Annotated in this window: 109 protein-coding genes, 5 tRNA genes, 1 pseudogene and 1 riboswitch (1 of these 116 only partly in view); of the genes and pseudogenes, 80 read left to right on the top strand and 35 right to left on the bottom strand. The window is 71.3% G+C overall.

Annotation, left to right across the window (positions count from 1 at the left end):
• The 5 genes from ACFWZH_RS22275 to ACFWZH_RS22255 form a co-directional block, all read right to left on the bottom strand.
• Positions 1–741 carry the 5' end (the start) of a nitrate- and nitrite sensing domain-containing protein gene (locus ACFWZH_RS22275; protein ID WP_384433779.1) on the bottom strand. Its footprint begins 2,361 nt before the window's first position, so the window shows 741 of its 3,102 coding nt (coding positions 1–741); the start codon lies at positions 739–741; its stop codon lies off the left edge, out of view.
• 397 nt (positions 742–1,138) lie between these two features.
• The gene (locus ACFWZH_RS22270) at positions 1,139–1,732 is read right to left on the bottom strand and encodes an ATP/GTP-binding protein (RefSeq protein ID WP_384433776.1); all 594 of its coding nucleotides are present in this window, start codon (positions 1,730–1,732) and stop codon (positions 1,139–1,141) included.
• On the bottom strand, positions 1,713–2,123 hold the full coding sequence (locus ACFWZH_RS22265) for a DUF742 domain-containing protein (protein ID WP_030087818.1): 411 nt from the start codon (positions 2,121–2,123) through the stop codon (positions 1,713–1,715). Before ACFWZH_RS22265 ends, ACFWZH_RS22270 begins: the two co-directional genes overlap by 20 nt.
• A gap of 103 nt (positions 2,124–2,226) precedes the next feature.
• Positions 2,227–2,640, bottom strand: a complete 414-nt coding sequence (locus tag ACFWZH_RS22260) for a roadblock/LC7 domain-containing protein (protein ID WP_018087200.1) — start codon at positions 2,638–2,640, stop codon at positions 2,227–2,229.
• Between the two features lie 9 nt (positions 2,641–2,649).
• Positions 2,650–6,282 carry a nitrate- and nitrite sensing domain-containing protein gene (locus ACFWZH_RS22255; RefSeq protein ID WP_384433772.1) on the bottom strand — a complete coding sequence of 1,211 codons (3,633 nt, stop codon included), beginning with the start codon at positions 6,280–6,282 and terminating at the stop codon, positions 2,650–2,652.
• Between the two features lie 593 nt (positions 6,283–6,875).
• Between ACFWZH_RS22255 and ACFWZH_RS22250 the strand changes: the two genes are divergently transcribed.
• From ACFWZH_RS22250 to ACFWZH_RS22210, 9 genes are all read left to right on the top strand, one after another.
• The gene (locus ACFWZH_RS22250) at positions 6,876–7,064 is read left to right on the top strand and encodes a hypothetical protein (RefSeq protein ID WP_384433769.1); all 189 of its coding nucleotides are present in this window, start codon (positions 6,876–6,878) and stop codon (positions 7,062–7,064) included.
• 82 nt (positions 7,065–7,146) lie between these two features.
• On the top strand, positions 7,147–7,920 hold the full coding sequence (locus tag ACFWZH_RS22245) for a fumarylacetoacetate hydrolase family protein (RefSeq protein WP_384433766.1): 774 nt from the start codon (positions 7,147–7,149) through the stop codon (positions 7,918–7,920).
• On the top strand, positions 7,913–9,394 hold the full coding sequence (gene gltX, locus ACFWZH_RS22240) for a glutamate--tRNA ligase (RefSeq protein ID WP_384433763.1): 1,482 nt from the start codon (positions 7,913–7,915) through the stop codon (positions 9,392–9,394). The genes ACFWZH_RS22245 and gltX overlap by 8 nt, the downstream gene beginning before the upstream one ends.
• A gap of 84 nt (positions 9,395–9,478) precedes the next feature.
• A complete protein-coding gene (locus ACFWZH_RS22235; RefSeq protein WP_384433760.1) occupies positions 9,479–10,204 on the top strand; it encodes an HAD family hydrolase in 726 nt (241 codons plus the stop codon).
• Positions 10,205–10,292: 88 nt separating this feature from the next.
• Positions 10,293–10,364, top strand: a tRNA-Gln gene (locus ACFWZH_RS22230).
• Positions 10,365–10,385: 21 nt separating this feature from the next.
• Positions 10,386–10,458, top strand: a tRNA-Glu gene (locus tag ACFWZH_RS22225).
• Between the two features lie 62 nt (positions 10,459–10,520).
• Positions 10,521–10,593 (top strand) — tRNA-Glu (locus ACFWZH_RS22220).
• 16 nt (positions 10,594–10,609) lie between these two features.
• A tRNA-Gln gene (locus tag ACFWZH_RS22215) sits at positions 10,610–10,681 on the top strand.
• A 40-nt stretch (positions 10,682–10,721) separates the two neighbouring features.
• Positions 10,722–10,794 (top strand) — tRNA-Glu (locus ACFWZH_RS22210).
• A 44-nt stretch (positions 10,795–10,838) separates the two neighbouring features.
• Here the strand turns inward: ACFWZH_RS22210 and ACFWZH_RS22205 are convergent.
• Positions 10,839–11,486: a MerR family transcriptional regulator gene (locus tag ACFWZH_RS22205; protein WP_384433757.1), complete on the bottom strand. Its 648-nt coding sequence runs from the start codon at positions 11,484–11,486 to the stop codon at positions 10,839–10,841.
• A 90-nt stretch (positions 11,487–11,576) separates the two neighbouring features.
• Here ACFWZH_RS22205 and ACFWZH_RS22200 point away from each other — a divergent pair, with 90 nt between their 5' ends.
• Complete coding sequence (locus ACFWZH_RS22200; protein ID WP_384433754.1) at positions 11,577–12,056, top strand: DUF4188 domain-containing protein; 480 nt, start codon at positions 11,577–11,579, stop codon at positions 12,054–12,056.
• A gap of 122 nt (positions 12,057–12,178) precedes the next feature.
• On the opposite strand, the gene ndgR is transcribed toward ACFWZH_RS22200, so the two are convergent.
• On the bottom strand, positions 12,179–12,895 hold the full coding sequence (gene ndgR / locus ACFWZH_RS22195; protein WP_006602884.1) for an IclR family transcriptional regulator NdgR: 717 nt from the start codon (positions 12,893–12,895) through the stop codon (positions 12,179–12,181).
• 175 nt (positions 12,896–13,070) lie between these two features.
• Here ndgR and leuC point away from each other — a divergent pair, with 175 nt between their 5' ends.
• The 5 genes from leuC to ACFWZH_RS22170 all read left to right on the top strand — a co-directional run bounded on the left by leuC (position 13,071) and on the right by ACFWZH_RS22170 (position 16,563).
• Positions 13,071–14,501 carry a 3-isopropylmalate dehydratase large subunit gene (gene leuC, locus ACFWZH_RS22190; RefSeq protein WP_384433750.1) on the top strand — a complete coding sequence of 477 codons (1,431 nt, stop codon included), beginning with the start codon at positions 13,071–13,073 and terminating at the stop codon, positions 14,499–14,501.
• Between the two features lie 3 nt (positions 14,502–14,504).
• Positions 14,505–15,098, top strand: coding sequence for a 3-isopropylmalate dehydratase small subunit (gene leuD, locus ACFWZH_RS22185; protein WP_384433747.1), 594 nt, complete (start codon positions 14,505–14,507; stop codon positions 15,096–15,098).
• A gap of 136 nt (positions 15,099–15,234) precedes the next feature.
• Positions 15,235–15,480 (top strand): hypothetical protein, encoded by a 246-nt coding sequence (locus ACFWZH_RS22180; RefSeq protein WP_384433744.1) that lies wholly within the window; start codon positions 15,235–15,237, stop codon positions 15,478–15,480.
• Between the two features lie 125 nt (positions 15,481–15,605).
• A complete protein-coding gene (locus ACFWZH_RS22175; protein ID WP_384433741.1) occupies positions 15,606–16,271 on the top strand; it encodes an HU family DNA-binding protein in 666 nt (221 codons plus the stop codon).
• 88 nt (positions 16,272–16,359) lie between these two features.
• Positions 16,360–16,563, top strand: a complete 204-nt coding sequence (locus tag ACFWZH_RS22170; RefSeq protein WP_384433738.1) for a hypothetical protein — start codon at positions 16,360–16,362, stop codon at positions 16,561–16,563.
• On the opposite strand, the gene cofC is transcribed toward ACFWZH_RS22170, so the two are convergent.
• On the bottom strand, positions 16,544–17,194 hold the full coding sequence (gene cofC, locus ACFWZH_RS22165; RefSeq protein WP_384433735.1) for a 2-phospho-L-lactate guanylyltransferase: 651 nt from the start codon (positions 17,192–17,194) through the stop codon (positions 16,544–16,546). The two genes, ACFWZH_RS22170 and cofC, sit on opposite strands and share 20 nt — an antisense overlap.
• 161 nt (positions 17,195–17,355) lie before the next feature.
• Here cofC and ACFWZH_RS22160 point away from each other — a divergent pair, with 161 nt between their 5' ends.
• The 3 genes from ACFWZH_RS22160 (at position 17,356) to ACFWZH_RS22150 (ending at position 20,464) form a co-directional block, all read left to right on the top strand.
• Positions 17,356–18,219 carry a lysophospholipid acyltransferase family protein gene (locus ACFWZH_RS22160; protein WP_384433732.1) on the top strand — a complete coding sequence of 288 codons (864 nt, stop codon included), beginning with the start codon at positions 17,356–17,358 and terminating at the stop codon, positions 18,217–18,219.
• The gene (locus tag ACFWZH_RS22155; protein ID WP_384433729.1) at positions 18,216–19,217 is read left to right on the top strand and encodes an NAD(P)H-dependent glycerol-3-phosphate dehydrogenase; all 1,002 of its coding nucleotides are present in this window, start codon (positions 18,216–18,218) and stop codon (positions 19,215–19,217) included. The genes ACFWZH_RS22160 and ACFWZH_RS22155 overlap by 4 nt, the downstream gene beginning before the upstream one ends.
• 92 nt (positions 19,218–19,309) lie before the next feature.
• Entirely contained in the window at positions 19,310–20,464 is a 1,155-nt protein-coding gene (locus ACFWZH_RS22150; protein ID WP_384433726.1) for a D-alanine--D-alanine ligase family protein, read from the top strand.
• Here ACFWZH_RS22150 and ACFWZH_RS22145 read toward each other — a convergent pair.
• Both ACFWZH_RS22145 and ACFWZH_RS22140 read right to left on the bottom strand, forming a co-directional pair.
• Positions 20,461–20,952, bottom strand: a complete 492-nt coding sequence (locus ACFWZH_RS22145) for a DUF3515 domain-containing protein (RefSeq protein ID WP_384433723.1) — start codon at positions 20,950–20,952, stop codon at positions 20,461–20,463. The two genes, ACFWZH_RS22150 and ACFWZH_RS22145, sit on opposite strands and share 4 nt — an antisense overlap.
• Positions 20,953–20,961: 9 nt before the next feature.
• A complete protein-coding gene (locus ACFWZH_RS22140; protein WP_384433720.1) occupies positions 20,962–21,195 on the bottom strand; it encodes an Lrp/AsnC ligand binding domain-containing protein in 234 nt (77 codons plus the stop codon).
• A gap of 158 nt (positions 21,196–21,353) precedes the next feature.
• On the opposite strand from ACFWZH_RS22140, the gene ACFWZH_RS22135 reads away from it, so the two are divergent.
• Together ACFWZH_RS22135 and thiD are read left to right on the top strand one after the other, a co-directional pair.
• Positions 21,354–22,316, top strand: a complete 963-nt coding sequence (locus ACFWZH_RS22135; RefSeq protein WP_384433717.1) for a thiamine-phosphate kinase — start codon at positions 21,354–21,356, stop codon at positions 22,314–22,316.
• Positions 22,317–22,385: 69 nt separating this feature from the next.
• Positions 22,386–23,216, top strand: coding sequence for a bifunctional hydroxymethylpyrimidine kinase/phosphomethylpyrimidine kinase (thiD, locus tag ACFWZH_RS22130; protein ID WP_384433714.1), 831 nt, complete (start codon positions 22,386–22,388; stop codon positions 23,214–23,216).
• Positions 23,217–23,372: 156 nt separating this feature from the next.
• Here thiD and rpmB read toward each other — a convergent pair whose 3' ends face one another.
• Positions 23,373–23,558: a 50S ribosomal protein L28 gene (gene rpmB / locus ACFWZH_RS22125; protein WP_006602870.1), complete on the bottom strand. Its 186-nt coding sequence runs from the start codon at positions 23,556–23,558 to the stop codon at positions 23,373–23,375.
• A gap of 215 nt (positions 23,559–23,773) precedes the next feature.
• Between rpmB and ACFWZH_RS22120 the strand changes: the two genes are divergently transcribed.
• The 10 genes from ACFWZH_RS22120 to ACFWZH_RS22075 all read left to right on the top strand — a co-directional run bounded on the left by ACFWZH_RS22120 (position 23,774) and on the right by ACFWZH_RS22075 (position 34,232).
• The gene (locus ACFWZH_RS22120; RefSeq protein ID WP_384433710.1) at positions 23,774–25,450 is read left to right on the top strand and encodes a DAK2 domain-containing protein; all 1,677 of its coding nucleotides are present in this window, start codon (positions 23,774–23,776) and stop codon (positions 25,448–25,450) included.
• 57 nt (positions 25,451–25,507) lie between these two features.
• Entirely contained in the window at positions 25,508–28,477 is a 2,970-nt protein-coding gene (locus ACFWZH_RS22115; protein ID WP_384433707.1) for a helicase-related protein, read from the top strand.
• A gap of 222 nt (positions 28,478–28,699) precedes the next feature.
• Complete coding sequence (rsmD, locus tag ACFWZH_RS22110) at positions 28,700–29,299, top strand: 16S rRNA (guanine(966)-N(2))-methyltransferase RsmD (protein WP_384433704.1); 600 nt, start codon at positions 28,700–28,702, stop codon at positions 29,297–29,299.
• A 26-nt stretch (positions 29,300–29,325) separates the two neighbouring features.
• A complete protein-coding gene (gene coaD / locus ACFWZH_RS22105) occupies positions 29,326–29,808 on the top strand; it encodes a pantetheine-phosphate adenylyltransferase (protein WP_384433845.1) in 483 nt (160 codons plus the stop codon).
• 126 nt (positions 29,809–29,934) lie between these two features.
• Positions 29,935–31,053: an ATP synthase F0 subunit B gene (locus ACFWZH_RS22100; protein WP_384433701.1), complete on the top strand. Its 1,119-nt coding sequence runs from the start codon at positions 29,935–29,937 to the stop codon at positions 31,051–31,053.
• Between the two features lie 195 nt (positions 31,054–31,248).
• On the top strand, positions 31,249–31,848 hold the full coding sequence (locus ACFWZH_RS22095; RefSeq protein WP_384433698.1) for a YceD family protein: 600 nt from the start codon (positions 31,249–31,251) through the stop codon (positions 31,846–31,848).
• Between the two features lie 2 nt (positions 31,849–31,850).
• Positions 31,851–32,024, top strand: coding sequence for a 50S ribosomal protein L32 (rpmF, locus tag ACFWZH_RS22090; protein WP_006139588.1), 174 nt, complete (start codon positions 31,851–31,853; stop codon positions 32,022–32,024).
• Positions 32,025–32,043: 19 nt separating this feature from the next.
• Positions 32,044–32,928 carry a ribonuclease III gene (rnc, locus tag ACFWZH_RS22085; protein ID WP_384433695.1) on the top strand — a complete coding sequence of 295 codons (885 nt, stop codon included), beginning with the start codon at positions 32,044–32,046 and terminating at the stop codon, positions 32,926–32,928.
• Positions 32,929–33,005: 77 nt separating this feature from the next.
• Positions 33,006–33,935 carry a bifunctional DNA-formamidopyrimidine glycosylase/DNA-(apurinic or apyrimidinic site) lyase gene (gene mutM / locus ACFWZH_RS22080; protein ID WP_384433693.1) on the top strand — a complete coding sequence of 310 codons (930 nt, stop codon included), beginning with the start codon at positions 33,006–33,008 and terminating at the stop codon, positions 33,933–33,935.
• 72 nt (positions 33,936–34,007) lie between these two features.
• The gene (locus tag ACFWZH_RS22075; protein WP_384433690.1) at positions 34,008–34,232 is read left to right on the top strand and encodes a hypothetical protein; all 225 of its coding nucleotides are present in this window, start codon (positions 34,008–34,010) and stop codon (positions 34,230–34,232) included.
• A 139-nt stretch (positions 34,233–34,371) separates the two neighbouring features.
• Here ACFWZH_RS22075 and ACFWZH_RS22070 read toward each other — a convergent pair whose 3' ends face one another.
• Positions 34,372–35,307 (bottom strand): CAP domain-containing protein, encoded by a 936-nt coding sequence (locus tag ACFWZH_RS22070; protein ID WP_384433687.1) that lies wholly within the window; start codon positions 35,305–35,307, stop codon positions 34,372–34,374.
• Positions 35,308–35,487: 180 nt separating this feature from the next.
• Between ACFWZH_RS22070 and ACFWZH_RS22065 the strand changes: the two genes are divergently transcribed.
• The 4 genes from ACFWZH_RS22065 (at position 35,488) to ACFWZH_RS22050 (ending at position 42,087) form a co-directional block, all read left to right on the top strand.
• Positions 35,488–35,769 carry an acylphosphatase gene (locus ACFWZH_RS22065; protein ID WP_384433684.1) on the top strand — a complete coding sequence of 94 codons (282 nt, stop codon included), beginning with the start codon at positions 35,488–35,490 and terminating at the stop codon, positions 35,767–35,769.
• A gap of 382 nt (positions 35,770–36,151) precedes the next feature.
• Entirely contained in the window at positions 36,152–36,355 is a 204-nt protein-coding gene (locus ACFWZH_RS22060) for a hypothetical protein (protein WP_006602857.1), read from the top strand.
• Positions 36,356–36,656: 301 nt separating this feature from the next.
• Positions 36,657–40,400, top strand: a complete 3,744-nt coding sequence (locus ACFWZH_RS22055) for a chromosome segregation SMC family protein (protein WP_384433680.1) — start codon at positions 36,657–36,659, stop codon at positions 40,398–40,400.
• A 268-nt stretch (positions 40,401–40,668) separates the two neighbouring features.
• Positions 40,669–42,087 (top strand): sugar porter family MFS transporter, encoded by a 1,419-nt coding sequence (locus ACFWZH_RS22050; protein ID WP_384433678.1) that lies wholly within the window; start codon positions 40,669–40,671, stop codon positions 42,085–42,087.
• Positions 42,088–42,107: 20 nt separating this feature from the next.
• Here ACFWZH_RS22050 and ACFWZH_RS22045 read toward each other — a convergent pair whose 3' ends face one another.
• A complete protein-coding gene (locus ACFWZH_RS22045; RefSeq protein ID WP_384433675.1) occupies positions 42,108–43,208 on the bottom strand; it encodes a GlxA family transcriptional regulator in 1,101 nt (366 codons plus the stop codon).
• 71 nt (positions 43,209–43,279) lie between these two features.
• Here ACFWZH_RS22045 and ACFWZH_RS22040 point away from each other — a divergent pair, with 71 nt between their 5' ends.
• Positions 43,280–43,642 carry a cupin domain-containing protein gene (locus tag ACFWZH_RS22040; protein ID WP_384433672.1) on the top strand — a complete coding sequence of 121 codons (363 nt, stop codon included), beginning with the start codon at positions 43,280–43,282 and terminating at the stop codon, positions 43,640–43,642.
• Between the two features lie 17 nt (positions 43,643–43,659).
• Here the strand turns inward: ACFWZH_RS22040 and ACFWZH_RS22035 are convergent, their stop codons facing one another.
• From ACFWZH_RS22035 to ACFWZH_RS22025, 3 genes are all read right to left on the bottom strand, one after another.
• A complete protein-coding gene (locus tag ACFWZH_RS22035; RefSeq protein ID WP_384433669.1) occupies positions 43,660–44,652 on the bottom strand; it encodes an LLM class flavin-dependent oxidoreductase in 993 nt (330 codons plus the stop codon).
• A 117-nt stretch (positions 44,653–44,769) separates the two neighbouring features.
• On the bottom strand, positions 44,770–46,257 hold the full coding sequence (locus ACFWZH_RS22030; RefSeq protein WP_384433666.1) for a purine-cytosine permease family protein: 1,488 nt from the start codon (positions 46,255–46,257) through the stop codon (positions 44,770–44,772).
• 235 nt (positions 46,258–46,492) lie between these two features.
• On the bottom strand, positions 46,493–47,725 hold the full coding sequence (locus ACFWZH_RS22025; RefSeq protein ID WP_384433663.1) for an NAD(P)/FAD-dependent oxidoreductase: 1,233 nt from the start codon (positions 47,723–47,725) through the stop codon (positions 46,493–46,495).
• A 143-nt stretch (positions 47,726–47,868) separates the two neighbouring features.
• Between ACFWZH_RS22025 and ftsY the strand changes: the two genes are divergently transcribed.
• Entirely contained in the window at positions 47,869–49,104 is a 1,236-nt protein-coding gene (ftsY, locus tag ACFWZH_RS22020; protein WP_384433660.1) for a signal recognition particle-docking protein FtsY, read from the top strand.
• Positions 49,105–49,191: 87 nt separating this feature from the next.
• Positions 49,192–49,518 (top strand): annotated as a pseudogene (locus tag ACFWZH_RS22015) (alpha/beta fold hydrolase); the annotation flags it as partial.
• Positions 49,519–49,521: 3 nt separating this feature from the next.
• On the opposite strand, the gene ACFWZH_RS22010 reads toward ACFWZH_RS22015, so the two are convergent.
• Positions 49,522–49,671 carry a hypothetical protein gene (locus tag ACFWZH_RS22010; RefSeq protein ID WP_384433658.1) on the bottom strand — a complete coding sequence of 50 codons (150 nt, stop codon included), beginning with the start codon at positions 49,669–49,671 and terminating at the stop codon, positions 49,522–49,524.
• 58 nt (positions 49,672–49,729) lie between these two features.
• Here ACFWZH_RS22010 and ACFWZH_RS22005 point away from each other — a divergent pair, with 58 nt between their 5' ends.
• Positions 49,730–50,101, top strand: coding sequence for an alpha/beta fold hydrolase (locus tag ACFWZH_RS22005; protein WP_384433655.1), 372 nt, complete (start codon positions 49,730–49,732; stop codon positions 50,099–50,101).
• 62 nt (positions 50,102–50,163) lie between these two features.
• Here the strand turns inward: ACFWZH_RS22005 and ACFWZH_RS22000 are convergent, their stop codons facing one another.
• Complete coding sequence (locus tag ACFWZH_RS22000; RefSeq protein WP_384433652.1) at positions 50,164–50,832, bottom strand: bifunctional DNA primase/polymerase; 669 nt, start codon at positions 50,830–50,832, stop codon at positions 50,164–50,166.
• 595 nt (positions 50,833–51,427) lie between these two features.
• Between ACFWZH_RS22000 and ACFWZH_RS21995 the strand changes: the two genes are divergently transcribed.
• The 5 genes from ACFWZH_RS21995 (at position 51,428) to ffh (ending at position 59,411) form a co-directional block, all read left to right on the top strand.
• Positions 51,428–52,831 (top strand): hypothetical protein, encoded by a 1,404-nt coding sequence (locus ACFWZH_RS21995; RefSeq protein ID WP_384433842.1) that lies wholly within the window; start codon positions 51,428–51,430, stop codon positions 52,829–52,831.
• A gap of 398 nt (positions 52,832–53,229) precedes the next feature.
• Entirely contained in the window at positions 53,230–54,570 is a 1,341-nt protein-coding gene (locus tag ACFWZH_RS21990) for an ammonium transporter (RefSeq protein WP_384433649.1), read from the top strand.
• Entirely contained in the window at positions 54,567–54,905 is a 339-nt protein-coding gene (locus ACFWZH_RS21985; protein ID WP_384433646.1) for a P-II family nitrogen regulator, read from the top strand. Before ACFWZH_RS21990 ends, ACFWZH_RS21985 begins: the two co-directional genes overlap by 4 nt.
• A 310-nt stretch (positions 54,906–55,215) precedes the next feature.
• Positions 55,216–57,708: a [protein-PII] uridylyltransferase gene (locus ACFWZH_RS21980; RefSeq protein ID WP_384433643.1), complete on the top strand. Its 2,493-nt coding sequence runs from the start codon at positions 55,216–55,218 to the stop codon at positions 57,706–57,708.
• Between the two features lie 152 nt (positions 57,709–57,860).
• Positions 57,861–59,411 carry a signal recognition particle protein gene (gene ffh, locus ACFWZH_RS21975; protein ID WP_384433640.1) on the top strand — a complete coding sequence of 517 codons (1,551 nt, stop codon included), beginning with the start codon at positions 57,861–57,863 and terminating at the stop codon, positions 59,409–59,411.
• Between the two features lie 77 nt (positions 59,412–59,488).
• On the opposite strand, the gene ACFWZH_RS21970 is transcribed toward ffh, so the two are convergent.
• A complete protein-coding gene (locus ACFWZH_RS21970; RefSeq protein ID WP_384433637.1) occupies positions 59,489–60,343 on the bottom strand; it encodes a methyltransferase domain-containing protein in 855 nt (284 codons plus the stop codon).
• Between the two features lie 544 nt (positions 60,344–60,887).
• On the opposite strand from ACFWZH_RS21970, the gene ACFWZH_RS21965 reads away from it, so the two are divergent.
• The 17 genes from ACFWZH_RS21965 (at position 60,888) to ACFWZH_RS21885 (ending at position 74,666) form a co-directional block, all read left to right on the top strand.
• Positions 60,888–61,478 carry a hypothetical protein gene (locus ACFWZH_RS21965; RefSeq protein ID WP_384433634.1) on the top strand — a complete coding sequence of 197 codons (591 nt, stop codon included), beginning with the start codon at positions 60,888–60,890 and terminating at the stop codon, positions 61,476–61,478.
• Between the two features lie 155 nt (positions 61,479–61,633).
• Positions 61,634–62,074, top strand: a complete 441-nt coding sequence (gene rpsP, locus ACFWZH_RS21960) for a 30S ribosomal protein S16 (protein ID WP_384433631.1) — start codon at positions 61,634–61,636, stop codon at positions 62,072–62,074.
• Positions 62,075–62,076: 2 nt separating this feature from the next.
• Positions 62,077–62,316, top strand: a complete 240-nt coding sequence (locus tag ACFWZH_RS21955; RefSeq protein WP_003980229.1) for an RNA-binding protein — start codon at positions 62,077–62,079, stop codon at positions 62,314–62,316.
• A gap of 100 nt (positions 62,317–62,416) precedes the next feature.
• The gene (gene rimM / locus ACFWZH_RS21950; protein ID WP_384433627.1) at positions 62,417–62,962 is read left to right on the top strand and encodes a ribosome maturation factor RimM; all 546 of its coding nucleotides are present in this window, start codon (positions 62,417–62,419) and stop codon (positions 62,960–62,962) included.
• Complete coding sequence (trmD, locus tag ACFWZH_RS21945; protein ID WP_384433625.1) at positions 62,962–63,771, top strand: tRNA (guanosine(37)-N1)-methyltransferase TrmD; 810 nt, start codon at positions 62,962–62,964, stop codon at positions 63,769–63,771. Before rimM ends, trmD begins: the two co-directional genes overlap by 1 nt.
• 133 nt (positions 63,772–63,904) lie before the next feature.
• Entirely contained in the window at positions 63,905–64,252 is a 348-nt protein-coding gene (rplS, locus tag ACFWZH_RS21940) for a 50S ribosomal protein L19 (protein WP_384433622.1), read from the top strand.
• A gap of 95 nt (positions 64,253–64,347) precedes the next feature.
• Positions 64,348–65,112, top strand: coding sequence for a signal peptidase I (lepB, locus tag ACFWZH_RS21935; protein ID WP_384433619.1), 765 nt, complete (start codon positions 64,348–64,350; stop codon positions 65,110–65,112).
• Entirely contained in the window at positions 65,105–66,250 is a 1,146-nt protein-coding gene (gene lepB / locus ACFWZH_RS21930) for a signal peptidase I (RefSeq protein ID WP_384433617.1), read from the top strand. Before lepB (ACFWZH_RS21935) ends, lepB (ACFWZH_RS21930) begins: the two co-directional genes overlap by 8 nt.
• A complete protein-coding gene (gene lepB / locus ACFWZH_RS21925) occupies positions 66,183–67,172 on the top strand; it encodes a signal peptidase I (RefSeq protein WP_384433614.1) in 990 nt (329 codons plus the stop codon). Before lepB (ACFWZH_RS21930) ends, lepB (ACFWZH_RS21925) begins: the two co-directional genes overlap by 68 nt.
• 51 nt (positions 67,173–67,223) lie before the next feature.
• Positions 67,224–67,952, top strand: a complete 729-nt coding sequence (gene lepB / locus ACFWZH_RS21920) for a signal peptidase I (RefSeq protein ID WP_384433610.1) — start codon at positions 67,224–67,226, stop codon at positions 67,950–67,952.
• Positions 67,945–68,496, top strand: coding sequence for an NUDIX hydrolase (locus tag ACFWZH_RS21915; RefSeq protein ID WP_384433607.1), 552 nt, complete (start codon positions 67,945–67,947; stop codon positions 68,494–68,496). The genes lepB (ACFWZH_RS21920) and ACFWZH_RS21915 overlap by 8 nt, the downstream gene beginning before the upstream one ends.
• A gap of 38 nt (positions 68,497–68,534) precedes the next feature.
• The gene (locus ACFWZH_RS21910; RefSeq protein WP_003980220.1) at positions 68,535–68,843 is read left to right on the top strand and encodes a DUF2469 domain-containing protein; all 309 of its coding nucleotides are present in this window, start codon (positions 68,535–68,537) and stop codon (positions 68,841–68,843) included.
• Between the two features lie 520 nt (positions 68,844–69,363).
• Entirely contained in the window at positions 69,364–69,747 is a 384-nt protein-coding gene (locus tag ACFWZH_RS21905; protein WP_384433603.1) for a YraN family protein, read from the top strand.
• A complete protein-coding gene (locus ACFWZH_RS21900; RefSeq protein ID WP_384433600.1) occupies positions 69,748–71,436 on the top strand; it encodes a YifB family Mg chelatase-like AAA ATPase in 1,689 nt (562 codons plus the stop codon).
• Between the two features lie 3 nt (positions 71,437–71,439).
• Complete coding sequence (gene dprA / locus ACFWZH_RS21895; protein ID WP_384433597.1) at positions 71,440–72,774, top strand: DNA-processing protein DprA; 1,335 nt, start codon at positions 71,440–71,442, stop codon at positions 72,772–72,774.
• 362 nt (positions 72,775–73,136) lie between these two features.
• A complete protein-coding gene (gene whiG, locus ACFWZH_RS21890) occupies positions 73,137–73,973 on the top strand; it encodes an RNA polymerase sigma factor WhiG (RefSeq protein ID WP_384433594.1) in 837 nt (278 codons plus the stop codon).
• 150 nt (positions 73,974–74,123) lie between these two features.
• On the top strand, positions 74,124–74,666 hold the full coding sequence (locus ACFWZH_RS21885; protein ID WP_384433840.1) for a TetR/AcrR family transcriptional regulator: 543 nt from the start codon (positions 74,124–74,126) through the stop codon (positions 74,664–74,666).
• A gap of 724 nt (positions 74,667–75,390) precedes the next feature.
• On the opposite strand, the gene ACFWZH_RS21880 is transcribed toward ACFWZH_RS21885, so the two are convergent.
• On the bottom strand, positions 75,391–76,395 hold the full coding sequence (locus ACFWZH_RS21880) for a murein hydrolase activator EnvC family protein (RefSeq protein WP_384433591.1): 1,005 nt from the start codon (positions 76,393–76,395) through the stop codon (positions 75,391–75,393).
• An 887-nt stretch (positions 76,396–77,282) separates the two neighbouring features.
• On the opposite strand from ACFWZH_RS21880, the gene rpsB reads away from it, so the two are divergent.
• The 5 genes from rpsB (at position 77,283) to ACFWZH_RS21855 (ending at position 81,947) form a co-directional block, all read left to right on the top strand.
• The gene (gene rpsB, locus ACFWZH_RS21875) at positions 77,283–78,164 is read left to right on the top strand and encodes a 30S ribosomal protein S2 (RefSeq protein ID WP_384433588.1); all 882 of its coding nucleotides are present in this window, start codon (positions 77,283–77,285) and stop codon (positions 78,162–78,164) included.
• Positions 78,165–78,268: 104 nt separating this feature from the next.
• The gene (gene tsf, locus ACFWZH_RS21870; protein WP_384433585.1) at positions 78,269–79,105 is read left to right on the top strand and encodes a translation elongation factor Ts; all 837 of its coding nucleotides are present in this window, start codon (positions 78,269–78,271) and stop codon (positions 79,103–79,105) included.
• Between the two features lie 162 nt (positions 79,106–79,267).
• Entirely contained in the window at positions 79,268–80,038 is a 771-nt protein-coding gene (gene pyrH / locus ACFWZH_RS21865; RefSeq protein WP_384433583.1) for a UMP kinase, read from the top strand.
• A gap of 176 nt (positions 80,039–80,214) precedes the next feature.
• Positions 80,215–80,772 carry a ribosome recycling factor gene (gene frr, locus ACFWZH_RS21860; protein ID WP_384433580.1) on the top strand — a complete coding sequence of 186 codons (558 nt, stop codon included), beginning with the start codon at positions 80,215–80,217 and terminating at the stop codon, positions 80,770–80,772.
• Positions 80,772–81,947, top strand: a complete 1,176-nt coding sequence (locus ACFWZH_RS21855) for a phosphatidate cytidylyltransferase (protein ID WP_384433577.1) — start codon at positions 80,772–80,774, stop codon at positions 81,945–81,947. Before frr ends, ACFWZH_RS21855 begins: the two co-directional genes overlap by 1 nt.
• Before the next feature lie 242 nt (positions 81,948–82,189).
• On the opposite strand, the gene ACFWZH_RS21850 is transcribed toward ACFWZH_RS21855, so the two are convergent.
• Together ACFWZH_RS21850 and ACFWZH_RS21845 are read right to left on the bottom strand one after the other, a co-directional pair.
• Positions 82,190–82,513: a hypothetical protein gene (locus ACFWZH_RS21850; protein ID WP_384433574.1), complete on the bottom strand. Its 324-nt coding sequence runs from the start codon at positions 82,511–82,513 to the stop codon at positions 82,190–82,192.
• A complete protein-coding gene (locus ACFWZH_RS21845; RefSeq protein ID WP_384433571.1) occupies positions 82,510–82,737 on the bottom strand; it encodes a hypothetical protein in 228 nt (75 codons plus the stop codon). Before ACFWZH_RS21845 ends, ACFWZH_RS21850 begins: the two co-directional genes overlap by 4 nt.
• Positions 82,738–82,806: 69 nt before the next feature.
• Between ACFWZH_RS21845 and ACFWZH_RS21840 the strand changes: the two genes are divergently transcribed.
• Together ACFWZH_RS21840 and ACFWZH_RS21835 are read left to right on the top strand one after the other, a co-directional pair.
• Positions 82,807–83,430: a TetR/AcrR family transcriptional regulator gene (locus ACFWZH_RS21840; protein ID WP_384433568.1), complete on the top strand. Its 624-nt coding sequence runs from the start codon at positions 82,807–82,809 to the stop codon at positions 83,428–83,430.
• 299 nt (positions 83,431–83,729) lie between these two features.
• Positions 83,730–83,909 (top strand): hypothetical protein, encoded by a 180-nt coding sequence (locus ACFWZH_RS21835; protein WP_384433565.1) that lies wholly within the window; start codon positions 83,730–83,732, stop codon positions 83,907–83,909.
• Positions 83,910–84,057: 148 nt separating this feature from the next.
• Here the strand turns inward: ACFWZH_RS21835 and ACFWZH_RS21830 are convergent, their stop codons facing one another.
• A complete protein-coding gene (locus tag ACFWZH_RS21830) occupies positions 84,058–84,474 on the bottom strand; it encodes a hypothetical protein (protein WP_384433562.1) in 417 nt (138 codons plus the stop codon).
• Between the two features lie 253 nt (positions 84,475–84,727).
• Between ACFWZH_RS21830 and rlmN the strand changes: the two genes are divergently transcribed.
• The 4 genes from rlmN to ACFWZH_RS21810 all read left to right on the top strand — a co-directional run bounded on the left by rlmN (position 84,728) and on the right by ACFWZH_RS21810 (position 89,970).
• Complete coding sequence (gene rlmN / locus ACFWZH_RS21825; RefSeq protein ID WP_384433559.1) at positions 84,728–85,834, top strand: 23S rRNA (adenine(2503)-C(2))-methyltransferase RlmN; 1,107 nt, start codon at positions 84,728–84,730, stop codon at positions 85,832–85,834.
• A gap of 33 nt (positions 85,835–85,867) precedes the next feature.
• Positions 85,868–85,988, top strand: a riboswitch (TPP riboswitch).
• Between the two features lie 104 nt (positions 85,989–86,092).
• Positions 86,093–87,196, top strand: coding sequence for a thiamine ABC transporter substrate binding subunit (locus ACFWZH_RS21820; protein WP_384433555.1), 1,104 nt, complete (start codon positions 86,093–86,095; stop codon positions 87,194–87,196).
• A gap of 38 nt (positions 87,197–87,234) precedes the next feature.
• A complete protein-coding gene (locus ACFWZH_RS21815) occupies positions 87,235–88,899 on the top strand; it encodes an ABC transporter permease (protein WP_384433552.1) in 1,665 nt (554 codons plus the stop codon).
• Positions 88,900–89,970 (top strand): ABC transporter ATP-binding protein, encoded by a 1,071-nt coding sequence (locus ACFWZH_RS21810; protein WP_384433549.1) that lies wholly within the window; start codon positions 88,900–88,902, stop codon positions 89,968–89,970.
• A 7-nt stretch (positions 89,971–89,977) separates the two neighbouring features.
• On the opposite strand, the gene ACFWZH_RS21805 is transcribed toward ACFWZH_RS21810, so the two are convergent.
• The 3 genes from ACFWZH_RS21805 to ACFWZH_RS21795 form a co-directional block, all read right to left on the bottom strand.
• Positions 89,978–90,991 carry a hypothetical protein gene (locus ACFWZH_RS21805; protein WP_384433546.1) on the bottom strand — a complete coding sequence of 338 codons (1,014 nt, stop codon included), beginning with the start codon at positions 90,989–90,991 and terminating at the stop codon, positions 89,978–89,980.
• A 166-nt stretch (positions 90,992–91,157) separates the two neighbouring features.
• Positions 91,158–92,312 (bottom strand): LOG family protein, encoded by a 1,155-nt coding sequence (locus ACFWZH_RS21800; protein WP_384433543.1) that lies wholly within the window; start codon positions 92,310–92,312, stop codon positions 91,158–91,160.
• Position 92,313: 1 nt separating this feature from the next.
• A complete protein-coding gene (locus ACFWZH_RS21795; protein WP_384433837.1) occupies positions 92,314–92,721 on the bottom strand; it encodes a MarR family winged helix-turn-helix transcriptional regulator in 408 nt (135 codons plus the stop codon).
• 109 nt (positions 92,722–92,830) lie between these two features.
• Here ACFWZH_RS21795 and ACFWZH_RS21790 point away from each other — a divergent pair, with 109 nt between their 5' ends.
• Positions 92,831–93,316 (top strand): RidA family protein, encoded by a 486-nt coding sequence (locus tag ACFWZH_RS21790; RefSeq protein ID WP_384433541.1) that lies wholly within the window; start codon positions 92,831–92,833, stop codon positions 93,314–93,316.
• Positions 93,317–93,377: 61 nt separating this feature from the next.
• Here the strand turns inward: ACFWZH_RS21790 and ACFWZH_RS21785 are convergent, their stop codons facing one another.
• The 5 genes from ACFWZH_RS21785 to ACFWZH_RS21765 all read right to left on the bottom strand — a co-directional run bounded on the left by ACFWZH_RS21785 (position 93,378) and on the right by ACFWZH_RS21765 (position 98,262).
• Positions 93,378–94,199 carry an SDR family NAD(P)-dependent oxidoreductase gene (locus tag ACFWZH_RS21785; RefSeq protein ID WP_384433538.1) on the bottom strand — a complete coding sequence of 274 codons (822 nt, stop codon included), beginning with the start codon at positions 94,197–94,199 and terminating at the stop codon, positions 93,378–93,380.
• 115 nt (positions 94,200–94,314) lie between these two features.
• Complete coding sequence (locus ACFWZH_RS21780; RefSeq protein WP_384433535.1) at positions 94,315–95,487, bottom strand: hypothetical protein; 1,173 nt, start codon at positions 95,485–95,487, stop codon at positions 94,315–94,317.
• On the bottom strand, positions 95,469–96,209 hold the full coding sequence (locus tag ACFWZH_RS21775; protein WP_384433532.1) for an ABC transporter ATP-binding protein: 741 nt from the start codon (positions 96,207–96,209) through the stop codon (positions 95,469–95,471). The genes ACFWZH_RS21780 and ACFWZH_RS21775 overlap by 19 nt, the downstream gene beginning before the upstream one ends.
• 215 nt (positions 96,210–96,424) lie before the next feature.
• Positions 96,425–97,786, bottom strand: coding sequence for an aspartate aminotransferase family protein (locus tag ACFWZH_RS21770; RefSeq protein WP_384433529.1), 1,362 nt, complete (start codon positions 97,784–97,786; stop codon positions 96,425–96,427).
• Positions 97,787–97,788: 2 nt separating this feature from the next.
• Positions 97,789–98,262 (bottom strand): Lrp/AsnC family transcriptional regulator, encoded by a 474-nt coding sequence (locus tag ACFWZH_RS21765; protein WP_018087114.1) that lies wholly within the window; start codon positions 98,260–98,262, stop codon positions 97,789–97,791.
• Between the two features lie 178 nt (positions 98,263–98,440).
• On the opposite strand from ACFWZH_RS21765, the gene ACFWZH_RS21760 reads away from it, so the two are divergent.
• Together ACFWZH_RS21760 and ACFWZH_RS21755 are read left to right on the top strand one after the other, a co-directional pair.
• Entirely contained in the window at positions 98,441–99,895 is a 1,455-nt protein-coding gene (locus ACFWZH_RS21760) for a gamma-aminobutyraldehyde dehydrogenase (RefSeq protein WP_384433526.1), read from the top strand.
• 179 nt (positions 99,896–100,074) lie between these two features.
• Positions 100,075–101,256, top strand: a complete 1,182-nt coding sequence (locus ACFWZH_RS21755; RefSeq protein ID WP_384433523.1) for a PotD/PotF family extracellular solute-binding protein — start codon at positions 100,075–100,077, stop codon at positions 101,254–101,256.
• A gap of 354 nt (positions 101,257–101,610) precedes the next feature.
• Here ACFWZH_RS21755 and ACFWZH_RS21750 read toward each other — a convergent pair whose 3' ends face one another.
• On the bottom strand, positions 101,611–102,630 hold the full coding sequence (locus ACFWZH_RS21750) for an adenosine deaminase (protein ID WP_384433520.1): 1,020 nt from the start codon (positions 102,628–102,630) through the stop codon (positions 101,611–101,613).
• A 162-nt stretch (positions 102,631–102,792) separates the two neighbouring features.
• On the bottom strand, positions 102,793–103,440 hold the full coding sequence (locus ACFWZH_RS21745) for an NADAR family protein (protein ID WP_384433517.1): 648 nt from the start codon (positions 103,438–103,440) through the stop codon (positions 102,793–102,795).
• A 201-nt stretch (positions 103,441–103,641) separates the two neighbouring features.
• On the opposite strand from ACFWZH_RS21745, the gene ACFWZH_RS21740 reads away from it, so the two are divergent.
• The 6 genes from ACFWZH_RS21740 (at position 103,642) to ACFWZH_RS21715 (ending at position 111,025) form a co-directional block, all read left to right on the top strand.
• Complete coding sequence (locus ACFWZH_RS21740; protein ID WP_384433515.1) at positions 103,642–105,171, top strand: gamma-aminobutyraldehyde dehydrogenase; 1,530 nt, start codon at positions 103,642–103,644, stop codon at positions 105,169–105,171.
• Between the two features lie 128 nt (positions 105,172–105,299).
• Positions 105,300–106,547 carry a spermidine/putrescine ABC transporter substrate-binding protein gene (locus ACFWZH_RS21735; protein ID WP_384433512.1) on the top strand — a complete coding sequence of 416 codons (1,248 nt, stop codon included), beginning with the start codon at positions 105,300–105,302 and terminating at the stop codon, positions 106,545–106,547.
• A gap of 80 nt (positions 106,548–106,627) precedes the next feature.
• Positions 106,628–107,791, top strand: coding sequence for an ABC transporter ATP-binding protein (locus ACFWZH_RS21730; RefSeq protein ID WP_384433509.1), 1,164 nt, complete (start codon positions 106,628–106,630; stop codon positions 107,789–107,791).
• Positions 107,788–108,726 carry an ABC transporter permease gene (locus ACFWZH_RS21725; protein WP_384433506.1) on the top strand — a complete coding sequence of 313 codons (939 nt, stop codon included), beginning with the start codon at positions 107,788–107,790 and terminating at the stop codon, positions 108,724–108,726. The genes ACFWZH_RS21730 and ACFWZH_RS21725 overlap by 4 nt, the downstream gene beginning before the upstream one ends.
• Positions 108,726–109,589, top strand: a complete 864-nt coding sequence (locus ACFWZH_RS21720) for an ABC transporter permease (protein ID WP_384433503.1) — start codon at positions 108,726–108,728, stop codon at positions 109,587–109,589. Before ACFWZH_RS21725 ends, ACFWZH_RS21720 begins: the two co-directional genes overlap by 1 nt.
• 20 nt (positions 109,590–109,609) lie before the next feature.
• The gene (locus ACFWZH_RS21715; RefSeq protein WP_384433834.1) at positions 109,610–111,025 is read left to right on the top strand and encodes an NAD(P)/FAD-dependent oxidoreductase; all 1,416 of its coding nucleotides are present in this window, start codon (positions 109,610–109,612) and stop codon (positions 111,023–111,025) included.
• A gap of 66 nt (positions 111,026–111,091) precedes the next feature.
• Here the strand turns inward: ACFWZH_RS21715 and ACFWZH_RS21710 are convergent, their stop codons facing one another.
• Positions 111,092–111,718: a phosphatase PAP2 family protein gene (locus tag ACFWZH_RS21710; RefSeq protein WP_384433500.1), complete on the bottom strand. Its 627-nt coding sequence runs from the start codon at positions 111,716–111,718 to the stop codon at positions 111,092–111,094.
• A gap of 329 nt (positions 111,719–112,047) precedes the next feature.
• A partial coding sequence (locus ACFWZH_RS21705) for a hypothetical protein (protein WP_384433497.1) occupies positions 112,048–112,241 on the bottom strand: 194 nt, incomplete at its 5' end.

Raw genomic sequence — 112,241 nt, 5'->3', positions numbered from 1 at the left:
GCCGCCCTGCGGGGACGCCGGGTCGACCAGGAGGTGGGTGCCGATGGACCGCTGCAGCGACACGGCGGCCTTGGCCAGCGCGACGGCGTAGACGGTACGGCCGTAGGAGGTGATGTTGCCGGTGCCCAGGCCGAGTTCGTTGGCGAACTCCATCAGCGGGTGCTGGACCTCGACATAGCCCTCTTCGGTCTGCACGCCGCGCAGCTTGGAGGTGAAGGCGGCCGCGCGCAGCTGCTGGAGCTTGGGCTCGGCCTTCTCGAACGAGGCGAGCCGGCGGTTGAGGCCCGGCTTGTCCGGCATGGCCTTGGCGGCCTGGTGGAACGCGTCGGCGGCGGCGTCGGTGGCGTCCCGCGCCTGCTGCACGACCGGGTCGTCCTTCTTGCCCTGGAGCAGCGGCGCCGCGGTGCGGTCCCGCTCGTCGATCAGGGCGTTGCTGTAGGAAAGCGCGGCGCGAACGAGCTTCGCGGTGTTCTCCGCGTCCTGCGCGTCCCGCCAGGTGGTGAGCGAGCTGTCCACCCGCAGGCCACCCAGGACCAGGGCGACCAGCACCGGGATCAGCAGAATGGCGTTCAGGCGGGTCGCCACGCGCCAGTTGCGCGGGGAGTACTTACCGCCGCTCACCGGAGGCTTGGCGACCGTGTTCTCGGACGCGTCGGCAGCCGGTACGCCACCTCTGGGTGGCGGGGTGAAGTTGCCCCGCCGCGGCTCCTGCGGCTCGGGGCTCGACTTGCTTCGCCTCACTCGACCAACAACCTCTCGGCGCCGGCACTACCTGCTGTGCCGTTTCTTCTGGGCGTTCCTACTCCGGAGTTCAGCGAATTTCAGCACGTCAGGGCGGTGCGTTCCAAACACTGGACAAAGCCGGAGGAGGGCCGGAAGCGCCTGAGATAAAAGGGGCGTTAAGGGCGAGCCGCGCCAAAATGCAGGCGCTCTGTGCGCGCAGCGAAGCCAGGCATGCGCATGGGGTGTCGAAACGCCGACGATTCACTGTCGAAACGTTATGAAGCAAATTTGTCGGCGTGTCGAAGGACACAGATCCATTCGCGCACGCCGGGAACCGGCCCGGCGCACCGCACCGGACCGACGGAAGCCGACTTCCGCACGGCCCGCGCCGGACGGCGCGGGCCCTGGGGCGGCCCTACTGCAGGCGGGCCATCAGCGCGTGCTCGACCAGCGTGATGAGCGCGCTCTTGGCCTCGCTACGGTGCCGGGCGTCGGTGGTGATGATGGGAGTTCCGGGACCGATCTGCAGCGCCTCACGGACCTCGTCGGGCGTGTAGGGCTGGTGCCCCTCGAAGCCGTTGAGGGCGATGACGAACGGCAGGCCGCTGTTCTCGAAGTAGTCGACCGCCGGGAAGCAGTCCGCGAGCCGGCGGGTGTCGACGAGGACCACCGCGCCGATGGCGCCGCGCACCAGGTCGTCCCACATGAACCAGAAGCGGTCCTGACCGGGCGTACCGAAGAGGTACAGGATCAGGTCCTGGTCCAGCGTGATCCGGCCGAAGTCCATCGCCACGGTCGTCGTGGTCTTGTCCTGGACGTGGCTGAGATCGTCGATCCCCGCCGAAGCGGACGTCATCACCGCTTCGGTACGCAGCGGATTGATCTCCGAGACCGCGCCGACGAACGTGGTCTTGCCCACGCCGAAGCCGCCCGCCACCACGATCTTCGCGGAGGTGGTGGCGCGCGCCGTGCCCCCGGAGAAGCCGCTGTCAGAGCTTGCGAAGTCCACTGAGCACCCTCTCCAGCAAGGTCACGTCCGGCGTGCCGCCGGCCTCACCGCTGCCGCCGGGCTGGTGGATCGCCACCATCCCGGCCTCCGCCAGGTCCGCGACCAGAATCCGCGCCACACCCAGCGGGATGTGCAGCAGCGCCGAGACCTCGGCGACCGACTTCACCTCGCGGCACAGGTGGCAGATGCGCTGGTGCTCGGGCAGCAGCCCGGGCAGCTGGGAGGGGTCGGCGGTCGTGCTGACCAGCGCCTCTATGGCGAGCTGGTAGCGCGGCCGGGTTCGGCCCCCGGTCATGGCGTACGGGCGCACCAGCGGCTGATCACCTTCGCTCCCGTACGGCGCCTGGCTGTAGGCGCCGTACGGGCCGGAAGTGGCAGGTGGCGGGGTCATGGGTCCTCCGGACGGGACAGGGTGTCTGTCGTCGGGTTGGGCCGGTGGGGGGTGGCGGCACGAATGGATGGTGGGGTGCTGGGCGTGGGGCGCTGCGGGCGCCTCAGTGCAGCAGGCTGCCTTGCAGTTCGGCGCGCAGGTCCGGCGTCAGCACCGTTCCCGCTCGGTCGACCAGCAGGGCCATTTCGTAGCCGACCAGACCGATGTCGCACTCGGGGTGCGCGAGCACGGCCAGCGACGATCCGTCCGAGACGGACATGATGAAGAGGAACCCCCGCTCCATCTCCACCACGGTCTGGTTCACCGTGCCGCCCTCGAAGATGCGGGAGGCGCCGGAGGTCAGCGAGGTCAGCCCGGAGGCCACCGCCGCGAGTTGATCGGCACGGTCGCGCGGGAAGCCCTCGGACATCGCGAGGAGCAGCCCGTCCGCGGAGACCACCACCGTGTGCGACACCCCGGGGGTGTTGTCCACGAAGTTGGTGATCAACCAGTTCAGATTCTGCGCCGCCTGGCTCATCGGACTCAACTAACGCTCCTGCTGGTGAGTGGGATCGACGGTGCCGTGGGTGCCGGTGGTCGACGTCCCGGCCTGCCGGCCCTGCTGGATACCCCGACGCAGATTGGTCAGCCGGCCGCGCACATCGCTGGGCGCGCGCGAGACCTGAGGACCGCTCTGGTGGGACTGCTGCTGCTGCGCGGTGCCCGCGACGAGGTTCGCACGCGGGACCCGCCGGGGCAGCCCGGAGGTGGTGACACCGCCCGAGGCGGGCTGGCGGATCTGCTCCGCCTGCCGCCAGGTCTCGTCGTTCGGCGAGGAGCGCCACTGCGCGGCGGGGTCGGCCGGCGCTTCCTCGCGCCCGGCGTCGACCGGTGCCTCACGTCGGGCACCGGCGTCCTGCGCGGACCCGCGGCGCGGCAGCGGCGCCGCGTCGGCGGTGTCGGCGCCCTGCTGCGGCACACCCGCGGCGGCGGCCGCCGGGTGGCTGAACCAGTTGGACTCGATCGTGTCGAAGATCGGCGTACGGCCGTCCCCGGGACCGGCGTCCGCGCCGCCGAGCACATCGCCGTCCAGCGCACCGCGGTCCTGCGGCTGCCGGGGCTGCTGCGGCTGCGGGAACTGGCCGGTGTTCTGCCGCTCCTCGGCGTACGGGGCGGGCTCGGCGTCCGGCCGCTGGAACTGGCGGGCGTCGAGCTGTCCGGTCTCGTACGGGTCGGGCTCGGCGGGCTGCGGGAACTCACCGGTCGCGTACTGGCCGGTGTCGCTGTCCGGGCGCGCGTACTGGCCGGTGTCGCCGTCCGGACGCGCGAACTGGCCGGTCGTACCGGAACCGTTCGCCGCCGGGCCACGGCCGGCCGGGCGACCGCCCTGCGGGGCGTCCGTGGCGGGCGGCGGGCCGGAGAAGTCGGGCCGGGCGAACGCGGCGGTGTCGCCGGGGCCGCCGCTCGGCGCGGGCCGCTCGAAGCTGCCGGTGCTCTCCGGCTCCTCGTGGCCGCGCGGCTGGTCCTGCGTCTGGCGGGGCGCCAGCGGCCAGTCGTCGGAGCCGCCGCGCTCACGGCGCGCACCCCAGCTCGTACCGCCCGGCTGCTGACCGCCGCGGCCGTCCTGGCCGCCCTGACCGCCGGCCGGCGAGGCGCCCGGCAGCTCGGCCGCGGCGCTGCGCGGCGGCAGCTGCGGACGCTCCTCGCGGCGCGGCGCGCCGGTCGGCGGCGCCACGGTGGACGCCGGGCCGCCGTCGGCACCACGGGTGGGCAGCGGGCGTGCGCCACCGGGGCGGGCGCCGGTCGGCGCGGAGGCGTTCGGGCCGCCCGCGCCGGGAGCACCACTACGGCCGCCGGGCGCCGGCGAACCGAACGCACCGGGTGCGCCGCCGGGACCCCCGCGAGCGGGCAGCGCGGGGCGCTGGCCGGCCGCCGGACCCGCCCCGACCTGACCGCGCGGCTGGAGCCCCGCGAGCCGGCTGGAGGGCGCGCCGCCGGCGTCGGAACCGCTCTTGGCGTTGCTGGGCGCAGGCTTCTTGCCGCCCTGGGCGACATCGACCGGCAGCATGACCAGGGCGGTGGTGCCGCCGGAGTCGGAGGGCCGCAGCTGGATGCGGATGCCGTGCCGCAGGGACAGGCGGCCGACCACGAACAGACCCATCCGTCGGGACACCGAGACGTCCACGGTCGGCGGGCTGGCCAGCCGCTCGTTGATCGCCGACAGGTCCTCGGGGGACAGGCCGATGCCGGTGTCGTGGATCTCGACCAGCACCCGGCCGTCGGGCAGCGCGTGACCGGTGACCTTGACCTTGGTCTGCGGGGAGGAGAACGAGGTGGCGTTCTCCAGCAGCTCGGCGAGCAGGTGCACGAGGTCGTTGACGACCCGGCCGGCGACCTCGGTCTGCGGAACGGCGTTGAGCTCGATCCGCTCGTACTGCTCCACCTCGGAGGCCGCGGCGCGCAGCACGTCGACCAGCGGAACCGGCCGCGTCCACCGGCGCCCCGGCTCCTCACCCGCGAGGACCAGGAGGTTCTCGCCGTTACGGCGCATACGCGTGGCGAGGTGGTCGAGCTTGAAGAGCGAGGACAGCTGGTCGGGGTCGGCCTCGCGCGACTCCAGCTCGGAGATCAGCGAGAGCTGGCGCTGGATCAGACCCTGGCTGCGGCGCGAGAGGTTGGTGAACATCGCGTTGACGTTGCCTCGCAGCAGCGCCTGCTCGGAGGCGAGGCGGACCGCCTCGCGGTGCACGTCGTCGAAGGCCGCGGCCACCCGGCCGATCTCGTCCCGGCTGTGCACACCGACCGACTCGACGGAGGTGTCCACGTCCTGCGGGTCGGACTCCGACAGCTGCTTGACCAGCTCGGGCAGCCGGTCCTGGGCGACCTTCTGCGCGGTGTCCTGGAGCCGGCGCAGCGAGCGGACCATGGACCGCGCCACGACGAACGCGCCGACCAGCGAGACGCCGAGGACGAGCAGGATCACCGCACCGTTGATGATCGCGTCCTGCGTGGCCTCGTTGCGCAGCTCGCGGGACTTCTGCTCCATCTCGGACAGCAGCGTGGTCTCGATCCGCGACATCTCGTCGATCTTGACGGTGTCGGAGTCGTACCAGTCGAGGTAGCGGTAGTCCTGGCTGCGGATGCCGGAGCCGCTGGCGAAGGCGCGGTGCGCGAAGGCGACCGCGGCCTTGATCTCGTCGTTGTTGCCGTCGAGACCGCGGGTGAGCGCGTTGGCCTTGCCCGCGCCGGCGACGCTGTCGTAGATCGGCTGGAAGCGGTCGCCGAAGGACCTCTCACTGTCCTCGGCGTTGCGGCCGGCAAGCCGGTCGTTGGAGGACAGCTCGGGGCCGCCGGGGTGCGCGAGGCCGGCGCTGATCAGGGCGCGCTGCATCGACGCGTACTCCTTGGCCGACGAGAACGCCGCCAGAGCACGCGTGGAGCCGATCATCTCCGGGTTGCTGGTCGCCTGCGCCATGTCCTGGGAGAGCGACAGCAGCGAGGTGATCAGCTGGTTGTAGCTGGTGACGGTCCGCGCCGCGTTGCCCTCGTCCTGGTAGGCGTTGGCGCGGATCTCGTTGAGGGTGTTGAGCTGGCGGGTGATCTCCAGGACGGTCGCACGGACACCGGCCATCGTGGCGTCCTGGCCCCGGATGTCGTCGGTGGCCTGGTTGAACGACAGCTTGGCGCGGTCGGTCGCCTCGCGGGGCGCGACGACGTTGGCGTCGTCCTTGACGTTGCCGCTGCCGGCCAGGGGACCGGCCGACTTGTCCCGCTCCACCTGCAGCGCGTCGGCGAGCTCGGTCGCCTGCCGGGTCATCTCGGTGAGCAGCTGCATCTTGTCCAGCTGGTCGATGTTCTCCAGCTGGGTGCCGATACGCATGCCGCCCAGCGTGGTCGCGGCGACGACGGGAAGCGCGAGCAGGGAGACCAGGCGGGTACTGATGCGCCAGTTGCGCAGCGCTATTCGCGAGCCGGGGCCGCTGGGGCCGCCCTTCGAGCCGGTGGGCTTGCCGCTGTCCGCGGCGTCGCCGCCCGGCGCCTGGCTGCCTCCGTCGACGGGCAGTGTGCCCCCGACGGAACCGTTGCTCTGGGCGCGCTGGGGCGAGGAGCCGCGGTCGGTCCCGCCGCGGAGCTCCGGGTCCGCCGCAGCGCTGCCATCCCTCTTGAAACGTCCCTGCACTAGCGTCGCAACCTCTGGACCAGGCGTCCCACCTCGGCGGGACGGTGTCGAGTCGTAATAGGGGACCGCTTAAGTCCCCCAAGGCGGTCGTGAGTGACCGGCGGGCTGCCCCCTCTGGCCGAGAGAGCGGCACCACCGCGCGGCGCCACTTTGCGCCCTGCGCGCCGGCTGAAACGTGCGGCGGTCCGTGGAATTCCAGCACAGTGCAGGATCTCCAACAAGAGCGGAGGCGCTCGCTGTGACATGGGTGACGCAATGTACGGACCACGTCACGACTTGTAGAGGTTTCGGTGGTAGATAACGGACTTTTGTCCGCGAGTCGATCGCCCTCACCTGCTGTCCCAGGTGCGGTGATCGGGAGCGGAACGTGCGGTTCAATCCGCCATTGTCCGATTCGCCCAAGGATGTTGATCAAGTGGAATGCGGCATTTGTCACACAGTTCGTGAGCAAACTCACAGGAAGATCGTCGAGTTCTCCATCACTTCGCAGGGAATAGCGCGCATAGCCTGACGCTTTACACGGTTGCCGGAAACGACAAGACGGCTTTCCGCAACCCCTTTCCGACCCTTTGACAATCGCGAGGCGTGCAGCAGTGAAGACGACGATGATGTTCCGCAACATAGCCAATCCGCGGCGCACCACCCTGGCCCACCTCACGGACGCCGACGAGCTCGGCGCCGCCCCCGAGGTCCCCGAGCACACCGTCGAGCTGCCCCAGCAGACCGCCAACCCCCGCCGCACGGTCCTGATGGTCGCGCCCGAGCAGGGCGTCCCGGCGTAATCGCGCAGCGGACGGGCCGCGGCCCCGCGATAGCCTGGAGTGTCAACTCCGGCCAGTGATCAATGAGGGGCAGCGGCAACCCGTGCGCATCGCCAGATTCTCCATCGACGGCAACGTCGGCTTCGGCGTCGTCGAGGGCGACGAACTCGACGTCATCAAGGGGCACCCCTTCGCGGAATTCGAGCGCTCGGGGCAGAAGGTCCCCCTAGAGAAGGTCCGGCTGCTGCCGCCCGTCCTGCCCAACAAGGTCGTGGCCATCGGCCGCAACTACGCCGAACACGCCGCCGAGCTGGGCAACGACGTCCCGGACGTGCCGGTCACCTTCTTCAAGCCGTCCACCTCGGTGATCGGCCCCGGCGACCCCATCGCCTACCCCTCCTTCTCCGAGGAGGTGCACCACGAAGCGGAGCTCGCCGTCGTCATCGGCCGGATGTGCCGCGAGGTGCCCCGCGAGCGCGCCAAGGACGTGATCCTCGGCTACACCTGCGCCAACGACGTCACCGCGCGCGACGTCCAGCGGCGCGAGAAGCAGTGGGCCCGGGCCAAGGGCTTCGACAGCTCCTGCCCGCTCGGCCCCTGGGTCGAGACCGGGCTCACCCCCGAGGACGTCGCCGCGGGCCTCGCGGTCCAGTGCACGGTCAACGGCGAACAGCGCCAGCTCGGCCGCACCAGCGACATGGTCCGCCCGATCGAGGACCTCATCGTCCACATCACCGAGGCGATGACCCTGCTTCCCGGCGACGTCATCCTCACGGGCACCCCGGCCGGGGTCGGCCCCCTCAACGTCGGCGACGAGGTCGCCGTCACCATCGAAGGCATCGGCACTCTCACCAACAAGGTGATCAAGCGTGGCTAACGCGACCCCCGTCCGCGTCCGTTTCAGTCCCTCCCCGACCGGAAACCCCCATGTCGGCCTGATCCGTACGGCCCTGTTCAACTGGGCCTACGCACGGCACAACAAGGGCACCCTGGTCTTCCGCATCGAGGACACCGACGCGTCCCGCGACTCCGAGGAGTCCTATAACCAGCTGCTGGACTCCTTCCACTGGCTCGGCTTCGACTGGGACGAGGGCCCCGAGGTCGGCGGCCCGCACGCGCCGTACCGCCAGTCCCAGCGGATGGACATCTACCGGGACATCGCCGACCGGCTCCTGGCCGCCGGCCACGCCTACCACTGCTACTGCACCACCGAGGAGCTCGACGAGCGCCGCGACGCCGCCCGCAAGGCCGGCCGGCCCTCCGGCTACGACGGCACGTGCCGCGAGGTGAGCGCCGAGCAGAAGGCCGCGTACGACGCCGAGGGCCGCACCTCGATCATCCGCTTCCGGATGCCCGACGAGCCGATCACCTTCACCGACCTGGTGCGCGGCGAGCTGACCTTCACCCCGGAGAACGTTCCGGACTACGGCATCGTGCGCGCCAACGGCGCCCCGCTGTACACCCTGGTCAACCCCCTCGACGACGCCCTGATGGGGATCACCCACGTCCTGCGCGGCGAGGACCTGCTCTCCTCCACCCCCCGCCAGATCGCCCTCTACCGGGCCCTGATCGAACTGGGCGTGGCGAAGGAGATCCCGGCCTTCGGCCACCTGCCCTACGTCATGGGCGAGGGCAACAAGAAGCTCTCCAAGCGCGACCCGCAGGCCTCCCTCAACCTCTACCGCGACCGCGGCTTCCTCCCCGAGGGCCTGCTGAACTACCTTGCGCTGCTCGGCTGGTCCTTCTCCGCCGACCAGGACATCTTCTCGGTGTCGGAGCTGATCGAGAAGTTCGACATCGCGGACGTCAACGCCAACCCGGCCCGCTTCGACCTGAAGAAGGCCGAGGCGATCAACGCCGACCACATCCGGCAGCTGGACGTCAAGGACTTCGTCAAGGCCTGTGAGCCCTGGCTGAAGGCCCCGTTCGCCAACTGGGCCCCGGAGGACTTCGACGAGGCCGCCTGGCAGTCCATCGCCCCGCACGCCCAGACCCGCCTGACGGTGCTCTCCGACATCACCGCCAACGTCGACTTCCTCTTCCGCAAGGAGCCGGTCGAGGACGAGGCGTCCTGGACGAAGGCGATGAAGGGCGACCCGGTCGCCCTGCTGACCACCGCCCGCGCCAAGCTCGACGCCGCCGACTGGAGCGCCGGCCCCGAGCCCCTCAAGGAGGCCGTACTCGCCGCCGGCGAGGAGCACGGACTCAAGCTCGGCAAGGCGCAGGCCCCCGTCCGGGTGGCCGTCACCGGCCGCACGGTCGGCCTGCCCCTCTTCGAGTCCCTTGAGGTCCTCGGCAAGGAGCGCACCCTCCAGCGCATCGACGCGGCCCTGGCCAAGCTGGCCGGCTGACCTCACAGGCACCCCTCGGGCCCGGACGCCGCACGGCGTTTCCGGGCCCGAGGCGTACCCGGACCGCTCCGCTAGATTGCCGGTATGCCCCTTCGCGCCGTCCTGTGGGACATCGACGACACGCTCTTCGACTACACCGGGTCGGACCGCGCCGGTGCGCTGCGCCACCTCCGGGCGGAGGGGCTGCTGGCCGCGTACGGCGGCGAGGAGGCGGCGCTGGCGCGCTGGCGCGCCGCCATGGAGACCGAGTTCGCCCGCTTCCTCGCGGGTGAGGTGGGGTTCCTCGACCATCGCAGGGGGCGCGCCCGGACTTTTTTGGGCACCGAGCTGACCGACGACGAGGCGGACGCCTGGTTCGCCCGGTACGTCGCGCACTACGAAGCGTCCTGGGTGCTCTTCCCGGACTCCGCGCCCGCCCTGGAGGCGCTGGCGCCGCTGGTCCGCCAGGCGGTGCTGTCCAATTCCTCCTCCGCCAACCAGGAGCGCAAGCTGGCCGCCCTGGGGATCCGCGCCCGCTTCGAGGCCGTGCTGTGCGCCGACGAGCTGGGGCACGCCAAGCCCGCCCCCGAGGCCTTCACGGGCGCCTGCGAGGCGCTCGGCCTGGCACCCGAGGAGGTCGTCTACGTCGGCGACCGGCTCGACATCGACGCGCTCGGCGCTCGGGACGCCGGGCTGACCGCCGTATGGCTGGACCGTACGGACAGCGGCGAGGAGCTGCCACCCGGCATCCGGCGCATCGCGAGCCTGGCGGAGCTCCCCGAGCTGTTGCGCGGAGTTATCGGTTTTGGAGCCCCGTCCACGATCAGGTAATGTTCTTCCTGCGCCGCCCGAGAGGGCCGAAAGGTCCGGCCGGGAGGCGCAGATCAAATCAGACCCCCCGAGGGGGGTTGCGCTTTGATGGCCTATGGTGTAATTGGCAGCACGACTGATTCTGGTTCAGTTAGTCTAGGTTCGAGTCCTGGTAGGCCAGCTCGCAGAGCTCATCTGCAAAGCCCCCGTTGTGTAGCGGCCTAGCACGCTGCCCTCTCAAGGCAGTAGCGCCGGTTCGAATCCGGTCGGGGGTACAGATCCTTCCCAGGGAGACAGTCCGGGTCGCACCCACTGTCACTCATGCAGGATCGCTAGGGCCCCCGTTGTGTAGCGGCCTAGCACGCCGCCCTCTCAAGGCGGTAGCGCCGGTTCGAATCCGGTCGGGGGTACTGGTCTAAACCACCATGGGCTATGGTGTAATTGGCAGCACGAGTGATTCTGGTTCATTTAGTCTAGGTTCGAGTCCTGGTAGCCCAGCGCAGCGTGTCCTCGGACAGGCTCAACTGCAAGAAAACTTGCCCCCGTTGTGTAGCGGCCTAGCACGCCGCCCTCTCAAGGCGGTAGCGCCGGTTCGAATCCGGTCGGGGGTACAGAAGAGGAAGGCCCTCCGCGTCATGCGGGGGGCCTTTCCGCGTCAAGGGCCGTCGCCGAAGCGCTTGTTGGACTCCTCGGCCTCCGCCAGCCGGCGCAGGCTGAGCAGCACCGGCTCGTAGAGCACGGTCAGGGCCACCGCCGCCTCCACCCGCTCCGTCGGGGTCCCGTACTCCTCGACCAGGTCCAGGTCGCTCACCGCGAGCCCGGCCGCCGAGTGGGCGTAGGGCAGCAGATCCGAGACGTCGCACGGGTAGCCGAGGCGGTGCAGCGCGGCGATGGCGGCGACCAGTGTCCGGAAGGCCCCGGCGCGGCCGGCGATCGCCAGCCCGAAGCGCCAGCCGACGCGTTCGAGCAGTTCGGTGGCGGTGCGCCGGGCGAGGTCCGTCGCGGGATCGCGCTCGTCGGGCTCCGGGCCGTGCGGAAGCGCCTCGACGGCCGTTCCCAGGCGGGAGAGCTGGTCGCGGGAGTCGTCCTCGACGGCGGCCACCACCTCGCGGGCGGTGCTGACCGGCACCCGGCCGATCTGGATCAGGGCCCGGACGAGCCGCAGCCGCCGCAGATGCTCCTCGTCGTACTCGGACTGGGTGGCGGTGATCCGGCGGCCCGGAGGCAGCAGCTCCTCGCGCAGGTAGTACTTGATCGTGGCGGTGGACACCCCGCTGCGCTCGCTGAGCTCTGCCAGTCGCATGACCCTTGCGCCCTTCATTAGAGAGTGGCACTATCCAAGCATGGATAGCGACGCTATCCAACGTCGAGCGGCGTGACGAAGGGGGTTGTCATGGGTGGTAAGCCGGTGCAGGGGCGGATGACGGCGGACGGCACCGACGAGGTGGTGGTCTTCCTCATCGGGATGCGGATCAACAACTGGCGGGCGGTGCGCAGTTGGCTGCCGGTGTTCCGGGCGATGCCGCGCATGATCAAGGAGCTGGCGAAGGATCCGGCGCGGGGGCTGCTCGGCTTCCGCGTCCTGCCGGGGCTGCGGAACTTCTCGGTCCTGCAGTACTGGGAGTCGAAGGAGAAGCTGCTGGCGTACGCGAGCGACCAGGGCGGCGAGCACCGGCCGGCCTGGGCCGCCTTCAACCGACGGGCGCGGGCCGGTCGGGGCGAGGTCGGCATCTGGCACGAGACCTACGTCGTGCCGGCGGGCTCCTACGAGACCATCTACGCCCATATGCCGCCGCACGGGCTGGGGCGGGCCCGCGGTGTGGTGCCGGTGGGCCGCCGCGGGGAGCGGGCGGCGGAGCGGCTGGGGGCCTGAGGCGCGGCGGTAGAGCCCGAAAGGGGCGGCCCGTACGGATCATCCGTACGGGCCGCCCCTTTCGGCGTCGTGACCGCAACCGACAGCGGCCCCTGCCCCGGTGCATGCCGACGCGGGGCGCCTCAGCCGCTGCGCCGCAGGCCCTCGGAGAGGCGGGCCGCCGCGTCGATGACCGCCTGGGCGTGCATCCGGCCCGGGTGGCGGGTCAGCCGCTCGATCGGTCCGGAGACCGAGACGGCGGCTACCACGCGGTTGGAGGGGCCGCGCACGGGCGCGGAGACGGAGGCCACGCCCGGCTCGCGCTCACCGATCGACTGGGCCCAGCCGCGGCGCCGTACGCCGGACAGGGCGGTGGCCGTGAAGCGCGCGCCCTGCAGGCCGCGGTGCAGCCGCTCCGGCTCCTCCCAGGCCATCAGGATCTGGGCGGCCGAGCCCGCCTTCATGGGGAGCGTGGAGCCGACCGGGACGGTGTCCCGAAGTCCGGACAGCCGTTCCGCCGCCGCCACGCAGATGCGCATGTCGCCCTGCCGCCGATAGAGCTGGGCGCTTTCGCCCGTCACATCGCGCAGGTGGGTGAGTACCGGTCCGGCCGTGGCCAGCAGCCGGTCCTCGCCGGCCGCCGCGGCCAGCTCGGAGAGCCGCGGGCCCAGGATGAACCGGCCCTGCATGTCCCTCGCCACCATCCGGTGGTGTTCCAGAGCCACGGCCAGCCTGTGGGCCGTGGGTCGTGCAAGCCCTGTCGCCGCGACCAGCCCGGCGAGGGTGGCCGGACCGGACTCCAGGGCGCTCAAAACCAGAGCTGCCTTGTCGAGAACGCCGACGCCGCTAGAGTTGTCCATGCAACGATACTCACGTCTCACAGTGTGAAACGCAAGTTCAATTTTCCAGGGAAGTCGTCAGTCTGTAGGTGTGGCCCTCGACCAGGGCCCGGCGTAAGGCCCGGCAGGGGGACTTCTGCGGGCACCCGCGCATGGACGAGCAAGGCCGGCACAGCGGCCGGCCGGAGGGAAAGCGATGGGACGGACACTCGCGGAGAAGGTCTGGGACGACCATGTCGTCCGGCGCGCGGAAGGCGAGCCCGACCTCCTCTTCATTGATCTGCACCTGCTGCACGAGGTCACCAGCCCGCAGGCGTTCGACGGCCTCCGCAAGGCCGGCCGCCAGGTGCGCCGGACGGACCTGACCATCGCCACCGAGGATCACAACACCCCGACCCTCGACATCGACAAGCCGATCGCCGACCCGGTCTCGCGCACGCAGCTGGAGACGCTGCGCAAGAACTGCGCGGAGTTCGGCGTCCGGCTGCACCCGCTGGGCGATGTCGAGCAGGGCGTCGTCCACGTCGTGGGACCGCAGTTGGGCCTGACCCAGCCCGGCACCACGGTGGTCTGCGGTGACAGCCACACCTCCACCCACGGAGCCTTCGGCGCCCTGGCGTTCGGCATCGGCACCAGCCAGGTCGAGCACGTCCTGGCCACCCAGACCCTGCCGCTGGCCCCCTTCAAGACCATGGCGATCACCGTCGACGGCGAGCTGCCCGAGGGCGTCACCGCCAAGGACCTGATCCTGGCGATCATCGCCAAGATCGGCACCGGCGGCGGCCAGGGCTACGTCCTGGAATACCGCGGCTCGGCCATCGAGAAGCTGTCGATGGAAGCCCGGATGACCATCTGCAACATGTCGATCGAGGCGGGCGCGCGGGCCGGCATGATCGCCCCCGACCGGACCACCTTCGATTACCTGCAGGGCCGCGACCACGCCCCCCGGGGCGAGGACTGGGACGCCGCGGTCGCGTACTGGAAGACGCTGCGCACCGACGACGACGCGGTCTTCGACGCCGAGGTGCACATCGACGCCGCTTCGCTGTCGCCGTTCGTCACCTGGGGCACCAACCCCGGCCAGGGCGCGCCGCTTTCGGCGAGCGTCCCCGACCCGGCTTCGTACGAGGACGCCTCGGAGCGACTGGCCGCCGAAAAGGCCCTGGAGTACATGGGGTTGACGGCGGGTCAGCCGCTGCGCGAGATCACCGTGGACACCGTCTTCGTAGGTTCGTGCACCAACGGCCGCATCGAGGACCTGCGCTCCGCGGCCGCGATCCTGGAAGGCCGCAAGGTCGCCGACGGCGTACGGATGCTGATCGTTCCCGGCTCGGTCCGGGTCTCCCTGGAGGCCGTCGCCGAGGGCCTGGACAAGGTGTTCACCGCGGCGGGCGCCGAATGGCGGCACGCGGGCTGCTCGATGTGCCTGGGCATGAACCCCGACCAGCTGGCGCCCGGTGAGCGCTCCGCGTCCACCTCCAACCGCAACTTCGAGGGCCGTCAGGGCAAGGGCGGCCGCACCCACCTGGTCTCTCCGCAGGTCGCCGCCGCGACGGCGGTTCTCGGCCATCTGGCCTCACCGGCCGACCTGTCCGACGTCGCCGTCGCCACGCCCGCGGGAGTCTGAACCATGGAAGCTTTCACCACGCACACCGGTCGGGCCGTCCCGCTGCGCCGCAGCAACGTCGACACCGACCAGATCATCCCGGCCCACTGGCTGAAGAAGGTCACCCGCGACGGCTTCGAGGACGGGCTGTTCGAGGCCTGGCGCAAGGACCCGGAGTTCGTCCTCAACCAGGAGGCGTACAAGGGCGCCACGGTGCTGGTCGCCGGCCCCGACTTCGGCACCGGCTCCTCGCGCGAGCACGCCGTCTGGGCGCTGCAGAACTACGGTTTCAAGGCCGTCATCTCCTCGCGTTTCGCGGATATCTTCCGCGGCAACTCCCTCAAGAACGGCCTGCTGACGGTGGTCCTGCCGCAGGAGACCGTGGACCGGCTGCAGCAGCTGGTGGAGGCCGACCCGACCGCCGAGGTGACCGTCGACCTGGTCGACCGGCAGGTCCGCGCGCAGGGCGTCACCGCCGACTTCGAGCTGGACGAGAACGCGCGTTGGCGTCTGCTGGAGGGGCTGGACGACATCAGCCTCACCCTTCGGGAGGAGCCGTCCATCGTGGCGTACGAGGCGAACCGGCCGTCGTTCAAGCCGCGTACGATGGAGGTCTGACCTCGGGTTTTATGGCTCAAAGCCATATTGCGTACGATGCGCCCCCTGTGCAGTTGGCAGGGGGCGCATCTGCTTGTCCAGGCCGGCGTTGAGGCCCCGTGAAGCGACAACTCGCCGCAGATGGCACAATTAGCGCATGGAACGCGACGACCAACTCAAGCTCTACGGTCTCGTCGCCGACCGTCTCAAGGACGCACACGCAAGAGTGCGGACACTGCAAGTCCCGGAGGGCGTACGGATGGCGCTGAACCGGAAGCTGCTCGTCATCACGGCCGCGGCTAAACACGATCTTGCGGACGCGGCAAGGCGTCTGGAGTGGTTCATGGAAGACCTCGACGAAGGTCGTTATCCCGAAGATGTGCACGCCGACGGAAGTCCGTGAAGGTCGAGTTCGTTGCGGCACAAGGGTGATTAGCCCGTTTCGTGTTTGATTTGCGGTATATATCTGCCTAACGTGCGAAAAAGCTTGGAAACTTTCGTTCCAGCAATGTCTCCGAAGGGGAAGACGTGAACAAGGCGCAGCTCGTAGAAGCCATTGCCGACAAGCTCGGCGGCCGCCAGAACGCCGCGGACGCGGTCGACGCGGTACTGGACGCAATCGTCCGCGCAGTTGTCACCGGCGACCGTGTTTCGGTCACCGGATTCGGCTCGTTCGAGAAGGTCGACCGTCCGGCCCGTTACGCCCGTAACCCGCAGACGGGTGAGCGCGTGCGGGTCAAGAAGACCTCGGTGCCGCGTTTCCGCGCCGGTCAGGGCTTCAAGGACCTGGTGAGCGGCTCGAAGAAGCTCCCCAAGGGTGGCGAGGTCGCCGTCAAGAAGGCCCCCAAGGGCAGCCTGACCGGCGGCGCGGCCATCAAGAAGGCCGCCGCGAAGAAGGCCACCGCCAAGAAGGCCGCCGCGAAGAAGGCCACCACCGCCAAGAAGGCGGCGGCGAAGAAGACCACTACGGCGAAGAAGGTCACCGCCAAGAAGACCACGGCGAAGAAGGCCACCACCGCCAAGAAGGCGACCACCGCCAAGAAGGCCACCACCGCCAAGAAGGCCACCACGGCCAAGAAGGCGACGGCGAAGAAGACCGCCCCCGCCAAGAAGGCGACGGCGAAGAAGGCCCCCGCCAAGAAGGCCACCGCCCGCAAGACCACCGCGAAGAAGGCCACCGCCCGCAAGCGGTGATCAGCAGCGGCGACGCCATGCGTCGGGCCGGTCTCCCTCCGGGGAGCCCGGCCCGCGGTGCGTTCGGGCGCCGTCTAGGCTCTGTGTCATGCAGGCCACCGCGTACACGTACGACTCCGACACCCGCTCCGGCAGCGTGCTGCTCGACGACGGGACCCCGCTGCCCTTCGACGCGGCGGCCTTCGACGCCGGCGGTCTGCTGCTGCTGCGGCCCGGTCAGCGGGTCCGCATCGAGGTCACCGGGGAGGGCGACGCCCGGCGCATCGACCTGATCACGCTCCAGACGCTCTGACCGGCGGCGACAGACGCGGCGCCTGGCGGGCCGTGTGCGGGCCCACGCCCAGTGCCAGCGCGGCCAGCAGATCCTCGCCGGTGTCCACGTCCCGGCGTACCGACACCACGTCCGGCGTGGTGATCTCCCGTGCTCCGGATGCCAGGTGACGGGCCCGCGAGGCACCGCCGAATGCCGGTGCCAATTCCACTCCGGAAGTCGCGGTCAGAAGTGTTGTCCCGATATCCGCCGCATCCGCGAGAAATGCACGAGGAAATAGCGAAGCGGAATGGAGCACCAGTTCCAGTTCGGTCGGGCGCAGTGCCGGAAGGTCGGCGTTCAACGCGGCGACCGGCGCGGCCGGGCGGTGGGCCCGCACCGCGTTCGCCCCATGGGCCAGTGCCGCGTTGAGCCCCCGCGCCGGTGTGTCGGGCACGATCCGCGCGCCCAGGGCCGCCAGACGCTCCCCGGCGAGCGGATCATCCGTGACAACCACCACATCCCGCACGTCTTCGCAGGCCAGCGCCGCTGTCACGGTGTCCAGGGCGAAGGCGAGGGCCAAGCGGGGCCGAAACTCCTCGCCGGCCGCCCCCGAGAGCCTGCTCTTGGCCCGCACCAGCGGCTTCAGCGGCACGACCAGGCTCCAGCCCACATCCGCTCCGTCTCTTCGCATCGGCGCCATTCTCACCCGCCGCCGCCGCTCCCCGGGAGCGCCGGGGTTACGGTGTTCTCGACATAGCGGGTACCTGGGGCGACACTTGTGCGGCTGCCGGCCCGCAGTAGCATCACAGGTCCCACAAGGAGGGTGTCCCAGTGTCCCGCCGCAGAATCGGCTTCTGGTACCGCTTGGCCGCGGTCATCTGCAAACCGCCGCTCTTGGTTCTGTTCAAGCGGGACTGGCGGGGAATGGAACACATTCCAGCCGACGGCGGTTTTATCACCGCGGTCAACCACAACTCGTATCTCGACCCGCTCTCGTATGCGCACTATCAGTACAACACCGGGCGGGTCCCCCGATTCCTCGCCAAGGCCGGACTCTTCAAGAGCGGCTTTGTCGGTCTGATGATGCGCGGCACCGGGCAGATCCCCGTCTACCGGGAAACCACCGACGCCGCCACCGCGTTCCGCGCCGCCGTCACCGCCATCCACAAGGGCGAATGCGTCGCCTTCTACCCCGAGGGCACCCTCACCCGCGACCCGGAGCTGTGGCCCATGCAGGGCAAGACCGGTGCGGCGCGGGTGGCCCTGCTGACGAAGGCGCCGGTCATCCCCGTCGCGCAGTGGGGTGCCAACGACGCGATGCCGCCGTACGCCAAGGAGAACAAGCTCCAGCTGCTCCCGCGCAAGACCCTGCGGGTCAAGGCGGGACCGCCGGTCGACCTGAGCGCGTACTACGACCAGGAACCGACCGCCGAGGTGCTGCGCGCCGTCACCGACCGCATCATGGCCGCGATCACCGAGCAGCTCGCCGAGCTCCGCGGCGAGCAGGCGCCGACCGAACCGTACGACTGGCGCAAGGCGATCGCCCAGGAGCGCCGCGCCGCCCGGGAGGCCGCCAAGGCCGCCCGGACCGCGGTCGCGGACCGGGCCGTCGAGCCGGCCGCCGCCACCGAGGGCGCCGCCGCCCCGCAGCAGGTCCGAAGCACCCAGCAGGCACAGGAGGATGAAGGCAAGTGACGCGCTGCGCCGTCTACGGCACGGGGTCCTGGGGCACCGCATTCGCGATGGTGCTGGCCGACGCGGGATGCGAGGTGACCCTGTGGGGGCGCCGCGCCGGCCTCGTCGACGCCATCAACAACGGCCGCACCAACCCCGACTACCTGCCGGGGGTCGAGCTCCCCGCGTCCGTACGGGCCACCACCGACCCCGCACAGGCGGCACGGGACGCGGAGTTCACCGTCCTGGCCGTCCCCTCCCAGACGCTGCGCGGCAACCTCGCCGAATGGGCGCCCCTGCTGCCCTCCGACACGATCCTGGTCTCCCTGATGAAGGGCGTCGAACTGGGTACGGCCAAGCGCATGAGCGAGGTCATCGAGGAGGTCGCCAAGGCCCCCGCCGAGCGCGTCGCCGTGCTGACCGGCCCCAACCTCGCCAAGGAGGTCGCGGCCCGGCAGCCCGCCGCCGCGGTCATCGCCTGCACCGACGAGTCGGTCGCCCGCCGGCTGCAGGGCGCCTGCCACACCTCGTACTTCCGCCCGTACACCAACACCGACGTGGTGGGCTGCGAGCTGGGCGGTGCGGTCAAGAACGTCATCGCGCTCGCGGTCGGCATCGCCACCGGCATGGGCCTGGGCGACAACGCCAAGGCGTCCCTGATCACCCGGGGACTGGCCGAGACCACCCGGCTCGGCCTGGCCATGGGCGCCGACGCGCACACCTTCGCGGGCCTGGCCGGCATGGGCGACCTCGTCGCCACCTGCTCCTCGCCGCTGTCGCGCAACAACACCTTCGGCACCAACCTCGGCCGCGGGATGACGCTTCAGGAGACCATCGCGGTCACCAAGCAGACCGCCGAGGGCGTCAAGTCCTGCGAGTCCGTACTGGATCTGGCCCGTCGGCACGGCGTCGACATGCCGCTCACCGAGACGGTCGTGGACATCGTCCACGAGGGCAAGCCGCCGATGGTGGCTCTCAAGGAGCTGATGTCGCGCACCGCGAAGTCCGAGCGGCACTAGGGCCGGGGCGGGGGCCGTTGCCGGCCCGCGGCGGCACTACCCGGCGCCGCAACACTGACGCACGCTCTACCAGCAGGTACCCTCAACGCGATATGAGCAGCCAGACCTCCTCCCACAAGCCCCGCGTCGCCGTCGTGTTCGGCGGCCGCAGCTCCGAGCACGCCATCTCCGTACTCACCGCCGGAGCCGTGCTGCGCGCCATCGACCGCGAGAAGTACGACGTGCTGCCCATCGGCATCACCACCGACGGCCGCTGGGCTCTGACCGCCGACGACCCCGACCGGATGGCCATCGCCGACCGGCAGCTGCCCAGCGTGGCCGCGCTCGCCGAGTCCGCCGACGGCTCCGTCGTGCTCCCCGTCGACCCCACCAGCCGCGAGGTCGTCTACAGCGAACCGGGCTCGGTGCCCAAGGCGCTCGGCGAGGTCGACGTGGTCTTCCCCGTCCTGCACGGCCCCTACGGCGAGGACGGCACCCTGCAGGGCCTGCTGGAGCTCTCCGGCGTGCCCTACGTCGGCTCGGGTGTGCTCGCCTCCGCCGTCGGCCAGGACAAGGACTACATGAAGCGGGTGTTCACCTCCTTCGGGCTGCCGGTCGGCCCGTACGAGGTCATCCGCCCGCGGGAGTGGGACAAGGCCGCTCCGAATGGAGAAAAGGGCGCCGCCGCCCGTAAGAAGATCGTGGACTTCGCCGCGGAACACGGCTGGCCGCTCTTCGTGAAGCCCGCCCGCGCCGGCTCGTCCATGGGCATCAGCAAGGTCGACGACCTCGCCGGCCTGGACGAGGCCATCGAGGAGGCCCGCCGGCACGACCCCAAGATCCTCGTGGAGTCGCTGCTGCGCGGCCGCGAGATCGAGTGCGGGGTGCTGGAGTTCGAGGACGGCCCGCGGGCCAGTGTCCCGGCCGAGATCCCGCCGGTGACCGCGCACGACTTCTACGACTTCGAGGCCAAGTACATCGACTCGGCCACCGGGATCGTGCCCGCGCCGCTGACCGCCGAGCAGACCGCGAAGGTCCAGGAGCTGGCCGTCGCGGCCTTCGAGGCGGCCTCCTGCGAGGGCCTGGTGCGGGCGGACTTCTTCCTGCAGGAGGACGGCGAGTTCGTGATCAACGAGATCAACACGCTGCCCGGGTTCACGCCCATCTCCATGTACCCGCGGATGTGGCAGGAGAGCGGTGTGAGCTACCCGGAGCTGATCGACCGGCTCCTGCAGGCCGCGCTCCAGCGCTCGACGGGGCTGCGCTAGACGCCCTTCGGCACGGTCCTGCGCACGGCGCCCGCGAGGTCGGTGAGCACATCGACCTCGGGGGCGTACTTCCCGGGAACGGTCACCTCGACATAGGCCTTGCGCAGCACGGTCGTGAAGCGGTACCCGTCCTCCTGCTTCTCGAAGAGCCATTCGACGCCGTCGACTTCCGCCGCGTCGGCCTTGGGGTTGTAATGTTCACTCCCGTACGTCAGGACGTCGGGCTTCGGCACCCCGCAGCGCAGTTTCACGGCAGGATCGCCCCATATGGCAGTGAAGTCGGAAACGGGCTCCGCGGCACGTCGCGCGAGCCCTTCCACGGTCTGCGGCAGTTCCCGGTGGAGCGCCCGGCAGTGCCGTGCCGCCTCACCGGGGGGTGAGGGGGCGGCCACGTCCTCGGAAGACGAACAGCTCACCGCGCCGACCAGCACGGTGAGCAACGGCAGGGCCAGGTACCGGCGACGTGCACAGATCACCCGGCCGAGCATACGGGGGAGCTACAGATGAACGACCGGACAGGTAAGGGTGCGGGTGATGCCCTCCACCTGCTGGACCTTGGCGACCACCATCCGTCCCAGTTCGTCGACGGTGTCGGCCTGGGCGCGCACGATGACGTCATAGGGACCGGTCACGTCCTCGGCCTGCAGTACACCGGAGATCTTCGAGATCACCTCCGCTACCGCCGAGGCCTTGCCGACCTCGGTCTGGATCAGGATGTAGGCCTGTACCACGGAACCTCCAGGGCGGCTTCGAGGATCATGTGGGAAGAAGGGACGCCACGGTACCGCGTCACCGCGCGGAGCGGGGAGACCCGCGCGGTGAACAGGGGAAGTGGGGCGCAGCCGTCAGCCACGTACGGACCGTCCGTACACATGGGAAGGGCAACAGCATGAAGGGCACCGTGGGGGAGCTGGGGGAGTTCGGGCTGATCAGGGAGCTCACCTCCCGGCTCACCTCCACTCCGGCGGTACGGATCGGGCCGGGCGACGACGCCGCGGTGGTCACCGCGCCGGACCGCAGGGTGGTCGCCAGCACCGACATCCTGCTGGAGGGCCGGCACTTTAGGCGCGACTGGTCCACCGCCTACGACGTCGGCCGCAAGGCCGCGGCGCAGAACCTCGCCGACATCGCGGCGATGGGCGCGGTGCCCACCGCGATCCTGCTCGGCCTGGTCGTCCCCGCCGAGCTCCCCGCGACCTGGCCGACCGAGCTGATGGACGGCCTGCGGGACGAGTGCCAGGTGGCCGGTGCCGCGGTCGTCGGCGGCGACGTCGTGCGCGGCGACACCATCACCGTCGCCATCACCGCGCTCGGCGACCTGCGCAACCAGGAGCCGGTCACCCGGGCCGGCGCCCAGCCCGGCGACGTCGTCGCGGTGACCGGCTGGCTGGGCTGGTCCGCCGCCGGGCACGCCGTCCTGACCCGCGGCTTCCGCTCACCGCGGGCCTTCGTGGAGGCGCACCGCCGCCCCGAGCCCCCGTACCACGCGGGCCCGGCGGCCGCCGGACTCGGCGCCACCGCCATGACCGACGTCAGCGACGGACTCGTCGCCGACCTGGGGCACATCGCCGAGGCCAGCAAGGTCCGGATCGATCTGCGGTCCGCCGCGATCGACATCCCCTCGCAGATGTCCGACATCGGCACGGCGGTCGGCGTGGACCCGATGCAGTGGGTCCTCAACGGCGGTGAGGACCACGCCATCGTGGCCACCTTCCCGCCCGACGTGAAGCTGCCCGCCCGGTGGAAGGTCATCGGCGAGGTGCTCAACCCGTCCGCGCTGCCGCAGGTGACGGTGGACGGCGCCCCCTGGACGAAGGCCGGCTGGGACCACTTCGGGGACAACGACGAGTAGGGGGCGGCGCGTAGCGGCGTCTTCTGGGGGTGGAGGTCGGGTGACGGGAGGGCGAGTAGATTCGGCGGCATGCGCATACCTCCACGCGTCCTGACCGTCGCCGGGTCCGACTCCGGCGGCGGCGCGGGCATCCAGGCCGACCTGAAGACGATGCTGGCGCTCGGCACCCACGGCATGAGCGTGCTGACCGCCGTCACCGCCCAGAACTCCCTGGGCGTCCAGGGCGCGTGGGAGCTGCCCGCCGAGGCCGTCCGGGCCCAGTTCCGCAGCGTCGTCGACGACATCGGCGTCCAGGCGGTCAAGACCGGGATGCTCTCCTCCGCGCAGCTCGTCGAAACCGTCGCGGAGCTGCTCGCCGAACTCACGGTCCCGGTCGTCGTCGACCCCGTCGGGGTGTCCAAGCACGGCGATGCGCTGCTGGCCGCCTCCGCACTGGACGCGGTGCGCGGCAAGCTGCTGCCGACGGCCACCGTCGCCACGCCCAACCTCGACGAGGTCGCCCAGCTCACCGGCGTACGCGTCCAGGAGGAGGCCGACATGCGGCGGGCGGCCGCCGCCGTCCTGGAGTTCGGTCCGCGCTGGGCGCTCATCAAGGGCGGCCATCTGCCGGCCGCGGAGGGCGGCGGGCCCGGCGGCGCCGGGGGCACCGCCGTCGATCTGCTCACCGACGGCACCGAGGAGCACTGGCTGCGCGCCCCCCGCCACGACAACCGGCACACCCACGGCACCGGCTGCACCCTCGCCAGCGCGCTCGCCGCACGGCTGGCCAAGGGGGACACCGTCCCGCAGGCCGCCGCGGCCGCCAAGGAGTACGTCACCGGCGCCGTTGCGGCCGGCTTCCGGCTGGGCGCGGGCATCGGCCCCGTGGACCACGGCTGGCGCCTGCGCGACGGGCGCTGAGCGCGACCCGGCGGCACTCCGGCCGGGCAGCGGCGCCCGCGGGGCGCGCGTCCTGTGCCGTTGCCGTGCCCGGCCCCGGGAACGGCAGAAGCCGGTCCACCACGGAGGTGGACCGGCTTCCCAAGCAACCGGTCGGGCTGCGCTACGGCTAAGGCGTCAGCGCGAGACCTTGCCGGCCTTGATGCACGAGGTGCAGGCGTTCAGCTTCTTCGGCGTGCGCCCGATCACTGCACGCACCGTCTGGATGTTGGGGTTCCAACGACGGTTGGTGCGGCGATGCGAGTGCGAGACACTCTTGCCGAAGCCCGGCCCCTTGCCGCAGACGTCGCAGTTGGCAGCCACGGGTCACTCCAAAGACTTCAGATGCACTTACGGTGAAATCCCGACGAGCCGAGTGCATTGCCCGGCCGGCGTCGTCAGGAGAGGAAATGGCCCGATTCGCATCGGGCAACCGGAGCAGCATACAACGACCGCTCCCGTAGAACGAAACTACCACGCACCCCAGGGCCCCCGCCCCGGCCTCCCCGGCCGGCCGCGGCTACTGTGCGGTGCATCCCGTGACCCAGGAGGACGACGTGCCGTACCCGCTCGACGCCGCCGCGGTCCGCTCCTGGTGCGGGCTGGCCCTGGAGGCGCTCGGCCGGGAACGCGAGCGGATCGACGCGATCAACGTCTACCCGGTGGCCGACGGCGACACCGGCACCAACCTTTACCTGACGCTCGAATCGGCCGCCCGCGCGGTCGAGGCGGCCTTCGACGGGCACGCCTCGGCCGGTACCGCGCCCGGCCTGGCCGACGCCATCGGCGCCATGGCCCACGGCGCCCTCATAGGGGCGCGCGGGAACTCCGGCACGATCGTGGCGCAGCTGCTGCGCGGGATGACCGAGGTGCTGGCGGCCGCGGACGACGGCACCGACGGCGGAGCGGACGCGCTGCGCAGGTCGCTGCGCCGGGCCGCCGCGGCGACCTACGAGGCCGTCGCGCACCCCGTGGAAGGCACCGTCCTGACCGTCGCGACCGCGGCCGCCGACGCCGCGGAGCGGACCGCCGGCGGGACCGGCGGCGCGGCCGAGGTCGCCCACGCCGCCCACGAGGGCGCCCGCAGCGCCCTGCGGGCGACCCCCGGGCAGCTCGCGGTCCTGGGCCGGGCCGGCGTCGTGGACGCCGGTGGCTGCGGACTCGTCGCCCTGCTGGGCGCGCTCGCCGACGCGCTCGGCGGGAAGGTCTCGGCGACCCCGGTCGCGGTACGGGCCGACGCCCCGCTGCCCGAGGCGGCCGGCTGCGAGGCCGCCGCCCGGACGGCCGCGGAGGGCTGCGGGGACCCGGACGGCCCGGCCTTCGAGGTGATCTACCTGCTGGAGGCCGACGACGCGGCCGTCGCCCGGCTGCGCACCCGCCTCGACGGCCTCGGCGACTCCCTGGTGGTGGTCGGCGGGGACGGCCTGTGGAACGTCCATGTCCACGTCGACGACGCGGGCGCGGCCGTGGAGGCCGGCATCGACGCGGGCCGGCCGTACCGGATCCGCATCACCCACTTCGGCGGCGCCGGCCGCGCCAAGGAGCCGGCGATGGCGGCCCGGGCCGTGGTGTCGGTGGTGCCGGGCGACGGACTGGCCGGACTGTGCGCGCAGGCCGGCGCCACACCGGTCTCCGTACGTCCCGGGGAGCCGCCCGCCAGCGGTGAACTGGTGCAGGCGATCCGGCAGGCGCACGCCCGCGAGGTGATGCTGCTGCCCAACGACCCCGAACTGCGGCACACCGCGGCGGCCGCCGCCGAACAGGCCCGCACCGAGGGCGTACGGGTCGCGCTGATCCCCACCCGCGCCGCCGTCCAGGGCCTCGCGGCGCTGGCCGTGCACGAGCCGGGCCGCAGCTTCGACGAGGACGTGGTCGCGATGACCTCGGCCGCGGGCGCCACCCGCTACGCCGAGCTGGCCCTCGCCGAGCGGCAGTCGTGGACGATGGCCGGGGTCTGCCAGGCCGGGGACGTCCTGGGCCTGATCGACGGCGATGTCGCGGTGATCGGCTCCGACCTCACCCGCACCGCGACGACCGTCCTGGACCGGATGCTGTCGGCCGGCGGGGAACTGGTGACCCTGGTTCTGGGCGCCGACGCACCCGACTCCCTCGCCGAGCGGCTGGAGCGGCATGTGCGCGAGCGGCATCTGGCCGTGGACACGGTCGTCTACGAGGGCGGCCAGCACGCCGCGCCGCTGCTCATCGGCGTGGAGTGAGCGCCCCGTGCCGGTGGGTGAGCCGCGATTGTCAGAGGCGTGGTGTGCAATAGACGCGTGGCTGCGCTCGACGAACCCCTGAAGAAGATCCTCGGCGGCACCACCGCGAAGGTGCTGGCCGAGCAGCTCGACCTGCATACGGTCGGCGACCTGTTGCACCACTACCCGCGCCGCTACGCCGAGCGCGGTGAGCTGACCCGCCTCGCGGACCTCCCGCTGGACGAACACGTCACGGTCGTCGCGCAGGTCGCGGATTCCCGGGTGCTGAAATTCAACGCCGGCCGGGGGCAGCGCCTCGAAGTGACGCTCACGGACGGCAGCGGCCGGCTCCAGCTGGTCTTCTTCGGAAAGGGCATCCACAAGCCGCACAAGGAGCTGCTGCCGGGGCGGCGCGCGATGTTCGCCGGCAAGGTGTCGGTCTTCAACCGCAAACTGCAGCTCGCCCACCCCGAGTACGAGCTCCTCGACCGCGACGCCGGCGACGGAGCCGACGCGGCCAGCGCCTTCGCCCATCAGCTGATGCCGATCTACCCGGCCTGCCAGCAGATGGCGTCCTGGAAGATCGCCAAGGCGGTCGACGCGGTGCTGCCCAGCGCACAGGACGCCGTCGATCCGCTGCCCGAGGTGCTGCGCGAGGGGCGCGCGCTGGTCCCGCTCACCGAGGCACTGCTCAAGATCCACCGGCCGGGGAGCAAGGCCGACATCGCCGACGCGCGGGCCCGGCTGAAGTGGGACGAGGCGTTCGTGATGCAGGTCGCCCTCGCCCGCCGCCGGCTCGCCGACACCCAACTCCCCGCGGTGGCACGCAAGATGGTCAAGGGCGGCATCCTCGACGCCTTCGACGCCAAGCTGCCGTTCACCCTCACCGACGGCCAGCAGAAGGTCAGCCGGGAGATCTTCGACGACCTGGCGACCGAACACCCCATGCACCGCCTCCTCCAGGGCGAGGTGGGCTCCGGCAAGGCGCAGCCGCTGGACGCCCTGGTGCTGACGCCGCGCGGCTTTCGGCCCATGGGGGAGATGGCCGTCGGCACGGAGGTGGTCGTGCCCAGCGGCGAGATCGCCGTGGTGGACGGCGTCTTCCCCCAGGGGAAGCGGGAGGTGTGGCGGCTGGTGCTGTCGGACGGCAGCGCCGTCGAGTGCGACGACGAGCACCTGTGGATCGTCGCGGCCCGCGGCACGCAGGAGCAGGTGCTGACGACGCGCGAGCTGCGTGCCGATCTGCTGCGCGCCGACGGGCAACCGAAGTGGTCCGTCCCGGCGGCCGTGCCGGTGGACCTGGAGAGCGGCGGGGAGCGGCCGCTCGATCCGTACGCGCTGGGCAGGTCGCTGGCCGACAACGGGGGCCGGGTCCCGGACGCCTATCGGAACGCGCCGCTCAAGGAGCGGCAGGCGGTGGTACGGGGCCTGCTGGACGCCGCCGGACGGCCCGCGGGCGCCGACATCGTCCTGCGTGCCCTGCCCGGCCCGCTGGCCGACGACCTCGCCTGGCTGGTGCGTTCCCTGGGCGGCCGTGCGCAGGTGCGCGCTGCGGGCGAGGGCGCCGGCGAGGTCCACCTGGCGCTGCCGGAAGAGGGAGCCACCGACGGCTTCCGCCGCACCATCCAGGCCATCGAGCACGTCGGCCGCAAGCCCGTCCAGTGCATCAGCGTCGCGCACCCCGACCACGCCTATGTGACCGACCACTTCACCGTCACGCACAACACCATGGTCGCGCTGCGCGCCATGCTCGGGGTGGTCGACAGCGGCGGCCAGGCCGCGATGCTCGCGCCGACCGAGGTGCTGGCCCAGCAGCACCACCGCTCCATCACCGAGATGATGGGCGAGCTGGCCGAGGGCGGCATGCTGGGCGGGGCCGAACAGGGGACGAAGGTGGTGCTGCTGACCGGCTCCATGGGGGCCGCGGCCCGCCGCCAGGCGCTGCTCGATCTGGTCACCGGCGAGGCCGGGATCGTCGTCGGCACCCATGCCCTGATCGAGGACAAGGTGCAGTTCCACGACCTGGGTCTGGTGGTCGTCGACGAACAGCACCGCTTCGGTGTCGAACAGCGCGACGCGCTGCGCGGCAAGGGCAAGCAGCCGCCGCACCTGCTGGTCATGACGGCCACTCCCATTCCGCGCACGGTCGCCATGACCGTCTTCGGTGATCTGGAGACCTCCGTCCTGGACCAACTCCCCGCCGGCCGCTCGCCGATCGCCAGCCATGTGGTGCCCGCCAAGGACAAGCCGCATTTCCTCGCCCGCGCCTGGGAGCGGGTCCGCGAGGAGGTGGCCGCCGGGCACCAGGGCTATGTGGTGTGCCCGCGGATCGGCGACGACGAGGAGGAGGCGCCCAAGGGCACCAAGAAGGCCGGGTCCGGCTCCAAGGCGGCCGCCGCCAAGGCGAGTTCACCGGAGGACGCGGAGGAGAAGCGCCCGCCGCTCGCGGTGCTCGACATCGCCGAGCAGCTCGCCGAGGGACCGCTCGACGGCCTGCGGGTGGCGGTGCTGCACGGCCGGATGGCGCCGGACGACAAGGACGAGGTGATGCGGTCCTTCGCCGCCGGCGAGCTGGACGTGCTGGTCGCGACGACGGTCATCGAGGTCGGGGTGAACGTCCCGAACGCCACCGCCATGGTGATCATGGACGCGGACCGCTTCGGCGTCTCCCAGCTGCACCAGCTGCGCGGCCGGGTCGGCCGCGGCTCGGCGCCCGGACTGTGCCTGCTGGTCAGCGAGATGCCCGAGGCCAGCCCCGCCCGGGCCCGGCTGGCCGCCGTGGCCGCCACCCTCGACGGCTTCGAACTCTCCCGCATCGACCTCGAACAGCGACGCGAGGGCGACGTCCTCGGACAGGCGCAGTCCGGCGTCCGCTCCTCGCTGCGGATGCTCACGGTCATCGACGACGAGGAGATCATCGCGTCCGCCCGCGAGGAGGCCACGGCGCTGGTCACGGCGGATCCGGAGCTGACCGGCTATCCGGAGCTGAGGATCGCGCTGTCCGCCCTGCTGGACGAGGAGCGGGAGCAGTATCTGGACAAGGGCTGAGGGGTCGCGCGACGAGCGGGGGAGCGCCGGCCGGCCCGGCGCCGGGCGCGGGACGGGGAGCTCCCGTGCCGCTCGGCCGTGAGATCGATCACGGCCCCGGGCGCTCGCGCGGCCCCTTGGACGGCCGCTCGCCGTCGGTCGACGGAATATCGTGGAGGAGCGGAGCCCGACCGGCTCCCACCAGCACTCCACACCGACCACGCGCAACGTAAGGACGGGCCCATGACCCGCGTGATCGCCGGTACGGCCGGCGGCCGCCGCCTGGCCGTACCCCCCGGCAACGGCACCCGCCCGACCTCCGACCGGGCGCGCGAGGGCATGTTCTCCACCTGGGAGTCGCTCGACGGACCGCTGGCCGGCGCCCGGGTGCTCGATCTCTACGGCGGTTCCGGGGCGGTCGGGCTGGAGGCGCTCTCCCGCGGCGCCGCCCATGTCCTGCTGGTCGAGGCCGACGCCCGCGCCGTGCGCACCATCCGCGACAACGTCCGCACGGTGGGCCTCCCGGGCGCCGAGGTCCGGGCCGGCAAGGCCGAGCAGACCGCCGCCGCACCGGCCCCGGGCGACCCGTACGACATCGTCTTCCTGGACCCGCCCTACGCGGTGACCGACCAGGAGCTGCGCGAGATCCTGCTCACACTCCGTGGTCAGGGGTGGCTGACCGAGCAGGCACTCGTCACCGTGGAACGCAGCACCCGAGGCGGCACGTTCCCATGGCCGGACGGATTCGAAGCGATCAAGGCCCGTCGCTACGGCGAGGGGACGCTTTGGTACGGTCGCGCCGCTTCGACGTCCGCCGAATCGACGTCAACAAGCGTGTCATGACCGGATCGGAGAGCGAGGAACCCGAGTTGCGCCGCGCCGTCTGTCCGGGGTCGTTCGACCCCATCACCAACGGGCACCTGGACATCATCGCCCGTGCCTCCAAGCTGTACGACGTCGTCCATGTCGCCGTGATGATCAACCAGTCCAAGAAGGGGCTGTTCACGGTCGACGAGCGGATCGACCTGATCCGCCGGGCCACCGCCGAGTACGGCAACGTCGAGGTCGAGTCCTTCCACGGCCTGCTCGTCGACTTCTGCAAGCAGCGCGACATCCCCGCGATCGTCAAGGGACTGCGCGCCGTCAGCGACTTCGACTACGAGCTGCAGATGGCCCAGATGAACAACGGCCTGTCGGGGGTGGAGACGCTCTTCGTGCCCACCAACCCCACCTACAGCTTCCTGTCCTCCAGCCTCGTCAAGGAGGTCGCCGCCTGGGGCGGTGACGTCTCCCACCTGGTCCCCTCGTTCGTCCTCGAAGCCCTCACCGAGCGGCTGCGCAACAAGGACTGACCCCGCCCCCGGAACCCGCCCGCGACGCTTGGCTGATGGACCGTCAGTTGGTGTCGGGTGCAGGCCCCGTGGACGTACAGTCGACCCGTTCCGTCGTTCCAACCCCCAGAGAGTGGCGAGTCCAAGGTGGACGTGCAGAAGAAGCTCGACGACATCGTCGCGACCGTCGCCGGCGCCCGGTCCATGCCCATGTCGGCATCGTGCGTGGTCAACCGCGCCGAGCTGCTCGCCATGCTGGAGGAGGTGCGCGCGGCGCTGCCCGGCTCCCTCGCACAGGCCCAGGAGCTGCTCGGCGGGCGCGAGCAGATGGTCGAGCAGGCGCGCGCCGAGGCGGAGCGGATCATCGAGTCCGCGCACGCCCAGCGCGGTTCGCTGATCTCCGACACCGAGGTCGCCCGGCAGTCCCAGGACGAGGCGGACCGGATCCTGGCGGAGGCCCGCCGGGAGGCGGAGGAGATCCGCGCCGAGGCCGACGACTACGTCGACAGCAAGCTCGCCAACTTCGAGGTCGTGCTCACCAAGACCATCGGATCGGTCGACCGCGGTCGCGAGAAGCTGCTCGGCCTCGGCAACGGCCTGGACGACCAGGGGTACCCGGACGAGGACGGCACCGAGGCCCCCGAGCGCAGCGCCGACCCGGAGACCCTCAGGCAGCGCGCCGACGTGTACGTGGACGCCAAGTTCGGGGCGTTCCAGGCCGTGCTGAGCAAGACGCTGGAAGCGGTGGGCCGGGGCCGCGACAAGCTCCAGGGCGCCCGGGCGATCGACGAACTGGGCGCACACCTGGCGGCGCAGGGCGACGATCCGCACTCCGCCCGGCCGCAGGCCGACGCCGAGTACCTGGCCGGGCTGGCGGGCATCGGCGCCGACCAGGACCCGCAGCCGCCCCAGCTGCCGCAGCAGCCCCAGCAGCAGCCCCAGGAGCACCAGCAGCCGCTCCAGCCCCAGCAGCAGGGCTACTACCCGGACCCGGCGGCCTACCAGCAGCAGGACGTCTACGGCTACCAGCAGCCCCATGACGTCGCCTACTCCCAGGACGCCCAGCACCCCGGCGCGTACGGCTACGACTGGCAGCAGCAGGGCTACGACCCGAACGCCTACCTCCAGCAGCAGGTGCCCCCGCAGCCCCAGCACGCCCCGCACGGCCAGGCCGCGCAGCCCGGCGCCCTGGACGAGACCAGCCTCTTCGACACCAGCATGATCAACCTCGATCAGCTGCGGCAGTACGAGGAGGGGCGCCAGTAGGCGCCCTGGCTGCCGGACCGGTCCGGCCGGGAGCGGATTGGGCCTATCGGGGCCCGTCCAGTATCCTGGCTCTTCGGTCGCGCGTATGTCCGCGATCTCGGCTGCCCGAATTCCCGCGATGGAATACGGGCGGTCCGAAAACCCCCAAGAAAGCAGGAAGCCATCAACGCCCGCCTCGACCACCGCTCCCCTCTCGTGTTCGACACACGTGAGCTGGGCCGGCGGCCCGGTGCGCTCAAGAGGGTCTCCCGCTCCGTCGAGGCCCCCCGGGACCTCGGCAACGAGGTGATCGGCGTGCCCCAGGGCGCACCGGTCGAGCTCGACCTCCGCCTGGAGTCGGTCATGGACGGGGTGCTTGTCACAGGTACCGCCCGTGCAACCGTCAAGGGGGAGTGCGTAAGGTGTCTGGAGCCGCTGGAGCGAGAGCTCGACAGCGACTTCCAGGAGATGTTCGCCTACCCCGACGCCGATGCCAGGGTCCACGACAAGGACGCCGGCGACGACGCCGAGGACGAGGAGGACACCCTCTTCCTCGAGGACGACCTGTTCGACCTCGAACCCGTGCTGCGGGACGCGGTGGTGCTTGCACTGCCGATGCAGCCGGTGTGCCAGGACGACTGCCCGGGCCTGTGCTCCGATTGCGGAGCGCGGCTGGCGGACGACCCGGACCACCACCACGACGCCGTCGACATCCGTTGGGCGGCACTGCAGGGACTCGCCGGGACCGTCAAGGACGGCGAGAAGGACAACATGGGCGGCGCCGAAGCGGGCGTCGACGAGAAGCAGGAGAAGTAGCCGTGGCTGTTCCGAAGCGGAAGATGTCGCGCAGCAACACGCGCCACCGCCGGTCGCAGTGGAAGGCTGCGGTCCCCACCCTGGTGGCGTGCGAGCGCTGCCACGAGCCCAAGCTGCAGCACATCGCGTGCCCCGCTTGCGGCACCTACAACAAGCGCCAGGTCCTCGAGGTCTGAGCGGCTGGTGACAGGCTCTATGTCAGACGCCACATCGACATCCCGCTCACGCGGGGATGAACCGACTCCGGCGGACACGGCCTCGTCCCACACGCTTCTGGAAGGGCGGCTCGGGTACAAGCTCGAGTCCGCCCTTCTGGTGCGTGCGCTGACGCACCGCTCGTACGCATACGAGAACGGCGGTCTGCCCACCAACGAGCGGCTCGAATTCCTCGGGGATTCGGTGCTCGGCCTGGTGGTCACCGACACGCTGTACCGCATCCACCCCGACCTGCCGGAGGGCCAGCTGGCCAAGCTCCGGGCCGCGGTGGTCAACTCGCGTGCGCTTGCCGAGGTGGGCCGCGGCCTCGACCTCGGCGCCTTCATCCGCCTCGGCCGGGGCGAAGAGGGCACGGGCGGCAGGGACAAGGCGTCCATCCTCGCCGACACCCTCGAAGCGGTGATCGGCGCGGTCTATCTCGACCAGGGCCTCGACGCGGCCGGCGAGCTGGTGCACCGGCTCTTCGACCCGCTCATCGAGAAGTCCTCCAGCCTGGGCGCGGGCCTGGACTGGAAGACCAGCCTCCAGGAACTCACCGCGACCGAAGGCCTCGGCGTCCCGGAGTACCTGGTCACCGAGACCGGTCCGGACCACGAGAAGACCTTTACTGCTGCCGCCCGCGTCGGTGGTGTCTCGTACGGCACCGGCACCGGCCGCAGCAAGAAGGAGGCCGAGCAGCAGGCGGCCGAGTCCGCATGGCGCGCGATCCGCGCCGCGGCGGACGAGGCGGCCAAGGCGGCGGCTTCCGGCGACGACGTGTCGCAGGAAGCCCCCGGTGCAAGCACCGGCTCCACTGGAGCGGCCACCGCCGCACAGCCTCCTGCGGCTCCGGCCACCGGCGACAGCCCGTCGTCGGCACGCTGAACCACCGTTTCTGACCCCGTCCGGGGCGGCCGAGCGTCGCCCCGGACGGGGTCAGAAGTCTTTCCCAAGGAGCCCCCGTGCCCGAACTGCCCGAGGTCGAGGTCGTACGCCGCGGACTGGAGCGCTGGGTCAGCGGGCGCACGATCGACACCGTCGAGGTGCGCCACCCCCGCGCGATCCGCCGGCACACGGCCGGTGCGGCCGACTTCGCGGCCCGGCTTGAGGGACTGCGCACAGGCACGGCCCGCCGGCGCGGCAAGTACCTCTGGCTCCCGGTGACCGGCGGCGGCCCCGCCGCACAGACCGCCGCCGAAGGCCTCGCGCCCCACGTCACACCGTCGGTCACCCACGGCCTGGCGATCCTCGCCCACCTCGGCATGAGCGGCCAGCTGCTGGTCCAGCCGCACGACGCCCCCGACGAGAAGCACCTGCGCATCCGCGTCCGCTTCGCCGACGACCTCGGCACCGAGCTCCGCTTCGTCGACCAGCGCACCTTCGGCGGCCTCTCGCTGCACGACACCGTCCCCGGCGACGCCGAGCAGCTCCCCGACGCCATCGCCCACATCGCCCGTGACCCGCTCGACCCGGCCTTCGACGACACCGCCTTCCACGACGCGCTGCGCCGCCGCCGGACCACCATCAAGCGGGCCCTGCTGGACCAGACCCTGATCAGCGGCGTCGGCAACATCTACGCCGACGAGGCGCTGTGGCGAAGCCGCCTCCACTACGACCGGCCGACCGCCACCTTCACCCGCCCGCGCACCGCCGAGCTGCTCGGCCACGTACGGGACGTGATGAACGCCGCGCTCGCCGTCGGCGGCACCAGCTTCGACAGCCTCTATGTGAACGTCAACGGCGAGTCCGGGTACTTCGACCGCTCCCTGGACGCCTACGGCCGCGAGGACGAACCCTGCCGCCGTTGCGGCACCCCCATCCGCCGCCGCGCCTGGATGAACCGCTCCAGCTACTTCTGCCCCCGCTGCCAGCGCCCGCCGCGGGCCGGCTGAACGTAGCAGTCGGATAACTCCTGCCCGCCGTGGATGTACCGCGGCGGAGGGGGCCGGGTAAGTTCAGCGCCCATGACAGAGGACGCCGCGAGCATCGACCGGCAGCAGCTCATGCAGGAGGCGCTTGAGGAGTACGCGTCGCGCAGCGACGACCAGCTGGACTGGATCCTCGGGCTCGTCAGGCACCGCCTCGGCGCCGCTCGCCGGATGGGCGTGGCCGTACCGGACGGACTGGCCGAAAGGGTCTCGCGGCTGTCCGCGAAGCGCGGCTGGCCGATCGACCAGCCGCAGCCCTGAGCCGGTGAAGCATCCGATGATCAAGCTGTTGCCCGCGCCCTTACCCACCGGCACGGCCGTTCGAGGGACACTCCGGCCGAGCGCCCGGGAGATTCCGCGACAGCGGTGAGGACGCCCGCGCCGCGTGCGGGCGCCGGGATCAGAAGCCGAAGTCCTGGGTCCACCACGGGCCGCCCGGGCCGAAGTGGACGCCGACGCCGAGGGTCTTGTACTCGCAGTTGAGGATGTTGGCGCGGTGGCCGGGGCTGTCCATCCAGGAGTCCATGACGGACTGGGCGTTGGCCTGGCCGCGGGCGATGTTCTCGCCGCCGAGGTCGTCGATGCCGTCCGCGCGGGCGCGGTCCCAGGGCGTGTGGCCGTCCGGGTCGGTGTGGTCGAAGAACCCGCGCTCGGCCATGTCGTCACTGAACCGCTGTGCCAGCCCCGTCAATTCCTCGTCCGCGGTCACCGGCGAGCAGCCGGCCTGGGCGCGTTCCTGGTTGACCAGCGCCAGGACCTGGGCCTGGGCGGAGCTCTGCGCGTCGGGGGTCTTCGACGGGGCCGCGGTGCGCTGGGGCGCGCTGGAGGACGGGCGCTCGGTGGGCTCGGCGGAGGGCCGCGAACCGGTCTCCCGGGTGGGGGATTTGGTCGGCCGCTGCGGCGAGGGTGACGTGGACGGCGTCATGGGGGAGGAGGGGCGGTCGCTGCGCGGGGCGGTGGGCCGGGCGCCGCCGCGGCTCGCCGTGTCGGTGGCGCGGTCGGTCGGGGTCTGGGAGAGGCCGCCCATCGGCGCGGTGGTCTCCGGCAGGGTGCCGGCACGGACCCGGTCGCCCCGGCCGTCACCGCTCTCGCCGTCGAACTGGCCGCCGCCGGGGATCAGTCCGGAGGCGACCGCCACGGCTCCCATCGCCACCGCGGCGGAGGCGCCGAGCAGTCCGGTGCGTACGGGCGCCAGGCCGCGGCCGCGCGCGGCGCGGTGCGAGCGGTGCCGCGCCGCGGGGGCCGGCGCGTCGTGCCGGACAGCTGTCGGTGCGTCAACAAGCCCCGCAGCCGGGGCTTCGGGCGTATGGGGAGCAGAGCGTCGATGGCGGCCCATCCGCTGTCTTCCTTTCCCCCGGTGCAAGCACCGGCTCCACTGGGGCGGCTACCGCCGCAGAGCCTTCCTAGACGTCAAGACGACTCACCCGAACGGGTGAGTCTCGTTGTCGGGGGACTGTACGCCATGGCGCAAGGGGGCAACGTGCCCGCTGAGCAATTGGCCGGTTAACGTGCACACATGAACGAAGCTGTCCGTGTGACCGCGTGGGTGCGTGGTCAGGTCCAGGGCGTCGGGTTCCGCTGGTTCACCCGCGCCAACGCACTTCGCATCGGCGAACTCGCCGGATTCGCGGTCAATCTCGGCGACGGCCGCGTCCAGGTGGTCGCCGAGGGGCCGAAGGACCACTGCGATCAGTTGCTGGAGTGGCTGCGCACCGGAGACACGCCCGGGCGGGTCGACGGAGTCACTGAGATCTGGGACACGCCCCGGGGCGGCTACGACGGCTTCGAGATCCGCTGACAGGGCCCTCCGCGGCCCTCCGCGGGGCCCTCACAGGCGATCTTGCCGGTGTGTCTTTGTCAGCTGCTTACGGGAGATAAGGCCTGGTGGTTGCCAACTCGGCCGACCCGTGCAAGGCTGCCGCTGTACGGATGATCTCCACGCCCCCGCGGGACCTTTCTGGGGAGTCGGCGCAGAGCCCTCGCGGCCGCGCACTCTCAGGTGCCCGAGGATACGGGGCGTGATCGTGTTGACCGTCAAACCGTTTGGTGAGACTCTGGAATCCCCGCGCACCTTAGCTGTTTGGCATTGAGTACACCAGAGAATGACAAGCACCGCGGGTGCGAATCCCTCACGACCCACACCGCTTCGGTCGGTCACTCATTGTGGAGGACCATCCATCATGGCAAAGGCGCTTCTCGGTTACGTCGGCGGCTCCGACCCCCGAGTCCTCTCCGAGATGCGACGGCTTCAGCAGCGCGTTCAAGACCTCGAATCCGAGCTTATCCGGATGCAGGCCGAGAACGACATGCTGTCCGCTGCCGCACGTCGCGACGACTCGATGCTCGACATCGACGTACCCCAGGCGGAGCCCGCGCTCACCTGACCCCAACCCCAGGGCCGGTAGGGCTGCTCGCCAGCCGCTTGAGGCACCGCTCTCTTCAAGATCTGCAAGGGACGCTTCGGCGTCCCTTCGTCGTTTCCCGGCTCGTCTTCCGGCACTTCGCTCGCGTGACCAGATGCCGTTTCGGCCGTGCCGCCCCTCCCTTACCGCATGATGTGCCCTGCGCTTTCCTTGATGAAACCGAAAATGAACGGCGCGGATACCCGGGGGTCGTAGGGCGTCGGCGACCGGCTGCGGAATGTTGGGGCCGCCCGCCGAGAGGGGGCCGGTAGAGTCCAACGGCGTGCATCTCAAGAGTCTGACCCTGCGAGGCTTCAAGTCCTTCGCCTCCGCCACGACGCTCCGGTTCGAGCCGGGCATCACCTGCGTCGTGGGCCCCAACGGTTCCGGCAAGTCCAACGTCGTGGACGCGCTGTCGTGGGTCATGGGCGAGCAGGGCGCCAAGTCGCTGCGCGGCGGGAAGATGGAGGACGTCATCTTCGCCGGGACGACCGGGCGGCCGCCGCTCGGCCGCGCCGAGGTCTCGCTGACCATCGACAACTCCGACGGTGCACTGCCGATCGAGTACGCCGAAGTCACCATCACCCGGATCATGTTCCGCAACGGCGGCAGCGAGTACCAGATCAACGGGGACACCTGCCGGCTGCTCGACATCCAGGAACTGCTCTCCGATTCCGGCATCGGCCGGGAGATGCACGTCATCGTCGGACAGGGGCAGCTGGACTCGGTGCTGCACGCCGACCCGATGGGCCGGCGCGCCTTCATCGAGGAGGCGGCCGGTGTCCTCAAGCACCGCAAGCGCAAGGAGAAGGCGCTGCGGAAGCTGGACGCGATGAAGGCCAACCTCGCCCGCGTCCAGGACCTGACCGACGAGCTGCGCCGCCAGCTCAAACCGCTGGGGCGGCAGGCCGCGGTGGCCCGGCGCGCCGCCGTCATCCAGGCCGATCTGCGCGACGCGCGGCTGCGGCTGCTCGCCGACGATCTCGTCACCCTGCGCCGGGCGCTGCGCGCCGAGATCGCGGACGAGGCGGCCCTCAAGGAGCGCAAGCAGGCCGCCGAGGAGCGGCTGCGCACCGCCCAGCAGCGGGAGGCCGCGCTGGAGGAGGAGGTCCGTACGCTCAGCCCGCAGGTGCAGCGCGCGCAGCAGACCTGGTACGAGCTGTCGCAGCTCGCGGAGCGGGTGCGCGGCACGATCTCGCTGGCCGAGGCGCGGGTCAAGAGCGCCACGGCGGCCCCGCCGGAGGAGCGGCGCGGGCGCGACCCGGAGGACATGGAGCGCGAGGCGGCCCGGATCCGCGAGCAGGAGGCGGAGTTGGCGGCCGCGCTGGAGGCCGCGAGCCGGGCGCTGGAGGACACCGTCGAACACCGCGCCGGGCTGGAGCGGCAGTTGGCGGACGAGGAGCGGCGGCTGCGGGACGCGGCGCGGGCCATCGCCGACCGGCGCGAGGGCCTGGCCCGGCTGAGCGGACAGGTCACCGCCGCCCGCGGTCGGGCCGCCTCCGCGCAGGCGGAGATCGGGCGGCTGGCCGAGGCCCGGGACGGTGCCCGTGAGCGGGCGGCCGCCGCCCAGGAGGAGTACGAGCAGCTCAAGGCCGAGGTCGAGGGGCTGGACGCGGACGACGAGGAGAGCGCGGCGGGGCATGACGCGGCCCGTCGGGAGCTGGCGGAGGCGGAGGCCGCGCTGACCGCCGCACGGGAGGCGCTGACCGCCGCTGAGCGCAGGCGCGCCGCGACCGCCGCCCGGCACGACGCACTGGCTCTCGGGCTGCGCCGCAAGGACGGCACGGGGGCCCTGCTGGCCGCGGCCGACCACCTCGGGGGGCTGCTCGGCCCGGCCGCGGAGCTGCTGACCGTCACCCCCGGCTTCGAGATCCCGGTCGCGGCCGCGCTCGGAGCGGCCGCCGACGCCGTCGCCGTCGACGGACCGGCCACCGCCGCCGACGCCATCCGGCTGCTGCGCAAGCAGGACGCGGGGCGCGCGGCGATGCTGCTGGGGGACGGCGACAGCCGCGGCGGGAGCGCCACCGGGCTGGTGCCCGGGCCCGCGCGGGCCGTGGAGGAGGGGGCGCCCACGGAGGCCGTAGAGGCGGTCGAGGCCGTCGAGGCCGTGGCGGTGTCGGCGAGGGCCGGGAGCGCTGGGGCTGGTGGGGCTCATGGTGCTGGTGGTGCTGGTGGTGCCTCCGAGACTGCCGTACACCGTGTTCCCGGCCCCCGCTCCGCGCCCGTACCGGCCGGTGAACTGATCCAGGGGCCACCGGAGTTGGCCTTTGCGGTGGCCCGGCTGCTGCGGGATGTCGTGGTCGTCGGGACGCTGGAGGACGCCGAGGACCTGGTGGCCGCGCGGCCGGAAGTGGTGGCCGTGACCGGTGAGGGCGATCTGCTCGGGGCGCACTTCGCGCAGGGCGGCTCCGCCGGTGCGCCGAGTCTGCTGGAGGTGCAGGCGTCCGTCGACGAGGCGGCGGCCGAGCTGGAGGAGCTGGCGGCGCGCTGCGAGGAGCTGGCCGAGGCGCAGCGGGCGGCGGCGGAGCGTCGTACGGAGAGCGCCGCGCTGGTCGAGGAGTTGGCCGAGCGGCGGCGGGCGGCGGACCGGGAGAAGTCGAAGGTCGCCGGGGACCTGGGGCGGCTCGGCGGGCAGGCGCGGGCCGCCGCGGGCGAGGCCGAGCGCTCCGCCGCGGCGGCCGCCAGGGCGCAGGAGGCGCTGGCGCGGGCCACTGAGGAGGCCGAGGAGCTGGCCGAGCGGCTGGCGGTGGCCGAGGAGGAGCCGGGCGCCGGCGACGAGGAGCCCGACACCTCCGTACGGGACCGGCTGGCGGCCGACGGGGCCAATGCGCGGCAGACCGAGATGGAGGCCCGTCTGCAGGCGCGTACGCACGAGGAGCGGGTGAAGGCGCTGGCGGGACGCGCGGATGCGCTGGACCGGGGGGCGCGCGCCGAGCGCGAGGCGCGGGCGCGGGCCGAACGGCGGCGCGCCCGGCTGCGCCACGAGGCGGAGGTGGCCGGGGCGGTCGCCTCCGGGGCCCGGCAGCTGCTGGCGCACGTCGAGGTGTCGGTCGTACGGGCCGATGCCGAGCGGGGCGCCGCGGAGCGGGCCAAGGCCGAGCGGGAGCAGGCGCTGGTGGCCGAGCGCAACACCGCCCGGGAGCTGAAGGGCGAGCTGGACAAGCTGACGGACTCGGTGCACCGGGGCGAGGTGCTGGGCGCGGAGAAGCGGCTGCGGATCGAGCAGCTGGAGACCAGGTCGCTGGAGGAGCTGGGGGTGGAGCCGGCCGCGCTGGTGTCGGAGTACGGCCCCGACCAGCCCGTACCGCCGTCGCCGCCGGCCGAGGGCGAGGTGCTGCCGGAGGACCCCGGCCATCCCCGCAACCAGCCGGTGGCCTTCGTGCGGGCCGAGCAGGAGAAGCGGCTCAAGGCGGCTGAGCGGGCGTATCAGCAGCTCGGGAAGGTGAACCCGCTGGCGCTGGAGGAGTTCGCGGCGCTGGAGGAGCGGCATCAGTTCCTGAGCGAACAGCTTGAAGACTTGAAGAAGACCCGGGCCGACCTGCTGCAGGTGATCAAGGAGGTCGACGAGCGGGTGGAGCAGGTCTTCACCGAGGCGTACCACGACACCGCGCGGGAGTTCGAGGGCGTCTTCTCCCGGCTCTTCCCGGGCGGCGAGGGGCGGCTGGTGCTGACCGATCCCGACGACATGCTGGCGACCGGGGTGGAGGTCGAGGCGCGCCCTCCGGGCAAGAAGGTCAAGCGGCTGTCGCTGCTGTCGGGTGGGGAGCGCTCGCTGACCGCGGTGGCGCTGCTGGTGTCGATCTTCAAGGCCCGGCCCAGCCCGTTCTATGTGATGGACGAGGTCGAGGCGGCGCTGGACGACACCAATCTGCAGCGGCTGATCCGGATCATGGAGGAGCTGCAGGAGAGCTCCCAGCTGATCGTGATCACGCATCAGAAGCGGACGATGGAGGTCGCGGACGCGCTCTACGGGGTATCGATGCAAGGGGACGGCGTATCCAAGGTGATCAGCCAGCGGTTGCATTGACCACGGAGACGGGTCTCCGGTATGTCCCCTTTTATCCCCGTCCTTGATCGCGCGGAGTGTCCGACGCCCCATCAGTTCACAACTTGAACGAATGCCGTCTCAGGTAACCGAGAAACAAAATCATTACGCGGTATTGACTTCGAAACTTGAAGGCATAGTCTCTGCAACGTTGCTTTTACCTTCAAGTGGTGGGTACTCCCAACCTATGCACCACTAGAAGGGCCAGCCCCCTACGCCCGGCAGCGCAGCCGGGCCACTGGAGTTCACGTTGACCAGCACCGCGCAGCCGACGGTCCCGGAAGGCCGTAAGGCCCACCCCGAGCACCTCGGCCATGTCATCTTCATCACCGCGGCTGCCGCGATGGGCGGCTTTCTCTTCGGCTACGACAGTTCCGTCATCAACGGTGCCGTCGAGGCGATCCGCAGCCGCTACGACGTCGGGTCCGCCGTACTCGCCCAGGTGATCGCCGTCGCGCTGATCGGCTGCGCCATCGGCGCCGCCACCGCCGGCCGGATCGCGGACCGGATAGGCCGCATCCGTGTGATGCAGATCGCCTCGGTGCTGTTCACCATCAGCGCCGTCGGTTCGGCCCTGCCCTTCTCCCTCTGGGACCTCGCCTTCTGGCGGATCATCGGCGGCTTCGCGATCGGTATGGCCTCGGTCATCGGCCCGGCCTACATCGCCGAGGTCTCGCCGTCCGCCTACCGCGGCCGGCTCGGCTCGTTCCAGCAGGCCGCGATCGTCATCGGCATCGCCGTCTCCCAGCTCGTCAACTGGGGCATCCTCAACCTCGCCGACGGCAAGCAGCGCGGCACGCTCGCCGGCCTCGAGGCCTGGCAGTGGATGCTCGGCGTGATGGTCGTCCCGGCCGTCCTCTACGGTCTGCTCTCCTTCGCGATCCCCGAGTCGCCGCGCTACCTGATCTCCGTCGGCAAGGTCGAGCGCGCCAAGGAGGTGCTCGCCGAGGTCGAGGGCCACACGGTCAACCTCGACACCCGGGTCGCCGAGATCGACCAGGCGATGCGCAGCGAGCACAAGTCCACGTTCAAGGACCTGCTCGGCGGCAAGAAGGGCTTCCTGCCGATCGTCTGGGTCGGCATCGGTCTCTCGGTCTTCCAGCAGCTGGTCGGCATCAACGTCGCGTTCTACTACTCCTCGACGCTGTGGCAGTCGGTCGGCATCAACCCCGAGAGCTCGTTCTTCTACAGCTTCACCACGTCGATCATCAACATCATCGGCACCGTCATCGCGATGATCTTCGTCGACAAGATCGGCCGCCGCCCGCTGGCACTGATCGGCTCGGCCGGTATGGCGATCGCGCTCGCGCTGGAGGCCTGGGCCTTCTCCGCCAAGACCGCCGCCGGTACGCTGCCGGCCGCCGAAGGCACCGTGGCCCTGATCGCCGCCCACGTCTTCGTGCTCTTCTTCGCCCTCTCCTGGGGCGTCGTGGTCTGGGTCTTCCTCGGCGAGATGTTCCCGAACAAGATCCGCGCCGCCGCGCTGGGCGTCGCCGCCTCCGCGCAGTGGATCGCCAACTGGGCCATCACCGCCAGCTTCCCGAGCCTGGCCGACTGGAACCTGTCGGGTACGTACGTGATCTACACATTCTTCGCCCTGCTCTCGATCCCCTTCGTGCTGAAGTTCGTGAAGGAGACCAAGGGCAAGGCGTTGGAGGAGATGGGCTAACCCCCCGCCAGTCCTTCTCCTCAGTACTGGCTGCTGCCCCGGGTCCCAAGGCGACCCGGGGCAGCAGTCTTTGTACCGGGACCGGGACCCTGGCCCGGGCCGGCGCCGGTCGTACGGAACGCCCTGCGGTACGCCGCCGGCGTGGTGTGCAGGGCCTGCTGGAAGCGGCGGCGGAGGTTGGTCGCCGAGGACAGCCCGACCCGTACGGCGATCGCCTCGACGGGCAGATCGGTCTCCTCCAGCAGGGTGCGGGCCGCGTTGATCCGGCGGCCCAGCAGCCACTGCCCGGGGCTGGTACCGAGCTGTTCGGCGAACCGGCGGGCCAGGGTGCGCGAGGAAACCCGCAGCCGACCGGCCATGTCCTCGACCGAGAGCGGCTCGGGCAGCCGGCCGGCCACCCAGTCCAGCAGCGGGGCCAGCGACCGGTCCATGGCGAGCGCCGGATCGATCCGGTCGCCCGGGGAGGGGGCCGCGTACTGGGCCTGACCGCCCTCGCGGTGCGGCGGCATGACCATGTGCCGGGCGATCCGTGCGGCATGGGCGGCGCCGTGGTCGCTGCGTACGAGATGCAGACACAGGTCGACGCCGGCCGCGGCTCCGGCACTGGTGGCCACGTCGCCGTGGTCGATGTAGAGCACCCCCGGGTCGACCCGCACCCGGGGGAAGCGGGCCGCCAGCTCGGCCGCGCGGGCCCAGTGCGTGGTCGCCCGGCGGCCGTCGAGCAGACCGGTCTGGGCCAGGGCGAAGACGCCGGAGCAGATGGTGACCAGACGGGCCCCGTTGCGCCGCGCGCCGAGCAGGGCCTCGCGCACGGCGGGCGTCAGCGGCTCGTCCTGCGGAATCCAGCCCGCGATGACGACCGTGTCGGCGGTCTCCAGGGCGCCCAGCCCCTCGGTGACGAGCATGTCGTAGCCGGCCGTCGTCCGCACCGGACCGGGCACCTCCGTGCACACCGTGAAGTCGTAGTGGACGGGCAGCCCGGCGCGGCGGGTGCCGAAGACCTCGGCGGCGCAGCCGAGTTCGAAGGGCCCCTGGGGCGCATGGACCAGGACCACCACACGGTGCGGCGCCGTGCCGCTGCGGTCGTCCTCGGGGGCATCGGCGGGGCGATCATGGAGCATGGCAGGAAAGTACCCGAGGACGTCTTTTCTGACACTGGGGGACCAGGGGCCCGGCACGCGAGGCTGACGGCATGACACAGCACAGCACGCGGCACGACGAGGCGATCAGCGGTCGGGAGATGGCCGGTTATGTGTGGTCGGCGGTGGCCGACGCACCGGTGGAGGAGCTGTTCCCGGGGGTCCGGATCCGTCCCCTGTGGACGGGGGACAACGGGGCCAGGGCCCAGGTACTTCAGATCGATCCGGGAGCGGCCTGGGAACGGATCGATGTGCACGAGCCGGGGCCGGAGGAGGTCTTCGTCGTCTCGGGCACGTTCAACGACGGCTTCGGCGACCATGAGGCGGGGTCGTTCCTCCACGCGCCCGCGGGCTCCTGGCACATTCCGCGCTCGGAGACCGGCTGCACGATCTTCGTCTTCTACCCCGAGGGCTGAGGCGCGCCCGCCCCGCCTCACGCGAGGCGGGGCAGCACCTGCTCGGCGAACAGGTGCAGCGAGCGCCAGCCCTCGTCGACGGGCATCCCGCCGCACAGCGGGTGCAGGATCAACGAGCCCTGGGCGCCCGTCTCCTGGGCCAGTTTCACGCACTCGTCAGGGGTGAGGACGCGGTAGACGCCCTCCTGGCGCAGCGCTTCGGCGTCCCGCGCGGTCGAGCGCACCGCGGAGCGGGTGCCGGCCGACTGCCAGGAGGCGTACGTCCGCGCCTCGTGCAGCAGATGGCCGCCGTACTCGGCCCACGTGCGGTCCGGGTCCTCGGACAGGTGCAGCAGCGAGGTGTCCACCGGCGGCTGCAGCACCCAGCCGTCGGTGCCGAAGGCCGCGCGCTGCTGGTGGTAGTAGGCCGCCAGCTCGGGGAGGTGGGCGCTGGGGAAGAGCGGAAGCCCCAGGCGGGCGGCGCGCCGGGCCGCGGCGCGGGAGCTGCCGCCGATCAGCAGCGTCGGGTGCGGGCGGGTGTACGGGCGCGGGGTCACCTGGACCGTACGCCCCTGATAGGTGAACGGTTCGCCGGTCCAGGCGGACAGCAGCGTCGCCAGTACCTCGTCCTGGAGCGCGCCCCGGCGCCGCCAGTCCTTGCCGTGCGCCGCGTACTCCTCGGGCCGGTAGCCGAGGCCGGCGACGGTGGTCAGCCGGCCGCCGCTGAGCAGGTCGAGCGAGGCGAGGTCCTCGGCCAGCCGCAGCGGGTCGTGCAGCGGGGTGATCAGCGCGGAGACGGTCACGCCGATGCGGCGGGTGGCGCCGAAGACGGCGCCCGCGAAGGTGAGCGGCGAGGGCATCCAGCCGTTGGTGGTGGCGTGGTGCTCCTCGGTCTGGACCATCGTCAGACCGCGGTCGTCGGCGAAGGCGGCCATCTCGACGGCGGCGCGGTAGCGGGCCGAGAGCGCGGTGGGTGTGGGGGAGGGGTCGACGAGGTTGAAGCGGACGACCGTGACGGGTACAGCGGACATGGCTGACGTCCCCTTCGCCAAGAACGGTTGGCGAAGGGGACGTTAGCTGACGTGGCGTCAGTTCACTAGGGGTGTGATCCGACCGCCGCGTCGGCGCAGGGCCCGGTGGCGGCGGGGTCAGCCCACCTCGACCGGCTGCCGGGCCTCGGAGCGCGGTGCGTCGGCGTCCGCCGGGTCGGTCTCCTTCGGCGCCGGCAGTACGGCGAAGACCAGCGCGGCGATGGCGATCGTGGCCGCCCAGCCCAGGCCGTTCTCGCCGATCCAGGTGGTGGCCAGCGGGCCGGTGAACCACTGGACCTTGGTGAAGCACAGGCCCGCGACGAGCGCGACCGACCAGGCGGTCATGGCCTGCCAGCAGAAGCCGCCGACGTACCAGTAGCGGCTGGTGCGGCCGGTGTTCATCAGGCTCTCGGCGTCATAGCGCACGGCCAGCTTGCGGCGCCGCGCCATGTCGATGCCGTAGACGCCGATCCAGGCGGAGAAGGAGACCGCGAGCAGCGTCAGGAAGGCGATGAACTGGCCGATGAAGTCCTTGGCCACCAGCATCATGAACAGGCCGCCGACCAGGCTGATGAGGGCGTTGATGCTGACCGCCATGGCGCGCGGCAGCTTGACGCCCATGGTCTGGGCGGTGAAGCCCGCGGAGTACATCGACAGGCTGTTGATCAGCATCATGCCGATCAGCGCGGTGATCAGGTACGGAATCGCGATCCAGGTCGGCAGGACCTGGCCGAGGAACGACATCGGGTCGGTGTTCTGGTTGGCCAGCGACGGGTTGCCGACAGCCATCACGCCACCCATGATCACCATCGGGATCAGCACCAGGGCCGCGCCGGAGATGGTGGTGCCGACGATCTTCTTGCCCGAGGCGGAGTGCGGCAGGTAGCGCGCGAAGTCCGGGCCGGTGGGGACCCAGCTGATGCCGCCGGCGGCGATGGTGCCGATGCCCGCGATCATCAGGGTGGCGCTGCCCGGCGACTTGGAGAGGATGTCGCTCCACGGCATCTTGACGATCAGGTGGACCAGGACGACCACGCTGATCGCGCTGAACAGGTACGTCGAGTACTTGTTGCACAGGTTCAGCGCCTTGCGGCCCAGACCGCTCACCAGGAAGGTGCAGGCGACGAAGCCGAGCAGCGTGACGACGATCAGGACGTTGTTCGGCTTGATGCCGAACACCAGGTTCAGCACGGTCAGGATGGCGTAGGCGCCGGTGACCGCGTTGATCGTCTCCCAGCCGAAGCGGGCGACCCACAGGATCGCGCCCGGGAAGTAGTTGCCCCGCACGCCGAAGGCGGCACGGGAGAGCATCGCGCCCGGGGCACCGCCCCACTTACCGGAGACCGACAGCAGGCCGACCATGCCGAAGGAGACGGCGGAGGCGATGGCGGCCACGATCAGGACCTGCCAGAAGTTCAGCCCGTTGTTGATCACCAGGGAGGCACCCATGGTGAGCAACAGCACGCTGATGTTGGCGGCGACCCAGGTGGGGAAGAGCTCGCGGACCCGACCCCGGCGCTCGTGGTCGGGAACGGGCTCGATGCCGCGGGTCTCGACGGCGCCCTCGGTCTCGGGAGTGGACGCGGACGTGGTGCTGGTGTCCATGGGTGCAGGTATCTCCGTGCGGGGATCTGGGGGCACCCCCGAATCAGGAGGTGCAGGCAGCGGCTGTGATGCCCGGCCAGAATTCAATTGCCAGGACTCTACGCGCGTTGCGCGGCCGTCCACCATCGTACTTTGATCCAACTTCTGCCACTGTGCACTGTTGGACCCCTTGACGAGGACGAGTGTGACCCATGCTCGTCAAAGGGTCCAGTCCGACCCCTTTGACCAGGTTTGATCAGCCGGAAACCGGGAGGGCCTGCCGCTGACCGACCCGGTGGTCGGCCCGCCGCAGCAGCTCCCGCGCATCGTCGACCGGCGGTGAGATCCATGACTCGTTGATGGCGCGCTTGAGGTCCTTGGCGAAGCCCTCGGGCCCCTCGCGCAGCGTCCGCTCCCAGCCGCTGGTGGCCACCGCGCCGGCCTCGCCGAGATCCAGGCAGGTCGCGTACGGGTCGGGGGCGAAGTCCACCGGCGGCAGGCCGAGCAGCTCGGCCGCGGCGTTGTGGCCGGCCACCTTGCCGAGCGGGGTGGCGTGCTGGCAGCTCTGCGGCAGCGGATGGCCGCCCTGGTCGGTGGCCGCCGCGGTGTCCCCGGCCGCGTAGACGCCCGCGACACCGCGCACCCGCAGGGCGCCGTCCACGGCGAGCCGCCCCAGGGCGTCCCGGGGCGCGGGGATCTGCGCGGTCAGCGCGCTCGCCCGCATGCCCGCGGTCCACACGGCCGTACGGGCCGGCAGGGTGCTGCCGTCCGACAGCCGCACCGAGCGCGCGTCCAGGCCGGTGACCGTGGTGCCTAGGCGGCGCTCGACGCCCAGCTCGTCCAGCGCCCGGGTGATCACCGGCCGGGCCGCCGCGCCCAGGTGCTCGCCGACCACCGCGGCCCGCTCGACCAGCACCACCCGCACCTCGTGCGCCGCGCCGTGCGGCGCCGCCAGGGCGCGCAGCCGGCCGACCAGCTCGGTGGCGAGCTCCAGCCCGGTGAAGCCGGCGCCGGCCACCACCGCGGTCCAGCGGCCCGGCCCGTCCGGCGCCTCGGGCAGCGCCCGCAGATGCTCCGCCAGCCGTACGGCCGCCGGGAGGGTGTCGATGTCGTGCAGCAGCGCGGCGCCGGGCAGCTCGGGCCGGACGAGTGCGCTGCCGGTGGCGAGGACGAGGCGCCGGTAGGCCACCTCGGTGCGGCCGCCGTCGGCCGCGGTGGCGGTGACCCGGCGCCGGGCGGTGTCGACCGCGACGGCGCGGGCGGCGATCCGCCGCACCCCGACCGGGCCCAGCACCCGGTCCAGCGGCACCCGCATCCGGGCCGGATCGGCCTGGTAGAGGCGGGGGCGCAGCACCAGATCCGGGTCCGGGGCGAGCAGCGCCACGGTGCGCGCCGCGGGCCCGGTGGCGTGCGCGCGCAGCAGCCGGGTCGCCGCGGCGGCGCTCCACAGGCCGGCGAAACCGCCGCCCAAAACCAGGACATCAAACATCCGGATTCCCTCCCATTGCTCCGCGGGGCGGTCCCGGGGAGTGAATCAGGATGCTACACATCCAGATTCAATCCGGATGTCGATGATCCAGGTTCGGCGCGTGCGGTCCCCCTCGGCAAGGCGTGACTGATACTGGAAGGGTTATGGAATTCGTCATCCTTGCTGTAGTCATCGCCGTGGTCGTGCTCGGCGCGATCAGCGGGCTCGTCGTCAGCGGCCGCAAGAAGAAGCAGCTGCCGCCGCCCCCGCCGGCTGCCCCCAAGCCCTCCGTCACCGCGCCCCCCGCCGAACCGCAGGTCGGCGAGGAGGCCGAGACCCCCCGCGACGAAGACCGTCGCACCATCGAAGAAGTCGCCCTGCCCACCGCCGAGGCCCCCGAGGCCGAGGTCGAGGCGCCGGTCGCCGAGCCCGAGGCGCCCGTCGCGCCCGCGATCGAGGTGCCCGAGCCCACCGCCGGGCGGCTGGTCCGGCTGCGGGCCCGGCTCTCCCGCTCCCAGAACACCCTCGGCAAGGGCCTGCTGACCCTGCTGTCCCGCGAGCACCTCGACGAGGAGACCTGGGAGGAGATCGAGGACACCCTGCTCACCGCAGACGTCGGCGTCGCCCCCACCCAGGAGCTGGTCGACCGGCTGCGCGAGCGGGTCAAGGTCCTGGGCACCCGCACCCCCGAGGACCTGCGCGAACTGCTCCGTGAGGAGCTGCTCACCCTGATCGGCCCGGACTTCGACCGCACCGTGCACACCGCCAACGGCATCGGCAACGGCGGCGACGAGATCCCCGGCGTCGTCATGGTCGTCGGCGTCAACGGCACCGGCAAGACCACCACCACCGGCAAGCTCGCCCGCGTCCTGGTCGCCGACGGCAAGTCCGTCGTCCTCGGCGCCGCCGACACCTTCCGCGCCGCCGCCGCCGACCAGCTGCAGACCTGGGGCGAGCGGGTCGGCGCCCGCACGGTCCGCGGACCCGAGGGCGGCGACCCGGCCTCCATCGCCTTCGACGCCGTGAAGGAGGGCATCGCCGAATCCGCCGACGTCGTCCTGATCGACACCGCCGGCCGGCTGCACACCAAGACCGGTCTGATGGACGAGCTCGGCAAGGTCAAGCGGGTCGTCGAGAAGCACGGCCCGGTCGGCGAGGTGCTCCTCGTCCTGGACGCCACCACCGGCCAGAACGGCCTGGTGCAGGCCCGGGTCTTCGCCGAGGTCGTGGACATCACCGGCGTGGTGCTCACCAAGCTCGACGGCACCGCCAAGGGCGGCATCATCGTCGCCGTCCAGCGTGAACTGGGCGTCCCGGTCAAGCTCGTCGGGCTGGGCGAGGGCGCGGACGACCTGGCGCCGTTCGAGCCGAAGGCGTTCGTTGACGCCCTTATCGACTGATCGCGCCTCCAGGGCACCCCGCCCCGGCTGCCGTCGGCCTTCGTACCCGCACCTGTCGGGTACGGAGGCCGATGCCGTCTCCGGGCCGTGCGGCACCCTTGGATCACGACGCCACGCATCGCCGCCCCGGCGCGCACCGGCACCGAACGACTCCCCGACGGACGGCTGCTGGGCTGGGCGGAGTGGGGCCCGGTGGACGGCACACCGGTACTGCTCTCACCGGGCGCGGCCACCGGCCGGCGGCTGGGATTCGGCGCCGAGGCCGCCCCGGCGCTCGGGGTCCGGCTGATCGGCCTGGACCGGCCCGGCCTGGGAGCCTCCACACCCGAGCCCCGCCGCACCTTCGCCGGCTTCGCCGCCGACATCCGGGAGTTCGCCGCCCGGCGCGGCCTGCACCGGCCCGCCATGGTCGGCAGCTCACAGGGCGCGCCGTTCGCCCTGGCCTGCGCCGCACACGACGTCATCGGCGCGCCGGCGGTGGTCTCCGGGGCCGACGAGGTCGCCGACCCGCGGTTCGCCGGCCGGCTCCCGGACGAACTGGCCCGGCTCGTCCGCCTCGCCGTACACGACCCGGACGCCGCGGAGCGGCTCTTGGCGAAGTTCACCCCTCAGGACATGTGGACCCATGGTGCGGGCCGGCAGCCCGGACTGCGATCGCGCGGTCTACGAGGAGCCCGCCTTCGCCGCCGCCTACCAGGAGGCGCTACGGGAGGCCTTCGCGCCCGGCCCGCAGGGCTACGCCCGGGACACCGTGCCGGCCATGGGCCGGTGGGGCATCCCCTACGACGCGACCACGATCCCGGTGGACCTGTGGTACGGCGCCGAGGACACCGGCCACTCACCGGACCAGGGAGCCGGGCTCGCACTGCGGATCCCCGGAGCCGTCCGGCACCTCGTGCCGGGCATCGGGGGCGCGGTGCTGTGGACCCACGCCGAGGCCGTGCTGCGTACGCTCCTCGACCGCGCCCGGCGGACGGCGGTGCCCGGCGTGCGCTGAGGCGCCGCCGGGGCCCGCGACAACCCGTCGCTCCCCTCGCGATGCGCGGGAGCAGCGCCGGCTCACGCGCACAGACGGGCGCAGACGTACGCCAGCGTGCCCAGCAGCAGCCGCGCCTGCGGCGGACGGTCGGCGGTGTCCAGGGCCGGCGGGCGCAGCCAGCGCATCGGGCCCCGCCCGCCGTGGTCGGACGGGGGAGCGGTGATGTGGTCGCCGGGGCCCAGCGGGCGCAGGTCGAGGGCCGCGTCGTCCCAGCCCGTCCGGTAGAGCAGATCGGGCAGTTCGGCGGCCGCGCCCGGCGCGACGAAGAACAGCGCACGGCCCGTCGGGGTCGCGGCCACCGGACCGAGCGGCAGACCCATCCGCTCCAGGCGCGCCAGCGTGACCCGGCCCGCGACCTCCGGCACGTCGAGGATGTCGAAGGAGCGGCCCACCGGCAGGAGGATGGCGGCGCCCGGCGTCTCCGCCCACGCCGCGGCGGCCTTCTCCAGGGTGGCGCCCGCCGCCAGCTCCTCGCCCAAGGCCAGCGGATGGGCACCGGGGGAAGGGCACTCGGCTTCGCCGCACGAACAGTCCGTACGGCCGCCTCCGGCGCGGACCGCACGGGCACCGGGGGCGACGTCCCAGCCCCACAGCCCGGTGTACTCCGCCACCGCCGTGATCTCGGTCGAGCGGACGCGGCGCCGGGAGGCGGAACGAATCTCCCGGATGCCGCCGATCGTGAAGCCCATGCCTCCTCCAACGGGTGGTGCGTGTCAGTGGTTACGAGTCGGCGGGTTGACGTCGGGGCGCCGTGCACGCTCCGTCGACGGCCCGAAGTGGCGGTGGCGCGACGTGGCGCGCCGGGTGGTGCGGGGCGAGCCGCGAGCCCTCGCGCGCTTCGTTCCGCCCGGCCCTACGCGACCTGTGTCAAGTCAATCGTGAGAGCCGGGCGGGGAGTTCATTCGAAGGGGTGGCGAATGGTGGCGTTTCCGCAATCGCCCTCGCGGGGGGCGTGATCGTAGGATTACTTTCAGTGCACGAACCCCCGAGAGGCATCATTCGCACGGGTATGCCGGTGGCAACGCACCGGTAGAGCGCAGGCCAAAAGGTGTGGCCGGAATCCGTGATCGGGTAGATGTACCCCGGACAGGCGTCGCAACGGGCGGCAGCCTGCGGGTGGTTCGCAGTGAGCACCAGGCACGCACCAGGCACCAGACACGCACCAGGTGCCGAGGCACCAGGCACCAAGGCAGCTATCGGGAGGGGCTTCCAGTGGGCGGCAACGGCGGCACGGGCGGCACCGACGCCGTCAAACAGCCCAACGCGCAGTTGGGTTCGTGGTTCATGCGCAGCGGCTGGTCCAAGGGCGAGCTGGCCCGACAGGTCAACCGCCGGGCGCGCCAGATGGGCGCCCATCACATCAGCACCGACACCTCGCGGGTGCGCCGCTGGCTCGACGGCGAGCAGCCGCGCGAACCCATCCCCCGGATCCTGTCCGAGCTGTTCTCCGAACGCTTCGGCTGCGTGGTCGGCGTCGAGGAACTGGGGCTGCGCTCCGCGCACCAGTCCCCGTCCGTCTCCGGCGTGGACCTGCCGTGGGCCGGCGCCCAAACGGTCGGCCTCATCAGCGAGTTCTCCCGCAGCGACCTGATGCTGGCGCGCCGCGGCTTCCTCGGCACCTCCCTGGCGCTCGCCGCCGGCCCCAGCCTCATCGAGCCGATGCAGCGCTGGCTGGTGCCCGTCCCCGCGAGCCAGGTCGGCGCGGAGGAGCCCGAGCGGGCCAAGCGGCCCGCGCGGCTGTCCAAGCCCGAGCTGGACCTCCTGGAGTCGACCACCGCGATGTTCCGCCAATGGGACGCGCAGTGCGGCGGCGGGCTCCGGCGCAAGGCGGTCGTCGGCCAGCTCCACGAGGTCACCGACCTCCTCCAGGAGCCGCAGCCGGCACCGGTCGCCAAGCGGCTCTTCAAGGTCGCCGCCGAGCTCGCCGAGCTGGCCGGGTGGATGAGCTACGACATCGGGCTCCAGCCGACCGCGCAGAAGTACTTCGTGCTGGCGCTGCACGCCTCCAAGGAGGCCGGCGACCGCCCCCTGGGCTCGTACATCCTCTCCAGCATGAGCCGGCAGATGATCCACCTCGGCCGGCCCGACGACGCGCTGGAGCTGATCCACCTCGCCCAGTACGGCAGCCGGGAGACGGCGACCCCGCGCACCCAGGCGATGTTGTATGCGATGGAGGCCCGCGCCTACGCCGGAATGGGCCAGCCCAGCAAGGTCAAGCGGGCCGTCCGGATGGCCGAGGACACCTTCTCCGACGTCGCGCCCGGCGAGCCCGAGCCCGACTGGATCCGCTTCTTCTCCGAGGCCGAGCTGAACGCCGAGAACGCCCACTCCTACCGCGATCTGGCCTATGTGGCCGGCCGCAGCCCCACCTACGCCTCGCTCGCCGAGCCCGTCATGGAGCGGGCCGTCGAACTGTTCGGCAAGGACGCCGAGCACCAGCGTTCGTACGCGCTCAACCTGATCGGCATGGCCACCGTCCGGCTGCTGCAGAAGGAGCCGGAGGCCTGCGCGGAGATGGCGCAGCGGGCCATCCCGTTCGCCAGGCAGGTCCGCTCGGAGCGGGTCAACACCCGGCTGCGCAAGACCGTGGACACCGCCGCCCGGGAGTTCGGCGGCGTCGCCGAGGTCATCCAGCTCACCGACGAGCTCGCCCGCCAGCTCCCGGAAACCGCGGAGGCCGTCGGCTGACGGCATCCCCCACCACTCCGGCCGCGGCCGCCGCCCCGTACAGCCCGACTCGGCTCCCCCCTGCCAGTCATGCGGGCGGCGTCCGCGGCCGGGCTTCCCTTTGCGCCTAAACCGGCGCCGCTCTCGCGTAGGGGGTTGCTCGCCGTTGGGGTGGCTCAATTGATGGCTTGGGTGGGGAAGGGGGCGACCCGGGTGAACAATTCTGCGGGCGAACGGGTGAATCGGGACTTACCAGGGCTGATCGTGGAGTTCATCGGGGCGTAACACAGACGCCGCCTTCGTCACGGTGGCGAAACACCCGCAAGGTTTGGCCGAAACCACCCTGCGACAACCTCATCGCGAAGTCGGCCCACCAGAAACACGCCCGCACGGGCCGCATCGACGACGAGGAGACGCCGATGCCCCCAGGCATCCTGACGCTTGCAGCAGACAAGGTGACGCTCAGCCCGGCGAACACCGGCTTCATGCTGATCTGCTCCGCACTGGTGATGGTCATGACCCCCGGACTCGCCTTCTTCTACGGAGGCATGGTCCGGGTCAAGAGCGTGCTCAACATGCTGATGATGAGCTTCATCAGCCTGGGCATCGTCACCATCCTTTGGGTCCTGTACGGATTCGGACTCGCCTTCGGCACCGACAAGGGCAGCATCATCGGCTGGGACGGCAACTTCGCCGGCCTGAGCGGCATCGGACTGACCGAGCTGTGGGGCGCGACCACCATCCCGGTCTACGTCTTCGCGGTGTTCCAGCTGATGTTCGCGATCATCACGCCCGCCCTGATCAGCGGTGCCCTCGCGGACCGGGTCAAGTTCACCGCCTGGGCCCTGTTCATCGCCCTGTGGGTCACCATCGTCTACTTCCCCGTCGCCCACTGGGTGTGGGCCGAGGGCGGCTGGCTGTTCGACCTGGGCGTCATCGACTTCGCGGGCGGCACGGCCGTGCACATCAACGCCGGTGCCGCGGCGCTCGGCGCGATCCTGGTCGTCGGCAAGCGCATCGGCTTCAAGAAGGACCCGATGCGTCCGCACAGCCTGCCCCTGGTGATGCTCGGCGCCGGCCTGCTGTGGTTCGGCTGGTTCGGCTTCAACGCCGGCTCCTGGCTCGGCAACGACGACGGCATCGGCGCGGTCGCCTTCGTCAACACCCAGGTCGCCACCGCCGCCGCGATGCTCGGCTGGCTGGCGTACGAAAAGCTCCGGCACGGCTCGTTCACCACGCTCGGCGCGGCCTCCGGCGCGGTCGCCGGACTCGTCGCGATCACCCCGGCGTGCGGCTCGGTCAGCCCGCTGGGCTCCATCGCCATCGGCGTGATCGCCGGTGTGCTGTGCGCCATGGCCGTCAACCTCAAGTACAAGCTCGGCTACGACGACTCCCTCGACGTGATCGGCGTCCACCTGGTCGGCGGCATCGCCGGATCGCTGCTGATCGGCCTGTTCGCCACCGGCGGTGTGCAGAGCAAGGCCAAGGGCCTGTTCTACGGCGGCGGCTTCGAGCAGCTGGGCAAGCAGGCGATCGGTGTGGTCTGCGTGCTGCTGTACTCCCTGGTCGTCTCCTACGTCCTTGCCAAGGTCATCGACCTGGTGATGGGCTTCCGGGTCGGCGAGGACGAGGAGATCGCCGGCGTCGACCAGGCCGAGCACGCCGAGACGGCGTACGACTTCGCCGGCGCCGGCGGTGGCTCCGCGCCCCGCACCGGACCCGCCCTGGGCCAGGCACTGAACAAGAAGGTGGACGCGTGAAGCTCATCACGGCAGTAATCAAGCCGCACCGGCTGGACGAGGTGAAGAACGCCCTGCACGCCTTCGGTGTGCACGGCCTGACCGTCACCGAGGCCAGCGGCTACGGCAGACAGCGCGGGCACACGGAGGTGTACCGCGGCGCCGAGTACACCGTCGACCTGGTGCCGAAGATCCGCATCGAGGTGCTGGTCGAGGACGCGGACGCCGAGGAACTGGTGGACATCGTCGTCAAGGCGGCCCGCACCGGAAAGATCGGCGACGGGAAGGTGTGGACCGTCCCCGTCGACGACGCGGTACGGGTGCGCACCGGCGAACGAGGGCCGGACGCCCTGTAACCGGCTCGTGGTCCGGCCCCGGCCCCCGCGGCGGCATCCGCCGCGCGGGCCGGAGCCGGACCGGTGCCGCCCGTGCGGCGGATGGCCGCGCGGCCGGGCACCGGACCAGACTGGCTATGCGCGACGGCCAGGCCGCACGGCGACGTTCGGTAGCAGACCGCCCGGAACTAATTACTCTCCGTAATCGTTGCCGGAATATAAGGAGGCGTCACAAGGCACGCAAGGAGGCGCCGCGAGGCAGCTCCAGCCCCGGATGAACCCAGGGGCCACCACTGACCGCAGGGGACAATACGACCAAGGAGCACGGGAGTTGACGGAGAGCGTCGAGGAAACGGCAGGACCGGCCGGAGCACCCACGGAAAGCGGGCCCGCCCCCGAAGGCGGCTACCCCGCGGCCAGACTGCGCCTCCTCCAGGCCAAGGAGCCCACCGGCCCCGAGCGCCGCGCCGCCCTCGCCCGGCTGACCGACGAATGGCTCGCCGGCCTGCTGACCCGGCACGCCACCGCCGCCGGCCTCTCCGGTACCGCCCTGGTCGCCGTCGGCGGCTACGGGCGCGGCGAACTCTCCCCGCGCAGCGACCTGGACCTGCTCCTGCTGCACGACGGCCGCGCCGACCCCGGCGCCCTCGCCGCGCTCGCCGACCACCTCTGGTACCCCGTCTGGGACCTCGGCCTCGCCCTCGACCACTCCGTACGCACCCCCGCCGAGGCCCGCAAGGCGGCCCGCGAGGACCTCAAGGTGCAGCTGGGCCTGCTCGACGCCCGCCACCTGGCCGGCGACGCGGAACTGAGCGCCGGACTGCGCACCGCGGCGTACGCCGACTGGCGCGAGAGCGCCCCCAAGCGCCTGCCGGAGCTGCACGCCCTGTGCCAGGAGCGCGCCGAGCGGCAGGGCGAACTGCAGTACCTCCTCGAACCGGACCTCAAGGAGGCCAGGGGCGGGCTGCGGGACGCCACCGCGCTCCGGGCGGTGGCCGCCTCCTGGCTCGCCGACGCCCCGCGCGGTGGCCTGGAAGCCGCCCGCACCCGCCTGCTCGACACCCGCGACGCGCTGCACCTGACCACCGGGCGGGCCACCGACCGGCTCTCGCTCCAGGAGCACGACCAGGTCGCCGAGGCCCTCGGCATGCTGGACTCCGACGCCCTGCTGCGGCAGACCTACGAATCGGCCCGCACGATCTCCTACGCGGCCGATGTGACCTGGCGCGAGGTCGGCCGGGTGCTGCGCGCCCGCTCCGTCAAACCCGTGCTGCGCGGCCTGCTGCCGGGCCGCGGCGCCGGCAAGGGGGAGCGCTCGCCGCTCGCCGAGGGCGTGGTCGAGCTCGACGGCGAAGCGGTACTGGCCCGCACCGCCCGCCCCGAGCGGGACCCGGTGCTGGTGCTGCGCGCCGCCGCCGCGGCCGCCCAGGCCGGGCTGCCGCTGGCCACCCACGCCATCCGCCGCTGCGCCACGGCGACCGCCGCCCACCCGCTGCCCGTACCGTGGCCCGCCGAGGCCCGTGAGCAACTGGTCACCCTCCTGGGAGCCGGCGCCCCCACCGTGCCCGTATGGGAGGCCCTGGAGGCCGAGGGCATCGTCACCCGGCTGCTGCCGGACTGGGAGCGGGTCCGCTGCCGCCCGCAGCGCAACCCCGTCCACACCTGGACCGTGGACCGCCATCTGGTCGAGACCGCCGTACGGGCCTCCGCACTGACCCGCCGGGTGCACCGCCCCGACCTGCTGCTGGTCGCCGCGCTGCTGCACGACATCGGCAAGGGCTGGCCCGGCGACCACTCGGTGGCCGGCGAGACCATCGCCCGCGACGTGGCCGGCCGGCTCGGCTTCGACGCCCGCGACACCGCGGTGATCGCCACCCTCGTACGGCACCATCTGCTGCTCGTCGAGACCGCCACCCGGCGCGATCTGGACGACCCGGAGACCGTCGGGGCGGTCGCCGACGCGGTCGGCGGCACCCAGACCCTCGAACTGCTGCACGCCCTGACCGAGGCCGACGCGCTGGCCACCGGCCCCGCCGCCTGGAGCGCCTGGCGCGGCGGACTCGTCGCCGACCTGGTCAAGAGGGTCGCCGCCCGGCTCGCGGGGGAGCCCGAGCCGGAGGTACGCGGCGCGGACGAGCCGACCGCGGAGCAGGAGCGGCTGGCCATAGAGGCCGGACGCACCGGCGGTCCCGTCCTGTCCCTGCGCACCCGCGCCGAGCCGCCGCCCACCGAGGCCACGGACGAGGCGCCCGCACAGGAGCCGGTCGGCGTCGAACTGCTCATGGCCGTACCGGACCAGCCGGGGGTACTGCCCGCCGCGGCCGGCGTACTGGCCCTGCACCGGCTCACCGTGCGCGCCGCCGACCTGCTCTTCGTCGACCCCATCGGCCAGGGCCCGGTCCTGCTGCTGAGCTGGCGGGTGGCGGCCGAATACGGGTCGCTGCCCGAGGCCGACCGGCTCCGCGCCGACCTCGTCCGCGCCCTGGACGGCTCCCTCGACATCCCCGCCCGCCTCGCCGAGCGCGAACGCGCCTACGCCCGCCGCTCCCGCGCCGTACTCGCCCCGCCACCCCGGGTCACCGTCGCCACCGGCAGCTCCCGCACCGCGACCGTCATCGAGGTCCGCGCCCAGGACGCACACGGCCTGCTGCACCGCATCGGCCGCGCCCTGGACACCGCCGGTGTCGCCGTCCGCAGCGCGCACATCAGCACGCTGGGGGCGAACGCGGTGGACGCCTTCTACGTCACGGGGACGGACGGGGCGCCGCTCGCGGTGGGAGAGGCCCAGAAGGTCGCGGCGGCCGTGGAGGCCGCGCTCCAGTAGCCGTACGCACGGACGTCGGCCCTACGGGCGAGGGCGGGCCGGTGCGCCGTCCCGGCCCTGCGGGAAACCGGGCCGGAACGGTTCGCTTGCCAGGGCGGATACCCTAGAACCCGACTGGACCCCGCCCCCGACCCCGAGGATCGACGACCGCCGTGTTCGATACGCTTTCCGACCGCTTGGCGAGTACTTTCAAAAACCTCCGGGGCAAGGGCCGCCTGAGCGAGGCGGACATCGACGCCACGGCGCGCGAGATCCGCATCGCGCTGCTCGAGGCCGATGTCGCCCTCCCCGTCGTCCGGGCCTTCATCAAGCAGGTCAAGGAGCGGGCCACCGGCTCCGAGGTCTCCCAGGCGCTGAACCCCGCCCAGCAGGTCATCAAGATCGTCAACGAGGAGCTCATCGGCATCCTCGGCGGCGAGACCCGCCGGCTGCGCTTCGCCAAGCAGCCGCCGACCGTGATCATGCTCGCGGGCCTCCAGGGCGCAGGTAAGACCACCCTGGCCGGAAAGCTCGGCCGCTGGCTCAAGGGGCAGGGTCACGCCCCGCTGCTGGTCGCCTGCGACCTCCAGCGCCCCAACGCGGTCAACCAGCTCCAGGTCGTCTCCGAGCGCGCGGGCGTCGCCTTCTACGGCCCCCAGCCGGGCAACGGCGTCGGCGACCCCGTCCAGGTGGCCAAGGACTCGATCGAGCACGCGCGGACCAAGCAGTACGACGTCGTCATCGTCGACACCGCCGGCCGCCTCGGCATCGACGCCGAGATGATGCAGCAGGCCGCGGACATCCGGGACGCGGTCAGCCCCGACGAGATCCTCTTCATCGTCGACGCGATGATCGGCCAGGACGCGGTCAACACCGCCGAGGCCTTCCGCGACGGCGTCGGCTTCGACGGCGTGGTGCTCTCCAAGCTCGACGGCGACGCCCGCGGTGGTGCCGCGCTCTCCATCGCGCACGTCACCGGCAAGCAGATCATGTTCGCCTCCAACGGCGAGAAGCTGGACGACTTCGACGCGTTCCACCCGGACCGCATGGCGTCCCGCATCCTCGGCATGGGCGACATGCTCAGCCTGATCGAGAAGGCCGAGCAGACCTTCAGCCAGCAAGAGGCCGAGAAGATGGCGGCCAAGCTGGCGAAGGGCCCCAAGGAGTTCACCCTCGACGACTTCCTGGCCCAGATGGAGCAGGTCCGCAAGATGGGCTCCATCTCCAAGCTGCTCGGCATGCTGCCCGGCATGGGCCAGATGAAGGACCAGATCAACAACCTCGACGAGCGCGAGGTCGACCGCACCGCCGCCATCATCAAGTCGATGACCCCGGGCGAGCGCCAGGACCCGACGATCATCAACGGCTCGCGGCGCGCCCGTATCGCCAAGGGCTCCGGCGTCGACGTCAGCACCGTCAAGGGCCTCGTCGAGCGGTTCTTCGACGCCCGCAAGATGATGTCGAAGATGGCCCAGGGCGGCGGCATGCCCGGGATGCCGGGGATGCCGGGCATGGGCGGTGGCGCCGCCCGGAAGAAGAAGCAGGTCAAGCAGGCCAAGGGCAAGCGCAAGAGCGGCAACCCGATGAAGCGCAAGGCCGAGGAGCAGGCCGCGGCCGCCCGCCGCGAGGCCGCCCAGTCCGGCAACCCCCTGGGCCTGCCGCAGGGCGGCCAGGACCCGCAGAACTTCGAACTGCCCGAGGAATTCAAGAAGTTCATGGGCTGATCCGGCCCTCACTCCGGCTCACGAGCCCCTGGCCACCATGGTGCGGCCGGGGGCTCGCGCGTTCCGCGGCCGGCGCGCTACCGGGTCCGCGCGATCAGATACCGGAACACGTTCGGCATCCAGACCGCCCCGTCCTCCCGCTGATACGGATGCAGCGCCTCCGCCAGTTCCTTCTCCACCTGGCGCTGCTCGGTCACCTCCAGCGCCGGGTCGAACAGCCCCGTGGACAGCAGCCCGCGCACCGCGCTGGACATGTCCGCGTACCCGAACGGGCAGGCCACTCGCCCCGAACCGTCGGGCCGCAGCCCGGCCCGCTCCGCCAGCTCCTCCAGGTCGTCCCGTCCGCTAGGACGCCAGCCGCCCGCCGTACGCAGCGGATCGGCCAGCCGCTGCGCCACCCGCAGCACCCCCGCCGTCGCACAGCGCTCCACCGGGCCCCAGCCGCCCAGCACCACCGCGCTGCCGCGCTCCGCCAGCCCGGCCGCCGCCTTCAGCGAAGCCGTCAGCCCCTCGACGGAGCTCACGCAGCCCACCGGATGGAAGGCGGTGACCACGTTGAAGGCGGCGTTCCCGGACGCCGCCTCCTCCAGCCCGCCACTGACCACCCGGGTGTGCTCCGGTGTGCCGTCCGCCGTGAGCCGCTCGCGCGCCAGCTCCAGCCGGGACTCGTCCGCATCCACGCCGCTGACCTGCGCCCCCCGCCCCGCCGCGAGCAGCAGCGCGAGACCGGAGCCGCAGCCGAGCCCCAGCAGGCGGGTGCCGGGGCCGACCCCCAGACGGTCGTAGGCGGCTTCGTAGAGCGGCACCAGCATCCGCTCCTGGATCTCGGCCCAGTCGCGGGTGCGCGTCCGCGCCCCGGCCGGCGGGGGCGGGTCGTCGCCGTGCACGGACCCGGAGTTCGGAAGCTGGTGCCGTACGAGCGTGGGTGACATCGATAGCGCCCCTATTCGCCGAGAACCGAAGCTGTTCCGTACCGATCGCCCCCGTGTTCGCGCGCTGTGCGCCCCCGCAATCCAGACAACTGCGCATCCGTCCGGGCGTCCAGGGTGTGCGCCGGGATTGTCTCCCGCGCGCCCCTGTATGCGCCGGGCCCGCACCCCGGAGCGCCGTTCCAGAGTGCCCCGGCCCCGGCGGATCCGCCACGGCAACGCCCGCCACCTGGATGCTCCGCGCGCCCCCCGGCTTCCCCGCCCCGGTGCCGCCCGACGGCCCTACGGTGGGGTACGGCCCGGTGCCGACGGGCACAGGTTCCCCCCGTACCATCGCCGCGGTGATCGTCGAGGTGGCAGACGACCGGCTACGCCATGCGGCGTACATGGTGGTACGTACCGGCTTGCGGCGCGGTGGGCGCCTTCTGCGCAGATCGACGCACCCGGCCCTCCCCACGGCCCATGACCGGAAACTGACTGGTACGTGCAAATTATTTGGGATGGCCCGGAATCGGAACACTCGGCGACCCCGGCTCGTTGTCACGACGTGAGCACGACACCGCCTGTTCTCGCCGCCGAGCTGGCGCTCGCCTGGGCCGATATTCAACGGCACCACCCCGAGCTGCCGGACCTGGCCGCGCCCGAGTCCCTGATCGGAGAGTCCTCGTCCGCCTGTGGCGCCGAGCTCTCCTTCGAACGGCTGCTCCATGAGGCAGTCCACGGCATCGCCGCCGCCCGCGGCGTCCGCGACACCTCCCGGGCTGGCCGCTACCACAACCGCCGATTCCTGGCGATCGCCGAGGAGCTGGGCCTGGACCATGCCGACGAGCCGCACCCCAGCAGTGGCTTCTCGCTGGTCACGCTCAACCCCGAAGCCAGGAGGCGCTACCGCCCCACCATCGAACGGCTCTCCAGAGCCCTCAAGGCGCACACGGCCGCGACCGCGACCGACACCGCCCGCAGCTTCCGGGGCCCGGCCGCCCGGCACGGCTCCTCGGGAGGCGGCGTACGCGTCAAGGCCGTCTGCGACTGCGGGCGCAATGTCCGTGTCGTGCCCTCCGTGCTGGCCCAGGCACCGATCGTCTGCGGCGGCTGCGGCAAGCCCTTCCGGATCCCCGAGGTGGCCGCGGTCGGCTGACCCGGGGGCGTGTGGCACAATGGCTAGCTGTACTCGACAGTCGCACAGGACCCCTCTCTCCTCCGGCTGACGCGTCCATCGGGCACCCGAGTACCGCAACCCCACGTGGCATCTCGTTGTGCCCCACCACGTCAAGACCAGGAGACACCACTCCCGTGGCAGTCAAGATCAAGCTGAAGCGTCTGGGCAAGATCCGTTCGCCTCACTACCGCATCGTCGTCGCCGACTCCCGCACCCGCCGTGACGGCCGGGCCATCGAGGAGATCGGTCTGTACCACCCGGTGCAGAACCCCTCCCGCATCGAGGTCGACTCCGAGCGTGCCCAGTACTGGCTGAGCGTCGGCGCGCAGCCGACCGAGCCCGTTCTGGCCATCCTCAAGGTCACCGGCGACTGGCAGAAGTTCAAGGGCCTCCCGGCCCCGGCGCCGATGAAGGTCGCCGAGCCGAAGGCCGACAAGCGCGCCCTCTTCGAGGCCGCCGCCAAGGCTTCCGGTGACGAGCCGAAGGGTGAGGCCATCACCCCGAAGGCGAAGAAGGCTGACAAGAAGGCGGACGAGGCTGCGGCCGAGTCCACCTCTGAGTCGACCGAGGCCTGAGCATGCTCGAGGAAGCCCTCGAGCACCTCGTCAAGGGCATCGTCGACAACCCCGACGACGTGCAGGTAGCCTCGCGCACCCTGCGTCGCGGGCGCGTGCTGGAGGTCCGGGTCCACCCCGACGACCTCGGCAAGGTGATCGGCCGCAACGGCCGTACCGCCCGTGCGCTGCGGACCGTCGTGGGCGCCATCGGCGGCCGCGGCATCCGCGTCGACCTCGTCGACGTGGACCAGGTCCGCTGACAAGTTGAACACCGGCTCGGGCCGGGGAGGGCTTCGGGCCTCCCCGGCCCGCAGTCGTCTACGGACTCCTGCCGTAGGCACACGTAAGGGAGAGACAAGCGTGCAGTTGGTAGTGGCACGGATCGGCCGAGCCCACGGCATCAAGGGCGAGGTCACCGTCGAGGTACGCACCGACGAGCCCGAACTGCGGCTCGCTCCGGGCGCCGTCCTCACCACCGACCCGTCCTCCGTCGGGCCGCTGACCATCGCGACCGGCCGGGTGCACAGCGGCCGGCTGCTGCTGCGCTTCGAGGGCGTCGCGGACCGCACCGCCGCCGAGGCGCTGCGCAACACGCTGCTGATCGCGGAGGTCGACCCCGAGGAGGTCCCCGAGGACCCCGAGGAGTTCTACGACCACCAGCTGATCGACCTCGACGTCGTCACCCGCGACGGCACCGTCGTCGGCCGGATCTCCGAGATCTCCCACCTGCCCTACCAGGACCTGCTGATCGTCGGGCGTCCCGACGGCAGCGAGGTCATGGTCCCCTTCGTCGCCGAGATCGTCCCCGAGATCGACCTGGAGGCGCAGCGCGCGGTGATCGAGCCGCCGCCCGGCCTGCTCGACGACAGCCAGGCGGAGATCGCCTCCAGCCGCGAGGACAGCTGATGCGGCTCGACGTCGTCACGATCTTCCCCGAGTACCTCGAGCCGCTGAACGTCTCCCTCGTCGGCAAGGCCCGGGCCCGCGGACAGCTCGATGTGCGCGTCCACGACCTGCGCGCATGGGCGCACGACAAGCACAACACCGTCGACGACACCCCCTACGGGGGCGGCCCCGGCATGGTCATGAAGCCCGAGCCGTGGGGCGAGGCGCTCGATACGATCCTGGCCTCCGGCGAGGGCGCGCCGGTCATCATCGTCCCCACCCCCAGCGGTGAGCCCTTCACCCAGCAGCTCGCCGTCGAACTGTCCGCCAAGCCCTGGCTGGTGTTCACCCCGGCCCGCTACGAGGGCATCGACCGCCGCGTCATCGAGGAGTACGGCGACCGCCTCGACGTGCGCGAGGTCTCCATCGGCGACTACGTACTCGCCGGCGGTGAGGCCCCGGTGCTGGTCATGGTCGAGGCCATCGCCCGGCTGCTGCCCGGCGTCCTCGGCAACGCCGCCTCCCACCAGGACGACTCCTTCGCGCCCGGCGCGATGGCCGACCTCCTGGAGGGCCCCGTCTACACCAAGCCTCCCGAGTGGCGCGGCCGCACCATCCCCGAGGTGCTGCTCAGCGGCCACCACGGCAAGATCGCCCGCTGGCGCCGCGACGAGGCCTTCCGCCGCACCGACCGCAACCGGCCCGATCTGATCGAGCGCGCCGACCCCGCCGCGTTCGACAAGCACGACCGCGCGATCCTCGCCGCGCTGGGCTGGTCGGCGCGCGAGGACGGCCGATTTGGGCGTACGAGCGAGGCCGTGGAAGAATAGGCCGCTGCTGTGTGCGTCCGGCGCGCGCCCCTGCCACAGGGGGAACGACGCCCGCCCGACGGAACGGCAACCGAAACATCCTTTCCGACATCCCGTTGATGACCTGTGGCATCAACGAAGAAAGCAGTAGGTCATGCACCTTCTCGACTCCGTCGACGCCTCGTCGCTGCGCAGCGACATCCCGGCCTTCCGCCCGGGTGACACCGTCAACGTCCACGTCCGCGTCATCGAGGGCAACCGCTCCCGTGTGCAGCAGTTCAAGGGCGTAGTCATCCGCCGCCAGGGTTCCGGCGTGCGCGAGACCTTCACGGTCCGCAAGGTCAGCTTCTCCGTCGGCGTCGAGCGCACCTTCCCGGTGCACACCCCGATCGTCGAGAAGATCGAGGTCGTGACCCGCGGTGACGTCCGTCGCGCCAAGCTGTACTACCTGCGCGAGCTGCGCGGCAAGGCCGCCAAGATCAAGGAGAAGCGCGAGAGCTGAGCCGCGCCGCCCGGAGCGCGATTTTTTGCGCCGGGGCAACGCAAAGCGCCTCTCGCGTCCGATGTCCGGACGTGGCCGGATAGGCTCGGGCCCCGATGGACATCGACGCACAACGCACGGAGCGCGGCTCCTCTCCCACCCCTGACAAGGGGGCGGGGCAGGGGTCGCGCTTCGCGCGTTTCCTCGCCCGTGCGGCCCGCCTGCGCCATCGGCCGGTCACCCTGTTCGCGCTGTGCCTGACGTCCGCCCTGCTGCTCAGCGCGGTGGTCGCACAGCCCTTTCTGATCCCCAGCTCCTCCATGGAGAACACCCTGCAGATCGGGGACCGGGTGCTGGTCAACAAGCTGGCGTACCGTTTCGGCAGCGAGCCCGCGCGGGGCGACGTGGTGGTGTTCGACGGCACCGGGTCTTTCGTTCACAGGGAGCAGGGGGAGAATCCCGTCACGGGGCTGCTGCGCGGAGCCGGCGCGGCGCTGGGACTGGCCCGGCCCGCCGAGACCGACTACGTCAAGCGCGTGATCGGCGTCGGTGGTGACCATGTGACCTGCTGCGACAGACGGGGGCGGATCGAAGTGAACGGCGAGCCCGTGAGCGAGGGCTACCTCCACCCCGGGGACGCGCCGTCCTCGGTGGAGTTCGACATCGTGGTGCCCGAGGGCAGGCTGTGGGTCATGGGGGACCACCGTGCCAAGTCGAGCGACTCCCGCGACCACCTCGGCCAACCGGGCGGCGGCACGGTCCCCGTCGACGAGGTCATCGGCCGCGCGGAGCTGATCAGTTGGCCGGTCGGCCGCTGGCGCACCATCGACGCCCCAGGGTCCTTCGACCGGATACCCGCCGCGGCAGGCCCCCATGGGTAACCGCGGACGCCCCCGCCACGGGCGGCGGAGCACCGGCCGGCCCGCACGCGGAGCCGACGGCCCCAGCAGCAGTTCCGTGGGCGGGTACGGCGATCCAGGGGGCGGGTATGGCGACTCTCCGGCGCCCGGTGAACCCCAGGGGGCCGGCGAGCCCCAGGGAGCCGGCGAGGGCGGCCGGCAGCCACGCCGGCCCGCCACCGGCGGACGGGCCGAGCGGCGGCGCCAGGCCAAGCGCATCAAACGCCGCAGGCAGCGCTCGTACCTCAAGGAAATCCCCATCCTCATCGGCGTGGCGCTGGCCATCGCCCTGGTCCTGAAGACCTTCCTCGTCCAGGCGTTCGTCATCCCGTCGGGCTCCATGGAGCAGACGATCAAGATCGGCGACCGGGTCCTGGTCGACAAGCTCACCCCCTGGTTCGGCTCCAAGCCGGAGCGCGGCGACGTCGTCGTCTTCAAGGACCCCGGCAAATGGCTCAAGGGGGAGCAGGTCAAGCCCGCCGACGACGGGGGCGCCTTCCAGCCGGTCAAGGACGCCATGACCTTCATCGGGCTGCTGCCGTCGGCCGATGAGCAGGACCTGATCAAGCGGGTGGTGGCGGTCGGCGGCGACACCGTCAAGTGCTGCGACAAGCAGGGCCGGGTCACCGTCAACGGCACCCCGCTGACCGAGCCGTACGTCCATCCGGGGAACCCGCCCTCCCAGATCAAGTTCACCGTGAACGTCCCCACCGGACGCATCTTCGTGATGGGCGACCACCGTTCGGACTCCGCGGATTCGCGCTTCCACCTGAGCGAGCCGTACCGTGGCACGGTCTCCGAGGACAACGTCGTGGGCCGGGCCGTGGTGATCGCCTGGCCGTTCAGCCATTGGCGGCGCCTCGAAGAGCCGGACACCTTCGCAACCGTGCGCGACGCGCCGGGCGCCAGGGCGTCCGCGGCGGACGTGCCGCATAGGGTGTCACCTGACAGTTTGACCGTACTCCCGACCCCTGCGGAACTCCCGCTCGTTATGGGAGTGGTGGGCCTGCACCGGCTGACGGGCGGGCGAGTGCGTGGAGTAAGGAGCAGATGTGGGGGACTTGGCGGTCGGCGCGCGGTCCGGAACCGAAGAGCCCGAAGAGCCGGCAAGGCGCGGTGAGACCCCGCAGCCGGCGGCGAGTTCCGTGCATCAGTCACGATCACAGTCACAGTCGGAGCCGCAGCGCGGGGTGCCGTTGGGCAAGCCGGACACTTCGGAGACGCCCGATACGTTGGACCAGGCAGCGGACGAGGAGGCGGGCGGCAGCATGAAGAAGGCCAAGAAGCCGCGCGCCTTCTGGAAAGAGCTGCCGATCCTCATCGGCATCGCCCTGCTCCTGGCGCTGCTGATCAAGACGTTCCTGGTGCAGGCGTTCTCCATCCCGTCCGACTCGATGCAGGACACCCTGCAGCGCGGGGACCGGGTCCTGGTCGACAAGCTGACGCCGTGGTTCGGCTCCAAGCCGCAGCGCGGAGAGGTCGTCGTCTTCCACGACCCGGGCGGCTGGCTGAACGAAACCCCGACGCCCGAGCCCAACCCCGTCCAAAAGGTCCTCAGCTTCATCGGCCTGATGCCCTCGGCCGAGGAGAAGGACCTGATCAAGCGGGTCATCGCGGTCGGCGGCGACACGGTCGAGTGCCACGGCAGCGGCCCGGTCAAGGTCAACGGCAAGGCGCTCAAGGAAGACTCGTACATCTTCCCCGGTGCCACCCCCTGCGGTGACCGCGCCTTCGGCCCGATCCACGTCCCCGAGGGGCGGATCTGGGTGATGGGCGACCACCGCGACGACTCCCTCGACTCCCGCTACCACCAGAACCTCAAGGGCAACGGCACGGTGTCGGAGGAAGAGGTCGTCGGCCGGGCGTTCACCATCGCCTGGCCCATCAACCGCTGGGCGACCCTGCCGGTGCCGGACACCTTCGACCAGCCCGGGGTCGACAAGGCGATGGCGGCGGCCCCGGCCGCTCTGGGCCTGGCCGGCGCGGTGCCGCTTGTCATGTGGCGCCGCCGGAGGCTGACCGGAGAGCGTAACCCCAGGTAAGGTGCCGTCCCGGATCTTCGACGCGGACCGGTCCGCGGGGTGGGAGCTGGGATGAGCAGCAGTACGGAACGCAGGACCGACGGCCGCGGCCGGACCACGGGCAGTGTGCTGTCCGGTCTGGCCGTGGCCGTCGGCTGTGTGCTGTTCCTGGGCGGCTTCGTATGGGGGGCGCTGACCTACCGCCCGTACACGGTGCCGACCGATTCGATGTCCCCGACGATCGCGGCCGGGGCCAGGGTCATGGCCGAGCGGGTGGCCGGCGCCGAGATACGCCGCGGCGACATCGTCGTCTTCAAGGACTCCGCGTGGGGCGATCTGCCGATGGTCAAGCGCGTCGTCGGCACCGGCGGTGACAAGGTCTCCTGCTGCACCAAGCAGGGCCGGCTCACCGTCAACGGGATCCCCATCGAGGAACCGTATCTGCAGGGCAGCGGCCCCGCCTCACCTGTCGGCTTCAAGGCCACGGTGCCCGCCGGCCAGCTCTTCCTCCTCGGCGACCACCGCAGCGACTCCCTCGACTCCCGCGTGCACCTCACCGACGGCGACCACGGCTCGGTGCCGCGCAGCGCCGTCCAGGCCCGGGTCGACGCCCGCGCCTGGCCCCTGGGCAGCATCGGGATGATGCAGCGCCCGGCCGGCTTCTCCGCGCTCCCCGGTGGCACCTCCCAGCCCGGACCTCTGCAGCCCATCACCCTCGCCGTGGTCGCCGGCGCGGTCCTCATCCTCGGCGGTGCGGCCTACGGGCCGATCGCCCGGCGCAGGGCGCGTCGGCGTGGGTGAGCGGGGCGACGGGAGGCCGGCCGAGGGCAGCGGGCCCGCGGTCCCAGGGAAGCCGGACCCGGCCGGCGTACGACAGGTCTCCCGCGTCGTGCTGCTCGACCCCGATGACCGGATCCTGCTGCTCCACGGCTTCGAACCGGACCGGCCCACCGAGACCTGGTGGTTCACCCCGGGCGGCGGCCTGGAGGGCGACGAGAGCCGTGAAGAGGCTGCACGGCGCGAACTCGCCGAGGAGACCGGGATCACCGACATCGTCCTCGGTCCGGTCCTGTGGAAGCGGCATTGCGCCTTTCCCTTCGACGGGCGGCGCTGGGAGCAGGACGAGTGGTATTACCTGGGCAGGACCGCCCGTACCGCCACCGACACCGGCGGGCACACGGACCTGGAACGGCGCAGCGTCTCGGGGCTCAGGTGGTGGACTTCGGAGGAACTGTCCGCGTCCCATGAGACGGTGTATCCGACCAGACTCGCCGAGCTGCTGCGCACACTGCTCGACGAAGGGCCCCCCAATGCGCCGGTGCAGCTGGAGACCGAGAGGGTCTGACGCACAATAGGGGGACGCACGGCTGAAGGGGATCTGCCATGAGCGCCGAGGACCTCGAAAAGTACGAGACCGAGATGGAGCTGAAGCTCTACCGGGAGTACCGCGACGTCGTCGGTCTGTTCAAATATGTGATCGAGACCGAGCGGCGCTTCTACCTCACCAACGACTACGAGATGCAGGTGCACTCGGTACAGGGCGAGGTCTTCTTCGAGGTCTCGATGGCTGACGCCTGGGTCTGGGATATGTATCGCCCAGCGCGCTTCGTCAAGCAGGTGCGCGTCCTCACGTTCAAGGACGTGAACATCGAGGAGCTCAACAAGAGCGATCTGGACCTGCCGGGGAGCTGAGCCGGCCGCGGGCTGCGGGCTGCGGGCTGCGGGGACAGCCGGGCATGTAGGCGCGCCCTCCGTCGGTTGATGGCGCGTCCTGGGTGGCACGTGTGGGTGAGCGAGTTATCCACAATCGGCTCGTTGTCCACCAAGATCCAAAAGATCGTAGCGAGGGCGTCACAGTCGGTGCCGGAGGTGGTACCGCATGAACGCCACGAAGGCCGGCCGCACGGCCGGGGGAGACGCGCCGACCCGGGACGACGTACGGACCAGGAATGACGTACGGACCAGGAATGACGTACGGACCAGGAATGACGTACGGACCGGGGACGACGTACAGACCAGGAATGACGTACGGACCGGGGACGACGTACAGACCAGGGATGACGTACGGACCGGGGGCGGCTTACAGGCCAGGGACGGCGCACAGGCCAGGAGCGACCCGCCGACCAGGGGCCCGCGGGACGGGGCACGGGGGAGGCGGCGCGAAAGGTCTCGTGCGGCCCACCGGCCCGCGACAGGCCGGCGCCCGGCCACCATGCCACCGGCGACCAAGCCCACCGACATCCGCAGACGGGCTCTCGGTCGCTACGGCGAGGACCTGGCCGCCCGGCAGCTCGTCGAAGCCGGGATGCGGATCCTGTACCGCAACTGGCGCTGCCGCGAAGGCGAGATCGACATCGTCGCCTCCGACGGCGACGCCCTGGTGGTCTGTGAGGTCAAAACCCGTCGCGCAGGCCGCTACGAACACCCCATGGCGGCCGTACGCCCCGAGAAGACCGCCCGCCTGCGCCTGCTGGCCGAACGCTGGCTGGAGCGGCACGGCGGCCCACCACCCGGCGGCGTCCGGATCGACGTCATCGGCGTGCTCCTGCCGCCGCGCGGCGCCCCCGTCGTCCAGCACGCCCGGGGGGTGGCGTAAATGGGATTCGCCCGCACCTGCTCCGTCGCCCTGGTCGGGGTCGAAGGCGTCGTCGTCGAGGTCCAGGCCGACCTGGAACCCGGCGTCGCGGCCTTCACCCTCGTCGGGCTCCCCGACAAGAGCCTGGTCGAGTCCAGGGACCGAGTGCGCGCCGCCGTCGTGAACTCCGGCGCCGAATGGCCGCAGAAGAAGCTCACCGTCGGCCTCAGCCCGGCCTCGGTACCCAAGAGCGGCAGCGGATTCGACCTCGCCGTGGCCTGCGCGGTCCTCGGCGCCGCCGAGCGCCTCGACCCCCGCGAACTCACCGACCTGATGATGATCGGCGAACTGGGCCTGGACGGCCGCGTCCGCCCCGTACGCGGCGTGCTGCCCGCCGTACTCGCCGCCGCCGACGCCGGATACCGCCAGGTCGTCGTCCCGGAACGCACCGTCGCCGAGGCCTCACTCGTGCCCGGCATCTCCGTCCTCGGCGTCCGCAGCCTGCGCCAGCTGATCGCCGTCCTCGCCGACGAGCCGGTGCCCGAGGAGGAGGACCGGCCGGAAGAAGGCCGCCCCGACCCGCTGCTGGCCGGACTGGCCGTGCCCGGCACCGGCGCCGGCGCGGGCCTGCCACGCGGCGACCACACCCCCGACCTCGCGGATGTCGCAGGCCAGCACGGCGCCCGCAGAGCACTGGAGGTGGCCGCCGCCGGACGCCACCACATCTTCTTCAAAGGCCCGCCCGGCGCAGGCAAGACCATGCTCGCCGAACGCCTCCCAGGGCTGCTGCCACCGCTGGGCCCCAAGGAATCCCTGGAAGTCACCGCCGTCCACTCGGTAGCGGGCACCCTCCCGCCGGGACAGCCGCTGGTCCACCGGCCGCCCTACTGCGCCCCGCACCACTCCGCGACGATGGCCTCCCTCGTGGGCGGCGGCACCGGCCTGCCCCGCCCCGGAGCCGTATCCCTCGCCCATCATGGCGTGCTGTTCGTGGACGAGGCCGCCGAGTGCAGCCCCCGCGTCCTGGACGCCTTACGCCAGCCCCTGGAATCCGGGCACGTCGTCGTCGCCCGGGCCGCCGGCATGATGCGGATGCCCGCCCGTTTCCTCCTCGCCCTCGCCGCCAACCCCTGCCCCTGCGGGCGGCACGGCACCGTCGGCGGCGGCTGCGAATGCCGCCCGTCCTCCGTCCGCCGCTACCGCGCCCGCCTCTCCGGGCCGCTGATGGACCGGGTGGACCTGCGGATCTGCGTGGAACCGGTCGCCCGCTCCGAACTGATCTCGCTCGGCCGCCGCGCCGAATCCACCGACACCGTGGCCGAACGCGTACGGGCGGCCCGCGAACGCGCCGAGGCCCGCCTCACCGGCACCCCCTGGCGGACCAACAGCGAGATCCCCGGCCATGAACTCCGAACCCGCTGGCAGGTCCACCCCGGCGCCCTGGCCCAGGCGGAACGCGATCTCGAATGCGGCCTGCTCACCGCCCGCGGACTCGACCGCGTCCTCCGCGTCGCCTGGACCGCCGCCGACCTCGCCGGCCGCGACCGCCCGACCCGGGAGGACGTCGACTGGGCACTGGAACTACGGACCGGCGTCCGCCGCGGGGCCCCGATGACGGCCGGCGTGGGCGGTGGCAGGGGCGCAGGCGGAGCCGCAGGTGCCGGTGAACGGGAGACCGCGGCCGTCCGGCCGCCGGACGAGCAGGGGTGAGCCATGAACGGACCCGACGACCACAAGATCGACGCGTGGGGCTTCGCCACCCGTGGGCCGCACAGCGCGACGGACGACACGAGCCGCGCGCCCGATCCGACGACCGCCCCGGACCACCCACCGCCGGCCGCCGCCGCGCCACGCCCCGCACCGCGCCCGGCGCCCGCCCGGCCTCCCGCTCCCCACCAGGACCACGATCCGCAGCGCACGGCCCGCGCCGCCCTCACCCGGATCCTCGAACCAGGCGACGAGACCGCCGGCCGCTGGCTACGACAGATGGGCCCCGTGGCCCTGTGGCAGGCGCTGTCCGACGACGATGCCCACCCGCCCCCAGGCGCAAGCCCGACGAAGATCGCGGGCCTGAGGCTGCGCGCCTCCCGGGCACGTCCCGAAGAGGACCTCGCCGCCGTCACCGCACTCGGCGGACGCTTCATCTGCCCCAACGACGACGAGTGGCCCGGCCAGCTGGACGACCTCGGAGACGCCCGCCCCATCGGCCTGTGGGTGCGTGGGAGAACCAACCTTCGGATGTGGGCGCTGCGCTCCGTGGCCGTCGTCGGCGCACGCGCCTGTACCGAATACGGCGCCCACCTGGCCACCGCCCTCAGCGCCGGGCTCGCCGACCGCGGCTGGACCGTGGTCTCCGGAGCCGCCTACGGCGTCGACGGCGCAGCCCATCGTGGTGCGTTGGCCGCGGACGGCGCCACCGTCGCCGTACTCGCCTCCGGCGTCGACTACATCTACCCGCGCGGCCACACCGAGTTGATCGGACGGATCATCGAACAGGGCCTGGTGGTCGCCGAGTTACCGCCCGGCGACCACCCCACCCGCAGCCGCTTCATCCAACGCAACAGAGTGATCGCCGCACTGACCAGAGGCACCGTCGTCGTGGAGGCCGAACTCCGCAGCGGCTCACTGGTCACCGCCCGACGGGCGACGAGCCTGGGACGGTTCACGATGGGCATGCCGGGGCCCGTCACCAGCGGCCTGTCCGCCGGCGTCCACCAACTCCTGCGCGGCGAGGCCACGGTGGTCACCGACGCGGACGAGGTCATCGAACTCGTCGGTGCCATCGGCGACCTCGCCCCCGAGAGGCGCGGGCCGACACTCGTCCGCGACCTCCTGGACCCGGTCGCGGCCCGCCTGTGGGAGGCGCTGCCGGCCCGCGGCAGCGCGGATGCCGGCCACCTCGGCCGGGAAGCGGGCATTCCCCGCGACGTCGCCCACGGAAAACTCCTCGAGCTGCAGTCCCTGGGATTCGTGCAAAGGTGCGGCGACCGCTGGGAGTTGACGCGACGCGCCGAGACGACCGACGGTTCCCGGCGAGGCGGTACTTGACCTGGGGCGAACGGGTGAAAGGGTGAGGGGAATGACCGCAGAATCCAGGTTTGCCATGCTTCGGCGTATGAGTCCGACCCGTGGGGTGACCCCCATGCGGCCCCACGCGGCCCCGGCCTCCCGCGCGCCGCGTCACCGCGCCCGTCCGCACGACCCCCCGAACGCGTGCACCCGGCACCGTTTCCGGGTGTCGACACGCCGTACGAGGTAACCCTGAGGTGCGGGCAGCGGAACGTATCTGCGCACCCCCGAACCTGGCTTCCTCGCGTACCGCGACACTCCGGTCACGCTACGCTCACAGGCAAATTCAACCCTCATGCATCCATCCACCCGCGTCTCGGCAGAACGGCTCAAGGCGACGAATGCCCCAGCACACCTCCGGGTCTGATCGTGCGGCAGTACCACCCGCCGCACGCGGCAGCGTGCGCCCCGCCCCACCCAGCTCGCTCGACGAGCTGTGGCGCTCCTACAAGGCATCTGGCGACGGGCGACTACGGGAGCAGCTGATCCTGCACTACTCCCCGCTGGTCAAGTACGTCGCCGGCCGCGTCAGCGTCGGACTGCCACCCAACGTCGAGCAGGCCGACTTCGTCTCCTCCGGAGTCTTCGGGCTGATCGACGCCATCGAGAAATTCGACCCCGAACGCTCCATCAAGTTCGAGACCTACGCCATCACCCGCATCCGCGGCGCGATGATCGACGAGCTGCGCGCGCTGGACTGGATCCCACGCTCCGTACGCCAGAAGGCCCGCGCCGTCGAACGCGCCTACGCCACCCTCGAAGCCCAGCTGCGCCGCACCCCGTCCGAGGCGGAGGTCGCCGACGAGATGGGCATCGCGCTGGAGGAACTCCACAGCGTGTTCAGCCAGCTGTCCCTGGCGAACGTGGTCGCACTGGAAGAGCTGCTGCACGTCGGCGGCGAGGGCGGCGAACGGCTCAGCCTCATGGACACCCTCGAGGACACGGCCGCCGAGAACCCGGTCGAGATCGCCGAGGACCGCGAGCTGCGCCGGCTGCTCGCCCGGGCCATCAACACCCTGCCCGAACGTGAGAAGACCGTGGTCACGCTCTACTACTACGAGGGACTCACGCTTGCCGAGATCGGCAATGTCCTCGGCGTCACGGAGAGCAGGGTCAGCCAGATCCACACCAAGTCTGTGCTGCAGCTCAGGGCGAAGCTCGCCGACGTCGGACGCTGAGTCAGCTCGCGGGGCCACGCTTCCCGAGCCGCCGTTCCGAGCCCGTCTTCCCGAGCCGTGTCGCCGGGCGGAGTGCCACGGCGGGCGCGCCATCCGTAGAGTGGTGACGTGCCCAGGATTCGAGCGGCCTCTGTGGCCGAGCACCGGACCATGCAGCGCGGCGCCCTCTTGGACGCCGCCCGCTCCCTGCTGTCCGAAGGCGGAACGGAAGCGCTGACCTTCCCCGCCCTCGCCGAGCGCACGGGACTCGCGCGCTCCTCCGTGTACGAGTACTTCCGCTCGCGCGCGGCCGTCGTCGAAGAGCTGTGTGCAGTCGACTTCCCCGTATGGGCGGCCGAGGTCGAAGCGGCGATGCAGGGCGTCGACACGCCCGAGGAGAAGATCGAGGCGTATGTGCGCCGACAGCTGGCGCTGGTCGGCGACCGGCGCCACCGAGCCGTCGTCGCCATCTCGGCGGGCGAGCTGGACGCGGGCGCACGCGAGAAGATCCGCGCCGCACACGGCGGACTCATCGCCATGATCGTCGAAGCGCTCGCCGACCTCGGCCACGAACAACCGCGACTCGCGGCGATGCTCCTGCAGGGCGTCGTGGACGCCGCGGTCCGCCGCATCGAGCTCGGCGCCGCGGAAGACCCGAACGAGATCACGGAGGCAGCGGTCTCCATGGCCCTCCACGGCGTCGCCCGCACCTGATCCGGGCGGCCGGGGCCGTCCTGGCCCCCGGCTCACCCTCACCGCCGTGCGGCGTCGGCGGGGCGTGGCCCGAGGAAAGATCTTGCCGCGGTGAGGGCGGGCCGCGAGGCTGGCCCCATGCCGGGACAAAGGAAGCGGAAACGGCGGCAGCTGGAGGCCGGACAGCGGGATTCCGCCCGCTTCAGCGCAGACACGGGACGCTGGGAAGTGGTCGTCGAGAGCCAGGACCCGTCAGAGTGGCGTGCCCAGGTTCGTCGCCTACGGGCGGAGCACGGGCAGATCGACTGGTCCATGACCCGGGTCGACACCCTCTGCGGGCGCCTGGCCCACCCGACCACGTATCGGTTGAGCCGGTTCGTACCGAACACCGAGGGCGCTCCTGCCGAGGAGCGGCCCGATGGTTGATCTTGTGCTTGGGGCCGCCGCGGTGATCTGACGGGCACGGCCTGGGGGGCTCCCCCCGCCCCCGCCCCGCCCCCTCCCCGCCCCTCCCCCTCTCGCCCGTCCTTTGCCCCACGGCTCTCAGGCCCGCGTGGCCTGTGGTCTCCCGAGCCCTGGCGCCCGTCCCCGTCCCCGGCCCTCTGGCCCTGGCTCCTGGGTGTGGCTCCCTCTGGCCCTGGCACCCGCGCCCAGCCCTCTGGTCCTGGCCTCTGGGTGTGGCCCTCAAGCCCTGGCTCCGGGGCGTGCCACCAGGCCCCTGGGCCTGGTGCCTCGCCTCCCGTCGTCACCGGCAGGCGCGATTACTCACCACCGGAGGCATTGCCTGTATCAGCCCCGCTCTCGGCCCTGCTCTCGGCTCTGCTCCTCGTACGGCCTTCCCTCCCGGCGAACGGCGAGGCGCGAGTCGGCCGAGCGCCCAAAGCGCTGCGACGGCGAGTGCGACCGCTCCCATGAGGCCGGCCACCGGCGGGTTCTGTCTCCCTTCCTGGGCTGTTGGCTCCGGCGCCTCTGGTCCGCGGGGCACGGCACTGCCGCCCGGCGGCAACGGAACTCCGAAGACCGGGAGCAGGCGCGACGGGCGGCTACTGCGCATGCCCTTGGGGAGGAGCGACAGCGGGTCCAGGTAGGTCTTGCCGCGGCGCAGGCCCCAATGGAGGCACGGGGCGCGGCAGTGGAACGGGCCGCGCTGCAGGACGGCGACCGGTTGGCCCGCTGTGACGCGCTGGCCCTTTCGGACCGTGGGGCGCACCGGCTCGTACGTGGTGCGTAAGGGAGGCCGGCCCGAGCGGGAGACCTCGATGGTCAGCACGCCACGGCCGGCGACGGCTCCCGCGTACGCCACCTTGCCGGGCGCGGCGGACCGTACCGTCGCGCCGGCGCGGGAGGCGAGGTCCACGCCGCGGTGCCCGGCCGCCCACGGCGAAGGGGGCGGTTCCCATCCACGTACCACCGTGGGCCGTATGCCTGCCGGCCCCTCCACCGGCCAGGCCCGTTCCGCACCTGGCTGCTCCGCAGCGCCCCCGGCCTCATCCCGCTTGCTGGCCTTGCCATGAGCCGGAGCCTTGGTGCGTTCTGCCCTCTGGGCGCCTCCCGTCTCCTTGGCGTGCCCCGTGTCCCCAGGCCCAGCCGCCGGCTCCGCGGTCCGGGCCGAGGGCCTCGTCCGGGCAGCCCCGGCAGTCCGAAGCCCGGCCAGCTTCTGATGGCCACCCGTCGTCCGCTGATGCCCTTGCGTCGTTGTCACGTGCCCTATCCCCACCAGCTCCACGCCGCGTTCCGCCACCGCGGCCATGGCCGGCACTGCGGTGTGCGCGAGCGGGATGCCCAGGAGCAGCGACGGGAAGGCGAGCAGTGCGGCCGTGGGCGGGGCCAGGAGTACGCCCAGCGCGCGGGCGGGAAAGAAGCAGCTCGGCCCGTATCCGTACTGCTTGTCGGGTCGTGTCGGCGGCGAGGGCGCCGGTGGCAGGAGGTCGGACCGAGGGGGGTGAGGGAGGAGCGGTCGGTGTCGTCGTCGGCTGCGGATGCCGCACCATCGACGTCCTTCCGTCCCGGTCGCGGGGCCCCCGCGGAGCCCGCGGCGGCCCCGGAGGCCAGGGGCGTCATCGCGTCCGCTGAGAGTTCGCCGGCTTCCTAACCCACCGAACCCACTGGAGCTACCGAACCCACGGGACCCACCGAACCCTCCGGGCCCGCCGACCCCACCAGTGTCGCCGAACCCGCCGCTCGCCCCGGGATTCCGCCGAAGCTCGTGATGAGCGTCTTGTCGGATGCCCTGCCGCATGCCGTGTCGTGTGTCTTGCTGCTTGTCATGTCGCATGTGTCGACCGTGACGTAGTCCGCCGCGGCGTGGGGATCTTGGTTCGGATCTGTGGATGAGGGGCGGGTTGTGGACAACGGTGTCACTCGTCCGGGGGTCTCGCCTCACTCGCGCGGGCTTCGAAATGATGCGTGTCGCCCGGTGCATCGGCAGTCCCGTACACTTCTGGTGGCGATCCGGGTCACCGGGTCGACTTCGCACGCCCCGCCGTCAGTGCACCAGTCCCATTCGGGCAGCACGACGGCCGCGCTCCTCGGTCCTCGGACGGCTCCGCAAGGTGTCTTCCTCGGCAGGCGCGTCGGGGCGTCAGGCACCGCGGCCGACCGGTCGCAGTGGAACCGAGAACAACAAGGAGTACGGCCATGGCCGTCGTCACGATGCGGGAGCTGCTGGAGAGCGGCGTCCACTTCGGGCACCAGACCCGCCGTTGGAACCCGAAGATGAAGCGCTTCATCTTCACCGAGCGCAACGGCATCTACATCATCGACCTGCTCCAGTCGCTGTCGTACATCGACCGCGCCTACGAGTTCGTCAAGGAGACCGTCGCCCACGGCGGCTCCGTCATGTTCGTCGGCACGAAGAAGCAGGCCCAGGAGGCCATTGCCGAGCAGGCGACCCGCGTGGGCATGCCCTACGTGAACCAGCGCTGGCTCGGCGGCATGCTGACCAACTTCTCGACCGTCTACAAGCGCCTGCAGCGCCTGAAGGAGCTCGAGCAGATCGACTTCGAGGATGTGGCCGCCTCCGGCCTCACCAAGAAGGAGCTCCTGGTCCTCTCCCGCGAGAAGGCCAAGCTGGAGAAGACCCTGGGCGGTATCCGCGAGATGCAGAAGGTGCCCAGCGCCGTCTGGATCGTGGACACCAAGAAGGAGCACATCGCCGTCGGTGAGGCGCGCAAGCTCAACATCCCGGTCGTCGCGATCCTCGACACCAACTGCGACCCGGACGAGGTCGACTACAAGATCCCGGGCAACGACGACGCGATCCGCTCCGTCACCCTGCTCACCCGCGTGATCGCCGACGCCGTCGCCGAGGGCCTCATCGCCCGCTCCGGTGCCGCCACCGGCGACCAGAAGCCCGGCGAGAAGGCCGCTGCCGCCGAGCCGCTGGCCGAGTGGGAGCGCGACCTGCTCGAGGGTGAGAAGAAGGCCGACGCCGAGCCCGCCGCCGAGGCCCCGGCCGCCGCCGAGGCCCCGGCCGCCGCCGAGGCCGAGAAGCCGGCCGCGGACGCCGAGCAGGCCTGACTCCGGACCGGATGATGACGGCGGGGGAGGGCGCCACAAGCGCCGCCCCCGCCGTTCACCCGTAGATCTTTCGATTCGAGACTTCGAGAAGAGATTCACAGACCATGGCGAACTACACCGCCGCCGACGTCAAGAAGCTCCGTGAGCTCACCGGCGCAGGCATGATGGACTGCAAGAAGGCCCTGGACGAGGCCGAGGGCAACGTCGACAAGGCCGTCGAGGCGCTGCGCATCAAGGGCCAGAAGGGCGTCGCCAAGCGCGAGGGCCGCTCCGCCGAGAACGGCGCCGTGGTCTCCCTGATCGCCGGCGACAACACCTCCGGCGTCATCGTCGAGCTGAAGTGCGAGACGGACTTCGTCGCCAAGGGCGAGAAGTTCCAGGCCGTCGCCAACCAGATCGCCGAGCACGTCGCCAAGACCGCTCCGGCCGACGTCGAGGCCCTGCTCGCCTCCGAGATCGAGGCCGGCAAGACCGTCCAGGCGTTCGTCGACGAGGCCAACGCCAACCTGGGCGAGAAGATCGTCCTGGACCGCTTCGCGCAGTTCACCGACGGCTACGTGACGGCGTACATGCACCGCACCATGCCCGACCTGCCGCCGCAGATCGGTGTCCTCGTCGAGCTCGACAAGGAGAACGCCGAGGTCGCCAAGGGCGTCGCGCAGCACATCGCCGCGTTCGCCCCGAAGTACCTCGCCAAGGACGACGTCCCGGCCGAGGTCGTCGAGGCCGAGCGCCGCGTCGCCGAGGAGACCACTCGCGCGGAGGGCAAGCCCGAGGCTGCCCTGCCGAAGATCGTCGAGGGTCGCCTCAACGGCTTCTTCAAGGACGCGACGCTGCTCGGCCAGCCGTACGCGCTCGACAACAAGAAGTCCGTCGAGAAGGTCCTCCAGGAGGCCGGTGTCACCCTGAAGCGCTTCTCGCGCATCAAGGTCGGCATCTGAGCCTGCCGCGAAGGCAGCGAATGACCTACGACCCCGCTAGGGTCGTACGCAGTCGGCCGCTCAACGGCCGACCGCAGATGTGACGAGGAGGCCATTGCCGCAGAGGGATCTGGACCAGACCCACGGCAATGGCCTTCTTCGTATGTGCACGAGGAGAGCTCAATGAATCACGGTGCCGACGGCGCGCACACAGACCATGCCGGTAACGGTGGCAGGCGACGCTTCCTGCTGAAGCTGTCGGGCGAGGCGTTCGCCGGCGGCGGCGGGCTGGGCGTCGACCCCGATATCGTGCACGCGATGGCCCGCGAGATCGCCGCCGTGGTACGCGACGGCTACGAGATCGCCATCGTGATCGGCGGCGGCAACTTCTTCCGCGGCGCCGAACTCCAGCAGCGCGGCATGGACCGGGCCCGCTCCGACTACATGGGCATGCTGGGCACGGTCATGAACTGTCTGGCCCTCCAGGACTTCCTGGAGAAGGAGGGCATCGACTCCCGCGTCCAGACGGCCATCACCATGGGCCAGGTTGCGGAGCCGTACATTCCGCTGCGCGCGGTGCGCCACCTGGAGAAGGGCCGGGTCGTCATCTTCGGCGCCGGTATGGGCATGCCGTACTTCTCCACCGACACCACCGCCGCCCAGCGCGCCCTGGAGATCGACGCCGAGGCCATGCTGATGGGCAAGAACGGGGTCGACGGGGTCTACGACTCCGACCCCAAGAAGAACCCGGACGCGGTCAAGTTCGACGCCCTCGAATACGGTGAGGTCATCACCCGCGACCTGAAGGTCGCCGATGCCACGGCCATCACGCTGTGCCGGGACAACAAACTCCCGATCCTCGTGTTCGAGCTGCTCGCCGAGGGCAACATCGCGCGCGCGGTGAAGGGTGAGAAGATCGGCACGCTCGTCAGCGATCAGGACACCCGGGCCTGACGGCCCCAACTGCCGCGATTCCGTACGGGCATCGGCCCGTACGGGCGGCAACTCCCGGCCGGGGCACAACCCTCGGTACGGGGATGGACAACCGCCTGCCGGTCGGACACCGTGCAGGAGAAGACGCGCGGCAGGGGCGAGGCTCTGCTTCTTACCGAAAAGACCAGGAGCAAGTGGTGATCGAAGAGATCCTCCTCGAGGCCGAGGAGAAGATGGAGAAGGCCGTCGTGGTCGCCAAGGAGGACTTCGCCGCGATCCGCACGGGGCGTGCGCACCCGGCGATGTTCAACAAGATCGTGGCGGACTACTACGGTGCGATGACGCCGATCAACCAGCTGGCGTCGTTCTCGGTTCCCGAGCCGCGGATGGCCGTGGTCACCCCGTTCGACAAGAGCGCGCTGCGCAACATCGAGCAGGCCATCCGCGACTCCGACCTCGGTGTCAACCCGAGCAACGACGGCAGCATCATCCGGGTGACCTTCCCGGAGCTGACCGAGGAGCGCCGCAAGGAGTTCATCAAGGTCGCCAAGAACAAGGGCGAGGACGCGAAGATCTCGATCCGCAGCGTCCGCCGCAAGTCCAAGGAAGCCCTCGACAAGCTCGTCAAGGACAAGGAGAGCGGCGAGGACGAGGTGCGCCGCGCCGAGAAGGAGCTCGACGACACCACCGCGAAGTACGTCGCGCAGGTGGACGAGCTGCTCAAGCACAAGGAATCCGAGCTCCTCGAGGTCTGATGAACGAGTCATCCTGGGGGGCCCCGCCCGGCGCCGGTCGATGGGGACCGCCCGACAACGGACCGGCCTCCTCGCTTCGCGGGGTGGCGCCCCCCGTCTCGGCGGGTCCCGTGCACGACTGGGGCAACGCGGCGCAGACTCGGCCCATGCCCATCGTGCCCGAGCCAGGCGGCCACCAGGACGACGACCGGGAACAACGGGACATCCGGGATAACCGGGATCACCCGGACGACCGGGGGGCTGCTCGACGGAGCGGCCCCCTGTTCCGCGACGAAAAGCCGCAGGAGCCCATGCCCACTGCTTTCCCCGATTCCTCCGGGTCCGACCGCTCGCCGGACTCGGAGCGGCCGAAGAAGAAGAGCGCGGGCCGCAATCTGCGTGCCGCGATAGGGGTCGGCGTCGGCCTCGGCGCGGTGATCCTCGCTTCGCTCTTCGTCTACAAGCCCGTCTTCATCGGCGTGATCGCGATCGCCGTCGTGGTGGGGCTGTGGGAGCTGACCTCGCGGCTGGCGGAGCGCAAGGACATCAAGGTGCCGCTGGTGCCGCTCGCGGTCGGTGGCACCGCCATGGTGGTCGCCGGATACGTCCGCGGCGCCGAGGGCGCGTGGGTGGCGATGGCGCTCACCGCGCTGGCCGTCCTGGTGTGGCGCATGACCGAGGCGCCGGAGAACTACCTGCGGGACGTCACCGCCGGCGTGTTCGCGGCGATCTATGTGCCCTTCCTCGCGACGTTCGTGGCGCTGATGCTCGCCGCCGAGGCCGACGGACCGCAGCGGGTGCTGACGTTCCTGCTGCTGACGGTCGTCAGCGACACCGGTGCCTACGCGGTCGGCTGGCGGTTCGGCAAGCGCAAGCTCGCACCCCGGATCAGCCCCGGCAAGACCCGTGAGGGGCTCGTCGGCGCTGTGCTCTTCGCGATGGTGGCCGGCGCGCTGTGCATGGAGTTCCTCATCCAGCACGGCGCCTGGTGGCAGGGCCTGCTGCTCGGCCTCGCGGTCGCGGCCAGCGCCACCCTCGGCGACCTCGGCGAATCCATGATCAAGCGGGACCTGGGCATCAAGGACATGGGCACCCTGCTCCCCGGCCACGGCGGCATCATGGACCGTCTCGACTCGCTGCTGCCGACCGCCCCGGTCGTCTGGCTGCTGTTCGTGGTCTTCGTGGGGTCGGGCTGAGCCCGACACCCCGGGCCATCTGGCCCCGCAGGTGACGCCAAAGCCCCCTGCCAGCGGATTTCCGCTGGTGGGGGGCTTTTGGCTGCTCGGTGATGTACGGATCGGGGATCGCCGGGCGACGGCGGGCGGCCGCCTCGGGCGCCGGGCTCGGTCAGGCCGAACATCATGACTCCCGGCCCCGTCAGTCCGTCGCTCATGGCTCCTGGCCCGTCAGCCCGTCAGCCCGTCAGCCCGTCAGCCCGTCAGCCCGTCGGCCCGTCGCTCGTGACCCCTGCCCCGTTCAGCCCGTCCCCGTCCCCCATGGCTCCTGGCCCGGCCAGTCCGCTCCTCACGGCTCCTGGCGCCCCGCACCACCCCGGCTTGCTTCCTGCCGCACGGTCGTCCGTCCCCCGCGGCCCGGCGTTCCGCCGTCCCGCGTCGTCCACGCCACGACCCGCTCGCCGCCAGATCACCGTCATCCCGGCCGCCAGGACGATCAGGGCCACGATGACGATGAGGGCCTTGGCCGCGTAGTCCAGCAGCAGATGGTGGGCGAGGTCGGACGCGTCGACGGCGAGGCCGTTCACCGTCGGCCGTCCCGCTGCCGGGTACGGGTGGGGCCGTCCTCCAGGCGGCGGAGGGTGGCTCGCAGCGCCGCGCGCAGGGCGGGGTCCGCGTACCGGCGGGCCTGATCGAGCCTGCCCCTGCGCTTCAGTGCCACGGCCACGGCGAAGACCACCAGGGTCAGCACCACCAGGCCACCCGCGATGACGCCGAACCTGATCAGCATGAGGTCGAGATGCCGCTCCACGAGTCCTCCCGTTTTTGTATCACGCCTGTGATAAAAAACAATGTATCACGGCTGTGATACAAAGGCCCCATGCCGAAGGTCGTGGATCCGGACGCCCGCCGCCGCGAGGTCGTCGCCGCCCTGTACCGAGTCGTCGTACGGGACGGCCTGCAGCGCACCTCGCTGCGCGCCGTCGCCGACGAGGCCGCACTCAACATCGGCTCGCTGCGCCACTACTTCGGCAGCCAGCAGGAGCTGATGGACTTCGCGATGCAGTCGATGCTCGACGCCCTCTCCGAACGGCTGCTCCAGCACGTCGAGCGCATCGGAGACCTCAGCCGGTACCCGCGCGCCGAACGGCTCCACCTGGTGACCGACCTCCTGGCCGAACTGCTGCCGCTCGACGAACGCCGCCGCGCGGAGGTCACCGTCTTCCTCGACTTCAACGCCGCGGCCCGCACCCATCCGGCCTTCCAGGACCTCGCGCACCAGGCCGCCGCCGGCACCAGAAAGCTGACGCACCGCGTCCTGACCCGGCTCGACGAGTCCGGCACCCTGCGCCCCGGATGCGACCTCGACATCGAGACCGAGCGCCTGGCATCCCTCCTGGACGGCCTCTCCCTCAGCGCCGTGCACCACCCCGGCATCCTCGACGGGCAGCGATGCCGCCGCGTACTGGCCGCTCACCTGGAGGATCTGTCGCGCACCGCCTGACTGGGCCGATCCACGGCAGATGGCCCGCTGGATCGCGACTGGGGCGGAGCGGCCGAGCAAAGCGGTGGAGACTTTCCAGGCATGGATTGCTGTTGCCAGTGAGGCCCCAGAGTTCAGGGATGCCGTTGCTTCTGTCGCCACGGAGCAGAATGCGCGAGAGCGAGTGATGGGGCTCCTTCAGGGCCTCATGGCGCAAGCGGGAACGCACTTCGCTGTGGGGATCAGCCCGGGCACCCGTGTCGCTGTACTGAGGACAGCTGCCGAGCGGATCCGCAGTTGGGACGAGAATGGAAGGTCAGATGGCTGACGAGCTCGTGCAGGACTGGGATGACGAGGCTGAGTATCACGCGGCAGTCGGCCGTTCCTGGCTCATGATCGTCGTCGCGCTGGTGTGCGTCGGGGTGGTGATCGGTGTCGCGCTCGTTGGCGTGTTCGGAGTCTTCGGGGTGTCCGAGGTGTTGTCGATCATCTCCGGCTGACATCTGTGGCTGCCATCAACAGTGCCGGACTCCGGGAGACCCGAGCGGTTCACCAGTGGCCCCGGGGCCGTACGGCACACAGACCCCGGCAGGTGGCCGGGTGAACTTGCGAGGCAGTGGTCGCCCGCCATCCCGGCCGCGGCCGACCTCATACCCGGGCGGTGAGGGTCAGGAACGACCGTCGCTCGATGAAGCGGTGAAAGGCCGGCTGTACCTCACCGTTCACGAGATCGGTGCCGCACATATAGAGCTCGGGTCGGTTGGAGAGCAGCTCGAAGTCCCGCATGGCGTCCTCGAAGCGGCACAGCACCCCTGGCTCCGTAGCCGAGTCGATGACGAGGACATGGGCGTGCAAGGCCAAGGGCGTCTGACGGGCCCAATGCACAACCTCGTCGTCCGAGATGCCGTCCAGCGCCAGCGAGCGGTGCGGCAGGTTCCGCCAGTCGATCCCGCTGCCTGCCCACGGGAGCGCGCTGAGGTACGCATCGAACTGGGCCGATAGGAGCACGGTCTGCGGGGCCGCATCATGCTCGTGGAGCCAGGGGGCCATCTGATCTATGCGCATCCTCAAGAGGCTAGGTCAGCTGATTCGTACCGCACGTTGCCTTTCGTGCCGGGCCCCAGTGGGATGCCAGACTCGTATAGGGGCGGACGCGCAGCCGTCGTGCGGCAGGGTCGCAGTCGCTGGAACAGGGAGCCGCTGGGCCGTCCCTGGGCCTGCGAGGTGGGCCGACGATGACGGATGACGACGGAGGGTGACCGTCCCCACCCCGCCGTCACCTGGGGCGCCTCAGATGATCTGCGACACTGGACCCACCATGCCTGCACCCGGAGAACTCACTTTCGTCGCGCCGCGCGGGGCCAAGAAGCCCCCTCGGCACCTTGCCGATCTCACCCCCGTCGAGCGCCGTGAAGCGGTGGCCGCGATCGGCGAGAAGCCGTTTCGCGCCAAGCAGCTGTCGCAGCACTACTTCGCCCGTTACGCGCACGACCCGGCGCAGTGGACCGACATCCCGGCGGCGGCGCGCGAGAAGCTGGCGAGCGAGCTGCTGCCGGACCTGATGAACGTCGTACGGCACATCTCGTGCGACAACGACACCACCCGCAAGACCCTGTGGAAGCTGCACGACGGCACGCTCGTCGAGTCGGTGCTGATGCGCTACCCGGACCGGGTCACCATGTGCATCTCCTCGCAGGCCGGCTGCGGAATGAACTGCCCGTTCTGCGCCACGGGCCAGGCGGGGCTGGACCGCAACCTGTCCACCGCCGAGATCGTGCACCAGATCGTGGACGGGATGCGCGCGCTGCGCGACGGCGAGGTGCCGGGCGGACCGGCGCGGCTGTCCAACATCGTCTTCATGGGGATGGGCGAACCGCTCGCCAACTACAACCGGGTGGTCGGCGCCATCCGGCGGCTGACCGACCCCGAGCCGGACGGCCTGGGCCTGTCCCAGCGCGGGATCACGGTCTCCACGGTCGGCCTGGTCCCGGCGATGCTGCGGTTCGCCGACGAGGGCTTCAAGTGCCGGCTCGCGGTGTCGCTGCACGCGCCGGACGACGAGCTGCGCGACACCCTCGTCCCCGTCAACACGCGCTGGAAGGTGCGTGAGGTGCTGGACGCGGCCTGGGAGTACGCGGAGAAGTCCGGGCGGCGCATCTCGATCGAATACGCCCTGATCCGGGACATCAACGACCAGGCATGGCGCGGTGACCTGCTGGGACGGCTGCTCAAGGGCAAGCGGGTCCATGTGAACCTGATTCCGCTGAACCCGACGCCCGGCTCGAAGTGGACCGCCTCGCGCCCTGAGGACGAGCGGGCGTTCGTCCAGGCCATCGAGGCGCACGGCGTGCCGGTGACCGTCCGCGACACCCGCGGTCAGGAGATCGACGGGGCCTGCGGGCAGCTCGCCGCCTCGGAGCGCTGAGCGCCCGCTGGTACGGTGTCGTCGAACAAATGCACATTCCGACAGGGGAGCGCCACAGCGCTGAGAGTGCGGAAGCGTCGTAGTCCTACGGTGCCCGCAGACCCTTGAACCTCGCCCGGGTCATTCCGGGTAGGAAGTTCGGTCGTCACTCATGCTGTTGCGCCCTGCCCGGATGTCCTTCGCGCGCGTCTTCGGACGCCGTGAGCTGCGGACACCGGGCGGGGCCGCGTCTCTTCCTGGCCAGCCAGGAGGAAATCAGTGAGAACCACCAGCAGGATCACCGCGAGCGCCCTCACCGCCGCGCTCGGCATGACCGCGCTCGCCGCATGCGGCACCTCGGGCGGCGACGCGGACGCCAAGACCGTCACGCTCGTCAGCCACGACTCCTTCCCCAAGCCGCTGCTCAAGGCCTTCGAGAAGGAGAGCGGCTACAAGGTCACGCTCCTCAAGAGCGGAGACGCCGGCAAGGCCGTCAACCAGGCGATCCTCTCCAAGGACAACCCCCAGGGCGATGTGTTCTTCGGCATCGACAACACCCTGCTCTCACGCGGCCTGAACGAGGACCTCTTCAGCCCGTACCAGGCCAAGGGGCTGGACAGCGTCCCGGCCGCGCTGCAGCTCGACAAGGGCAGGCACCGCGTCACCCCGCTCGACTACGGCGACATCTGCGTCAACTACGACCGGGCCTACTTCGACCGGCACAAGATCGCGCCGCCGAAGACCTTCGACGATCTGATCAAGCCCCGGTACAAGGGGCTGCTCGTCACGGAGAACGCCGCGACCTCCTCCCCGGGGCTCGCCTTCCAGCTCGCCACCGTCGCCACCTACGGCGATGGGGGCACCTCCCGCTCGAGCGAAGCCGAGAGTGGGGGAGGCTGGCAGGACTACTGGAAGAAGCTCAAGGCCAACGGCGTCGAGGTCGTCGACGGCTGGGAGCAGGCCTACAACGAGCGGTTCTCGGGCTCCGGGGCCGGCAAGGGCAAGGGCGACAAGCCGCTGGTGGTCTCCTACGCCTCCAGCCCGCCCGTCGAGGTGCTCGGCAAGAAGCCGGCGCCCGAGCAGGCCCCGACCGGCGTCGCGACCGGCACCTGCTTCCGCCAGATCGAGTTCGGCGGCCTCCTGAAGGGCGCGAAGAACGAGAAGGGCGGCAAGGCGCTGCTGGACTTCCTGCTGAGCAAGAAGTTCCAGGAGGACGTGCCGCTGCAGATGTTCGTCAACCCGGCGCGCAAGGACGCCAAGCTGCCGGAGCTGTTCACCACCTACGGCGCGAAGATCGACAAGCCGGCGACGCTGGCCCCGAAGGACATCGCCGAGAACCGCGAACAGTGGATCAAGCAGTGGTCCTCGCTCGTCCTGAAGTAGCCGGCGCCCGCAGCAGACGGCCCGCACGGGGAACGGCGGTGCGGCTCGGCCTGATGGCCGTGCCGCTCGCCTTCTTCGCGCTGTTCTTCGCCTACCCGGTCGTGGCGATCGTCGGGCGCGGACTCAAGGACGGCGGGCAGTGGCAACTGAGCCGGTTCGGCGCCGTGCTGAGCGACCCGGATGTCGTGCACGTGCTGTGGTTCACCCTCTGGCAGGCGGCCGCCTCGACCGGGCTGACGCTGCTGATCGCGCTGCCCGGCGCCTATGTCTTCGCGCGCTTCGACTTCCCCGGCAAACAGCTGCTGCGGGCGGTGGTGGCGGTGCCGTTCGTGCTGCCGACCGTCGTCGTCGGCTCGGCCTTCCTGGCGCTGGTCGGGCGCGGCGGGCTGCTCGACGACCTGTGGGGGCTGCGCCTGGACACCTCGGTCTGGGCGATTCTGCTGGCGCACGTCTTCTTCAACTACGCCGTGGTCGTACGGACCGTCGGCGGACTGTGGGGGCAGCTCGACCCGCGCCAGGAGGAGGCGGCGCGGGTACTGGGCGCCGGACGGTTCGCGGCCTGGCGGCGGGTGACGCTGCCCGCACTGGGACCGGCCGTCGCGGCCGCCGCCCTGATGGTCTTCCTGTTCACCTTCACCTCCTTCGGGGTGGTGCAGATTCTCGGCGGCCCCACCTTCTCGACGCTGGAAGTGGAGATCTACCGGCAGACCGCCGACTTCCTGGACCTGCCGACGGCCGCCGTCCTCACCATGATCCAGTTCGTTGCGGTGCTCGGCGTGCTGGCGCTGCACGCCTGGACCGTGCGCCGCAGGGAGTCCGCCCTCCGGCTCGTCGCCGCCTCGCAGACCGCGCAGCGGCCACGCGGCCGCGGCCAGTGGGCGCTGCTGTGGGCGACACTCCTGATCATCGCCGTCCTGCTGATCACCCCGCTGGTCGTGCTCGTGGAGCGGTCGTTCGCCGGGCCGGACGGCTACGGAGCGGTCTTCTACGAGTCGCTGCGCTCCTCCGGGGCCGGTGACGGCACCTTCGTCGTCGCCCCCCTGGAAGCCCTGTGGAACTCCCTCGCCTACGGGGCGGCCGCCACCGTCATCGCGCTGGTGGTGGGCGGGCTGGCGGCCGCCGCTCTGACCCTCCCCGGATCGAGCCGGGGCCCGTCCGGGCGGATCCCCCTGGCCGGCAGGTTCGTCCGCGGATTCGACGCACTGCTGATGCTGCCCCTCGGCGTCTCCGCGGTCACCGTCGGCTTCGGATTCCTGATCACCCTCGACGAACCACCACTGGACCTGCGCACCTCCTGGTGGCTGGTCCCGCTCGCCCAGGCACTGGTGGGGGTGCCGTTCGTGGTCCGCACCATGCTGCCCGTCCTACGGGCCGTCGACGGACGGCTGCGGGAGGCGGCGGCCGTGCTCGGTGCCTCGCCGTGGCGGGTGTGGCGCGAGGTCGACCTGCCGATGGTGCGGCGGGCACTGCTGATCGCCGCGGGCTTCGCCTTCGCCGTGTCGCTCGGCGAGTTCGGCGCGACGGTCTTCATCGCACGGCCCGACCAGCCGACGCTCCCGGTGGCCGTGGCACGGCTGCTGGGGCGCGCGGGAGAGCTCAACTACGGGCAGGCGATGGCCCTGTCCACCATCTTGATGGTGGTGTGCGCCGGCGCCCTGCTGATCCTGGAGCGCGCGCGAACCGACCAGTCCGGGGAGTTCTAGATGACGGCACGCAACGAGAGCACCGCACGCGAACTGCTGCGACTGGACGGGGTGACCGTCCGCTTCGGCACGTCCGGGCGGGCCGCGCTGGACGCGGTGGACCTGGAGGTCGCCGCGCACGAGATCGTCTGCGTACTGGGGCCGAGCGGCAGCGGCAAGTCCACCCTGCTGCGGGTGGTCGCCGGCCTCCAACACGCCGATGCGGGACAGGTGTTGCTGGAGGGGGGCGACCAGTCGGGAGTGCCCACACACCGGCGCGGGGTCGGGCTGATGTTCCAGGACCACCAGCTCTTCCCGCAGCGCGACGTCGCCGGCAACGTCTCCTTCGGGCTGCGGATGCGGCGCGCCTCGCGCGCCGACCAGGACCGCACGGTCGCCGAACTGCTGGACCTCGTCGGGCTGCCGGGCGCCCAGCGGCGCGCCGTGGCCTCCCTGTCCGGCGGCGAACAGCAGCGGGTCGCCCTGGCCCGTGCGCTCGCCCCGCGCCCCCGGCTGCTGATGCTGGACGAGCCGCTCGGCCAGCTCGACCGCGGGCTGCGCGAACGGCTCGTCGTCGAACTGCGCCGCCTCTTCCGCGACCTGGGCACCACGGTGCTGGCCGTCACCCACGACCAGCAGGAGGCCTTCGCGCTCGCCGACCGGGTCGTGGTGATGCAGGACGGCCGGATCGCGCAGACCGGCACACCGCTGGAGGTCTGGCGGCGGCCGGCCACGGAGTTCGTCGCCCGCTTCCTCGGCTTCGACAACGTGGTCGAGGCGACGGTGCAGGGCGAGGCCGCCGCCACGCCCTGGGGCAAGGTCCCGGTCCCGGACGGCACCCGGAACGGCCCGTGCCGGCTGCTCGTACGCCCCGCCGGGGTGCGGCTGACCCCCGCCGCCGAGGGACTGCCCGCCACCGTCGCGGCCCGGACGTTCCGCGGCACCCATGTCACCGTGCTGCTCCAGCCGTCCGGCGGACCTCAGCTGGAGGCGGCCTGCGCGCTGCGGGACGCGCCCGCGGTGGGCGAGCGGGTGGGCCTCGCCTTCGCCGCACAGGACGTCGTGGTGCTGGACGGCGAGCCCGGCGCGTAGCCGGGCGTCAGCGTTCGGGTGCGGTCGTCACAGGGTGCGCGGCCCGCTCCCCGTGCGCGCTCCCACCCGCCGGCGCCGCGCCGCCTGCGGCCTGGGCCGGCACCTCCGCGCCCGTAGGGGCGTCTGCCGCCGGTACGCCCTCCCCCTCCGGCTCACCGAACCAGGCGACCGCTACGGCACCCGCCACGGCGACCACGAAGCCCAGGACGGCGACCCAGGCGAAGCCCGGACGCGAGGAGTCGCCCAGCCACATCACCCCGAGGATGCCGGGGACCACGGTCTCGCCCACCACCAGCGCCGCGGTGGCGCCGTTCACCGAACCGATCTGCAGGGCGACGGTGTGCAGATACATCCCGCCGATGCCCGCGACGAGAATCGCGTACAGGGCCGGGTCGCCGAGCAGCGAGGGCAGATGGAACGGGTCCACGCCGTTCAGCACCCGTACGCCGACGCCGAGCGCGCCGAAGCCCAGACCGGAGAGCAGACCGGCGAGGATCGCGGCCCGCGCGCCCAGCAGGCGCACGATCAGGGTGCCGCCGCCGATCAGCACGAGGGACGCGACCAGCAGCCACCAGTGGGTCGCGATCGGCGTATGGCCGCTGCCCTCCGGGCCCGCGGCCGTGGCGAGCAGCACCAGCGCCGAACAGACCACGGCGATCGAGCCCCACTCCGCCCGGCTGAGCCGGATGCCCAGGAGCTTGATGCTCAGTACGGCGGTGATCACCAGGTTGGCGCTGATCACGGTCTGGGACAGGAACAGCGGCAGCAGCCTGGCCGCCAGCGCGCCGAGCCCGAAGCCGATGAAGTCCAGCACCGTGCCCACCATGAATTCCCAGGTCACGGCGGCTTTCGCGGTGGAGGAGAGGCTGGGGCCGCCGTGCTGGGTGACGCCGGTGTCAAAGGACGCGGAGGACTTGGCCGCCTCCCGGCGGGCGGACTTGCGCGACCCCACCGCCTGTAGGACGGAACCCGTGCCGTAGCAGGCCGACGCCGCTACGGCCGTCAGAAGGCCGATGATCACCAGGAGCTCCGTTCACACGCACTTGGCATTACCTGTTCATTACCTGGCCTGGCAGACGCTCATTTCGGGACGGGAGTTGCCTCGGCCGGGCAAACAGATCGCGCGGCCGGCCGGCGGCGACCGGCGGCGGAGCGGGCGAGGGCGCCGGGAGCGGGACCCGGCCGGGTCAGGAAGCCGCCCCCGCCCCGAGGCGGGCGAGCGCCCGGGGAACCTCGTCGACCGAGTCGACCAGGGCGATCCGGGCCGCCATCGGGCGATCGGCCGCCAGCGCCTGGAGCAACGGCCAGGTGGGCAGCCGCTCGGTCCAGTGCGCACGGTCGACCAGCACCATCGGGGTCGGCTCGCCCCGCGACCGGTAGTAGTTCGGGGTCGCGTTGTCGAAGATCTCCTGTACGGTCCCGGCCGCGCCCGGCAGGAAGACGACGCCGGCGTTGCAGCGCGCCAGCAGGCCGTCCTCGCGGACCGCGTTGACGAAGTACTTGGCGACATGGGTGGCGAAGGCGTTGGGCGGCTCGTGCCCGTAGAACCAGGTGGGTATGCCGACCGAGGCGCCGCCGCCGGGATGGCCCCGGCGCACGTCGAAGGCGGCCCGGGCCCAGTCGGTGACCGAGGGGGCGAAGTGCGGTGCCTTGGCGAGGAGTTCCAGCGCCGCGTCGAGCATGTCGTCCTCGAACGGCGCGGCGTACGCCCCGAGGTTCGCCGCCTCCATCGCACCGGGGCCGCCGCCCGTGGCCACGGTCAGGCCGTCGCGGGCGAGCCGGCGGCCGAGCCGGGACGCGCCCGCATAGGCGACGGAGCCGCGCTCCAGGGCGTGCCCGCCCATGACACCCACCACCCGGGCGCCGGCGAGGTGCTCGTCCAGGGCGTCGGAGACGGCGTCGTCGTGGATGCTGCGCAGCATCGAGGCGAAGATGTCGCCGTCCGACTTGGTCTCCTGGTACCAGTGGTACGTGCGGGCGTCCGGGGTGGAGTCGTAGCCGGCGTCGACCAGCCCGACGAAGAGCTCGTCCGGCCCGTAGAGGGCGCCGCGGTACGGATCGAACGGCAGGCCGGGTATGGGCGGGAAGACCAGTGCGCCCCCGGCGCGCACCTTCGTGGCGGCGTCCGGTTCCATGACGCAGCCGAGGAACACCGACTCCGTGGTGTCCGTGCCGAGCAGCGCGAACGTACGGTCCGTCAGGTCGACGGACTGGATGCGGTATCCGGCGAGGCTGCCCGAGGCGGCGACCCGGTCGAACTCCTCGAGGGATTCGATTTCCCGGTCGTGGTCGTCGTGACGGCGGGGCGCTGGGAGCGGTGAATTCGGCTGCACGCCCGCCATGTTAGGACCGCAGGGACTCCACGAGGGGACCGAGGTGCCCGTCCGAGGCCGCCGCGTCCAGCGCTTCGCGCAGCGCGCCGTCGTAGGTGGGGCGCGCCTTCAGCTGGACTTTCCGGCCTTCGTCGGTGATGACGCTGTAGACGCCGCGCCGGTCGTCGGGGCACAGGTCGCGGCGGGTCAGGCCGGAGGACTCCAGACGGGAGGCCAGCCGGCTCACGGAGCTCTGGTTGAGGCCGATGAGGTCGGCGAGCTCCTGCATGCGCAGCTCGCCGTCGTCGGCCTCGGCCAGCCGCGTCAGCGCGCGGTACTCGGAGAGTCCGATGCGGTGGTGCTGCTGCAGGGCTCGTGCCAGTTCCTGCTCGACGCGGGTGTGGAGTGCTCCGAGCCGGTCCCAGTGCTCCGCGTCCATCGCCATGCGCTCGCTTCCGCCGCTTCCCGCCGCCGTTTTCCGATCGGGCCTTGACAGCAGCGTACATGCACCTGAAACTTATGTATGTGCATGCAAGGAATGTATGTGCATGGAACTGCAGCAGGTGCAGGAAGAACGAGGGGGAGAGATGACGGTGGTGACGGTGGCGCAGGAATCCGAGGGCGTTGTCGAAGCGGCCGAGACGGCGCGAGAGATCGAACGGATCGCGACCACACCGGACTGGTACGAGCCGTACAGGATCTCCCAGGCCGTCAAGGCGGGCGGACTGATCCATGTCTCGGGACAGGCGGGCATCGACGAGCGGGGACGGACCGTCTCGGACGACTTCCTGACCCAAGGACGGCAGGCGTTCGCGAACGTCGAGCGGGTCCTGGCCGCGGCCGGCGCCTCGCTGGCCGACGTGGTGAAGGTGGGCATCTTCGTGACGGACATGGCCGCCGACCTCGACCATGTCATCACGCTGCGAGGGGAGTTCCTCTCCGAGCCCTACCCCGCGGACACCCTGCTGGAGGTGTCGTCACTGGCCCAGCCGGACTGGCGGATAGAGGTGGAGGTCACGGCGCTCGCCCGCTGAGCGAGGCGGTCCCGGCGGCCCGGCTCCCCGCCCCCCGGCTCACCCGTCGTCCGACGCCGGCTCAGGCTGCTCGCCCGACGAGGGCGTCGGTCAGCCGCATCAGGCGTTCCCGGGCCTGGACGTCGTATGCCTGTTCGTGTGCCCGGGTGTCGGTGAACTGGTCGAAGTAACGGCCTGTGGTGGACGCCAGAGCGGGATCGGTCAGCAGTCGGAGGGTCGGCCGCACCCCCTCGTCGACGGTGGTCACCGGCGTGAGGCCGTACTCGCGCACCCCGTCGGTGTCCATCAGATGGGCCGGATGCAGGGTGTTGACCGTGACGCCGGTGCCCTCCAGCTCGGCGGCCAGGTGGAACGTCGCCATGATCAACGCCAGCTTGCTCCGGCAGTAGGCCCGCAGGCCCTCGTAGTCCCGTTCCAGCATCACGTTGTCGAAGTCGACGGCCTCCTGCCCTATCGAGGCGACATTGACCACGCGGGACGGGGCGGAGGACAGGAGCAGGGGCAGCAGATCGCGGGTCAGGGCGTAGGGGGCGAGGTGATTCACGGCGAAGCGCAGCTCGTGGCCCTGCCGGCTCAGCTCGCGCCGGAGCGGATCGGCGCCGCCGCCCGCGACGGCGTTGTTGATCAGCCCGTCGAGCCGGGGTTCCGCCGCGCGGATCCGGGCGGCCATCGCATGGACCTGGTCGAGGTCGGCCAGATCGGCGAGGTAGGTACGGACGGTGGTGCCGGGGGCGGCCGCCCGTACCTCGGCCGCCACGGTGTCCAGACGGGTGCGGTCGCGGCCGTGCAGCAGAAGGGTGCCGCCCTGGGCGGCGAGGGCGAGTGCGAGGCCGCGGCCCAGGCCCTGGGTGGCCCCCGTGATCAATGTGGTGCGCTGATTCATGGGAAGGAGCCTGGCAGTTGGGCCCAACGGCACGGGAGAGTGTGCTGAACCTGGTGTCGCCACCACCAGGCGTCGGCCCGCAGCCCCGAAGCTCCCCCGGGCACGCCGTGGGCCCTCACCGCACCAGCGGCAGCGTCACCATCTCCGCCACGGTCCAGGTCAGCGGGGCGAGCACGATCACCAGGGCCAGCAGGCGCAGGGCCGCGGCGCGGTAGAGGACGGAGGCGGAGGCACCCAGGCGCCGGAGGGCGGCGGTGGTACGGGCACGGGCGGAGCGGGACTCGAAGGCGGCGGTGAGAGCGCTGGCGGTGACGCAGGCCAGCACCACCGCCGCGCCGATGGCGGTGAGCGGACCGAAGGGACGGGAGGGAGCGGACTCGTAGACCCTGACGGCGGCATAGACGGCGGAGGCCACCGCGCACAGCACGCCGAGCGGACGGCCCAGGCGGTGCGACTCCTCCTGGAGCACGCGTCCGGACAGCAGGCGCAGCGCGCCGGGGCGGCCGGCGCACAGCAGACGGCCGCACAGATGCACCAGACCGGGGCCGGCCAGGACGAGACCGAAGGCGGACAGGGCCCAGCCGGCCAGCGCGCCCGGAGGGCTGCCGACCAGCCGGCCGGGCAGGGGCAGCAGCCCGCCGTGGCCTTGGGAGCCGGGGCTGGTGTAGGCCTCGATGGCCAGGCCCGCCGCGGCCAGGGCGATGCCCCACGGGAGCCCGGAGGGCGGGGCGGTCCGGTGACGGGCCTCGAACTCGGCGGTGCCGGTCTCGTCGCGGGGGCGCAGCACGACGGCGGTCGCGGCGGCGGCGGTCAGCGGTACGAGCGCCAGCAGCATCAGGGCGCCGGCGAGCGGCAGCGGGTGGCCCGAGCCGAGCAGGTCGGAGTCGAGGCCCAAGGCCGAGGCGGCGCCCGGGCCGCCGAGGTCGCCGCGCAGGCGCAGGAAGGCGAACAGCGCGAGGAGGACGCCGAGGAAGCAGGTCAGTGCGGTGGAGGCGGTGGCCAGGAGAGTCAGCCGCAGGGGGCCCATCCCGGCGGCGTTCATCCCGCGCTGGAGGCGGGCGGCGGGGTCGGTACGGGCGGTGGAGACCGCGAACTGGGCGGTGGCGGCGAGCGGGGCCGCGCACCACAGGAGGCGTACCAGCGATGCGTCGGCGGTGGACGGGTGGCCGGCGGCGTAGCCGACGGTGGACAGCAGCAGGAAGCCGGTGCCGGCCGCCGCGGCAGCGACGAAGACGCGACGCAGCAGAACGAGGGGGTGCGAGCCGCGGGTCAGACGGAGAGCGAGCACGCTGCCCTGCTTTCCTCATCGGAGGAGCCGGTGGTGGCGGGTGCTTCGGCCGAGTGGCGGCCGTCGAGGAGCGCGAGGGAGCGGTCGGCGAGCGTGGCGACACCAGGGTCGTGGGTCGCCAGGACCACGGTGATCTGGTGCGAGCGGGCCGCGGTGGTCAGGGTGCGCAGCACCTGAGTGCCGTCGGCGTGGTGCAACGGGGCGGTGGGCTCGTCGGCGAAGAGCACCTGGGGGGTGGTGGCGAGCGCGCGGGCGATCGCGACGCGCTGGCGCTGGGACTGGTCGAGCTGCGCGGGGCGGCGGCGGGCGCACATGCCGACGTCGAGGCGGTCCAGCCATTCGAGGGCGGTGTGCTTGGCCGAGCGGCTGCCGCTGCCCCGCAGCAGCAGGGGGAGGGCGGCGTTCTCCCAGGCGGTGAGTTCGGGGACGAGGTGAGGTTCGGTGTCGATCCAGCCGAACCGGTCCAGGCGCAGCCGTTCGCGGCTGGGAGAGGAGAGGGTGTGCACGGGGGCGCTGTTGAACCACACCTCGCCCTCGGACGGGACGAGTTGACCGGAGAGGCATTTCAACAGGGTGGTCTTGCCGCTGCCGCGCGGGCCGGTGACGGCGAGGATCTCGCCCTCGCGGACGCCGAGGGAGACCCCTGCCAGGGCGGTGGTGCCGCCGTACGTGTGGTGCAGGCCGCGTGCCCAGAGAACGTCGTTGTCAGGCGGGGCCACCATCTGCGCACCTCTTGCTTGTTCGCGTCGACTCGTTCCCCCAACTGGGTGAACGACCATGGAGGGTATCGGTCACTAGCACGGTAAGGACTGGTGCCCCCCGGTATTCGTCGCTTGACAGCACAACGGCCCAGATTCACTCGTATGGCTTGAAGTGAGTGAATCTGGACCGCTGGGTGTTCAGTTGTGTATTAGCGCATCTGGCGCGGGCGCGTCGGTCAGAGCTTGGCCCAGGCCTCGGTGAGGACCGTGCGCAGAATCTGCTCGATCTCGTCGAAGACCGGCTGGTCGGCGATCAGCGGCGGGGCGAGCTGGATGACCGGGTCGCCACGGTCGTCGGCGCGGCAGTAGAGGCCGTTGTCGTACAGCGCCTTGGACAGGAAGCCGTACAGGACGCGCTCGGTCTCCTCCTCGTTGAAGGACTCCTTGGTGGCCTTGTCCTTGACCAGCTCGATGCCGTAGAAGAAGCCGTTGCCGCGGACGTCGCCGACGATCGGCAGGTCGTGCAGCTTCTGCAGCGTGCTCAGGAAGTTGCCCTCGTTGTCGAGGACGTGCTGGTTGAGGCCCTCACGCTCGAAGATGTCGAGATTGGCGACACCGACGGCCGCGGAGACCGGGTGGCCGCCGAAGGTGTAGCCGTGCAGGAAGGTGTTGTCGCCCTTGTAGAACGGCTCGGCCAGGCGGTCGGAGATGATGCAGGCGCCGATCGGGGAGTAGCCCGAGGTCATGCCCTTGGCGCAGGTGATCATGTCCGGGATGTAGCCGAACTTGTCGCAGGCGAACGTCGTGCCCAGGCGGCCGAAGGCGCAGATGACCTCGTCGGAGACGAGCAGCACGTCGTACTGGTCACAGATCTCGCGGACCCGCTGGAAGTAGCCGGGCGGCGGCGGGAAGCAGCCACCGGCGTTCTGCACCGGCTCCAGGAAGACCGCGGCGACGGTCTCGGGGCCCTCGAAGAGGATCTGCTGCTCGATCTGGTCGGCGGCCCAGCGGCCGAAGGCCTCGGGGTCGTCGCCGTGGATCGGGGCGCGGTAGATGTTGGTGTTCGGCACCTTGTGCGCGCCGGGGACCAGCGGCTCGAAGGGGGCCTTCAGGCCGGGCAGGCCGGTGATGGACAGGGCGCCCTGCGGGGTGCCGTGGTAGGCCACCGCCCGCGATATCACCTTGTGCTTCATCGGCTTGCCGGTGAGCTTGAAGTACTGCTTGGCCAGCTTCCACGCGGTCTCGACGGCCTCGCCGCCGCCGGTGGTGAAGAAGACCTTGTTGAGGTCGCCGGGGGCCTCGTTGGCCAGGCGCTCGGCGAGCTCCACGGCCTTGGGGTGGGCGTAGGACCACACGGGGAAGAAGGCGAGCTCCTGCGCCTGCTTGTAGGCGGTCTCGGCGAGCTCGACCCGGCCGTGGCCGGCGTTGACCACAAAGAGGCCGGCGAGGCCGTCGATGTAGCGCTTGCCCTTGTCGTCGTAGATGTTGGTGCCCTCACCGCGGACGATGGTGGGCACGGGAGCATTCTCGTACGACGACATGCGGGTGAAGTGCATCCACAGGTGGTCGTAGGCCGTCTTGGAGAGGTCGCCGCTCATTGCTATCTCGTTCCCCAGGTGTAGGTCTGCTTCCGGAGCTTGAGGTACACGAAGCTCTCGGTGGATCGGACGCCGGGAAGCGTGCGGATCCGCTTGTTGATCATTTCCAGCAGGTGGTCGTCGTCCTCGCAGACGATCTCGATGATGAGATCGAAGGAGCCTGCCGTCATGACGACGTACTCGACTTCTTCCATGGTCGTCAGGGCGTCGGCCACGGGGTCGAGGTCACCCTCGACGTTGATGCCGACCATTGCCTGCCGACGGAAACCGACCGTGAGGGGGTCGGTGACCGCGACGATCTGCATCACGCCTTGGTCGAGCAGTTTCTGTACGCGCTGGCGCACAGCCGCCTCGGACAGGCCGACGGCCTTGCCGATTGCGGCATACGGACGGCGCCCGTCCTCCTGGAGCTGCTCGATGATCGCCAGGGAGACGGAGTCGATCGACGGGGTGCCGTTTCTGTCACGAGTGGCCACGTCCCTCACTGTGCACGAGCCTCGTCGGTCTTGCAACCCCAAAGCGATGAAATTAGTCGTGTCGCGATCAGAATTTCACTGATTCCGTTGTTCCGGGGTGGCGGGTGTGTTGAAAGCGTGGGTTTCATGGCTAGGGTGGACCCAAACCACCGGACATCTGACTTGAAGGGGGCGCACAGTGACCACCGCACTGCGTCGTCTGCGCAACTACATCGACGGGGAGTTCCGGGACGCCGCCGACGGGCGGACCACGGAGGTGGTCAATCCCGCCACGGGTGAGGCGTACGCCACCGCCCCGCTCTCGGCCGCCGCCGACGTGGACGCGGCGATGGCCGCCGCCGAGGCCGCCTTCCCCGCCTGGCGCGACCTGATCCCGGCCGAGCGCCAGAAGGTCCTGCTCAAGGTCGCCGACCGCTTCGAGGAGCGGGCGGAGGAGCTGATCGCCGCCGAGTCCGAGAACTGCGGCAAGCCGATCGCCCTCGTACGCTCCGAGGAGATCCCGCCGATGGTGGACCAGATCCGCTTCTTCGCGGGTGCCGCCCGGATGCTGGAGGGCCGCTCGGCCGGCGAGTACATGGACGGCTTCACCTCCATCATCCGCCGCGAGCCGGTCGGCGTCTGCGCCCAGGTCGCGCCGTGGAACTACCCGATGATGATGGCCGTCTGGAAGTTCGCCCCGGCGCTGGCCGCGGGCAACACCGTCGTCATCAAACCGTCCGACACCACCCCCGCCTCGACGGTGCTGATCGCCGACATCATCGGCAGCGTGCTGGACGAGCTGGGCCACCCGCGGGGCGTGTTCAACGTCATCTGCGGTGACCGCGAGACCGGCCGCCTGATGGTCGAGCACGACGTCCCGGCGATGGCCTCGATCACCGGCTCCGTGCGCGCCGGTATGCAGGTCGCCGAGTCCGCGTCCAAGGACCTCAAGCGGGTCCACCTGGAGCTGGGCGGCAAGGCGCCGGTCGTCGTCTTCGAGGACACCGACATCGCCAAGGCCGTCGAGGACATCTCGGTGGCCGGCTACTTCAACGCCGGCCAGGACTGTACGGCCGCGACCCGCGTGCTCGTCCAGGAGTCCATCCACGACGAGTTCGTCGCGGCGCTGGCCAAGGCCGCGTCGGAGACCAAGACCGGCGCGGTCGACGACGAGGACGTGCTCTACGGCCCGCTGAACAACGCCAACCAGCTCAAGCAGGTCAAGGGCTTCATCGAGCGGCTGCCCGCGCACGCCAAGATCGAGGCGGGCGGCGAGCAGGTCGGCGAGAAGGGCTACTTCTTCGCCCCGACCGTCGTCTCGGGCCTCAAGCAGGACGACGAGATCGTCCAGCACGAGGTGTTCGGCCCGGTCATCACCGTCCAGTCCTTCAGTGACGAGAAGCAGGCGGTGGAGTGGGCCAACGGCGTCGAGTACGCACTCGCGTCCTCGGTGTGGACCAAGGACCACGCCCGCGCCATGCGGATGTCCAAGAGCCTCGACTTCGGCTGTGTGTGGATCAACACCCACATCCCGCTGGTCGCCGAGATGCCGCACGGCGGATTCAAGAAGTCCGGCTACGGCAAGGACCTCTCGGCCTACGGCTTCGACGACTACACCCGCATCAAGCACGTGATGACCTCGCTGGACGGCTGAGCCGCAGCACCGACCGGTTGACCGGCCGGCCCGCGTGGCCGGCCGGCCCCACCGGCCGACCCGGGGGATCCCCACCGTCGAGCGACACGGAACGCTCGACACACCGTCGCGGGCGGAGGCCCGGCAGTTGACGCTCTGTCTCTTGCCGCCTCCGCCCGCGCCACGTGAGAGTGCTCGCCATGGTTGATCTTTCGCGGCGGGGGCTGCTCCGGGGCATGGGCGCAATGGGTGTGACGGGGGCGCTGGCCGCCATGACCGGATGCGGGGTGCCGCCCGCGTACGTCGAGGCGGCACACCGCGCGGGCCCGGACCGCTCCTCGGGCGACCGCCGGATCGTCTTCGCCAACTGGCCGCTGTACATCGACGTCGACGACCACGACGAACAGCGCCGGCCCACCCTCGACGCGTTCGAGCGGCGCACCGGGATCTCCGTCGCGTACAGCGAGGAGATCAACGACAACGACGAGTTCTTCGGCAAGATCAGCCCGGCGCTGATGAACCATCAGCGCACCGGCCGCGACCTGATCGTCATCAGCGACTGGATGTGCGCCCGCTTCGTCCGCCTGGGCTGGGTCCAGGAGATGGACCGCACCGCCCAGCCGAACGTCGCCCGATACCTCGATCCGCTGCTGCGCACCCCGCACTTCGACCCGGGCCGTACGCACTCCGTGCCCTGGCAGTCCGGGATCACCGGCATCGCCTACAACCGCAGGAAGCTCGGTCGCGAGATCCGGCACACCGCCGACCTGTGGAAGGGCGACCTGCGCGGCCGGGTCACCCTGCTCTCCGGCCTCGACGAGGCGTTCGCCCTGCTGATGCAGGGCAACGGCGTCGACATCACCCGCTGGACCGGCGACGACTTCCACCGTATGGCCGACCAGCTCCGCGGCCTCGTCCGCAAGGGCCACATCAGGCGCTTCACCGGCAACGACTACATCAAGGACCTGGACTCCGGGGACGTGCTCGCCGCACAGGCCTACTCCGGTGATGTGATCCAGCTTCAGGCGGACAACCCCGACATCGAGTTCGTGGTGCCGGAGGAAGGGGCCGAGCTCTGGGCGGAGAGCCTGATGATCCCCAACCTCGCGGACCACAAGCGCAACGCGGAGCGGCTGATCGACCACTACTACCGGCCGGAGGTCGCGGCCGACCTCGCCGCCTGGGTCAACTACGTCTGCCCCGTCCCGGCCGCGCGCGAGGTGCTGGCCTCCTCCAAGGACAAGGACCGCGCCGAGCTGGCCGAGGACCCGCTGATCTTCCCCGACGACGCGATGCGCGGGCGACTGGCCATCGCCCGTGACATCACCTCCAAGGAGCGGACGGAGTTCGCCAAGGAGTGGAACGGCATCGTGGGGCTGTGAGCTGTGAGCTGTGAGCCGTGAGCGGGTCGGCTGTGCGGTGGCCCCTGTCGGCCGTGTGGTGCCCCCAGCCTGCGGTGCGGTGTGGTGCTCTCGGCCTGTGGTGCGCGGTGCGGTGCCCTAGGTCATCGGGTGCCCAGTGCCGTGCGGCGCCACGGGCCGTGCGGGGGCCTCTACTGTGCGGCGCCCTGTGCCGTGCGGTGCCCTGTGCCCTTTGCCGTGTGGCGCCTCCCTGTGTTCCGGCAACGATTACGGAGAGTAATCAGTTCCCGAGTGTTGTGTGATGGCCGTGTGATGCTCGGTAGTGCTAGGAGGCCACTCGGTAGTGCTAGGAGTGCCAGTGGTGCTCTGTGAGGCTCAGTGCCATGACGTCGTGTATGCGTCGATCTCGGCTGACAGTCGGGCCTTGGCGGGGGTGTCCATGAAGGAGGCCTCGACGGCGTTCTTGGCCAGGGCGGCCAGGCCGGTGGTGTCCAGCCCCAGAAGGCGGGCGGCGACGCCGTATTCGGTGTTGAGGTCGGTGCCGAACATCGGGGGGTCGTCGCTGTTGATCGTGACCAGGACGCCGGCGTCGACCATCTCCTTGAGGGGGTGCTCCTCCAGGGTGCGCACCGCGCGGGTGGCGATGTTGGAGGTGGGGCAGACCTCCAGCGGGATGCGGTGCTCGGCGAGGTGGGCCAGCAGCTCGGGGTCCTGAGTGGCGCTGGTGCCGTGGCCGATGCGCTCGGCGCGCAGGTCGCGCAGCGCGTCCCAGATCGTGCCGGGGCCCGTGGTCTCACCGGCGTGCGGTACGGAGTGCAGCCCGGCGGCGATCGCGCGGTCGAAGTACGGCTTGAACTGCGGGCGGGGAACGCCGATCTCGGGGCCGCCGAGCCCGAAGGACACCAGGCCCTCGGGCCGCAGGTCGCAGGCGATGCGGGCGGTCTCCTCGGCGGCCTCCAGGCCCGCCTCGCCGGGGATGTCGAAGCACCAGCGCAGCACCACGCCCAGCTCGGACTCCGCGGCCTTGCGGGCGTCCTCGATGGCCTCGACGAACGCGGCGTCGGGGATGCCGCGGCGGGTGGAGCTGAAGGGCGTGACGGTCAGCTCGGCGTAGCGGATCTGCTGCCGCGCCATGTCCCGGGCGACCTCGTACGTCAGCAGGCGGACGTCGTCGGCGTCGCGGATCAGGTCCACGACGGAGAGGTAGACCTCGACGAAGTGCGCGAAGTCGCGGAAGGTGAAGTAGTCGGCCAGCGCCTCGGGGTCGGTGGGGACGGCGGAGTCGGGGTGCCGGGCGGCCAGCGTGGAGACGATGCGCGGTGAGGCCGATCCGACGTGGTGGACGTGCAGCTCCGCCTTGGGCAGGCCCGCGATGAAGGCATCGAGATCGGACAACGGTTCCTCCTGGTCGGTGGGTGTTCAGGGGTGTGCGGAACGGCCTGGTCATGCTATGCGCGTCCAGGTCGGCCGGTGGCCGCAGGGCGTGAATCGGCCGGCGTGCGGCCCCTTTGACGACGGGCCGGGGGCGCCGGGCGCGCCCCCGGGCGGCCGACCGCCCTACCGCTGCCGGCCGTCCGCCTCCCGGAGCCGCCGGCCGTCCGCCTCCCGCAGCCGCTGGCGGGCCTCCATCAGTGCGAAGCCCAGCAGATTCAGCCCCCGCCAGCGCGCCGGGTCCATGGCCCGCTCGTCGTCGGCGGCCAGGCCGATGCCCCATATCCGGTCCAGCGGGCTGGCCTCGACCAGCACCCGGGAGTTCGTGCCCAGCAGGAACTCCCGGAGGTCGGCGTCCTGTCCGAACTTGTGCAGGCTGCCCTCGACGACCAGGCCGTAGCGATGCCGCTGCCAGGTCTCCTCGTCGAAGCCGCGGACCTTGCGCCCGTAGGACTTCGCCTGCTTGGGGTGGCCCGCCGCTATCGCGCCGCGCTCCGCGTCCGCGTCGCCGAACAGCCGGGCCTTTCCGGCCATCATCCAGTGTTCGGCGGTGGCATAGCGGACACCGTCGACCGTGAAGGGGGAGGGCCACCACTGGCTGAAGCAGCTCGCCCCCAGGCTGCCGTCGCGCCGGGGGCTGTGGCCCCAGAAATGGACGTATTTCCTGTGCTTCCCGGCGGCGGTCTCGCGGCACAGCTCCTCGACCGAGCGCGGTCCGTCCGCGACCCGTCCGGCCATGATCGTCTCGCCGGCCCCCGTGTTGTCGTGCATCATGCCGGGATTCTGTCAGCGGGCACTGACAACGTGTCGGGGTGGGTACAGGGAAAATCGCAGAATTCGTCGCGTAACCAAAAGGCAACAACGGAATCACTTGTTGAGGGTGCTTTCCTCTGTCAAGATCGGCCATCAATTCCGGAAGTAGCTACGCCAGGCAGTGCCGCTGAGCGGCCCCGGCGCCCGGCGGAGGAGAGCACCATGGACCACCGATTCGATGTCACCGAGCGGTTCGCCGAGGGCGCGCAATTCATCGCGGGCAGCCTCCGCGCCGGCAGCTCCGGCCGTACCCAGGACGTCGTGGACCCGGCGACCGGCGAGACGGTGTACTCCTACGAACTCGCAGGCACGGCGGACGTGGACGCCGCCGTGGCGGCCGCGGAGCGCGCCTTCGCCGAGTGGGGCGGGGCCACCCCCGGTGAACGCTCCGACACCCTGCACCGCTTCGCCGCGGCGCTCGCCGAGGACGCCGCCGACCTCGCCTTCGCCGAATCGCTGAACTGCGGAAAGCCGATCAAGCTCAGCAACGAGTTCGACGTGCCGGGCTCGATCGACAACGCGGCGTTCTTCGCCGGCGCCGCCCGCCACCTGGAGGGCAAGGCGGCCGGCGAATACAGCGCCGACCACACCTCCGTCATCCGCCGCGAGCCCATCGGCGTCGTCGGCTCCATCGCGCCGTGGAACTACCCGCTGCAGATGGCCGCTTGGAAGGTGCTGCCGGCCCTCGCCGCGGGCAACACCATCGTCCTCAAGCCCGCCGAGATCACCCCGCTGACCTCGCTGCTGTTCGCGCAGGCCGCGCAGCGCGCGGGGCTGCCGGACGGTGCGCTCAACATCGTCTCCGGGGCGGGCCGGGACGCCGGCGAGCACCTGGTGGGCCACCGCTGTGTCGCGATGACCTCCTTCACCGGCTCCACCGCCGTCGGCAAGCGCGTCGCGGAGATCGCCACCGGCACCGTCAAGCGCCTCCATCTGGAACTCGGCGGCAAGGCCCCCTTCGTCGTCTTCGACGACGCCGACCTGGAGGCCGCCGTCCACGGCGCGGTCGCCGGCGCGCTGATCAACACCGGCCAGGACTGCACCGCCGCCACCCGCGCCTACGTCCAACGCCCGCTCTACGACGCGTTCGTCCAAGGCGTCGCCGACCTGATGGCGACCGTACGGCTCGGCGACCCCTTCGACCCGTCCACCGACCTGGGTCCGCTGATCTCGCACGCCCAGCGCGACCGGGTGGCCGGCTTCGTCGACCGGGCGCGCGGCTACGCCACCGTCGTCACCGGCGGCGAGGTACCCGCGTTCGGCGACGACAGCAGGCTGGCCAAGGGCGCCTACTACCGGCCCACGCTGATCGCCGGGGCCGCGCAGGACAGCGAGATCGTGCAGGCGGAGATCTTCGGCCCGGTGCTGGTCGTGCTGCCCTTCGACAGCGACGACGAGGGCATCGCGCTGGCCAACGACACCCCCTACGGGCTGGCCGCCTCCGCCTGGAGCCGGGACGTCTACCGCACCGGCCGCGCCACCCGCGAGATCAACGCGGGCTGCGTCTGGGTCAACGACCACATCCCGATCATCAGCGAGATGCCGCACGGCGGCGCCAAGGCGTCCGGCTTCGGCAAGGACATGTCGGCCTACTCCTTCGAGGAGTACACCCAGGTCAAGCACGTGATGTATGACAACACCGCGGTCGCCAGGAAGGACTGGCACCGGACGATCTTCGGGGACCGTCCCTGAGGGACCCCCGGCCTCACCGAGCCCCCCACAGGCCCCGCCCCCACCTGGGCCCCACCCCTGCGGCCAGCGCCGCGCGGCACCGTCACCACCGGCCGAGCGCCGGGCTCACCCCCGAAAGGGCACCGCGCATGGAGCACCACGAGCAGCCCGAACCCCTGTCCCCGGCCGAGATCGCCGCCGTCCGCCGCAGCGCGGCCGACGGCCGGCTGGCCATGACCCGCCGCACGCTGCTGCGCGCGAGCAGCGCCATGGCCGTCGCGGCCGGCGGCCTGGGTGCCCTCGGCGCCTGCGGCATCCCGCCCGCGGGCCGCACGGACGCCGCCGGGAGCACGGACCACTCCCGGGCGGAGAAGCGCCTGAACTTCTCCAACTGGACCGAGTACATGGACGTCAGCGACGACGGCAAGCGCCACCCGACGCTGGACGCCTTCACCCGGCGCACCGGCATCGCCGTCAAGTACACCGAGGACATCAACGACAACGACGAGTTCTTCGGAAAGGTCCAGGCGCAGCTGGCGGCCGGCCAGGACACCGGCCGCGATCTGCTCGTGCTCACCGACTGGATGTGCGCGCGGATGATCTCCCTGGGCTGGATCCAGAAGCTGGACCCGGCCAATCTGCCGCACGCCTACGCCAACCTGGCCGCGGAGTTCCGCGACCCGGCCTGGGACCCGGGCCGCGCGCACTCCTACGTCTGGCAGGGCATCCCCGCGATCATCGCGTACAACAAGAAGGCCACCGGCGGCAGGAAGGTCGACTCGGTGAGCCAGCTGCTGGAGGACCCGCGGCTCAAGGGCCGGGTCGGCTTCCTCTCCGAGATGCGCGACAGCGTCGGGCTGACCCTGCTGGACATGGGCAAGCGCCCCGAGGACGTCACCGCGGACGACTTCGACGCGGCGATAGCCCGACTCCAAAAGGGCGTGGACGCAAAGCAGATCCGCCGCTTCACCGGCAACGACTACACCACCGACCTGGACAAGGGCGACCTCGCCGCCTGTGTCGCCTGGGCCGGGGACATCGTCCAGCTGCAGAGCGACAACCCGGACATCGAGTACGTCATCCCCAAGTCCGGCTACATGACGTCCACCGACAACCTCATGGTGCCGAACAAGGCCCGCCACAAGCAGAACGCCGAACGGCTCATCGACTACTTCTACGAGCCGAAGGTGGCGGCCCGGCTCGCGGCCTACATCAACTACGTCTGCCCCGTCGACGGCGTGCGCGACGAGCTCGCCAAGATCGACAAGTCGGCGGCGGACAACCCGCTGATCCTGCCGGACAAGGAGATGGCCGCCCGGTCCCACTCCTTCCGCGCGCTGAACGCCAAGGAGAGCAAGGAGTTCGCCCAGAAGTTCTCCGACCTCACCGGCGCCTGAGCCGCCCCCGGGGCCTGGCCCCCACGCTCCCACCAGGCCCGCCCGAGCCGTTTCGCCCTCCGACCCATGGGACGACCGACATGACCAACACCGCGACCCCCCAGAGCAGCGGCGGCGACGTCCGCCTCCACGGGATAAGCAAGACCTACGGCTCCTTCACCGCCGTCCATCCGCTCGACCTGACCGTCCCCGCGGGCTCCTTCTTCGCGCTGCTGGGCGCCTCGGGCTGCGGCAAGACCACCACCCTGCGGATGATCGCCGGACTGGAGGAGCCCACCACCGGGACCGTCGAGCTGTCGGGCCAGGACGTCACGGCCCTGCCGCCGTACAAGCGCCAGGTCAACACCGTCTTCCAGAACTACGCGCTCTTCCCGCACCTGGACATCTACGAGAACGTCGCCTTCGGGCTGCGCCGCCGCGGCATCAAGTCCGTCAAGAAGCAGGTCGAGGAGATGCTCGACCTCGTCCAGCTCGGCCCGATGGCGCGCCGCAAGCCGCAGCAGCTCTCCGGTGGCCAGCAGCAGCGCGTCGCGGTCGCGCGGGCGCTGATCAACCACCCCCAGGTGCTGCTGCTCGACGAGCCGCTCGGCGCCCTCGACCTCAAGCTGCGCCGCCAGATGCAGCTGGAGCTCAAGCGCATCCAGACCGAGGTCGGGATCACCTTCGTGCACGTCACCCACGACCAGGAGGAGGCCATGACGATGGCCGACACCGTGGCCGTGATGAACGGCGGCCGGGTCGAACAGCTCGGCGCCCCCGCCGACCTCTACGAGAACCCCGCCACCACCTTCGTCGCCAACTTCCTGGGCACCTCCAACCTCATCGAGGCCGAGGTCGTCGAGACCGGCGGCGAGGAGCTGCTCCTCAAGGCCGCCGGCGGCAAGCTCCGGCTGCCCGCCGCCCGATGTAGCGCCGCGGCCCCCACAGGCGGCAAGGTGCTGGCCGGCGTACGGCCGGAGAAGGTCGCGCTGAAGCACACCGACGACGCCGGGGCCTGCCCCGAGGGCCACAACCGGCTGCCCGGCCGCATCAAGGACGCCAGCTTCATCGGCGTCTCCACGCAGTACGTCGTCGAGGTGCCCGGCCTGGGCGAACTCGCCGTCTACGAGCAGAACATCGAACGCGACGGCCGCCTCGTGCCCGGCGCGGAGGTCGTCGTGCACTGGAACCCGGCGCACACCTTCGGACTGGACGCCGCCCAGGACATCCAGGCCGGCGCGGACCTCGACGAGGAGGCCGCGTGACCCTCACCGAGACCCCCGTGCCACCGGAACAGCAGACCGTGGACGCGCCCCCCAAGGCGCACCGGCCGTCCGCCCGCAAGCGGCTCGTGCCCTACTGGCTGCTGCTGCCCGGCATCCTGTGGCTGCTCGTCTTCTTCGCCGCCCCGCTCGTCTACCAGGCGTCGACGTCGATCCAGACCGGCTCCCTCGAAGAGGGCTTCAAGGTCACCTGGCACTTCGCCACGTACTGGGACGCGCTCGGCGAGTACTGGCCGCAGTTCGTCCGCTCCGTGGGCTACGCCGCGGTCGCCACCGCGCTCTGCCTGCTGCTGGGCTACCCCCTGGCCTACCTGATCGCCTTCAAGGCGGGCCGCTGGCGCAACCTGGTGATGATCCTGGTCATCGCCCCGTTCTTCACCAGCTTCCTGATCCGCACGCTGGCGTGGAAGACGATCCTGGCCGACGCCGGACCGGTCGTCGGCGTCCTGAACTCCCTGCACGTGCTGGACGTGACGAGCTGGCTGGGCGTCACCGAAGGACACCGGGTGCTGGCCACCCCGCTCGCGGTGGTCTGCGGACTGACCTACAACTTCCTGCCGTTCATGATCCTGCCCCTGTACACCTCGCTGGAGCGCATCGACCCGCGCCTGCACGAGGCCGCCGGCGACCTCTACGCCCGCCCGGCCACCACCTTCCGCCGGGTCACCTTCCCGCTGTCCATGCCCGGTGTCGTCGCCGGCACCCTGCTCACCTTCATCCCGGCGGCCGGTGACTACATCAACGCCGAACTGCTGGGCTCCACCGACCAGAAGATGATCGGCAACGTCATCCAGTCGCAGTTCCTGCGGGTCCTGGACTACCCGACGGCCGCCGCCCTCTCCTTCATCCTCATGGCGGCCATCCTCGCCATGGTCACGATCTACATCCGCAAGTCCGGGACGGAGGATCTGGTCTGATGGCGGCCACCGAAACCAAGGCAACCCGACCGACCGCGGCCACGGCCGCCCGCCCGCCCGGCAAGGCCCTGCGCTGGCTGCGCCGCAACATCGTGGTGATAGCGGGCCTGTGCACGCTGGGCTATCTGATCCTGCCCAACGTCGTCGTGCTGGTCTTCTCCTTCAACAAGCCCAACGGCCGCTTCAACTACCAGTGGCAGCGCTTCTCCACGGACGCCTGGGCCGATCCGTGCGGGGTCGCCGACCTGTGCGGCTCGCTGGGGCTGAGCCTGCAGATCGCCCTGTGGGCGACCGTCGGCGCGACCGTCCTGGGCACCATGATCGCCTTCGCGCTGGCCCGCTACCGCTTCCGCGCCCGGTCCTCCGTCAACACCCTGATCTTCCTGCCGATGGCCATGCCCGAGGTCGTCATGGCCGCCTCGCTGGCGACCCTCTTCCTCAACATGGGCATCCAGTTCGGCTTCTGGACGATCCTCATCGCGCACATCATGTTCTGCCTGAGCTTCGTCGTCACCGCCGTCAAGGCACGCGTGATGAGCATGGACCCGCGGCTGGAGCAGGCCGCCCAGGACCTCTACGCCTCCCCGGTGCAGACCTTCCTGCGGGTGACGCTGCCGATCGCCGCGCCCGGCATCGCCTCCGGCGCGCTGCTGTCCTTCGCCCTGTCCTTCGACGACTTCATCATCACCAACTTCAATGCCGGCTCCACCGTGACCTTCCCCATGTTCGTCTGGGGATCGGCGCAGCGGGGCACGCCCGTTCAGATCAATGTCATCGGTACGGCGATGTTCCTGGTCGCCGTGCTGTGCGTAGTCGTCGGCCAACTGGCCGGGAACCGCCGCAACAGGCGCAAGAGGAGCTGAGAACCATGGCACGAGCTGCCATGTCGCATCCGTCCGGACCGTCTCCCGTCCACGCTCTCGCGGACGCCGCCCCCACCCCCTTCTGGCTGGACGATCCCGCCCGCCCCGACGCCCTGCCGGCCCTCGTCGGCGACGAGACCTGCGATCTGCTGGTGGTCGGCGGCGGCTACTCGGGACTGTGGACCGCGCTGATCGCCAAGGAGCGCGACCCGCAGCGCGATGTCGTGCTCATCGAGGGCGCCGAGATCGGCTGGGCCGCCTCCGGGCGCAACGGAGGCTTCTGCGCCGCCTCCCTCACCCACGGCCTGGGCAACGGACTGGCCCGCTGGCCCGGCGAGCTCGCCACGCTCGAAGAGCTCGGCATCCACAACCTCGACGCGATCGAGGACGCCGTCGCCCGCTACGGCATCGACTGCGCCTTCGAGCGCACCGGCGAGATCGACATCGCCACCGAGCCCCATCAGATCGCCGAACTCAAGGAGGCCGCCAAGGACGCCGCCGAGCTCGGGCTCGACCGGCACACTTTCCTCGACCAGGACGAACTGCGCGCCGAGGTCGACTCACCGACCTTCCGTGCCGGCCTGTGGGACCGCGACGGCGTCGCGATGCTCAACCCCGCCCGCCTCGCCTGGGGCCTGAAGCAGGCCTGCCTCGGCCTCGGCGTCCGCATCTACGAGCGCACCCGCGCCACCACCCTGGCCTCCGAAGGCCTGGGCATGGCCGTCCGCACCCCCTACGGGCGGGTCTTCGCCCGCTACGTCGCGCTCGGCACCAACGCCTTCCCGTCCCTGGTCAAGCGGGTACGCCCGTACATCGTCCCGGTCTACGACCACGCCCTGATGACCGAGCCGCTCTCCGAGGAGCAGCTCGCCGCCATCGGCTGGAAGAACCGCCAGGGCCTCTCCGACAGCAACAACCACTTCCACTACTTCCGCATCACCGCCGACCACCGCATCCTGTGGGGCGGCTACGACATCGTCTACCGCTACGGCGGCGGCGTACGGGCGGAGTTCGACCACCACCCGGCCACCTACGAGAAGCTCGCCCGGCACTTCTTCCGCTGCTTCCCCCAGCTGGAGGGCCTGCGCTTCAGCCACGCCTGGGGCGGCGCCATCGACACCTGCGCCCGCTTCTCCGCCTTCTTCGGCACCGCGCACGCCGGCCGGGTCGCCTACGCGGCCGGATACACCGGGCTCGGTGTGGGCGCCACCCGCTTCGGCGCCGAGGTGATGCTCGATCTGCTCGCCGGGGAGCGCACCGAGCGCACGGAGCTGGAGATGGTCCGCAGCAAGCCGCTGCCCTTCCCGCCCGAGCCGCTGCGCTGGGCGGGCATCGGTATCACCCAGTGGTCGATGACCCGCGCCGACACCCACGGCGGTCGCCGCAACCTGTGGTTGAAGGCCATGGACAAGCTGGGACTGGGCTTCGACAGCTGACGCAGGGGGTCGGCGGACGCGGTGCGTCGACGCTCGCCGGGGGCGCGCGGCCGGAGCCGCGCGCCTTCACCGTCCGTCGTCCGCCGCCTGGCCCCACCGGTCGCACACCGCGCACCACGCCGCGAGCAGCACGCCGGCCAGGCACCAGCTGCCGAGTACGTCCAGGGGCCAGTGGTATCCGCGGCGCACCAGCCCGACGCCGACGCCGAGATTCAGCAGGGCGGCCCCGGCGGCGAGCGCCGGTGCGCGGGTGCGGGCGGCCCGGCCCCCCGCCCACCACCGCTGATGCCGGGTCAGCAGCAGCGCGGCCACGCCGTAGGCGACCGCCGCCGTGGCGCCGTGGCCCGAGGGGTAGAAGCCGTCGTGCGCGGCGCCGGCCATCGCGGGCGGGCCCGGCCGGGCGAGCCAGAGCTTGAGCGGGGCGACGAGTGCCGGCACCGCGGCCGCCGCGAGCGCGGCGGCGAGCGGTGGCAGCCACCAGCGGGCGACGGGGCCCTCGGGCATCGCGGTCCGGGGCGTCCTTCGCCACCCCCGCCACGCGGACCACACCATCACCGTCAGCAGCACGGGCAGCGCGACGGTCGCATTGCCGAGGTCGGCGAAGAACTCGGCGGCGGAGGGGGGAAGCGCGCCGGCGGCGACGGCGCGGCCCAGGCGCTCGTCGAGGGCGCGCAGCGGGCCGTGGCCGGCCACCTGCCAGGTGAGCGCGGCGAAGAGGGCCGCGCTGAGGAGCGCGACCAGCAGTGGCGAGAAGTGGCGTGGGCCGCGGGCCGAGCGGTCCGGCGAGCCGGGAGGGGGGATCGGCCGCCCCGGAACAGGGGGGGTGGTTCCGAGGCGGCCGCGCTGACCGGTGTCCCGCGCGCCCCGGGGGGTTTGGGGCGAGCGGACATCCGATCGGTGAGGATTCCCGGAGCCCCCCATTCCAGGGGTTCCGGTGTCGTGCGCGAGGGCACGGCCTGATCGGAGCCGGGGAAGCGCCGACCGGGCGTCGCCCGCAGTCCCCTGCGAGCGGGGTGTTTCTCTCATCTGCAGAAACCGTACGGCACAGGGAGCGCACCGGACAGCCGCATCACCCGGCCGCCATTGGCCCCGCACATCTTCTTCACTCCGTACCTCCAGCTACGCGCGTCCGCCTCGACGGCGTGCCGTTCGCCCTCTTTGGGCGGCGAACGGGCGTGGCCCGGGGCGCGGTGGGTGCCGGGGGCCCGGGCCCCCC

The organism is Streptomyces sp. NPDC059008, from assembly GCF_042749045.1.
GTDB lineage: Bacteria > Actinomycetota > Actinomycetes > Streptomycetales > Streptomycetaceae > Streptomyces.
Note: the sequence above shows the minus strand (reverse complement) of the source record. Positions and strands in the feature narration are given on the sequence as shown.

What these genes read in the sequence shown, in the direction of transcription:
- pyrH (WP_384433583.1), top strand. Translation starts at nt 79,268, where the DNA reads ATGAATCACGGTGCCGACGGCGCGCACACAGACCATGCCGGTAACGGT.
- ACFWZH_RS21995 (WP_384433842.1), top strand. Translation starts at nt 51,428, where the DNA reads ATGCGCAGCGGCTGGTCCAAGGGCGAGCTGGCCCGACAGGTCAACCGC.
- ACFWZH_RS22170 (WP_384433738.1), top strand. Translation starts at nt 16,360, where the DNA reads ATGCAGGCCACCGCGTACACGTACGACTCCGACACCCGCTCCGGCAGC.
- ACFWZH_RS22060 (WP_006602857.1), top strand. Translation starts at nt 36,152, where the DNA reads ATGGCAAAGGCGCTTCTCGGTTACGTCGGCGGCTCCGACCCCCGAGTC.
- lepB (WP_384433619.1), top strand. Translation starts at nt 64,348, where the DNA reads ATGGACATCGACGCACAACGCACGGAGCGCGGCTCCTCTCCCACCCCT.
- ndgR (WP_006602884.1), bottom strand. Translation starts at nt 12,895, where the DNA reads ATGGACAACTCTAGCGGCGTCGGCGTTCTCGACAAGGCAGCTCTGGTT.
- thiD (WP_384433714.1), top strand. Translation starts at nt 22,386, where the DNA reads ATGCGCATACCTCCACGCGTCCTGACCGTCGCCGGGTCCGACTCCGGC.
- ACFWZH_RS21955 (WP_003980229.1), top strand. Translation starts at nt 62,077, where the DNA reads ATGCTCGAGGAAGCCCTCGAGCACCTCGTCAAGGGCATCGTCGACAAC.
- ACFWZH_RS22025 (WP_384433663.1), bottom strand. Translation starts at nt 47,725, where the DNA reads ATGTTTGATGTCCTGGTTTTGGGCGGCGGTTTCGCCGGCCTGTGGAGC.
- ACFWZH_RS22260 (WP_018087200.1), bottom strand. Translation starts at nt 2,640, where the DNA reads ATGAGCCAGGCGGCGCAGAATCTGAACTGGTTGATCACCAACTTCGTG.
- ACFWZH_RS22040 (WP_384433672.1), top strand. Translation starts at nt 43,280, where the DNA reads ATGACACAGCACAGCACGCGGCACGACGAGGCGATCAGCGGTCGGGAG.
- trmD (WP_384433625.1), top strand. Translation starts at nt 62,962, where the DNA reads ATGCGGCTCGACGTCGTCACGATCTTCCCCGAGTACCTCGAGCCGCTG.
- rplS (WP_384433622.1), top strand. Translation starts at nt 63,905, where the DNA reads ATGCACCTTCTCGACTCCGTCGACGCCTCGTCGCTGCGCAGCGACATC.
- rsmD (WP_384433704.1), top strand. Translation starts at nt 28,700, where the DNA reads ATGACCCGCGTGATCGCCGGTACGGCCGGCGGCCGCCGCCTGGCCGTA.
- ACFWZH_RS22045 (WP_384433675.1), bottom strand. Translation starts at nt 43,208, where the DNA reads ATGCTCCATGATCGCCCCGCCGATGCCCCCGAGGACGACCGCAGCGGC.
- ACFWZH_RS22065 (WP_384433684.1), top strand. Translation starts at nt 35,488, where the DNA reads ATGAACGAAGCTGTCCGTGTGACCGCGTGGGTGCGTGGTCAGGTCCAG.
- ACFWZH_RS21745 (WP_384433517.1), bottom strand. Translation starts at nt 103,440, where the DNA reads ATGATGCACGACAACACGGGGGCCGGCGAGACGATCATGGCCGGACGG.
- lepB (WP_384433610.1), top strand. Translation starts at nt 67,224, where the DNA reads ATGAGCAGCAGTACGGAACGCAGGACCGACGGCCGCGGCCGGACCACG.
- rnc (WP_384433695.1), top strand. Translation starts at nt 32,044, where the DNA reads ATGTCAGACGCCACATCGACATCCCGCTCACGCGGGGATGAACCGACT.
- lepB (WP_384433617.1), top strand. Translation starts at nt 65,105, where the DNA reads ATGGGTAACCGCGGACGCCCCCGCCACGGGCGGCGGAGCACCGGCCGG.
- ACFWZH_RS21835 (WP_384433565.1), top strand. Translation starts at nt 83,730, where the DNA reads ATGGCTGACGAGCTCGTGCAGGACTGGGATGACGAGGCTGAGTATCAC.
- rlmN (WP_384433559.1), top strand. Translation starts at nt 84,728, where the DNA reads ATGCCTGCACCCGGAGAACTCACTTTCGTCGCGCCGCGCGGGGCCAAG.
- ACFWZH_RS21800 (WP_384433543.1), bottom strand. Translation starts at nt 92,312, where the DNA reads ATGGCGGGCGTGCAGCCGAATTCACCGCTCCCAGCGCCCCGCCGTCAC.
- ACFWZH_RS22145 (WP_384433723.1), bottom strand. Translation starts at nt 20,952, where the DNA reads ATGCTCGGCCGGGTGATCTGTGCACGTCGCCGGTACCTGGCCCTGCCG.
- ACFWZH_RS21970 (WP_384433637.1), bottom strand. Translation starts at nt 60,343, where the DNA reads ATGTCACCCACGCTCGTACGGCACCAGCTTCCGAACTCCGGGTCCGTG.
- ACFWZH_RS21810 (WP_384433549.1), top strand. Translation starts at nt 88,900, where the DNA reads ATGACGGCACGCAACGAGAGCACCGCACGCGAACTGCTGCGACTGGAC.
- ACFWZH_RS22005 (WP_384433655.1), top strand. Translation starts at nt 49,730, where the DNA reads ATGGTGCGGGCCGGCAGCCCGGACTGCGATCGCGCGGTCTACGAGGAG.
- ftsY (WP_384433660.1), top strand. Translation starts at nt 47,869, where the DNA reads ATGGAATTCGTCATCCTTGCTGTAGTCATCGCCGTGGTCGTGCTCGGC.
- ACFWZH_RS22000 (WP_384433652.1), bottom strand. Translation starts at nt 50,832, where the DNA reads ATGGGCTTCACGATCGGCGGCATCCGGGAGATTCGTTCCGCCTCCCGG.
- ACFWZH_RS21730 (WP_384433509.1), top strand. Translation starts at nt 106,628, where the DNA reads ATGACCAACACCGCGACCCCCCAGAGCAGCGGCGGCGACGTCCGCCTC.
- ACFWZH_RS22030 (WP_384433666.1), bottom strand. Translation starts at nt 46,257, where the DNA reads ATGGACACCAGCACCACGTCCGCGTCCACTCCCGAGACCGAGGGCGCC.
- ACFWZH_RS22205 (WP_384433757.1), bottom strand. Translation starts at nt 11,486, where the DNA reads ATGCGACTGGCAGAGCTCAGCGAGCGCAGCGGGGTGTCCACCGCCACG.
- ACFWZH_RS21790 (WP_384433541.1), top strand. Translation starts at nt 92,831, where the DNA reads ATGGAACTGCAGCAGGTGCAGGAAGAACGAGGGGGAGAGATGACGGTG.
- leuD (WP_384433747.1), top strand. Translation starts at nt 14,505, where the DNA reads ATGGAAGCTTTCACCACGCACACCGGTCGGGCCGTCCCGCTGCGCCGC.
- ACFWZH_RS21770 (WP_384433529.1), bottom strand. Translation starts at nt 97,786, where the DNA reads ATGAGCGGCGACCTCTCCAAGACGGCCTACGACCACCTGTGGATGCAC.
- ACFWZH_RS21855 (WP_384433577.1), top strand. Translation starts at nt 80,772, where the DNA reads ATGAACGAGTCATCCTGGGGGGCCCCGCCCGGCGCCGGTCGATGGGGA.
- ACFWZH_RS21735 (WP_384433512.1), top strand. Translation starts at nt 105,300, where the DNA reads ATGGAGCACCACGAGCAGCCCGAACCCCTGTCCCCGGCCGAGATCGCC.
- ACFWZH_RS21990 (WP_384433649.1), top strand. Translation starts at nt 53,230, where the DNA reads ATGCCCCCAGGCATCCTGACGCTTGCAGCAGACAAGGTGACGCTCAGC.
- leuC (WP_384433750.1), top strand. Translation starts at nt 13,071, where the DNA reads ATGGGACGGACACTCGCGGAGAAGGTCTGGGACGACCATGTCGTCCGG.
- ACFWZH_RS21720 (WP_384433503.1), top strand. Translation starts at nt 108,726, where the DNA reads ATGGCGGCCACCGAAACCAAGGCAACCCGACCGACCGCGGCCACGGCC.
- rpsB (WP_384433588.1), top strand. Translation starts at nt 77,283, where the DNA reads ATGGCCGTCGTCACGATGCGGGAGCTGCTGGAGAGCGGCGTCCACTTC.
- ACFWZH_RS21880 (WP_384433591.1), bottom strand. Translation starts at nt 76,395, where the DNA reads ATGGCCGCGGTGGCGGAACGCGGCGTGGAGCTGGTGGGGATAGGGCAC.
- ACFWZH_RS22200 (WP_384433754.1), top strand. Translation starts at nt 11,577, where the DNA reads ATGGGTGGTAAGCCGGTGCAGGGGCGGATGACGGCGGACGGCACCGAC.
- dprA (WP_384433597.1), top strand. Translation starts at nt 71,440, where the DNA reads ATGAACGGACCCGACGACCACAAGATCGACGCGTGGGGCTTCGCCACC.
- ACFWZH_RS22135 (WP_384433717.1), top strand. Translation starts at nt 21,354, where the DNA reads ATGAAGGGCACCGTGGGGGAGCTGGGGGAGTTCGGGCTGATCAGGGAG.
- ACFWZH_RS21715 (WP_384433834.1), top strand. Translation starts at nt 109,610, where the DNA reads ATGTCGCATCCGTCCGGACCGTCTCCCGTCCACGCTCTCGCGGACGCC.
- tsf (WP_384433585.1), top strand. Translation starts at nt 78,269, where the DNA reads ATGGCGAACTACACCGCCGCCGACGTCAAGAAGCTCCGTGAGCTCACC.
- ACFWZH_RS21740 (WP_384433515.1), top strand. Translation starts at nt 103,642, where the DNA reads ATGGACCACCGATTCGATGTCACCGAGCGGTTCGCCGAGGGCGCGCAA.
- ACFWZH_RS22070 (WP_384433687.1), bottom strand. Translation starts at nt 35,307, where the DNA reads ATGGGCCGCCATCGACGCTCTGCTCCCCATACGCCCGAAGCCCCGGCT.
- whiG (WP_384433594.1), top strand. Translation starts at nt 73,137, where the DNA reads ATGCCCCAGCACACCTCCGGGTCTGATCGTGCGGCAGTACCACCCGCC.
- ACFWZH_RS22180 (WP_384433744.1), top strand. Translation starts at nt 15,235, where the DNA reads ATGGAACGCGACGACCAACTCAAGCTCTACGGTCTCGTCGCCGACCGT.
- ACFWZH_RS22235 (WP_384433760.1), top strand. Translation starts at nt 9,479, where the DNA reads ATGCCCCTTCGCGCCGTCCTGTGGGACATCGACGACACGCTCTTCGAC.
- ACFWZH_RS21830 (WP_384433562.1), bottom strand. Translation starts at nt 84,474, where the DNA reads ATGCGCATAGATCAGATGGCCCCCTGGCTCCACGAGCATGATGCGGCC.
- ACFWZH_RS21905 (WP_384433603.1), top strand. Translation starts at nt 69,364, where the DNA reads ATGCCACCGGCGACCAAGCCCACCGACATCCGCAGACGGGCTCTCGGT.
- ACFWZH_RS21795 (WP_384433837.1), bottom strand. Translation starts at nt 92,721, where the DNA reads ATGGACGCGGAGCACTGGGACCGGCTCGGAGCACTCCACACCCGCGTC.
- ACFWZH_RS22150 (WP_384433726.1), top strand. Translation starts at nt 19,310, where the DNA reads ATGAGCAGCCAGACCTCCTCCCACAAGCCCCGCGTCGCCGTCGTGTTC.
- ACFWZH_RS22035 (WP_384433669.1), bottom strand. Translation starts at nt 44,652, where the DNA reads ATGTCCGCTGTACCCGTCACGGTCGTCCGCTTCAACCTCGTCGACCCC.
- ACFWZH_RS22075 (WP_384433690.1), top strand. Translation starts at nt 34,008, where the DNA reads ATGACAGAGGACGCCGCGAGCATCGACCGGCAGCAGCTCATGCAGGAG.
- ACFWZH_RS21910 (WP_003980220.1), top strand. Translation starts at nt 68,535, where the DNA reads ATGAGCGCCGAGGACCTCGAAAAGTACGAGACCGAGATGGAGCTGAAG.
- ACFWZH_RS21755 (WP_384433523.1), top strand. Translation starts at nt 100,075, where the DNA reads ATGGTTGATCTTTCGCGGCGGGGGCTGCTCCGGGGCATGGGCGCAATG.
- ACFWZH_RS22265 (WP_030087818.1), bottom strand. Translation starts at nt 2,123, where the DNA reads ATGACCCCGCCACCTGCCACTTCCGGCCCGTACGGCGCCTACAGCCAG.
- ACFWZH_RS21775 (WP_384433532.1), bottom strand. Translation starts at nt 96,209, where the DNA reads ATGGTGGCCCCGCCTGACAACGACGTTCTCTGGGCACGCGGCCTGCAC.
- ACFWZH_RS21900 (WP_384433600.1), top strand. Translation starts at nt 69,748, where the DNA reads ATGGGATTCGCCCGCACCTGCTCCGTCGCCCTGGTCGGGGTCGAAGGC.
- ACFWZH_RS21840 (WP_384433568.1), top strand. Translation starts at nt 82,807, where the DNA reads ATGCCGAAGGTCGTGGATCCGGACGCCCGCCGCCGCGAGGTCGTCGCC.
- ACFWZH_RS21885 (WP_384433840.1), top strand. Translation starts at nt 74,124, where the DNA reads ATGCAGCGCGGCGCCCTCTTGGACGCCGCCCGCTCCCTGCTGTCCGAA.
- ACFWZH_RS21785 (WP_384433538.1), bottom strand. Translation starts at nt 94,199, where the DNA reads ATGAATCAGCGCACCACATTGATCACGGGGGCCACCCAGGGCCTGGGC.